This is a genomic window from Shewanella sp. SP2S2-6 (genome assembly GCF_031931965.1).
GTDB classification, from domain to species: domain Bacteria; phylum Pseudomonadota; class Gammaproteobacteria; order Enterobacterales; family Shewanellaceae; genus Shewanella; species Shewanella baltica.
The window spans coordinates 1-83,704 of record NZ_JAUOEQ010000018.1 but is presented as its reverse complement, the minus strand read 5'-3'; the positions used below and the strand labels follow the sequence as shown (position 1 = coordinate 83,704).

Genomic DNA, 83,704 nt, shown 5'->3' with positions numbered 1-83,704 from the left:
GACTTCAACCGTTTCATCACATATTCGTATCCGTCTAATGTGGATGCGCTCGATTCAACCACGCCAGATTGGTCTTACGGGATTGGGTATATAAGTAACGGCACAAACGTTGCTAAAATGCACCAAACTGACGGTACTGATAATCCAAAACAGATGGTGATATCTCTTTCATCTGATACGTTCCAGACCACCAGAATTACAGCATTACCTAGCGATGGTTTGGCAATGCTATTTACACCCGCCAAAATTCAGGCCAGTTCTATCAACCCTTCATCCAACTCTTCTACATTTTTGGACTCTACTGGTCAAAACATGTGTAACAGTAATCTCCACCCTGCATTTAGAGGTTATCTGCCCGGGATGCTTCAATCCTCATTCACTGGGTATTGTGATTCACTATTACCACTGATTCGAACTGTAAATGGTGTGGCATTCTATCATATGCCTATTAATCATGTTGGTGCAGGTAATTTGTGGATTTCAACAGGTGATTGGTATGAGTGATTTTATTGCTAAACCAATCATTGAGCGCTCGAATTATCTTGTCGGGTTGTTTGAACTGGATGCTGATATTGCTGCTGAGCGATATGCCATTTTAGACCGATTGACTATGAAATTGATCTGGCAAGGTGATATCAAGCCGGGTGTAATAGTTAGGCACTTGGTTCGCAAAAGCTATGCTATCAATGGCGTGATCGTGCTAATGATTGATGATAATGAAACATTCAATGCAGTGGTTGCAGATGGTGTACGTCTGCCACTTGTCAATAGTAATGATATTGAAATTGGATATTAACGGCATGAATACGGTAATAAGCGTTGCTACAAAAAACATCCTTCTTGGTGCTATCGCCATCGATAAAATTTCTATTCACAGTGGTGAGCCAGGTGCTAATGGTGTTGATAATGAATTGAGTTCGCCACGCCAAGATTGCGTTTTCTCTGCCCCAAGCAATGGTGTTATTTCATTAGTGAATAACGTGCAATTCACCGTTACTGCTGGTTCTACTGTCAAATATATTAGCTATTGGGAAGGTACAACGTTCCACTTGTCTCAGCAAATTGATGATTTGGTATACAGTGCAACAGGTACGTTTACGTTATTGAGTGCAGATACTAGGGTGTCACTATGATTATCGACCCTAAAACTGGCAAGCAAATTTTCAATGACATTGTTGAAATCACACCATTACACGCTAATGCGTTGCTCGCATACAGCGCATGGGCTAATGAGCTTGGCCTCAGTGATACTGCCACTTTACCCGGCTTGGTTCAGGCTGATGATGCTGCAACGGAAATAGATATAGGGTTTCCAACAGCAATAGATGGGCTATCATCCAAAATAATGCAATCAACTGAGGGATCAATCGGTATTTATGTTGACGAACCACCGGGCTCTGTCTCATCGTCTGGTCGTGCTATAACAGCCGTTGCACCCAGTCAAGTCAGTGTACCTCGTGCCTATACATCACGCGCCACGATCAACCCTTCATTTGTTATTAACTGTAAGAGCCCCAATGTTGATAGTAAATCGTACAATGCCAAGTGGGTTAAAACGGCAGATGCTGCAATTCTATTTATCAGTTGGTCGCAATACGGTAACAGTAATTTAAATAAGACCGACCTCGCGATCAAATTTTCGAGAGGTAATATTGAACTGGTTTGCACTGCGGGTACTGATGCAGGCAGTTATATTCAGTTTTTTATCATGGACTCGACCTCTGCATCTGGTCAAGCATTAGTCGGAAATGGCAATTTTGGCAAACAGCTAACACCATCCAACACGTACCAATTCAGGTCTGTGTCACTAAAGAAAATATCTGGTCAAGTGATTGGTGAGAATGGTACAGGTATCATCACCGATATTAGAGCATATCTCCGCAGTAATGGTTTGCTCGTTGGTTCAACCACTTCTGATAGTTCGGGTGACTACCTCATTGAAACTGCATTCCCAGATGAACATTATGTGGTTTGTTTGGCTGAGGATAGTTCCGCACTTAATGCCTTAGTGTTTGACAGGGTGATCCCAATTGATTGATTTCAAGTTTCCTCAAGGGGCTTATTTCCCGCCAAACGGTGAAGCTGTAGATTTTCACTTTTCTGCAGATCGAGTCATTGCAGTTACGTCTAATTTAACTATCAATGTTTCTGAAGATTATTTGCAGGGATTTAGTTTATCTGTACAGAGTAAAGTTGAAGTTTCAACAACTGTACGCATAACTAGACCGATACAGTTAAGATTTAATACACCTTGGCTCAATGCTACATCACCGATAACTTTACGGTTTGGCGATGAACAGGTCCCAGAGCAGCCAGATCCTATACGTGTAGGAACCATTGGAATGGTTTGCGGGGTGGTTTTCAATACAAGTCAAATTATCGAGCAGCAACTTACACTGAGCCAGCGCAGTCAATCACATGCTGCCAATACAGTGTTTGCATGGGATAGCTTTTTTAGCTTAAAACAGCAAATTGTAATGGTATGGAATACGCCGCCATTAGCTGGCGAAATATTTGCTGTTGATTGGCAATGGAATACGTTGGTACCTTTTCAACTCGATATGAATTGGTTGGTACCAGAGGCCCCTTGTCAGCAAGCCATAAGCAATTGGATAGTGCCAGAACTGCAGCAGACAATGCTGGAAATGCAGTGGTCACAAGCCGCCGCCAAGAGCCAGCAAATTACCGTTAAACTGCATATCGGCGAGCAACTAGCGACTGAGATAGCGCTTAGTTATACCGACATTCAAAGCCAAGGTGATAACAAGGTTGTGGCATGGGCTCCCCATGCGGCGCGTTGGGTATGTTCCAGTAAATACGTACCGCCAGTGGGTAAGGTCACGCTGCGCTTTAGCGAGCCTTGGATTAACTCAACCAGCCCAACACAGCTTAGATTTACGGCCTCACCGAACGTTTGCTACTGGGACGATGGCGGCGGCCTCATTGATGCCAACCCACCGTTGCCTACCATTGATTTTAAGATCCCCATCGAACCGCAAATCAGAAGGAGTTACCTCATGCAGCCTCAAATCAGTTGTGTTCGTGTGAGTGACGGCGTTGCTGTGGTGCTCAAATCAGTATCCATTTCCCAGTCCCGTTCGCAATGGGCCAGTAGCGGAAGCTTAGCGTTTTCATCCCGTATTGATGCCGAGCGAGCCGCAAATGAATTACTGAAAATAAGCATTAACGGCTATGACTTTTACCTGCTTTGTGAGTCTCCCAGCGAATCTAAAGCCTTCGGCAAAACCAGTTATAGCGCGACAGGTCGAGGTCGCTTAGCAACACTCGCCAGCCCGAACAGAAAGGCCATCAACTATGTGAACGTGGTAGCCCGAAGCTTTATTGGCTTAATGGCCGATATCGTGGCCAATACTGGTTGGACTGTCGCCAGCCAAATTACCGATTACCCCGTGCCCGCAAATGCTTTTAGCTATGCCGCTAAAACACCCGCCGAAGCGATTAACATGATGGCAAATAGCATTGGAGCCATGCTCGATGTGAACGATGAAACTCAGACTATAACCGTGATCCCTCAGTGGCCCGTAGTGCCTTGGAATACCGCAAGCGCGATCCCCGATGTGATTTTGCACGATGGAGTGATCCTCGAATTTAACGAGCGTATCGACATTCGTCCCGATGCTAATGCGGTGTTTGTGCGTGGTGAACAGCAAGGCGTGGCAGCGAAAGTGAAACGTTTCGGGACCGCTGGTGACAACTTTGCTGCTGATATAGTGGATAAGTTAATCACTGATAATCAAGCCGCGAGAATGCGTGCAACGGCCGAGTTAGCCAACGCAGGTAATAAAGTGCAAAACAGCATTCGCGCTAAGGTCATGGCGGATTTGCCCCCCATGCGACCAGGCATGTTAATTGGGGTTCGTAAAGGTGCCGAGGTGTTTAAGTCTGTGTGTGAAAGCTTCAGCATAAGCGGCAGCGTTAATGAGTCAACGGGGATGGTTACTGTGAATCAGACCGTGACGCTATTGCGTAATGAGGTGGCAGTATGAGCAACATCTATCAACGCTTAGCGAACTTAAACCCTAAGCCCCAGCGCAGTGTTGCCACTGTGATTAGCGTGACAAATGGCACCACGACAGTACAGCACGCCGATGGCAGTTATCAGACTGTTTTGGGGGATTCAGTTGCCAGTGGAAAAGTGTATATCGTTGATGGTCAGATCCAAGGCCAAGCAGCCGACCTGACTTATGTTGAATTAGAGATTTAATAAAAGAGAGCGGTCTAGCAATGCTACCAACACTGCTAGACCGTCAACACACAGGATTACACCCTGTGAGCCAACCAAGGCTCCCTCACCGCGTCGACACGGCGAACCGAGCCTAGCATAAAAAATCCTAAAAAAGGAGGCTCACATGCCAAAACCTATTATCCCTTGGATGGGCGGTAAGCGTAGATTAGTTAAGCAGATTTTACCGATATTCCCTGAGCACCATACTTATGTTGAACCCTTCTGCGGCGGCGCTGCAATGTTCTTTAGCAAGGACGAGGCGAGGGTGGAAGTGGTCAACGATATGAATGGCGATCTCGTCAATCTTTATCGAGTGATTAAACACCATTTAGAAGAGTTTGTAAGGCACTTTAAATGGGCTTTAATTAGCCGTGAAGAGTTCCTATGGCAGAAGAATACTAACCCTGAAACACTGACTGATATTCAGCGAGCGAGTCGCTTCTACTATCTGCAAAAACTGGCCTTCGGCGGTAAAGTTTCTGGTCAGAACTTTGGGTGTTCAGCGTCTCGACCCGCTGGCTTGAACTTGTTAAGAATTGAAGAGGATCTCAGCATTGCTCACCTGCGCTTGGCGAGAACCTATATCGAGCGATTGGACTGGGCTGAGTGCGTAAGACGATACGATAAGCCAGAAACTTTGTTTTATTTAGACCCTCCATACTGGAATACCGCAGGTTATGGTGTAGAGTTTGGATTAGAGCAATATGAATTAATGGCTAAACTTGCTAAGTTAATAAAAGGTAAAATGGTTATCAGTGTTAATGACATACCAGAAATGCGCGACGCATTCGCTGGGTTGCAAATGAAAACACTAGACATACGGTACACAGTTGGAGGCTCACAACGCTCTTCAGAGCAGCAAGAACTGCTTATTTGGAACTGGTAAGCCAATGTATTAACTAGGTAGAAAAGACTCAATAGCTCCCGTTTTAGGGGGCTTTTTGAGAAGTTTATCAAATTAAATGAACCCATATTTATCAAACTAAGTGAAGCACTTAGTAATAAATCAATCACTAATTTTCAATCTAGGTGAATTGGTTTATCAAATTTCGTGGCGCGCTACAACAAGTAGCAACATTTATCAAATGTAATTAAATTACCAAATGTTGACTGGCTGTTATTCGGGGCATGACAGCCTCCAATCCCGCGTGGTTTCTCGGTTATTTCGACTTATCAACAAAATCTGTGGATAACCCTGTGAGTTGTCCAAATAAATGGCCGTCAAAGCCTTGGCGTATGGGCGTCGGACTTAAAATGCACTATTTTGGGTGGCAAAAATAAACTTCAATATTATCAATTGAGTATTAAAAGCAAGTGGTTTTTATTTAGGGTGAAAACAAGGTTGCAATTTTGTAATCGAACGAAATTGATTTCTTGTGTATTAAATTGGCATTTTTGCTTAGTTTGCGGGTGTTTTGTGAGCAAAAATCGTCGAAAAGGGCTTGGTCTAAAAGTTTCATGTTGCTTCCACTAAATTGTCATCTGGCGGTGTTACTGCGTATTGAATTGACGACAGGAAGGATAACGGTGGAGCTTAGTCGGTGACTTGATTAGAATGGGGCGACTCATTAAAAGGATATGTGCGCGTGTCAGAATCTGTTTTTCAGCTTGAATCGCAATTCGCCCCCGCAGGCGACCAACCTACAGCGATAGCCAAATTAGTCGATGGACTCGAAGCGGGTTTAGCTTGCCAAACCTTACTCGGGGTGACCGGCTCAGGTAAAACCTTCACGATTGCTAATGTAATCCAAAAGTTAGGTCGCCCCACGATTATTATGGCGCCCAATAAAACCTTGGCGGCGCAGCTTTATGGCGAGATGAAAGAGTTCTTTCCCCATAATGCGGTTGAGTATTTTGTCTCTTACTACGATTACTATCAGCCAGAAGCCTATGTGCCTGCATCGAATACCTTTATCGAGAAAGATGCGTCGGTTAATGCCCATATAGAGCAAATGCGCCTGTCGGCGACGAAGGCGCTACTAGAGCGTAAAGATGTGGTGCTCATCGCTTCTGTGTCGGCCATTTATGGTTTGGGCGATCCCGACTCCTATTTAAAAATGTTGCTGCACCTACGCCAAGGCGATGTGATGGGGCAGCGTGATATCTTAATTCGTCTTAGTGAATTGCAGTATAAACGCAATGATATCGAGCTACAGCGCGGCACCTATCGCGTGCGTGGTGAAGTGATTGATGTTTTCCCTGCCGATTCTGAGCGTAATGCTATTCGCGTTGAATTGTTCGACGATGAGATTGAGCGTTTAAGCGAGTTTGATCCGTTAACCGGCCATATCATTAAGCGCATCGCCCGTACAACGGTTTACCCTAAGACTCACTATGTGACGCCGCGGGAAAAAATCATTGCCGCCACTGAGTTCATTAAAGAAGAGCTGCGTGAGCGTAAGCAATTTCTACTCGATAACAACAAGTTAATTGAAGCCCAGCGTATCCATGAGCGAGTGCAATACGATGTGGAAATGATGGTGGAGTTAGGTTACTGCTCTGGCATCGAAAACTACTCGCGCTATTTATCTGGTCGCGCACCGGGGGAAGGGCCGCCAACCTTACTCGACTATTTGCCCGCTGACGGTCTATTAATTATCGACGAATCCCATGTGACTGTGCCGCAAATCGGCGCCATGTACAAAGGTGACCGTTCTCGTAAAACCACACTGGTGGAATACGGTTTCCGCTTACCATCAGCCTTAGATAACCGACCGCTCAAGTTTGAAGAGTTTGAGCAATTGATGCCGCAAACCATTTATGTGTCGGCGACACCGAGTGTCTACGAGCTGGAAAAAAGCGAAGGTGAGATTGCCGAGCAGGTCGTACGGCCAACGGGTTTACTCGATCCTGAATTAGAAGTGCGTCCTGTCGGGACTCAAGTGGACGATTTATTGTCCGAGATCGCCAAGCGCGTCGCTGTTAACGAGCGGGTGTTAGTGACGACGCTGACCAAGCGTATGTCGGAGGATTTGACCGAATACCTCGACGAACATGGTGTAAAAGTGCGTTATTTGCACTCGGACATAGACACAGTCGAACGGGTGGAGATCATCCGCGATCTGCGTTTAGGCAAGTTTGATGTGTTGGTTGGGATCAACCTATTGCGTGAAGGCTTAGACATGCCAGAAGTGTCACTGGTGTGTATTTTAGATGCGGATAAAGAGGGCTTCCTGCGCTCAGAACGCTCGCTTATCCAAACCATTGGCCGCGCCGCGCGTAACGTTAATGGCAAAGTCATTCTCTATGCTGATCGCATTACCAATTCGATGGCGAAGGCCATTGGTGAAACTGACCGCCGACGTGAACGCCAGCGCGCGCACAACTTAAAGCACGGTATCACCCCTAAGGGCGTGGTTAAACGGATCACCGATGTGATGGATGTCGATGACGGCCGCGACAGTAAAGCTGTGTATGGCAAAGTGGCTGAACCTAAGTCCCATTACCATAAAGCCGATGCGACTGAGTTGAGCCATCAAATCGATCAGCTTGAGAAGAAGATGCACGAACATGCGCGTAACTTAGAGTTCGAACAAGCAGCGGCGATGCGTGATGAAGTCAAGCATTTGCGGGACTTGTTGATCAAGGCCTAGATTTACCTTAACGCTAAAGATTAAAAAAGCCGTCCAGCAATTATGCTGCGACGGCTTTTTTATGTCTGTCAGAGAATTACGCAGAGACTTTTACGGGACTAAACTTCAACGTGATGAATACCGCTAAAGCACAAATCAGCCCACAGATTAAGCCAACCAAATGCGCCTCAGTTGCCACGCGCGCGCCTATCATGGCGGTGACATCATTGCTGGCGCCATAAAGCTGTTCGTGGCCAACCTTGATGATAACGCCAAGTAACAGCAGATAGCCTGAGCGCAGCTTGCGGACAATATCCTGCACCGCGCCGAAGGCGAATAAGCCGTGCAACATACCGCTTAAGCCGACATAACCGAGCAATTGCGGGTAGCCCAAATATAAGCCTATGCCTTCTAGTAAACATAATACGAGGAATAGCGCGCTTAAGCCTTTGAGATGGTAGTGGAAATGATGCAAAAACAGCACAACCCACAGACCCGCAAGATTCATCAACAGGTGCCACTGATTCGTGTGAAGTAAATTACCGCTGATTAAGCGCCACCATTCACCATCAGCAATAGCACTGCGGCGATAGGCGAGCAGGTTGTCGACAGCAGGACTGGCTAAGCCTGCGACATACAAACCCGCACACATCAGACTCACTATCAGCGCGACCCAATAGGGACTGCGTGTCATGCATTTGGCTCGCTAGCGTCGAGTGAAGCCATGACTGTGGTTTTATCCTGCAGATAGTCGTCCAAACCACGTTTACGCAGATGACAAGCCGGGCAATCGCCACAACCATCACCAATCACGCCGTTATAGCAAGTGAGGGTGTGGTGGCGAACCAGATCGAGTTGCTGATATTTATCCGCCAGCGCCCAGGTTTGAGCCTTATTGAGCCACATTAAGGGCGTGATGATCTTAAGTTGTTTATCCATGCCTTGAACTAAGGCTGACTCCATCGCTTTAACAAAATCGTTGCGGCAATCTGGGTAACCCGAAAAGTCGGTTTCACATACGCCGGTGATAATCGCTTCAGCGCCTAATTGATAGGCATAAATGCCCGCAAGCGTTAAAAACAGAATATTACGTCCAGGCACAAAAGTATTCGGCAGCCCATTTTCCATTAGCTCATGTGAAACCGGTATCGCATCACGGGTCAGTGCCGATATCGCTAACTCATTGAGTAAGGTGACATCCATGACTTTATGGCTGGTGATCTTCAAGCGTTTTGCTAAGGATTTGGCGACTTCAATTTCTTCGCGGTGACGTTGACCGTAGTCAAAGGTGATCCCGTGAACTTCATCGTACTGGGTTAGGGCTTGGATAAGACAGGTTGTCGAATCTTGTCCGCCACTGAATACTACCACTGCTTTGGACGCTAAGGGTTTTGACACTAAGCTCGTTGACATAAAGGATTTCACTTAACCGTAGAACACTTATAAATAGGCCGTTAGTGTAACTCAGGCCATAGTCCTTGCAAACTCTGGCGATCTGCATCAAATAGGCTTTCTCGGCGCAAAAACTTGCAGCTCAAGCTAAAATCCACTATAAATGCCGCCCCAGAAAAGTGGAACGCCAGCATGAACTACCCAGTCAACGAAGTATTTGAAACCATTCAAGGTGAAGGTGTCTTTACCGGAGTGCCCGCCATATTTGTCCGCCTGCAAGGTTGTCCCGTGGGATGCGCTTGGTGCGATACGAAACAGACATGGGATGTGCTTGAAGTGAATAAAGTGACGCCAGAGCAAGTCATTACCGTAGACGGCACTATTGGGCGCTGGGCAGAACATACGGCGCAAAGTCTTATTGCTGCTTTTCATGCCAAAGGTTTCACTGCGCGCCATATCGTGATCACCGGCGGCGAGCCTTGTATGTACGATTTACGCGAATTAACTGAAACCTTGCACAACCAAGGCTTTGCTACCCAAATCGAAACCAGTGGCACCTTCGACATCAATTGTGCCGATGATACTTGGGTAACGGTATCGCCCAAGGTGAACATGAAAGGTGGCTATAAGGTATTAACGCAGGCGCTGAACCGTGCCAATGAGATCAAGCATCCCATCGCCACTGAAAATCACATTGCTGAACTGGATGAGTTACTGCAAGACATCGATATTTCCGCTAAAACGATTTGCCTACAGCCGATTAGCCAAAAGCCCAGAGCGACTGAACTGGCGATGAAGGTGTGTATTGCCCGTAATTGGCGTTTATCGATCCAAACCCATAAGTATTTGAATATTGATTAATGCCCTTCAGTTAATCTATAAACGATAAAAAAACGCCTCACAATTGTGGGGCGTTTTTTATGACTGACGTTTAGCGGTGGACTTTAAAGCCGTCAACTCAAAGGATTTCATCGAGTCGATTAATCAAGCTCGCTTAGCTGACCAAAATGATTGAATGCCGCAAGTTGGCGCTGATAGGGGGCAATATCACCGACGTTAGCTGCAATCCAATCAGCATCGTAATAGGTATCGAGGTAACGTTCACCCGAGTCGCAAATTAAGGTGACGATTGAGCCTTGTTCTCCACGCGCTTGCATTTGTACGGCAAGTTGCAATGCGCCGTAAAGGTTAGTGCCTGTCGATGCGCCGGTTTTACGGCCAATCAGTTGCTCTAACCAATGAATCGTCGCTACGGAAGCCGCGTCGGGGATTTGCAGCATAGAATCCACAACGCCAGGAATAAACGATGGCTCGACTCTTGGTCGACCTATGCCTTCAATTTTACTGCCATTGCAACAGGTTAAGCTGGCATCGCCGCTCTGATAAAAATCAAAAAATACCGAGTTTTGCGGATCAACTACGCAAAGCTGGGTCGCCAACCTTTGATAGCGGATGTAGCGGCCTATGGTCGCCGATGTGCCGCCTGTGCCCGGACTCATCACTATCCAACGCGGGATAGTATGTGGCTCGCGCTCCATCTGATTGAAAATCGAATTGGCAATATTGTTATTACCGCGCCAGTCTGTTGCGCGCTCGGCGTAGGTGAATTGATCCATGTAATGGCCGCCCAGCTCTGCGGCTAGGCGCGCCGATTCGGCGTAAATCTCACTGGAATGGTCGACAAAATGACATTGGCCGCCATAGAAAGTGATCTGTTCAATCTTCTTTTTAGCCGTGCTTTTAGGCATCACGGCAATAAAAGGTAAACCGAGTAAGCGGGCAAAATAGGCTTCAGAAATCGCTGTGCTGCCCGATGAGGATTCGATAATGGGCGTACCTTGCTTAATCCAGCCGTTACACAGGGCATAGAGGAAGAGTGAGCGGGCGAGGCGATGCTTTAAGCTGCCTGTCGGGTGGGTACTTTCATCTTTAAGATAAATATCTATGCCATCGAGCATAGGTAATTCAAGCTTAATCAAATGGGTATCGGCGCTGCGCTGAAAATCCGCTTCAATCTTGCCTATCGCATGGGCTTCCCACGTTGGGCAGAGTCTGTGAGCGCTGTGTGAGTCCACTGGCGGTTGAATTGTGTTAGATATCATCATAGTCACTTCGAAAGGGATCATTTTTAGAGCATATCACAGGGACGGGCAAAGCGGTTTTATTGGATCTGCTTGGCGTTACTCGCTTGGGGGCATTAGCTTGAAGTCGCGCGAGGCGTGATTGATGTTAAAGACAAATATTGCGAACTAAAAAGATGGCTTCAAACAGAAGTGCAGTTTAATACAAAGAATGTAATTAGAACAAAATGAATAGATGAAGCTATGGCAGATAAAACTGGAATAGACAAAACGGAAGTTGAACAAGAGCGGTATATACAATGAAAGAAATGGTGGAGGGAGAAGGATTCGAACCTTCGAAGGCTGAGCCGTCAGATTTACAGTCTGATCCCTTTGGCCACTCGGGAACCCCTCCACAAACTTTCTTTACTTTTAAAACTCAACCAAACATTGGCCATGTTTGGTACTTGAAAATGATTATCTGCGTTAGAGATAAAGATGGTGGAGGGAGAAGGATTCGAACCTTCGAAGGCTGAGCCGTCAGATTTACAGTCTGATCCCTTTGGCCACTCGGGAACCCCTCCACGAATACCTTTAACGCTTTTGTAAAACTCTACATCATTTTCGAACAACACTCACAAACTTACAGTGCAAATGGTGGAGGGAGAAGGATTCGAACCTTCGAAGGCTGAGCCGTCAGATTTACAGTCTGATCCCTTTGGCCACTCGGGAACCCCTCCTCAATTGCGGCCGCCATAGTAGTCAGAAACCTTTTGCATGTAAATACCCAATTTAAAAATTTTCCTAAAGTTATGCATCAAATGGTCGATTAACTAACAACGAATTGTTTTGACGATGTTTTTTTATGCAAATTGATGTTCCTTTAGTCAACGAAGCCCAAATTGGCACCCGCTTAAACGCGGCGATAGAAAACGACAGACGGGGCGAATTCGCCCTGTTGCTGTCGTTACTGTCGGTTGACGCACGGGACATGGCGCAATTTCAATGGCAAAACGAGCTTGATATGGCGCAAAAATTACAGCGTCAGTTCGAATTACCACCGCAGCAAAGCTTAATGGCGGATTTATCTTGTGCCGAACCTGTAGTCGATAACAGCAGTATTTTTATGGCTCAAGGTCCGCGGGCATTTCAATTACAGCAGGCACTGCGACCGGAAGCGTTAGTGATCCGAGGCGGTGAGAGCGTTGCAATGGCCGAGGCCCTGAGTAACTGTGATCATGTCACCCAGCTCAGGCAGAGGGGCCAACTCAGCGCGCCTAAGGTTGAAATCATGCATTTTGCCGATCAATTGGCAATCCAACGTAATCTCGTGCCTCTGCTCGCTTCAGCCTAGGGCAGTCTTCCCGTAAGTGGTCTTCAATGCCAATCGAGTCAATCTGCGCCATTTCAGTAAATAAGCGTGAGCTAAAGCCAGTTATCTTGAGGCTTAATTACCTATAATTCTGATTAACCTATCGAGTTAGCCACTTACCGCGCAAATAAATTAGCGAGCATAGTTTAGTGATGCCGTTAATCAGTCGCTTTATAAATAAGGAATACAGATGAAAGGCATAATAGAAGCACAGAATCCGGCAGTGAATGACACTTGCACCGATTGTGGCAGTTTTGTCGATATCGGCGCCGTCATTGATGAACACGATACCTTATTGACGTTAAATTTTGTTGGCGATAGCGCGCAAACAGATGCAGAAAGTATGGCGAGCCGTGCCCAAGCTCGATTTGCTGAAGTACAAACTGAGTTTGTGACCACGGCGGCGGGTATCGATTTACTGCTGACCTTTGGTGTGAGCGCCGAGAAAATGATTTTCCAATTGGAAAACGGTTTATAAGTTTTTGTGCAGCACTTTTAGCGGATAGAATTCGAACTTAATCGTTTTAACTGTCTAAAAATGCTGCAGTTGTTAACTGAATTGTAATAAATTGTGCCACATGTTGCTGCACTTACAATAGATAGTGTAATCTGCCTCCAAATAAGAATAATTCAATCAGCTTAATTGCACATTTCAAGCTACGTTTGCGCGTAGCAAAGACCTTTAGCCCAACACGAAGTTTTGTAGGGAATCAGCGTGAAGCGACGTCAGCATCAGCATTTATTGGAGTCTTTGGTTCAGTCAACTGCAAAACAGCAGGGCGATTTCACCAAGACAGCAGAGTTAGCCACAGAGTTGTTGTGCCAGAATTTAACGGTTTCTTTGGTGTCAGTGTGGACGTTTTCAGCTGATCAACAAACCCAAACACTCGTTGCACAATTTGGTTCTATGATGTTGCAAGACATTCATAGGCCTAAACTATTACAAGCTTGTCCCCGTTATGTGCACGAGCTTAAAACCCTGCGCCATATCGATGCTGGCAATACGCTGACCGATCCCCGTTTAAGTGAATTGGCAGAGTGCTATTTTATCCCGCGGAATATCAATTCGAGTCTCGACATCGCCATTCGCATCAACGGTCGTCTCGAAGGTGTGCTCTGCATCGAGCGGGCGCAATTCACTCCCCATTGGCACGACAGCGAAATCCACCTATCGTGCCAGATGGCCGATCAATTAGCCCTGACCTTAGCGACAAAACACAGCTACGACAAAGAAGAAAGTTTGAGCCTATTTCGCTGCGCGACGGAGCAATCGCGACAGATCAGCATGCTCATTAATTTGCATACTGAAAAAGTCGAGTATGTGAATCAGGCACACAGTGAAATCACTGGCATGCCCCGTGAGCAGATAATCGGCGCAAATATCCGTGAATTGGCTTTTTTTAAGCAGCATGCCCAATTAGCCGAGCAAACCCTAGCGCAGATATTTAGGGGCGAGATTGCCAAAGGCGAAGTGCAGTTTAGTCGTGCCGATGGCAGCCGCTATTGGCTGACATACGTCTTGAGTCAATTCATTACTGATCGCGGCAATCATTATGCCTTGGTCTCGTGTGAAGAAAATACCGATGAGCACAACTACAAGTCAGAGCTTGAACGCCTCGCTTGGCGCTGTGGATTAACGGGGCTACATAACCGCACCCACTTTAATCGAGTGCTTGAACGTACCAATAAAGGTTTGTTGTTATTAGTTGATTTAGTAGGATTTAAGCGGTTTAACGATACCTATGGTCATGAGAATGGCGATAGCTTGTTGATTGAAATTGCCCGCCGTTTGAAACATTTCTCCGAAATCAATAAAGCCACCGAAATTGCCCGCGTCGGCAGCGATGAATTTGCCGTATTGTTGACCGATGATAACGCGGTATACGATCTCGACTATTTTAGTACGCGTCTGTATCAGCATCTGGCTATGCCTATCTTAATCGGTCGCGAGCAAGTCGAGCCTAAGCCTGCCTTAGCTGTGGTTGATATCGCCTCGGTGGCGAGTTTGTTTGCGCCGTTAACCTGTGCCGATATTGCTGTTCAGTATGCTAAAAAGAAAAAAGGCACTGCAATCCAAGTGTTTAACAGTACTTTGTTGAGCGCATTTAAAGAAGATGCACAGATAGAGCGCGATTTACACAGTGCTATTCGTGGCCGTCAGTTTGAGCTTTATTATCAGCCACTGAGGGATTTAGAGCAGAATACCTATATTGGCGCTGAAGCTTTAATCCGTTGGCATCATCCTAAAAGAGGCGTGTTATTTCCCGCATCTTTTATCGACATTGCTGAGCAGTCGGGGATGATTAATTCCATTGGTAGCTGGGTGTTAGAGGCTGCATGTCGCCAGTTGAACCTATGGCAACACCATAATGCGGACATGACGATGCACGTGAATGTGTCGGCCCGTCAGTTTTTCAGTGGCAATTTATTCGAGCAGGTGTGGCAGCTATTAACTCGTTATCGATTGAAACCTAAGACGTTAATTTTAGAGATCACTGAAACTGAGTTGATGGGCGACATTCGCCACGCGACCTTGTTATGTCAAGAATTAGCGGAATTAGGCGTAGGACTTGCGATTGACGATTTTGGCACGGGTTATAGCTCAATGCGTTATTTGAAGCAGTTCCCGATCAGTAAACTTAAGATTGATCGGTCGTTTATTTCAGATCTGACTGTGAGCCGCGAAAGCCGCGAAATAGTCTCAGCCATTATCGCCATGGCGAGTGCTTTGAATATCTCCTTGACGGCAGAAGGGGTTGAAACCCTTGAACAAGAAGCCTTTTTAGCGAAGAGTTTTTGCCATCAGGCGCAGGGCTATCTCTATAGCCCTGCATTGCGGGAGCCTGAGTTTGCACAATTTATTTTGTCGGCCAAAAGCCCTTCGGTCTTGACCCACTAGACTAGTGTACTTGTTAAATCAGAGGGATTTTAAGCAGCATTGTTTGAATTTTTTACCGCTATGGCAAACGCAAGGATCATTTCTGCCGGGTAACTTCGCCGTCATTTGCAGGCCTTGGCTGTAATACCAGCGGCCCGTTTGATAGATGAATTCCGAACGTTCATAGATAGCATCAATTTCACCTTCGAGTGTGTACCAAGCCTTAAATGTCACAGTGCCATGTCTTGATTCATCTTCGGCTTGACTCGCTTGAGTGCTGTGGGCGGGTGTTTCACTGCTGCTGAGTACTTCTAGTCCTAACCAATGTGGGTGAGGGCCAGTATTAAGACTCGCTAGGGTGAGACCGTTTAGATACTCGGGGTGATGTGTCTTTAAAATATAATCAAAATTTTTCAACACAAATGCGCAGTAACGAGAGCGCATGAGTTGCTCGGGCGTGTGCGCAACGACTTGCCCAGAATCGACATGAATATGCAGTGGATTGCAGCAATCTTGATAGCGTTTGCTACTGCCACAGGGGCAGCTTTGTTCAGTTGTAATCATGTTTTCTTTGCGGTATCGATTAAATGATGGTTTATTTCAATAAATTAAGCTTTTATTCCAACGTATTATACTTTTATTTTAATGCATTAAGCATGTATCTGAATGCGTTAAATAGCGTTAGCACAAAACTTAGGGTAATTTTTTACCGACAGGCAAAGGCGGGAACTGGCGGCCATAATACAAGTTAGGCACAGGTTTCGCATTTAGATAATAGCTAGGTTCTGCACGATTATTGGTGTCTAAACTTACTTTCCACTGAGTCGCTGAGACCTTTTCTGTACCAATGGCAAATTTGCCTGCAAATTCACTCACAGGTTCACCCGTTTCTTGTGCGGGATAAAATCGAACTAAATAATAGCCAGTATCTATGGCACCATTGCCGATAATTTTACGCTTGGTAATGCGAAAATCCACGTCGATAGTGGCTTTCTTAGCGCGGATTTTATCGAAAAATTTCTTGTAAATCGCAACGATATTATCTCGTCCATAGTAAATCTCTTTACTTTGACTCTCAGATAAGTAGCTCGCATCATCGGCATAAATTTCACGGGTCACTTCAGGGGATAATTGATTAAAAGCGCTAATAAATAAAGGATAATTAGCGTTGATCAATTGATCATCTGTGGATTTTGTATGCGTTTTAGCTGGATTGGCTAAGCTTGGCAGCGACAATAGGCACATCAGGACTAGCGGCAAAAATTTCATTACTTTATTCTAATCTGGCAATCATGGCGTCACTATAATGGAGCCGCCCGCTGAACTAAAGCCTTGAATGTTTACAAAGTGTGTTTCTGTACAAGAGTGTGAAGTAAAGGAGCTTGCCATGCTGGATGATGAATCAGCACTGTTTTTTGAGGAAATGGCCGGAGTTGTACCCCTTAAAGGTGAGGTGCCTGTGGTGAGTTTTGCGCCCAAAGCGTTAACGACGGAGCAGATCAATAGACGCGATGCCTTACAAAGGGAAGCTTATTTAGCGTGTATGCCGCTGGATTTAAAGGCGTTTGTACAGCAAGCCCCGGATGAGATTGTCAGCTTTAAACGTGAAGGGGTACAAGGCGGCGTTTTCAAACGCTTACGCATGGGGCAATACAGTATCAAGATGGAGCTCGATGTGCATGCCTATCGGCTTAATCAAGCTCGCGAGGCCGTACTCAACTATTTACTGGCAGCGCAGGCGCACGGTGAGCGGTGTGTGATGTTGATCCACGGTAAAGGTTATCAGAGTCAACCCTTTGCTGGATTACTCAAATCAGCTGTGTGTTGTTGGTTATCACAACTGGATATGGTGCTGGCCTATCATTCGGCGAAAACTGAGCAGGGCGGCACAGGGGCGCTGTATGTGATGTTAACTAAGTCTGAACAGCTAAAGCTTGAAAACCGTGAAGCCAATCGTAAAGGCATGGGATGGCGTTAGACGAAAACAGGCCCAGTATTTGATAAAAAGTATTGAATAACAAGCAGGAATAAAAATGCCCAATCTCGTTGGGCATTTTGCTTTATGCAATTTGGCGATGACTTAACGCGTCATTACCAACCACATTGGCGATTTGCAGTGGTATTTTGCTCATCTAACCATATTTTAAGTGGCGCGAAGTAATCGAGCACAGCTTTGGCATCCATGGTTTCTTTGCCAGTGACTTCTTTCAATGCTTCAGGCCATGGCTTACTTAAACCTAACTCGAGCATCTTATTGAGTTTCTCTCCCGCAGCTTGATTGCCATAAATACTGCATCTATGAACCGGACCTTTATCGCCCGCAGTTTCACACAGCGCTTGATGGAACTGAAATTGCAGAATATGCGCGAGGAAGTAACGGGTGTATGGCACATTGCCTGGCACATGGTATTTAGCGCCTGGATCAAAGTCAGCTTCGCTGCGCTTCGTCGGTGCTTTTACGCCTTGGTATTTTTCCCTGAGATCCCACCATGCTTGGTTATATTGGGCAGGTGTGATTTCGCCGCTAAACACTTTCCAGCGCCACTGATCTATCATCAGACCAAAGGGCAAGAAGGCAATTTTATCTAAAGCTTGCTTCAGTAAGAGGCCTATGTCCTTAGAGGCATCAGGCACTTCATCTAATAAGCCAATCTGCTTTAAGTAGCTTGGGGTGATAGACAGCGCAATCGTGTCACCAATCGCTTCATGGAAACCATCGTTGGCGCTGTTTTTAAACAGGAATGGTTGCTGCTTATAAGCGCGTTGATAGAAGTTATGTCCAAGTTCGTGATGGATCACGCTAAAATCTTCGGCGGTCTTTTGGATACACATTTTTATGCGAATATCGTCGAGATTATCGAGATCCCATGCCGAAGCGTGGCAAACCACATCACGATCCTTTGGCTGAACAAATAGAGAACGTGCCCAAAAACTTTCTGGCAATGGTGCAAATCCTAGAGACGTGAAGAAGCCTTCGGCTTGTTTCACCATTTTATGCTCGTCATAACCATTTTTTGCCAGTAGCTCAGTGACATCGTAACCCGGGTCGGCATTGTCTGGGGCGACTAAATCATACACATTGCCCCATTGCTGGGCCCACATATTGCCGAGTAAATGTGCAGGGATAGGTCCTGTGGTCGGTGCGATGTTATCGCCGTATTCTTTATTGAGTTCACCGCGCACGTAACAGTGCAATGATTCATAAAGGGGTTTCACTTGGCCCCAAAGACGATCGAGTTCCTGTGAAAAATCATCGGGTTTCATATCATATTGACTACGCCATAGCTCAGACAGGTTTGCATAACCAAGATCCTTCGCGCCTTCATTGGCCAGTTCCACTTCACGTTGAAACAAGGGACGCATGGGTTTGGCAATTTCACGCCAGCCTTTCCACGCTTCCAGCAACGTAGCGGGATCCCGTGATTCGGCCATCAAGCTGGATAGCTCAGGCTGGGTCATACACTTACCGTCGGCAAAACAGTATTTTCCTTTGCCGTATAAGCCATTTAATTCTGAGCTAATTTGCGCAAGCTCGGCATTTTTCGCAGGGTCGAGCGGGGCGGGTAACACTAACGCGCTGCGTAGGATATTGAGCTTACGGGCATTAACGGGATCGAGTTGCACATTGGCGTACTTAGCCGCCTTTGTTGCAAATTTTACCGACGCTGAGCTAACCTTTTCACCGACTGCGGCAGACAGAGCCGCGGTATCATCGGTAATAAAGTTGCTGTAAATCCACTCGGCGCGATTAGATTCAATCGATAATTCAGCCATTTTGGCTTCAGCATCGTTAATAAAAGCAATGGCTTGTGCTTTATCTCGGGCGGTATTGATGACAGCCGCTTCAGTGCTAGCAGGCTTGTCGGTTTTGCTTTGTGCATCATTACAGGCCGTTAATCCCAGCGTTAAGGCCACTGTGAGGGCGATTTTACTGCGACGATTCAATGAAATAACCATGTCTACTTGTCCTTGTTGTTTTTGTGTTACACAGTTTACCTAAAGCTAAGGCTTATTGCACAAGGGTTAATGGGCTTGTTAGTCACACTTAATTCGTAGATGTTCGACATGCAGTGGGTATGCAGGCTAGAAAGCGGTGAGTTTGTCCAATTTTAGTTTGACATCCGTGGTGCCAATGTTTAATTTAAACGAGTGTTTTAAATTAATTCAAGGTCACGGAATGGCAAGTCGATCCGATACAAAAACTAGAATACTTGATGCCGCAGAAAAACTGTTCGCCGAACGGGGCTTTTCTGAGACCTCGTTGCGACTCATCACCAGTAAGGCTGAGGTGAATTTAGCATCGGTCAATTATCACTTTGGTTCTAAAAAAGAGCTGATCCGTGCAGTATTAGCGCGTTATTTAGACGTGTTTATGCCTGCGGCTTCAAACCAAATTAATCGCTTAAATGCCGCGCCAGCACAAGCAACACTCGAAGAAATTTTGTCTTCACTGGTCGATCCTTTATTGGATTTAAACGCGCTACGTACCGAAGGCACCACGATCTTCCTGCAGCTTTTAGGCCGCGGCTATATCGAAAGCCAAGGGCATTTACGTTGGTTTATCACTACCCATTACGGCCAGCATCTCGATGCTTTTGTTAAAGCCGTGTCGGCCAGTGCGCCACATATTCCACCCGCTGAAATGTTTTGGCGTTTACACTTTACCTTAGGCACTATCGTATTCACTATGGCGTCCGCCGATGCCCTAAACGATATCGCTGCTGCTGAGTTTGGTGAGCATAACGATATCGAAGCCGTGATCCGTAAAGTGATCCCATACATGGCGGCTGGCGTATCAGTCCCCGTTTCTTCTTAATTAAAAGGTCTTGATAATGTTGACGATTATAATTCTTGCCCTGATAGCCATTGTCGTGTTGTTTGCGGTGAAAAATATCCGGATGCAGTTTATTACCCGCCCAGTTTTTAGTTTTTTCAAGAAGGTCTTGCCGCCACTTTCAGATACCGAGCGCGAAGCGATGGAAGCCGGTGATGTCTGGTGGGAAGGGGAGTTATTCCGCGGAAATCCTAACTGGAATACCTTGCACAGCTACGGTAAACCGACGCTGACCGCTGAAGAAAAACACTTTATCGATAATCAAGTGATGACAGCCCTGACGATGATCGATGATTTCGACATAGTGCATAACCGTAAAGATTTACCGCCAGAGTTGTGGGAATACTTCAAGAAAGAAGGCTTCTTCGCCCTGATTATTCCGAAGAAATTCGGTGGTAAAGCTTTCTCTGCCTATGCTAACTCTACCATTGTCAGCAAATTAGCCAGCCGTAGCGTAAGCGCTGCTGTGACTGTCATGGTGCCAAACTCTTTAGGCCCGGGTGAGCTGCTGACCCACTATGGTACGAGCGAGCAGAAAGAACGCTGGTTACCCGCTTTAGCTAAAGGCGATGAAATTCCTTGTTTTGCGTTAACCGGTCCTGAAGCCGGCAGTGATGCCGGTGCTATCCCCGATGTGGGTATTGTGTGCCGTGATACCTTCAATGGCGAAGAGATGCTCGGGCTAAAACTGACTTGGGATAAACGTTATATCACGCTGGCGCCTGTAGCAACAGTTCTGGGGTTAGCGTTCCAAATGCGCGATCCTGAAGGTCTGCTTGGCGATAAGAAAAACTTAGGCATTACCTGTGCGTTGATCCCAACGGATCATCCTGGTGTGGTGATTGGTCGTCGTCATAATCCGCTGGGTATGGCGTTTATGAACGGTACTACTCAAGGTAAAGAAGTGTTTATCCCGCTCGATTGGATTATCGGTGGCCCTGAGTTTGCAGGTAAAGGCTGGCGTATGCTGGTTGAGTGTTTGTCAGCGGGCCGCGGTATTTCATTGCCAGCATTGGCAACGGCTTCTGGTCACATGGCGACTAAGACGACAACGGCTTACAGCTATGTGCGTCACCAGTTTGGAATGGCAATTGGTCAGTTTGAAGGGGTGCAAGAAGCGCTGGCGCGTATTATTGCTAACACTTATCAGTTAGAAGCCGCACGCCGTTTAACAACCACGGGTATCGATCTTAAAGTCAAACCTTCGGTCGTGACCGCGATAGCTAAGTACCACATGACTGAATTAGGCCGTTCAGTGATGAATGATGCCATGGATATTCAATCGGGTAAGGGCATTCAATTAGGACCTAAAAACTATTTAGGCCACCCTTATATGTCGAATCCAATTTCGATCACTGTGGAAGGCGCGAATATTCTAACCCGCTCATTGATGATTTTTGGTCAAGGTGCAACGCGCTGCCATCCTTACGTGCTTGCCGAAATGGAAGCCGCAGCGATGGAAAACCAACATGAAGCCTTAGAGCGTTTTGATGCGTTACTAATGGGTCACATGGGTTATGCCACGCGTAATGCTTTCAGTGCTTTGTTTAGCGCGTTAAGCGGTAGCCGTTTTGGCAGTGCACCAGTGAGCGGTGAAACTAAGCAGTACTATAAAGATATGTCGCGTATTTCGTCTGCATTAGCCTTAATGACAGATTTATCTATGCTGATCATGGGCGGCGATTTAAAACGCAAAGAAATGCTGTCTGCACGTATGGGTGATGTGCTCAGCCAGTTGTATTTAGGTTCAGCGACCTTGAAGTTATTTGAAGACAATGGCCGTCAGCAGGACGATTTGCCAGCAGTACGTTACGTCATGGCCAATCGTTTGCACTTAGCGGCAAAAGCACTGGAAGACACGATTCGTAACTTCCCGAGCCGTCCTGTGGCATGGTTACTGCGCGGCTTAATCTTCCCGCTGGGTAATCACTTCAATGCACCGAGCGATAAAATGGCGACCGATTTAGTCGGCGGCATGTTGAAGCCTGGCCCTGCTCGTGACCGTATTACCTTCCTATGTCCTGAATTTGAAGGAGATAAGGGCGGTATTGCTGAAGTTGAGCAAGCGTTTGTTGCGCAATATGCCTGTAAAGATATTTATAAAAAACTGAAGAAAGCGCAGCGTGCCGGTGAATTGCCAGCCAAAGTGCCTAATCTCGTCTTGTTTGCAAAAGCCCTCGAGACTGGCGTAATCACTGCCGATGAAGAGCAAAAATTGCAGCATGCTGATAAGCTGCGCTTAGCGGCAATTAATGTGAATGATTTCGAAACGTTATAATGATTTCTAGTGTTTGATGTTAGTTTTTAATGTTAGTACGGTCTGGACTAAGCGGTGTTAAGTTTGATGATTACTCCGCTTGGGCCGCTTAGATTCCCCTCAGCAATGAGAGCCGATAAATCAGCATTAACAGAAATCTGCACTTACAGAAAACAGTCAATATAAAAAAACCACCTTCATGAGGTGGTTTTTTATTGGCTTTTTTCTAACAGGCTTTAGTCGTTAGAAGCAGCTAAAGCAACTAAAGCAACTTAAGCAACGATTAACACTTTACAGGTGTTAGTGCCGCCAATCGTTTCCATTGCATCGCCTTTGGTCATCAGCACCATATCACCGCTGTTCAAATAACCTGCAGCAGTTAATGCTTCTAACGCTTTTTGTGCTAGCTCATCAGCTGGGTGGATAGTTGAATCGAAGTAGATTGGTAACACACCGCGGTACAAGGCCATTTTGGCTAGGGTTGTTGCGTGACGTGATAAACCTAAGATCGGCAGTGCAGAACTGATGCGTGACATCAATTGTGGTGTCGCACCTGATTCAGTCAAAGCAATAATCGCCTTAACGCCTTCAAGATGGTTAGCTGCATACATAGTCGATAGTGCAATCGTTTCTTCAACAGAAGTGAAACGCACATCTAATCTATGCTTAGACACAATCACACTTGGGTGAGATTCTGCGCCAACACAGACGTTTGCCATTGCCTTAACGGTTTCTTCTGGGAAGTCACCGGCAGCGGTTTCAGCAGATAACATCACAGCATCGGTACCATCAAGCACAGCGTTCGCCACGTCCATTACTTCGGCGCGGGTTGGCATTGGGCTTGAAATCATCGATTCCATCATCTGAGTGGCCGTGATGACGACTTTGTTCAGTTGGCGTGAACGGGCGATTAACTTCTTCTGCACCGCAACGAGTGCAGCATCACCAATTTCAACACCTAAGTCACCACGGGCAACCATAACCACATCAGACGCTAAGATCACATCGTCCATAGCCGCATCGGTCGCAACGGCTTCAGCACGTTCAACTTTAGCCACGATCAAGGCATTGCAACCGGCTTGACGGGCAAGATCACGGGCGTAATCTAAATCAGCACCACTGCGCGGGAAAGACACGGCTAAATAATCCACTTGGATCATTGCCGCAGTCAAAATGTCAGCTTTGTCTTTTTCGGTCAGCGCCGCAGCAGAAAGTCCGCCACCTTGCTTGTTAATACCTTTGTTGTTAGATAAAGGGCCCGCCACAGTCACTGTGGTATGCACTTTACGGCCTTCAACACGCTCAACGCGTAATTGAACGCGGCCATCATCTAACATCAGGATATCGCCAACAGTCACATCGTCTGGCAATTGCTTGTAATCGATACCCACTTGGGTCTCGTCGCCTTCACCTTTGGCTAACTCGGCATCAAGTATATAGGCTTGACCTAATACCAGTTGCACTTTCTTATTGTCTTTGAAAGTAGAAACGCGGATTTTAGGGCCTTGTAAGTCACCCAAAATAGCCACATGAACGCCCAACTCTTTAGCGATTTCGCGCGCTTGAGTGGCTCGTTTTAAGTGATCTTCTGGGGAACCGTGGGAGAAATTAAGACGTACAACGTTTGCACCTGCCGCGATGATGCGGCGTAGATTATCATCACGATCGGTAGCGGGACCTAGAGTGGTGACGATTTTGGTTCTGCGGAACATAAGGATACTCCGTTAAAGTTAAAAAAAATCTTGGGCCTATATTACCATGCAATTCCAGATTATGTAGTAAAGTTACAATCAAATTGATCTAAAGTTATGTATGAAAATTGTGAGGTATCGCTGATATTTGCACGATAAATGGCTAGGTTAAGGATCAACACTAGCCATTTTTAGAAAAGGAAGTGAGTTACAGTATCGGATCTTTATTGATGCGAGACTCTTTTAATACTTCTTTCACTCGTTTCAAATTATCGCGGAAACGTGGACCTCTACGTAAGGTAAAGCCGGTTGCCAATACATCTATAGTGACTAATTGGGCTAAACGCGAGGCCATAGGTAAATACATGTCGGTATCTTCTGGCACTTCCATTGTCACGGGCAGCGTACATTCCATCGACAAAGGCGAGTTGCGGGCGGTAATACCAATCACTGCAGCACCGTTTTCTCTCGCTAAACGTGCTATCTCAATCAATGACTTAGTGCGGCCTGTGTGGGAAATTAATACAACAACATCACCTTCATTGCTGTTTATACAGCTCATGCGTTGCATTAGAACATCGTCAAAACAGATGACAGGCACATTAAAACGGAAGAATTTATTTTGGGCGTCATGGGCAACAGAAGCGGATGCGCCTAGGCCGAAAAAGGAAATAGTCTTAGCTTGAGTGAGTATATCAACCGCTTTGTTTATGGCTGAAATATCTAAACTTTGACGAGCGGTATCAAGTGAAGCCATTGAAGATTCGAAGATTTTTGTCGTATACGACTCAGTCGAATCATCTTCTTCAACGTGGCGACTCACATAAGGAGTACCGTTAGCGAGACTTTGCGCTAGATGTAACTTAAAATCAGGGAAGCCTTTAGTATCTAAGCGGCGACAGAAACGATTCACAGTAGGTTCACTGACATCTGCCATCTTAGCCAGTGTGGCGATGCTAGAATGTATAGCTGTCTGTGGTGATGCTAAGATCACCTCTGCAACTTTGCGTTCTGATTTACTAAAATGGGTGAGGCTTTTTTGAACCTTTTCTAGGGTATTCATACGCGTATGTCCGCTAAATTGAGAATGTAATTTTATTTTTTTAGTTTTGTGGGTGACAGATCAAGGCCGGCGGCCCACAAAGAGACTCTTTGTAGTAACTTTTCAGTACAATTTTGAAATAAGACTTTACTAGCTTCAGTAATTTAAGCACAAAAAGCATATCAGATTTATGCTGCAAGTGCCTAGTTAGCAAGAATGTTAATATTTATAAAAATAGATGCATTTAACAAATTCTGTTGTTATATTACAACAAAAGTGTGGATTTCTTCATCGACATGAAGGGACACGACATACAAAGGAGATCGTAACGCAATGGGCAAAACAACATCAGGCGCCAAAGCTTGTGACTTCGTACTCTTTGGTACTAAAGGCGATTTGGCACGACGCAAGTTGTTACCTTCTTTATACCAGCTAGATAAAGCTGAACTTCTCGATAAAGATACGAAAGTGATCGGTGTCGCGAAAGATGAGTTTACTCAAGAAGAGTTTATCGAATTAGTCACGCTTGCCTTAAACACCTTCGTTAAAGAGCCTTTGTGCGAAGAGACTCTCCAACGTTTCTTGTCCCGCTGCCACTATATAGGCACTAACTTTACCGATTCAGCGGGCTACAGTGCCTTCCATGAACTGCTCAAACCAGAAGAGCGTGTCATGGTAAGTTACTTTGCTACGCCACCTGCGATATTCGGCGACATTTGCCGTTGTTTGCATGAACAAGATCTTATCCACCCCGATTCACGTGTGGTGCTCGAAAAGCCAATCGGTTCAGATTTAGACTCTTCTCGCGTTATCAATGATCAAGTTTCCGCTTACTTCAAAGAACGTCAGGTTTACCGTATCGACCATTACTTAGGTAAAGAAACCGTACAGAACTTGATTGCACTGCGTTTTGCTAACTCTTTATTTGCCTCTAAGTGGGACAACCGTACGATTGACCACGTCCAGATCACTGTTGCAGAAGAAGTGGGTATCGAAGGCCGTTGGGGTTACTTCGACAAAGCGGGTCAGATGCGCGACATGATCCAAAACCATTTGCTGCAAGTGTTAACGCTCGTTGCTATGGATCCACCAGTCAACTTAGACGCTGACAGCATCCGTGATGAAAAAGTCAAAGTGCTTAAATCACTGCGTCCGATTAATTCTGACAATGTGTATGAAAATACCGTACGCGGTCAGTACAGCGCAGGCTTCTTAAAGGGCAGCCCAGTACCGGGTTATTTAGAAGAGGAAGGCGCCAACCTTCAATCACACACAGAAACCTTCGTGGCGATTCGTGTGGATATCGACAACTGGCGTTGGGCGGGCGTGCCTTTCTATTTACGTAGCGGTAAACGTATGCCGTTTAAGAGCTCTGAAATTGTGGTGTATTTCAAAAACCCACCGCATAACTTATATCGCTCAAGCTACCGTAATCTGCCACCAAACAAGTTAACGATCCGTCTGCAGCCCCATGAAGGGGTTGAAATCCAGATGATGAACAAAGTGCCAGGTTTGGAGCAAAAACAACGTCTACAAACCACTAAACTCGATTTGAGCTTCTCCGATACCTTCAAAAATGAACGTATCGCCGATGCCTACGAGCGTCTATTACTCGAAGCAATGCTCGGTAATCAAGCGCTGTTCGTGCGCCGCGACGAAGTCGAGCAGGCATGGACTTGGGTGGATGGCATTATCCAATCGTGGGAACAAAGCAACGAAAAACCAAAACCTTATCCTGCGGGTACTTGGGGTCCAGTTGCGTCAGTTGCTTTGATCACCAAAGATGGCCGTTCGTGGGACGAGTAGGAGACTTTGATGATTAAAGAAACCGTATTCAAATCTTTCGATACGCCAAGTGCGTTAGAACAGCAACTGGCTAGCAAGATTGCAAGCCAGTTACAGGAAGCCGTCGATGCCCGCGGAAAAGCGAGCTTAGTGGTTTCCGGTGGTTCGACGCCGCTTAAGTTATTTCAACTATTGAGCATGAAGTCCATCGATTGGAGTGATGTTTATATCACGCTTGCCGATGAGCGCTGGGTTGAAGCCGACGCCGATGCTTCTAATGAACGTCTAGTGCGTGAACATTTATTACAGAACCGTGCGTCGAATGCCAAATTCCGCGGTTTAAAAAACATGTTTTCGACCGCAGAAGCGGGCGCCGATATGGCCGCCGAGTCTTTGTCTAATTTCCCTCGTCCTTTTGATGTGGTGGTATTAGGCATGGGTAACGATGGTCATACTTGTTCTTGGTTTCCCTGTAGCGCTGAGCTTGAAAATGCGCTCACAACCCAAGCCCTGTGCGTGGCGACTAACCCCACCACAGCGCCCCACGGCAGAATAACGCTCTCTAAGAGTGCGATTCTGAACAGCAGACAAATTTATCTGCACTTGGTCGGGGAACAGAAATTATCCGTATATCGTCAAGCGTTAGAAAGTGATGATGTCCATGCTATGCCTATCAGAGCCGTATTAGCGCAGCGTAAAACGCCCGTTGATGTGTTCTGGAGCGCTTAAGGAGTCAAGATGCACTCAGTAGTTCAAGCTGTTACCGACAGAATTATTGCCCGTAGCAAAGCGTCACGTGAAGGTTATCTCGCCGCATTGAATGATGCCCGTAACCATGGTGTACACCGTAGCTCATTGAGCTGTGGCAACTTAGCCCATGGTTTTGCCGCCTGTAATCCAGACGACAAAAATGCATTGCGTCAATTGAATAAGGCTAACATCGGCATAGTGACGGCATTTAACGACATGTTATCTGCGCACCAACCCTATGAAAGCTATCCTGAATTGCTGAAAAAAGCCTGTCAGGAAGTCGGCAGTGTTGCACAAGTGGCGGGCGGTGTTCCGGCCATGTGTGACGGTGTGACTCAAGGTCAACCCGGTATGGAATTGAGCTTACTGAGTCGTGAAGTGATTGCTATGGCAACGGCTGTGGGCTTGTCTCACAACATGTTTGATGGCGCTTTACTGCTCGGCATTTGCGATAAAATCGTTCCTGGTTTGCTTATCGGCGCCTTAAGCTTTGGTCACTTACCTATGTTATTCGTGCCTGCTGGGCCGATGAAATCAGGTATCCCGAACAAAGAAAAAGCCCGTATTCGTCAGCAATTTGCCCAAGGTAAAGTGGATCGCGCGCAGCTGCTTGAAGCAGAAGCCCAGTCTTACCACAGTGCAGGAACCTGTACTTTCTACGGCACTGCAAACTCGAATCAGCTGATGCTTGAAGTGATGGGTCTGCAGTTACCTGGCTCGTCATTTGTAAATCCTGATGATCCACTGCGTGAAGCCTTAAACAAGATGGCGGCTAAGCAAGTGTGTCGTTTAACCGAAATGGGTACCCAATATACCCCAATCGGTGAAGTGGTCAGCGAAAAGTCTGTGGTTAACGGCATTGTGGCACTTTTGGCTACTGGCGGTTCTACTAACTTGACTATGCACATCGTCGCCGCTGCTAGAGCTGCCGGTATTATCGTGAACTGGGATGATTTTTCTGAGTTATCCGATGCAGTGCCATTAGTGGCGCGCGTGTATCCAAACGGTCACGCCGATATCAACCATTTCCACGCTGCCGGTGGCATGGCGTACTTAATCAAAGAATTGCTCGATGCGGGTCTATTGCATGAAGATGTGAATACCGTTGCGGGTTTTGGTTTACGCCGTTATACCCAAGAGCCAAGGCTGCTCGACGGTGAACTGCGCTGGGTCGATGGTCCAACGACTAGCTTAGATACTGAAGTGTTAACGTCAGTCGCATCACCTTTCCAAGGCAACGGTGGCTTAAAATTACTCAAAGGTAACTTAGGCCGCGCTGTGATCAAAGTGTCAGCAGTACAAGAACAACATCGTGTCGTTGAAGCGCCCGCAGTGGTGATTGACGATCAAAACAAACTCGATGCCTTGTTCCAAGCCGGTGCTCTGGATAGAGATTGTGTTGTGGTGGTTAAAGGTCAAGGCCCGAAAGCCAACGGTATGCCAGAACTGCACAAGTTAACCCCACTATTGGGAACGCTTCAAGACAAAGGCTTTAAAGTCGCGCTGCTGACCGACGGTCGTATGTCTGGCGCGTCGGGTAAAGTCCCTGCGGCCATTCACTTGACGCCAGAAGCCTTAGATGGCGGTTTAATTGCCAAAGTCCAAGATGGCGACTTGATCCGTGTCGATGCGTTAACAGGCGAACTGAACCTGCTTGTATCTGAAGCTGAACTTGCCACCAGAGCAGCGGGAATAGTGGATTTACATCGCTCACGTTATGGCATGGGCCGCGAGTTATTTAGTGCGCTACGTTCAAATCTAAGTAGTCCAGAAACTGGTGCGCGTTGTACTAATGCCATCGATGAACTTTATTAATACAAAGGAAGAATAACGCAATGCTTGAGAATAACTGGTCACTACAGCCACAAGATATTTTTAAACGCAGCCCTATTGTTCCTGTGATGGTGATTAACAAGATTGAACATGCGGTGCCATTAGCGCGAGCACTGGTTGCCGGCGGCATTAGCGTGTTAGAAGTGACTTTGCGTACGCCTTGCGCACTTGAAGCTATCACGAAAATCGCCAAAGAAGTGCCAGAGGCCTTAGTGGGCGCGGGTACTATCTTAAACGAAGCTCAGCTTGATCTTGCGATTGCCGCTGGTGCGCAGTTTATTATTACCCCAGGCGCTACAGTTGAACTACTCAAAGCGGGTATGCATGGTCCTGTACCATTGATCCCTGGTGTTGCGAGTATTTCAGAAGTGATGACGGGTATGGCGCTTGGTTACACCCACTTTAAATTTTTCCCAGCCGAAGCTTCGGGTGGCGTGGATGCGCTGAAAGCCTTCTCAGGACCGCTTGCGGATATTCGCTTCTGCCCAACAGGTGGCATTACGCCAAGCAGCTATAAAGATTATTTAGCGCTGAAAAACGTCGATTGTATTGGTGGTAGCTGGATTGCGCCAACGGATGCAATGGAACACGGCGATTGGGATCGTATCACTCAACTTTGTAAAGATGCCATTGACGCTTTATAAATTGAGCTTGAAATAGTGACAAAATAAAAAACCACCGCAAGGTGGTTTTTTGTCTTTCATCTTTCGTCTTTGATAAAGAATGTCTGTGACAGCGGGCGCTATAGAAAGTTTAGCTTTTATAGAAATTCGCACATTTACAAACGGTCTGGCTTTATAGCAAGTCGGGCAGCGCAATGTCTGCTTGGCTACATTTCCTTACTCAGTTCAACATTTGAGCCGGCTTTGGGGCTAAATAACTGTTGATACAGTCGCCCCGCGAACTCATCTGTCATCCCTGAAATATAGTCCGCTAAAACTCTGTGACTGTTTAAGCCTTGTTGCTCACTTTCACGCCAGCGCTCTTGGGTGTTCAGTGGCAGTAAACGCTCAGGATCGGAAGCGAAGGCTTCGAATAAGCCCATCACAATCTGCTGGCCTTTATATTCGAGCATTTGGATCTCAGGTTTACGGATCACATATTTATAAACCAGTTGCTTGAGCACATTGAGCGCAATGGCAAATTCGGGCTCTAAGGTGGCATTAAAGCGCAATAATGGTTCTTCAAACACGTCATCTTCTGAGATAACAATCGCGGTGACAAAGCCATTAACGAGTGTGCCTATAGCATCTTTACGCAGGTGATGCTCATGGGAGAACAGCTTATTGCCAATATCAGCAAGCTCTTGTCGTATCCATGCATCGCCGCTGTTTGTGAGTGTTGGCGCCACATCCTGATGCCACTGGGATGCTGTGACTATGCCCATTACAATCGCATCTTCGAGATCGTGCACTGCATAGGCGATATCATCTGCCAGTTCCATAATCGAGCAATCGAAGGATTTAAACTGAGTGCGCAGATGCGGATAGTGGTGCAGGGCGGGGTGTGAACCTTGCTGCGTCGAGGTAAAACGACTGCGGTCTGCCTCAGATAAAGGCTCAAGTACCCAAGCGAAGATGTCGTTATCATCGTCGAAAATGCCCTTAACCGGCGGCCATTGTGACGGCTTGAGCTGCCTATGGTTGCTGATATCGTTATGCTCACCCGCGACAAACAGCTGCGAGTGCGGCGCGGGGTATTTCAAAATCCCCAGCATGGTACGCCGACACAAGTTCATCCCGAAATCTAATGTATAGGGCTCAAGCTTAGAGAGAATTCGAAAAGTTTGGCCATTGCCTTCAAAGCCGCCGTGGTCGCGCATCATGTAATTCAATGCGACTTCGCCGCCGTGGCCGAAGGGAGGATGACCAATATCGTGGGCCAAACACAGGGACTCTAATAGGCTCATAGAGCAAAGCAGCTGCTTATGCTGTGGATATTTGCGTCTAAGCTGCGCGGCTATGCCGGTGCCAATTTGCGAGACTTCGAGTGAGTGGGTTAATCGAGTACGATAGAAGTCATTCATGCCAACGCCGAGCACTTGCGTTTTGGCCTGCAGGCGGCGAAAGGCGGCCGAGTGGAGAATACGCGCCCTGTCTCTTTGGTAAGGGCTGCGGTGATCGTTACGCCGTTGTTTATCTTCACCATGACGGCGTTCTTGCCAAACACTTGAAGTCATATGCATTCCTAGCGAGAGTGGAAAATCAAAGCATCTTGTTAATTTCGTCTAAATTCAAGGTGAAACTGGGCACAAAGCAGTTCATAAAATACTGTACGGCGGGGTCAGGATTTGTCGCCAACATGTCTTCGAGGCGCTTACGGGCGGTATTGAACTCACTGTTGCCCGCACGGTTTTCTTCAAGACATTTAAGATAGGCGCACAGAGTATCAGCCGATTTCACTATTGTCTTGTAAACGGGATCGGCGTAATCACTGATGAACAGACTGCGATAATCTGCTTTAAATTCCTCTGGCACCATATCCAGCATGCGCTGCTCAGCAATCGCCTCAATCTTTTTATACTCGGCTTCGATTTCTTTGTTGAAGTATTTCACCGGCGTCGGTAAGTCACCCGTGAGGATTTCACTGGCATCGTGAAAAATCGCCAGACTTGTAGCTTGATGGGGACAGAGCGTCGTGCCGAACTTTTTATTGCTGATGATCACCAGTGCATGGGCCACCATGGCAACTTGCAGCGAGTGTTCTTGAACATTTTCAGTGCGAACGTTGTACATCAAAGGCCAGCGCTGGATAAGTTTCATTCGAGCTAAATGGGCAAATAAGTGACTCATAGTTTTCCTGTAAAAGTGACCAAGTATATAACTTATGGTTTACCTGCTAATGAGTGAATAGAAAGGCGACAAGCTGCAATGGAAGACGTGACACGAGTTGAATAAGCAGTATTGACGCTAATGAAGTGTTAGATTATCACAGCCTTGGATGACACGTGAGCATGAGCGGGAGGTTTTGTACAAATCGCTAAAAATAAAGCGACCACTCGGATCGCTTTATGACTCAAACCGTTAACTGAGGCTAAACCTACTGCCGATAGTTTTCGAGGAAGGCGCCAAACTCGGTAAATGCTTTTTTCAGATCTTCTTTATAGGGTAAGAAAACCACTCGCAAATGGTCGGGCTCAGGCCAATTAAAGGCGGTGCCGTGCACTAACAGAATTTTCTTTTCTCTGAGTAAATCCAGCACTAAGCGCTCATCATCCCGCAGATTGAATTTCTTCATATCCAGTTTAGGGAAAGCATAGAGTGCGCCCTTAGGCTTTTTCACGCTCACGCCCGGGATTTGATTAAGCAATTCGTAACAGGCATCCCGTTGAACTGTCAGGCGACCTTTAGGTAATATCAGCTCGTTAATACTTTGATAGCCGCCGAGCGCGGTTTGAATCGCATGTTGATTGGGCACGTTTGCACACAGGCGCATCGAGGACAGCATCTCTAAACCTTCGATATAGCTCTTCGCTGCTTTAAGATTGCCAGACAACATCATCCAACCGACGCGAAATCCCGCTGCGCGATAAGCCTTTGATAGACCATTGAAGGTAACAGTTAAAATATCGTCCGACAGGCCAGCAGCAGGAACATGCTTGGCTTCGTCATACAAAATTTTGTCGTAAATTTCATCGGCAAATAAAATCAAACTGTGTTCACGGCAAAGCTCAACCACTTGCAGCAGTAATTCTTTGCTGTAAACCGCGCCCGTAGGATTGTTCGGGTTGATCAGCACAATACCGCGGGTACGCGATGAAATCTTGCTTTTAATGTCGTTGAGATCGGGGAACCAGTCCGCTTCTTCATCGCAACGATAATGCACCGCTTTACCGCCAGCGAGATTGGCCGCCGCCGTCCACAGTGGATAGTCAGGTGAGGGGATTAAAATTTCATCATCGGTGTTAAGCAGACCTTGCATCGCCATCATAATGAGTTCTGAGACGCCGTTGCCTATATAGATATCTTCGATATCGACACCAAAAATCCCTTGGGCTTGATAATGCTGCACTATGGCCTTGCGGGCAGAGAATAATCCTTTTGACTCACAGTAGCCTTGGGCACTGGGTAAATTAAGGATCACATCGCGCACAATTTCTTCAGGCGCTTCGAAACCGAAGGGTGCCGGATTACCAATGTTAAGTTTGAGGATCCGATGACCCTCGTCTTCTAAACGTCTGGCTTCCTTGTGCACTGGGCCGCGGATGTCATAGCAAACGCTATCCAGCTTGTTGGATTTGATGATAGGGCGCATTTACACCTCGGAACATGCATAAAGTTTTGGCTTAAGTTAGCGCACCATAACGAAATTTCACTGTAGATGAAAGGGGGGAACTGCACAGAATGGGACTTTTTTTATAAAAACTACTTAGTTAAATATGCTTTAACAGTCAATTAATGAAATAAGAACAAGTTTTATATTCTGATTTTTATATTATTTAAAGAGCGTTAGACTGTCGATGGTGGTAAATAAAACCTGCTTTACGTGTTTTTTAGATGTAAGAAGAAAATAATCACGCTTAACAGAAATGCATTTTCAGTGGTTGACGGTTATTTCGTTTCCTTTGTTCGTCCTATAAATCTTAGTCGGGGAAAATTGTATTTTAGCAAAAGCTTAATGATTGATTTTTAATTACAGTTCCTCGATAAGATCAACTTATGCAAACTGTATATGACCTTGTGATAAATAGGCATATTTATTGAATGCTTATTAAGCTAATAGGATCATTAACGGTTTCGTTGCGATTGAGTTAAAATGCTTTAAATTTAAAGTGTTATGTTGGTTTTGTCTGCGACCGTTAAAATTATTTTCTATCAAGTTAAATTTATAGTTGACTCAATATTCGATGCGCTTTATTTTCTGCGCGATGTTTTTGGCAAGGCACCTCAGATAGCAAGCAATTAGCGGGTTTTATCTTCAGGGTTAGTCATCATGAAGCAGCTGTGTTGACGTTCTGAATCATATTGATTTCAGACGTTATTCTAAAACCATTTGCCTTTTAGGCGATTTATTTAGAGGACCTAAGTGCATGTCTGAACCGACAGCGTTAAGTCTCATCCCACCTTTGGTGGTATTGGTGTTAGCTATTTGGTTACGCCGTCCCATTTTATCTCTGATCATAGGTGCGGTAACCGGTTTCCTGTTACTCGATCCCAGTCAAGTCTTAAACAATTTTGCCAGTGTGTCATTGAAGGTCATGGCCGATGAAACCATAGGTTGGTTGATTCTGGTGTGTGGTGGTTTTGGTGCGCTGATTGCGCTTTTGGTCCGCACCGGCGGCGCATTAGCGTTTGGTCGTAATGCACTGAGATTTGCTAAGGGACCCAAATCTTCCCTATTGATGACGTTTATTCTTGGGATCGTGATTTTTATTGATGATTATCTCAATGCGCTGACCGTGGGTGAAACCATGAAGCGTGTAACGGATAAATTTAAAGTGTCCCGTGAGATGCTCGCCTATGTCGTGGATTCCACTGCCGCGCCTGTATGTGTGTTAGTGCCATTATCGACTTGGGCAGTATTCTTTGGTGGGTTATTGGTCGATAACGGTGTTGCGGCCGAAGGTCAGGGCATTGCTGTCTACATGCAAGCGATTCCTTACATGCTTTACGCTTGGTTAGCCGTGGCTATGGTGCTACTTGTAGTACTCGGCATAGTGCCTGCCATTGGCCCGATGAAAACTGCGCAGCTGCGCGCCGCCCAAGGCGAGCCAGCAGAAGCTCAAGTGGATTTTGACCAAGTGCAAACCTCGGACGAATATGCGGTTAAAGCTATTGAAGAGGAATTTAAGCACGCCGATAATCATGGCAAACTGCATAACTTTTTAGTGCCGATTGGTTTGTTAGTGGCTTTTACCGTGTACTTTGATATCGACGTGTGGAAAGGCTTGCTGGCGACTTTAGTCATCACTATCCCTTATTATGCTGTGCAGCGTTTGATGCCGTTATCCGAGATGATGGACCAGATGATTGATGGCTTTAAGAGCATGTTACCGGCGATTAGCACTGTGATTGCGGCATTTGTGTTTAAGGACGTATGCGATGAGTTATTACTGCCGCAGTACGTGATTGAATCCTTAAGCCCGTTTATGACGCCTAAATTGCTGCCTGCTGTGGTGTTTTTATCCATGGCGATCCTCGCGTTTGCGACGGGTTCGAGCTGGGGCATTTTTGCGGTGACCATTCCTATCGTGATGCCATTAGCGCAATCGGTGGGCGCGGATATCCCATTAGTGATTGGTGCCTTGTTGTCGGCATCATCATTTGGTAGCCAAGCGTGCTTCTACTCAGATTCAACCGTATTGGCCGCACAAGGCTCAGGTTGTAACTTAGTGAGCCATGCAGTGACTCAGTTACCTTACGCGCTTATTGCAGCAGTAATCGCATTTATCGGCTTTATTGTGATTGCATAGCCTAAGCCACTGTCGAACCAGTCACCATTAATATAAGAAACCAGCTGCGGCTGGTTTTTTTATGTCTGCCGTCATTGGGTTAGGCGGCTAAAGTGAATCAAAAATGAGGCAAAGTGATTAGGCTTGAACTAGGTTGAAGGCGATTCCACTCTTGAAGGGAGAACTTTAGACGATGTCAAATTATATTTTACGGAATTGTCATTTATATTTTACATATTTCATCGTTGCCATGTAGCTTTTCAAATCAAAGCCTGATTATACTTTGCATCCTTCATGGTGTTATTTTCAACATTAGTGGCAAACGAATCAAATGGACTCAACCCTTCTTACTGCGTTTTTCCAGCACGGCACTATACGTGATGTCGAATGTTTATTCCCCGATATCTCAGGCTATCCAAGGGGGAAGCTCATGCCAGCCCGAAGCTTTGCTCAGGGGGCTGAGTTACGTATTGCCCAAGCGATTTCGATGCAGGCGATTACTGGGGAATATTCCTACGATCCTATTTTCCCTGATGCCGACCCTGATCTCCTATTAGTCCCCGATTACAGTACCCTAAAAATGATCCCTTGGAGCACAGTGCCGCGCGCATTTGCCATCCATGACTGTGTGTTGCTCGATGGCAATTTATGCCCATTTGCGCCGCGTTCTATTTTAAAAAATGTGTTGGCCCGTTACCAAGCCCTTGGGTTAACGCCCGTGGTGGCCCCTGAGATTGAGTTTTATCTGACTGAAGCCAATACCGATCCGAGTGTGCCGTATCAGGCGCCCATTTCAAAAAGTGGCCGAGCTGAAAACGGTCAATCTGCGTTTAGCATGAATATGCTCAATGAACTCGCGCCATTTTGGGATGAGTTTAATGCCGCCATCGATGCGATTGGGATCAAAGGTGATGCTTGGATCCATGAGATGGGGCTATCGCAATATGAAATTAACTTAGTGCATGGCGATCCGTTGGCTCTTGCAGATCAAGCCTTTATGTTTAAATATGCGGCGAAAGAAATTGCCATTAAACATGGCTTGAATGCAATTTTTATGGCGAAACCCATAGCGGGCCAACCCGGCAGTTCTATGCATTTACATCAAAGTGTCGTCGATGATAAAGGCAACAATATTTTCAGCCATGCTGATGGTAGTGACAGCGAACGTTTTCACCATTACATCGGCGGATTACAGAAATATCTACCTGATTTAATGTTGTTATTCGCACCTAATATCAATTCATTCCGACGTTACATTTCCGGTAGCCAAGCGCCGATTAATTTAAGCTGGGGCGTCGATAATCGCACAACAGGTTTACGAGTGCCATTGAGTGCGCCGGTGGCGAGACGGGTAGAGAATCGCATTGCGGGCGCCGATGCTAATCCGTATCTGATGATTGCCGCATCTTTGGCTGCGGGTCTTGCGGGAATGGAAGAAAGACTCGCACCCAGCGCGCCAGAAACCGGTAGTGCTTATGAGAGCAGCCATGACTTAGCGCAGACATTTCTCGCTGCATTAACGCAAATGCGCCAAAGTGATTCGGCAAGGCGCTTACTCGGGGATGATTTTGTCACGGGTTTTGTGTCGGTGAAGGAGATTGAGTTTCAAAGTTATTTGAGTGAGATAGGTGCTTGGGAGCGACGTTTCTTAGGGCCGCAATGCTAGTGCTTATTTGCTGAAGGGATGTTGCTGGATAACGTCTTATTTCCTTGAGTGACTCGACATAAATACATCCCACAAATCACGCGACTAAAAAACAGCAACAAAAAAGCCAGTGCAAGCACTGGCTTTTCTTCGACTGGAAACGAGAAGGGCGATTAAACGCGCTTCTTGAATTCGCCAGTACGAGTATCGATTTCAATCTTGTCGCCAACTTTCACGAAGTCAGCAACAGTAACAGTGCCGCCGCCAGTGATAGTTGCTGGCTTCATCACTTTACCTGAAGTATCGCCACGAGCTGAAGGCTCAGTGTAGATCACTTCACGTACGATAGTGGTTGGCATTTCAACAGAGATAGCTTTGCCATCGTAGAAAGTCACTTGGCAAGTTTCTTCCATACCGTCAACGATATAAGCCGCTGCATCACCTAAGTTTTCAGCTTCTACGTCATATTGGTTATATTCTGCATCCATGAATACAAACATAGGATCAGCAAAGTAAGAATAAGTACAATCAAGACGATCTAGGATGATGTCTTCTAACTTATCTTCACCTTTGAAAGTCGTTTCAGTACCAGAGTTAAGCAGTAAGTTTTTCAACTTTAACTTAACGATAGCAGCGTTACGGCCAGAACGAGTTGTTTCAGTTTTCTGCACAACCCATGGGCTGCCATCTAACATGATCACGTTACCAGGACGGATTTCATGAGCAGTTTTCATTACACTATTTCCTATATTTAGATTTTTCTGTTTTCGCGCAGTATCTTAGCTGTTTTTAACGAACTGAACTAGTCGAGTAGCGAGATCTGCAGCATTTAATGCATTAATTGGCCATTGTTTAGCATGGTGCAACAAGGGCAAATTAACAGGATTAAGGTTTTGCCAGTGAAGGCTCACGGCAGATTGCTGTGCTTGGTTGAACGCAAGATTCAATTCAGACCAATAACAAGCAATTTTAGGTGGCAGATTATCGCAGTAAAGTTTGAGAAAAGCTTCTAATTTTACGAGGTGATAATCATCTTCTTGGGGATAAATGTGCCAAATGAAGGGTTTTGCGGCCCATTGGGCGCGTAAAAAGGAATCTTCACCGCGGACGATATTAAAATCGCAGCTCCAGAGCAGACGATCAAACACCTGTTGGTCTGTCATGGGTAAAATATGCAGGGTTAAATTGCCATGATTTATCTGCTGACCTGGCACAAGAGTGGCAATATCACAGGGCAGTAACTGCGTCAGACTGTTTAAGCTGCGACCCTTGGGAATAAGCGCATGGATTTTCTCGGTCGATTGCTGCCATAACTCGCATAACGCCGGCAGTGCCTCGGTCTCATAGCTAAAGATGCTAATTACAGTATCTTGAGCCTCAATCCCCTTAAGACCTAGCTGACTAAAAAGCTGTAATTTGTCAGCTGAGTTAGCTTGCCAAGCATCGCGCTCGGCAAACAAATCTTGCTCGCAGATGAGCCCACCGGTTTTTGCGCCAAAGCCCGGGAAGTAAAAATACTTTTTTAGACCATTGGCTTGTAATGAAGGCAAACCATGGCAGCCTTCGACCCAATCCTCAGCGCTTAAATATTCTAAATTCAACCAGATAGGCACAGATTCGGGGTCGTTCTGATGTAAATAAACCAACTGCGCTTTTACCTGTTCGGGTAATTCACAGGCAAAGGCTTCGATGAGTACTTCCCCTGCGACAAACTCTATAGGTAAAGGCTTAGTCCAATGAAGAATATTCACACCATTGAAGCTTTGAACGGCTATTAGTGGATCGAGTGTCGGTAAGATATGCGAGAAGCTTGCGAGGTCGTCGACCCACAAATTAACGGGAATCTGGTACTCATTAGCCATTTGTTTGGCTAAACGCCAAGTGACGCCAATATCGCCATAGTTATCGACGACGGTACAAAAGATATCCCAATGGGTGGAGCGGGGTGTGTTGGTCATGAGTGTGGTAAGTCGTTATTCTTATTCAGAAATATAAGCATAAAAAAAGCGGCGTTAAGGCCGCTTTAATCGAATGGTTAGCCCAATTAGTCTTCTAATTCTGCTAAGCACATTTCTTCGTAAATTTGCTTAACCCAAGCATCGACACGCTCTTCGGTCAGCTCTGGCTGACGATCTTCATCGATACCTAAACCAATAAAGTGGTCGTCATCAACTTGACCTTTAGAGGCTTCGAAGTTGTAGCTTGCAGTTGGCCAGTGGCCAATGATGATACCACCACGCGCCTGAACGATATCGCCAACCATGCCCATGGCATCAAGGAAATATTCAGCGTAGTCTTCTTGATCACCACAACCAAAAATAGCGACAAGTTTGTCAGTAAAATCAATTTGCTCTAGTTCAGGGAAGAAATCATCCCAGTCACATTGAGCTTCGCCGTAATACCAGGTTGGGATGCCGAACAGCAGCAAGTCATACTCTGCAATCTGTTCTTTGGTACTTTTGGCGATATCTTTCACCTCAACCATTTTTTTACCCAGTTTTTTCTGGATCATCTTGGCTACGGCTTCGGTGTTACCTGTGTCGCTACCGAAAAAAAGACCTACAGTTGCCATTGTCTATCCTTTAATGTCTAGTTCACTTATTAGGTTAATCTTGCTGGTACTCGTTCAGCACTCAACTTGTTGCTGAAGAATTAATTCGATTAACTGGCTACGGCTGATGTTACTGGCCAATGCCTGCTCATTCAAGGCGTCATACAAATCTTGTGACACCTTTAACTCTATTCGCTTTAATCCGTTGGCTTTATCGCGCTGGATTTGATTGCGTTTGTTGACCTTAAGCTGCTGGCTACGGGACAAAGGATTACTTCGTGGGCGGCCCCGGCGCTTTTCATTGGCAAAAAGGTCAATGGTGGTTCTGTCTGTCGCTTCTTTTGCCATGTTCTTATTGTTAACCGATCCCTGAGCCTTCCCAAGTGATCTGGATAATACCTTTTACAATAAACCCGGCGCAGCCGAGAAATAACACCAACCAAACAATAAATCGACCAAATTTCGGCACGTTACCTTGTTTAAGCACATCGTGGATGGCCATGCCGATAAAGAAAAATATCGAGGCAAAAAACAGGTTCAGGCCGATGGTTTCAATTTGTTCCATGTACTGAGATAACATACTTTCTTAGTCCTCGAGAGTGTTCTAAGGCCAAAAGAGGCGCGAATATATCACATCAAGATGGCGGCTGCCATATGCTTTAGGTCGAGTTTGCTGCTGATTTACATTGCTTGTTTGTCAATAAATTCAGACACAATTCGATTAAAGATGGCGGGTTTTAGTGCATGTAACCAATGACCGCAACCTTCGAGGGTTTTCGCTTGCGCCGCAGGGAATTGCGTCATGATAGCGCTTCTGTGTTCACTCGTAACATAATTCGAGTCACCGCCGCGAATAAATAGACTCGGGCCGCTATAGCTTTGTACTGGATTTGGCGCCTGATTATGCCAGCCAATAATATTTGGATAACAAGCTTTTAGACCACTTAAGTTCAGCTTCCAACGAAAGCCTGTGTCGGTACGTTGCAGGTTTTTGAGTAAAAACTGCGCCGTGGCTTCGTCGATACCTTTGTCAATCAAGTGGTTTAGGGCAAACCGTCTGTCGGTATGACCTTCTAAGGGCAGACTTGCTAATGCGGCAAACACTAAGTCATGTCTTGGCTCATAGGCGACGGGGGCAATATCTGCTGCCACCATGCTGATAATGCGCTCTGGATGAGCTAACGCTGTCGCCATGGCGATTTTACCGCCCATGGAGTGACCCACAATATGGGCGCGTTCAATAGCCAGTTCGTCGAGTAATGCAAGCATGGCCGTGGCGAGGCGAGGGTAATCCATTTCATCCCAATGCTCACTTAAACCATGATTGGGCACATCGACACGAATAACCTGATACTGGCTTTCTAATACTTGTCCTAGGCCTTTGAGGTTATCTAGGTTGCCGAACAAGCCGTGGATCAAGAGTACTGCGGGTCCTTGGCCTGTAGAAACAAAGTTCATGGTGATTCCTGTTGGATATGTTTAGCTTAACGTGGCGCGAATTGTGCCCTTAATGCCGTTGGCTTGACAAGTCAGTTGCTACTTTAGCGTATATGCGGCAATTAACTTGGGCGCTTTTTCGACAATTGCCGGTTATCTGCTAGTTTGCTGTGCTATTTCACGCATTTTTAGAATAATGACGCTTTATCAGATTGATAGACATGGATACACTGGTAACCGATCGCAATGATCTGCCCCGATCGCTGTGGTACACTTTTTTCGGTTAAGCCTGTCGAATAACAAAGGATAATTAAGGTTATGAAATATATCGAAGTTGATGAAGAGCTCTATCGTCATATTGCCAGCAAAACAGAACGTATTGGTGAGAGCGCCTCTGACATTCTTCGTCGATTACTCGGCCTGTCCGTCGATGCGGTCGAACCACCTCAGCCTTTGGCGATAAGCCAACCAAGTTTAGAGGCTGAGCCGATTCCAGCAGTTGCGGTGCAAGCTGCACCTGCTGTGAATGACTTCAGTCGCTTAGTCGATGAACATCTGTTATCGCAACAAAAAGGCGCGGTAGGGCGTTTCCTCTTTTTGCTCGAAAGTCTGTATCAATTAACCCCAGAGCAGTTCTCGCAAATTCTGCAGATCCAAGGGCGCGATCGTTTGTATTTTGCCCGTTCGAAAGAGCAATTACTGGAAGCGAGCGCATCGGCGAATCCTAAAGAGATCGGTACCAGTGGTTTCTGGGTAACAAGCAACAACAATACCGCCAAGAAACGCACCATTTTATCCGAAGTCTTAGTGCAATTTGGCTGTGATGCAACGGTTGCAGCTGGCATCGCCGAGCGCGTTTAATCTGCCAGTGAGCCGTTTCATCAGTTGTTGAGCTAAGTTTAATCATTGTTTTTAATTGTAATTGAGTGCAGGAGAGCCAAAGGTGGCAATACATCAAAGGGCAGGACAAATCGCTAATCAGACGGATCTGGTCAATATTCCAAAACTGATGAGCCATTATTACAGCATCACGCCAAATATGGATGACGTACAACAACGCGTCACCTTTGGCACTTCTGGGCACAGAGGCTGCGCTTTCAATGGCAGTTTTAACCAACAACACATTTGGGCGATTACCCAAGCTGTGGTGGATTATCGCCAATCGGTGAATATCAATGGGCCGTTGATCCTCGGGATTGATACCCATGCGTTATCCTACGCCGCTTATTTATCGGCCATTGAAGTGCTGGCGGCAAATAAAGTCACAGTGCACATCCAGCAGAATGATGGTTTCACGCCAACGCCTGTGGTGTCCCATGGGGTGATTTGCGCCAATCGCGAAGCCAATATCACAGGTGCGGCACTGTCCGATGGTTTGATTATCACGCCTTCCCACAATCCGCCTCAAGATGGTGGGATCAAATACAATCCACCCCATGGTGGACCGGCCGAAGGTAATATCACGACTTGGATTGAGTCGCGTGCCAATGATTACTTGCGCCAAGCGTTAGCTGGCGTGCAAAAATTAGCGTATGCCGAAGCGCTGGCCTCAGGCTATGTCAACGCCATTGATTTGATCACGCCCTATGTGGCTGATTTAGAAAACGTTATCGACATGCAGGCGATTGCCAACGCTAAGCTGCGTATCGGTGTTGACCCGCTCGGTGGTTCAGGGATTTTCTACTGGGCACCGATAGCCACGCGTTATGGACTCGATATCACCTTAGTTAATGATAAAGTTGACCCAAGCTTTAGCTTTATGCCGCTGGATAAAGACGGCAAAATCCGCATGGATTGCTCGTCTCCCTATGCGATGGCAGGGTTACTCGCCCATAAAGAATCCTTTGATTTATGCCTTGGTAACGATCCTGACTATGACCGTCACGGCATTGTCTGCCCTGGTACCGGCTTGATGGACCCTAATCACTACCTTGCGGTCGCTATCGATTATTTACTGACGCACAGACCGGATTGGAGCGATACCTTAGCCATAGGTAAAACCTTAGTATCGAGTGCGCTTATCGATAAAATCTGTGCTTTCCACGGCAAAAAATTACTCGAAGTGCCTGTGGGCTTTAAGTGGTTTGTCGATGGTTTAGCCGAAGCCACCATCGCCTTTGGCGGTGAAGAGAGCGCTGGCGCTGCATTTTTACGCCGTGATGGGACAACGTGGTGCACGGATAAAGACGGCTTTATTCTAGGGTTACTTGCTGCAGAAATTCTTGCGGTGACAGGTAAAACTCCAGGTCAACGCCATCAAGAGCTAGTAAAACAATTTGGCCAAAGCTTTTATAAGCGTATCGATAGCCCAATCAGTCTTGAAAACAAGGCCAAATTTGCGTTATTGAATGCAGAAACCTTAAATGCCACTGTGCTTGCGGGTGAGACAATCGAAAACGTGTTAACCCATGCGCCGGGCAATAATGCGGCCATTGGTGGCATCAAAGTGACTACGGCGAATGGTTGGTTTGCCGCGCGTCCATCGGGCACGGAAGCGTTATTTAAGATCTACGGCGAGAGTTTTATCAGTGAGCAGCATTTAGCTGAAATCATCAAAGATGCGCAGGCATTAATTGATAAGGCGCTGAACGCTTAATGCAGCAGTAGGTTTATAAAGTATCAAAAAACAAACGCACTCAGTTTTGAGTGCGTTTTTGTTTGTGTCTAATGTCAGTTATGAGTATTAAACTCATGCTGATTTGACTGTATTTAGTACTCGATATGACAACTCGGTAAATTATTCTTATCAATGTAATTTTGGTGATATTCCTCTGCCACATGGAACTGCTGCAATGGCACTATTTCAGTCACGATATGGCGTAATCCCCAACGACCTGATCGGGCAAAAGCTAATTTTGAGGCTTCTGCTGCGGCTTTTTGTTCACTGTCATGGAAGAAAATCGTGCTGCGGTATTGAGTGCCTATATCTCCACCTTGCATGTTCAGGCTGGTTGGATTGTGGTTTTTCCAAAATACCTCGAGCAAGTCTTCATAACTGACCAAGGCAGGGTCAAATTCCACTTGTACCACTTCGGCGTGGCCCGTTTTGCCTTTTTTGACTTCTTCATAGGTGGTCGCGCTATTATTGCCGCCCATATAGCCGCAGGTGGCGTTCGATACGCCATTCACTTGTCTAAAAAAATACTCTACGCCCCAGAAACAGCCGGCACCAAAGGTTGCTAACGCCATAATTAAATCCAATAGAAGTCTAGATGGCTAAGAATTGTGATAAAACTCGCGCGCAAAAGCAAGCCTCTAGCAGGAATATTTATGCAGGACGATTTTTCGATAAGGTGATGGAAAATTTACACTCGCCGTAGCAAAGCGCCGCGTTGATCTTATTCCGTTCAAAACTGGGTCCTATGGCGATAAATGTCTGAGAACAGCATTAAAAACATGTGTTAGTATTGAAGCCGCTTTTTAAGGTGCGAGTCAGCCTAACCGCGTTGAGATGAATGCTTGAGTGGTTATGGCTATCTGCACTGATGCTATTGCGCCGTTACTGTTACACACCATTATAAGGAGAATTCTGTGTTACAAGCTCTGTTAGATTCAAAGGATTTTTTAGCGCTCACCTTAGCCCATCCTGAACAGTTCGATGGCGAGTTTTCATTTAGCTTGGGCGACCATACCCAAGTTGAAGTGTGGGATACTGGCGTTATCGTTTTTGAGCCCGCCCAGAATGAAGGAAAAGATGTTGTCCTTTCTTGCGGTGTTCACGGTAACGAGACCGCGCCCATTGAACTCTGCAATGGCTTAATTAAGCAGCTTTTACAGCAAAAGATCATCGCGAAACAGCGCACTTTATTCCTGATTGGTAATCCATTAGCGATTAATAACGGCACGCGGATTATCGATGAGAACATGAATCGTCTGTTTAGTGGTGAGCATTCCAATCCTCCGGGATTAGTCAATCCTGAGCGAGTGCGCGCCAAAAAACTCGAAGCCTATGTGGACCGTTTTTATACCGCGGTTGCAGATGGTCGTCAGCGCATTCATTATGATCTGCACACGGCGATGCGCGTCTCGAAGCATGAAAAGTTCGCTATCTATCCCTATCGTCCAGGGCGTGCCTTTAGCGGCGAGCAAATCATGTTTTTAGCCGCAAGCGGCGTCGATACGGTTCTTTTTCACCACGAACCGACCACGACCTTTAGCTATTTTTCCTCCGAACACTACGGCGCCGATGCCTTTACCATTGAGCTTGGCAAAGTCTATCCCATGGGGCAGAACGACATGACGCGTTTTATCGCGACCCATGAAATGTTTATGCGCTTGATCACCGCTAAGCCGTTGGAGTTGGATGCATTTGATGCCGATAAGGTTAACTTGTACCAAGTGTGCCGCGTCATCAATAAACATTTCGATGATTTTGAATTTACCTTCGCAACCGATGTCGAAAACTTCAGATCTTTCCCGAAAGGTTTTGTATTAGCGCGGGAAGGTGGGCAAGAAATTAAAGTGGAACATGAGTTTGAGTCTGTCGTGTTCCCTAATGCCAAAGTGCCTATTGGCAATCGCACTGTGATTTGCCTGATCCCTGCGGTGAATGCGGACGTGCGTTAGGCTTGTAAAGCAATATATACATGTGAGGCAGGGATAACTTGTGGTTTGAGCTATGCCAATGGTTGATAGGTAGTTTACGTTAACGTAATGTTCGTCGGGCATATTCGTATAAACAGACGCATCAAAACGCTTTGGTGCGTAATGAGATAACAAGAGCACAATATGAGCAAAGCAACACTTAACACTGATACAGTGCACCGTGTCGGCTTCTTGGATAAGGCATCGCTACACATTCCTATCCTTCGAATTCTACAAGCCGACGGCACCACTTATGAAACCGCGGTTTTGCCTGTGATAGATGAAACCTTAGCCACTAAAATTTACGATACCTGTGTATTCACTCGGGTACTCGATGAACGTATGTTAGGTGCCCAGCGTCAAGGGCGCATCAGCTTCTATATGACCTGTACGGGTGAAGAAGCGGCGATTGTCGGCAGTGTGGCCGCTCTCGATCAAGAAGACGTTATCCTCGCGCAATACCGTGAGCATGCGGCGTTGCGTTATCGCGGCTTTACCACTGAACAGTTTATGAATCAGATGTTCAGTAACGAGAAAGATCTTGGTAAAGGTCGCCAAATGCCCATTCACTACGGCAGTGCGGCATTGCATTATCAAACGATTTCTTCACCCCTTGCGACACAAATCCCGCAGGCGACGGGTGTGGGCTACAGCTTAAAAATGCAAGGTAAGCGCAACGTCGCGGTTTGCTATTTTGGCGAAGGCGCAGCATCGGAAGGGGACTTCCATGCAGGTCTAAACATGGCCGCAGTATTGAAGTGTCCAGTGATTTTCTTCTGTCGTAACAATGGCTACGCCATTTCAACCCCAACTGAAGAGCAGTTTGCCGGTAACGGTATTGCGAGTCGCGGTGTGGGTTATGGCATGCACACGATTCGTGTTGACGGCAATGACATGCTGGCCGTGTTAGCCGCAACCCAGCAAGCCCGCGCCTATGCGATTGAGCATAATGCGCCTGTGCTGATTGAAGCCATGACTTACCGTCTAGGCGCGCATTCATCATCAGACGATCCATCTGGTTATCGCTCGAAAGATGAAGAAGCCAAGTGGCAGCAACACGATCCGGTTAAACGCTTCAAATTATGGCTTATCAACAAAGGTTGGTTAGCTGAAGCGGATGATGTGAAACTGAATGAGAAATATCGTGAAGAAGTATTGGCTGCGGTAAAAGTGGCTGAAAAAATTCCTGTGCCTATGCTGGATGAAATTATTGAAGATGTGTACGACAAGCCTACGCCAGTGCTGAGAAAGCAACTCGCCGATCTTAAAGAACATATCAAGAAATATCCGCAAGCCTATCCAAAAAGTGCAGGGAGACTATAAGCCGTGGCTGAAATGAATATGTTACAGGCCGTCAATGAGGCCTTGTCGATCGCCATGCAAGCCGATGAGCGCATGGTGGTTTTTGGTGAAGATGTGGGTCACTTTGGTGGGGTATTTCGCGCCACTTCCGGTCTTCAAGAGAAATTCGGTCGCGATCGCTGCTTTAATACCCCGCTGACAGAGCAAGGTATTGCCGGTTTTGCCAATGGTCTAGCCTCAAATGGCATGACTGCTGTGGCTGAAATCCAATTCGCCGATTATATCTTTCCGGCGTTCGATCAAATCGTCAACGAGTCTGCCAAGTTCCGTTACCGCAGCGGTAATGAGTTCGATGTCGGTGGATTAGTGTTCCGTACGCCCTATGGCGGCGGCATCGCTGGCGGCCATTATCACTCACAATCACCCGAAGCTTATTTTACCCAGACACCGGGATTAAAAGTGGTGGTGCCACGTAACCCCGAGCAAGCAAAAGGCCTGTTGTTAGCGTCAATTCGTGACAAAAACCCAGTGATCTTCTTTGAACCTAAGCGTTTATATCGCGCATCGGTTGGCGAAGTGCCAGCGGGCGATTATGAAATTGAACTGGGCAAGGCTGAAGTGGTTCGCGAAGGTAAAGACATCACCTTAGTGGCGTGGGGCGCGCAAATGGAAATCCTTGAAAAAGCCGCCGATATGGCCGCTAAAGAAGGGATCTCCTGCGAAATTATTGATTTACGCACCTTGTCACCTTGGGATATCGATACCGTTGCCGATTCAGTTAAAAAGACAGGACGTTTGCTGGTTAACCATGAAGCGCCATTAACGGGTGGTTTTGCCGGTGAAATTGCCGCGACAATCCAGCAAGAATGCTTCTTGTATCTCGAGTCGCCCATCAGCCGCGTTTGTGGTTTAGATACCCCGTACCCACTCATTCATGAAAAAGAATACATGCCTGATGCGTTCAAAACGTTTGAATCCATCAAAGCATCAGTGACCTTCTAGGAGTCCGGTATGATTAAAGATTTTATTTTGCCGGATATTGGCGAAGGTGTAGTGGAATGTGAATTGGTTGAATGGTTGGTCAAAGAAGGCGACACAGTCGTTGAAGATCAGCCGATTGCCGATGTCATGACAGACAAAGCCCTAGTGCAAATCCCTGCGCCATTTGCGGGCGTGGTCACTAAGCTGTATTACGCCAAGGGCGATATTGCGAAAGTGCATGCGCCGCTCTATGCCGTACAAATTGAAGGTGCCGTTGAAATCGCAGGTGAAGAGTCTATTGCGACTGAATCTGCTGCGACTGCAAAAGTGACTGAGCCTGTGGCGGCAACAACTGCCAATACGTCATCCAGTTCATCCGTCAGCATAGAAGAGTTCTTACTACCGGATATCGGCGAAGGCATTGTTGAATGTGAGCTAGTTGAATGGTTAGTGAGCGAAGGTGATTGGGTTGAGGAAGATCAACCGATTGCCGACGTGATGACAGATAAAGCGCTGGTGCAAATTCCTGCCATTAAAGCGGGTAAAATTGCCAAACTGCATTATCGCAAAGGTCAGCTAGCTAAAGTGCATGCGCCTTTATTTGCCATTGAAGTTGAACTGGCGGCTTCAGCACCTGCAGCAACAAACACTGATACTGTGGCCAATGCGGCACCAACAGCGCAGACTGTGAATGCAGAACCTGCTCGCCAAGGTAAAGCTTTAGCCAGCCCTGCAGTTCGCCGGATGGCGCGGTCGTTAGATATCGATTTGAGCCAAGTACCTGGCACAGGAAAGCACGGCCGTGTTTATAAGGAAGACATCACTCGCTTCCAACAAGGCGCGAGCAATGTTTCTGCTCCAAGTACGACTCAGGTAAAAGAGGCGCCAGCTCAAGCATCTCAAACCCAAGTCACAACATCGACAGAGACTCAACGTGCTGACACGATTGAGCCGATTCGTGGCGTAAAAGCTGTGATGGCACGCATGATGGTGGAATCTGTGTCGAGCATTCCGCATTTTACCTATTGCGAAGAGTTTGATTTAACAGACTTAGTTGCACTGCGTGAAAGCATGAAAGTGAAGTATTCATCCGATGAAGTGAAGCTGACCATGATGCCTTTCTTCATGAAGTCGATGTCACTCGCGTTAAGTCAGTTCCCTGTGATGAATAGCCAAGTGAATGCTGATTGCACTGAGTTGACCTACAAGGCGCGCCACAATATCGGCATGGCGGTGGATTCTAAAGTGGGTCTTTTGGTGCCCAACATCAAAGATGTGCAGGACAAGAGCATTTTAGAAGTGGCGGCAGAAATCACCCGTCTGACCCAAGCAGCCCGCAGCGGCCGCGTGGCGCCAGCGGATCTGAAAGACGGCACGATTTCCATCTCTAACATTGGCGCCTTAGGTGGCACAGTGGCGACGCCTATTATCAACAAACCTGAGGTGGCGATTGTGGCCTTAGGTAAGTTGCAAACCTTGCCGCGTTTTAACGCGAAAGGGGAAGTCGAAGCCCGCCAAATCATGCAAGTGAGCTGGTCTGGCGACCACAGAGTGATCGATGGCGGCACCATTGCCCGCTTCTGTAATCTGTGGAAACAATATCTGGAGCAGCCGCAAGAGATGTTATTAGCGATGCGCTAAGCCGCTGGCACGCAGATTTGACAGTAAAAGGACGCTTTAGGGCGTCCTTTTTTATTTGCTTTGCACAAATGGGTTAATCTTTTGATCCCGATTACGTATAATTCCCGAACGTCGTTATCCTGATGGATGTGTTATGAGTCAGTTAGCCCCCAGCCCATTTGCTCCAACAATAGAAACCATTGATTACCCGTTTCCGCCTAAGCCAGTGCCTTTGTCCGATACGCAAAAAGCCGACTATAAGGCACGTATCAAGCAACTGCTCATTGAAAAAGATGCCGTTCTGGTTGCCCACTATTATACCGATCCTGAAATCCAAGCCCTTGCCGAAGAAACCGGCGGCTGTGTTTCAGACTCCTTAGAAATGGCGCGCTTTGGCCGCGATCACCCAGCAAAAACCTTAATCGTTGCTGGGGTCAAGTTTATGGGTGAAACCGCCAAGATTTTAAGCCCTGAAAAAACTATCCTAATGCCGACCCTTGAAGCGACCTGTTCATTGGATTTAGGTTGTCCGATTGATAAGTTCAGCGCTTTCTGCGACGCGCACCCAGATCATACTGTGGTGGTTTACGCCAATACCTCGGCTGCGGTTAAAGCGCGCGCCGATTGGGTGGTGACCTCAAGTATTGCTCTCGAAATCGTTGAGCACTTAGACAGCGAAGGCAAAAAGATCATTTGGGGACCCGATCGTCATTTAGGCAGCTATATTGCTAAACAGACGGGCGCCGACATGTTGATGTGGCAGGGCGATTGTATTGTTCACGACGAGTTTAAATCGAACGCGCTGCGCGATATGAAAAGTGTTTACCCCGATGCAGCTATCCTTGTACATCCTGAGTCGCCAGCCAGTGTGGTGGCGATGGCCGATGCCGTTGGCTCGACCAGTCAATTGATCAAAGCGGCGCAGACTATGCCAAATGAGCGTTTTATCGTGGCAACCGATCGCGGCATCTTCTATAAAATGCAGCAGGCGGCGCCAGGTAAAATCTTAATCGAAGCGCCAACGGGCGGAAATGGCGCAACCTGTAAGAGTTGTGCTCACTGTCCTTGGATGGCGATGAACGGACTACAGGCGATTGAAGCGTCACTCGCCGACAGCGATAAAACCACCCATGAGATATTTGTGGATGAAGACTTAAGAGTTAAAGCGCTAATCCCGCTGACGCGTATGCTGGATTTTGCCAAGACACTGAATATGAAAGTGAAGGGTAATGCCTAAGCATGGCTAAGTCAGTTCTTTAGCTGTTCTCCAGTGTCATAAAAATCCCCGCCATAGAGTCTGTCTCTTGATCACATCTTTTGCTCAAGAGACAAGGCTAGCTGGTAACCTTCAAGGATGGTTTGCAGTTTAAACCATCCTTGCCATAACCTTTCCCAGCCCACAATTCCGCTTCGTTTGCTGTCATTCCAGCCCGCGAGTTTTCCTAACCTTAAGTAAGCCCAATGCACACTGGGGACTTGCTCGGGCAGTTGTCTTTTTTCCGTCTTTAGCCATAACAACTTCCAGGCCAATGGGCTTAACAGGCTATCGCAAGACCGTTTTTTCGCTTGTTCAGCTTGGCCTGCGTAACAACGCAGTTGCTGGATGCGCGTGGCAATAAATGCCAGAATCACAATCATCCGCTCCAGGTTGTCTTTGCTTTGCATCCGTAAGTCTTCCACCTGCGTACCGCCCGTTTTCCAGGATTTATGGAAGTCTTCAATCAGCCAGCGGCGCTCGTAGTAATCAAGAATTTGTTGCGCCTGCTCTGCTGTTGTGACTACCTCAGTCGTCAGCAGGTGCCAACAGAGGCCATCTACGCTGTCTTTCTCCTGACAACCCACATAAAACAGCGGCACAGACTGGCCCGTTTTATTCGCCGGAACCTTCACGGTAATGGGCGTAAAGCGGATATCACAGTGCGCAACTCTGGCTTTGCGACCGCCTTTTTGTTGCACCTGTATCATCCGCTCACCGGCACTTTGCAGCGTCTCACTAAACGCATAGAGTTTGTGCTGGTCTTCTTCAATACAGCGGCTTTGCATCGAGCGTACAATAAACCGTTGTTGTGTATCGGTTTTAAAGCGCAGGTATTCGATGATATCGGCTTCACGGTCACAAACCGAAATCACCTTCTGCATCTGTGGTCCCAAGCGAGTCGCCATCGCTGCTGAAGCCCGTTGCCATTTGTAACTTTCTTTCTGTTCATAATCACGTTTGGCACGTTGTTTTTTCTGGCCATAGGCCTCGCGGTCGCGTGCCCAGCGATGCTGCTCAATCAGTCCAACGACCTGCTGCGCCTTGGGTGCAAACAATAAAACCGTGTGCGCTTCCAGCCCGCTGGAATGTTTGTGGGACGTGGTATGTCCAAGTTCTTCCTCGACACTTGGGTGGGTGAACTCCAACGACGTGGTGTCTTCCAGCGCCAGTAGGCAGTCAAATGGTTCGCAGGCTTGCACTGTGGCAGCAAAACCTGCCTCAGCAATCGCTGCTGGATTGATATGCTCGTTACGGACAAAGCGATAAGCGGCTTCAATGTCTGCACTGGATGAAAGGGATTGCACGATAGATTGTCCTGTATGAGCTGCAAGTTGGGCTGCCAACTGTACAAGCCGTTTGGTCCTTCGTACATCCCCTAATTGTGCGCGCTGAAAAATGCTCTGTGCCCAGAGTGATGGTTCACTTAAAAACATGGTATGTGGTATCTGAAACAAAAGGTCAGGATCAGATCAGGGTAATTGAAAATGGTTCAAAAAAATCCCCCGGGGCAAACTGAGGGATTTGTGTAGAAGAGACAGGCCATAGAGTGGGGATTTTTTATGGCTGGAATTTAAGGCAATAAAAAGCCCCGCAAATGCGAGGCTTGATTGAGTAACGCAGGATCTAGTGACTAGATTACTTTGCGTTCATCAGTGCAACCGCGTTATCTAACATACGGTTACTGAATCCCCACTCGTTATCATACCAAGACATCACTTTCACTAAACGACCGTTTACACGGGTTTGAGTGGCGTCAAAGTTTGAAGAGAACGCATTGTGGTTAAAGTCGATAGACACCAATGGCTCTTTGTTTACTGCTAACACTTCGCTCAATGGCGCAACGCTAGCAGCACGTTCGATAATGGCATTCACTTCTTCAACTGTCGTATCACGGGCAGCGATGAAAGATAAATCCACCAGTGATACGTTAACTGTAGGTACACGAACCGCTAGACCGTCGAACTTACCTTGTAATTCAGGTACAACCAAACCTACAGCAGCAGCAGCGCCAGTTTTAGTTGGGATCATTGACAGTGCTGCTGCACGGGCACGACGTAAATCTGTGTGGTACACGTCAGATAAACGTTGATCGTTGGTATAAGCGTGAATCGTGGTCATCAGGCCTGATTCAATACCAATCTCGTCATTTAACGGCTTAGCAAAAGGCGCTAAACAGTTAGTTGTACAAGAAGCATTTGAAATCACTGTCATGTCTGACGTCAGCACGTTGTTGTTCACGCCGTAAACAACAGTGGCATCGACGTTTTTACCTGGAGCAGAAATAATCACTTTCTTCGCGCCAGCGGTTAAATGTGGTTGAACAGTTTCTTTAGAAGTGAAGATACCGGTACATTCGAAAACCACGTCAACTTGCAATTCCGCCCATGGCAGTTTTGCAGGATCACGTTCTTGGAAAGTGAGGATCTTATCGCCATTCACATAAATAGCTTCGGCATCATGGTCAACTTTGGCATTGAAACGACCGTGAACAGAATCGTATTTTGTCAGGTGAGCGTTGATTGAAGCGTCGCCTAAATCATTAATAGCGACAATCTTGATTGGATAAGCTTTTTCGCTTTCGTACAAGGCGCGTAATACGTTTCTACCGATACGGCCATAGCCATTTATTGCTACACGGATAGTCATCTCATATCCCTCTGGTGATTATAAAATTCAACTGGTAGTAAAATTACCAAACTGACAGCTATCGTCAAGTTAAATCGGCATTTTACCGCTGTCTTGATTAACAAATTAGGTATTTTTTTTACATCGGTCGCGAAATCGCCATTTTTTACGCGTTAATTGGGTAAAAAATTACAAGATGGCAAACATTTTGCCATCAGTTGCTTAGTCTGTTTTTTCGACAAGCGCAGGCGGTACAGCCTCAGTTGCCGTAGGCGCTTTGTCAACCGCTTGAGGATCAAGCCATTGTCTTACTGGACTCTGAGAATAAGTCCCGTTTTTTAGCGCATCGATAAGGGCTTGGGCTTTTAAATCGAGTTCAGTCGCCAGCGTTTTATTGCCACCGAGCAAGGCTAGCATTTTTTCCTCTGAATACTTCTGCTGCGTAAGTAGTAAATTTGCCTTCGTCAGCATATAGGCTTTATCGAATACCTGTTGCTGGCGATAGGCTGATGCAAGCCCAAGTAACCAGTTAACGTCGAAATCATCGTATTGGATGTCTTCAAAGACCTTAAGATAGAGTTGTTGCGCTTTAATGGCATTTCGATTGCTGTAATAGGTGGCGACTTGGGCAAGTAAGAAAGAGTCAGTCACTTCGCCGGCGTTTTCATGTTCTAACAATCGATTTAGCGCCGCGGTATCGCCAAAGCGCGTCCATTGGTAATAGGACATGAAAGGATCTTGTCGCTCGCGGGTTTGATCTTGTAGCAAGCTTAAATTCTGGGTGCTTAATCTAAAGGCTCTGGCTCTATCAGCGGTGCGATTGGTGTGGATGATATGCTGCACGCCAGAGGCGAGTTCAATGCAGCGGCTGTAATCCTCAAGATAGGTCAATTGCAGGTAGAGTTGTTTGCCTGTGGGTTTTTCGTTGTCTTTTAATTCGTAGCGGTTCTGGATAAGTTTGGTTTTTTCGGCCAAACACCAGCCATCCTTATGCAAATCGGCACAAATTTCAGGATTATTTTTACAAATTGCTGAGATATTTCGGTCATTATCACAACCGAAAAGACCAAAAAGGCTCATCCCTAAGGTAAATGATGTAATTATTACTAGATTTTGTCTCAAAACACTCTCCAAACGATAATTTTTCTAATAAAATTACAGATTTACAGAAAATATCTTACTGGCAACACAGCGCGACTTTCATTACAATGGCGCCGACCAAAACAGGGTTTTCCCTAAAACCCGCATTAGATTATTGGTCTTTTCGTCATGTTACTCAAACCTTTCAGTACATTTTATTGAAAAGTGAGATAAAGGATCTGTAAATGAGCGCTGATAAACACCTACAAAGTTGGCAAGAACGTTTTGAAATGGCAGAGGCGATGCAGCCTTTGTTAGGCAAGTTGTACCGTAACCAAGGCGTTGAAGTCGTGGTCTACGGCAAGCCGTTACTCAATGCTTCTACGATTGAAATCATTAAAGCGCACCGTTTAGTTCGTCGTCATGTCGGTGAAAAATTACGTTTACGCGAGAGTTTCCCCTTCGTTCAAGCTTTGAGCAAACTCGCAGTTAAACAATGTAAAGTGGATATTGGTAAGCTTGCAGTCAATTACTGGCGTGATCACACCGATGTCAGTGAAATTGAAAGCTATATGGCAAAAGAGTTGGCCGATGCCATCGACCATGCTGATGATGTCGCACCGCGTGATGTTGTGCTTTATGGTTTTGGCCGTATCGGTCGCTTATTAGCACGCCTGCTGATTGAACGCACAGGCCGCAGCAATAAGTTAAGATTACGCGCTATCGTATTACGTGGCGGTAAGAAAGGTGATTTAGAGAAACGTGCCAGTTTATTACGTCGTGACTCAGTCCATGGTCCTTTTAATGGTTCTGTGGAAGTTGACGAAGAGAACAATGCCATCATCGCCAACGGTACCTATATCCAAGTGATTTATGCAAACTCGCCTGATGAAGTGGATTACACTAAATACGATATCAGCGATGCACTCGTTGTTGATAACACTGGTATTTGGAAAGATGAAGCGGGTCTTGGTTTACACCTTAAGAGCCCTGGTGCTAGCAAAGTATTGCTGACTGCTCCTGCAAAAGGCGCAATCAAGAACATCGTTTACGGTGTGAATGAAGGCGACATTACCCCAGAAGACATTATCGTTTCTGCGGCAAGCTGTACGACCAACGCTATTACGCCTGTACTGAAAGCTGTGAATGATAAATATGGTATTGAGAATGGTCATGTTGAGACGATTCACTCTTATACCAACGATCAAAACTTGATTGATAACTATCACACCGCTGACCGCCGTGGCCGCAGTGCACCATTAAACATGGTGATCACTGAAACGGGTGCTGCTAAAGCCGTTGCTAAAGCGCTGCCTGTGTTAGCGGGTAAGTTAACCGGTAACGCGATTCGCGTGCCAACGCCAAACGTTTCTATGGCCATCATCAGCATGAACTTGAATGCTGAAACTAGTAAAGATGAGCTGAATGAGTACCTGAAAGATACGGCGCTGCAATCACCACTACAAAATCAAATCGATTACACCGACTCTACTGAGATTGTATCGAGCGATTTAGTGGGTTCTCGCTACGCGGGCGTGATTGATTCACAAGCGACTATCGCAGAAGGCAAGCGTGCCATTCTTTATGTATGGTATGACAACGAGTTTGGTTACAGCTGCCAAGTGGTTGGTGTAATGCAAACTATGTTAGGTTTAACGACGCTATCTCTGCCGGCATAAGTTAGCTGCGTTAATAACCTTCACATAAAGCGCCCAGTAGGGCGCTTTTGTTTTCTATACTCAGGCAATTTAATTGAGTTCGACTCAATCCTCACAATCAACCACAGCTTTTCTGCCTCACTTAATCATCTGCCGCTCGGCGTTAGTATCGGCAAAAAAGCCTAAATTGATGAAGGAAACATCAACTTTGCTGACTTATGGCGGTTTATTGGGCAAACGATACGGCTTAGATCATTTTTTAAAAATTGTTGATTGACTCTGAGGTCTAAATCGGTAGAATGCCAATCCGCAGTCAGGGGAAAGCATGCCTAGCATGGCTTCTAATGATTAAGCGCAATGATAGGCGACATTAGCTCAGTTGGTAGAGCGATACCTTGCCAAGGTATAGGTCATCGGTTCGAACCCGATATGTCGCTCCAAATTTTAATTAATTTGGCAATTTGGGCGCGATGGCAGAATGGCTATGCTGCGGATTGCAAATCCGTCGATCTCGGTTCGACTCCGGGTCGCGCCTCCATAGATTAACGTATTAATGACACGATTCACGTCGTTAATATAAAGAGTTTGCCCGAGTGGTGGAATCGGTAGACACAAGGGATTTAAAATCCCTCGCTGGTAACAGCGTGCCAGTTCAAGTCTGGCCTCGGGTACCAAAAAACAGAAAAGCCCTGACTGATGTCAGGGCTTTTTTGCTTTATAGATCCTCAAAGCCGAATGCCACTGGCTCACTTAGTGGCATTTAAGATGATTACTCGGCTAAGTTAGAATTAGCTATAGATTCCACTCACATTTTATTCATTCAGTATTGCGACGTCAGCGCGATTCTTTTCTACAAGATAAAATTACAGGATTTTGTGATCTAGATGTTATAAATAACTTTATTAAAGCAATTTTCCGTTTATGCTTATAATTACATAAAAAAATTGAACTTTTACTGTTAAATCTACAATGGCGTAAGAATTTCCCTGAGAAGGTGCTTAAGTCGCTATTCCCCCCTTAAAGACAGTGGTATAAATAAGCCGAAATTTCCCCTACACGCGCATAATTAGGATACGTAGTCATGATTTTCTCTCAAGTATTACTCGCACCCGCAGATCCCATTCTTGGTTTAACTGATACCTTTAAGGCTGATCACCGTCAGGATAAAGTTAATCTGGGTGTCGGTATTTATAAGGATGAGGCTGGACAAACTCCAGTGCTGACTTCAGTGAAAAAAGCCGAGGCTATTTTACTTGAGCAAGAGAAGACCAAAAACTATTTAGGCATTGAAGGCGTGCAAGCGTATAACCATGTTGTACAAACATTGTTATTCGGTGAGGGCAGTGCATTAATCACTTCTGGCCGTGCTGCCACAGCGCAAGCCCCGGGCGGCACAGGTGCACTGCGTATTGCTGCTGAGTTTTTACTGCGTAATACCGATTCGCACACTATTTGGGTCAGCAATCCAACGTGGGCCAACCATCAAAACATTTTTGAAACTGCGGGTTTAGCCGTTAAAGAATACGGTTATTACAAAGCAGAAGCCCATGATATCGATTTTGATACCATGATGACGGACTTGTCTCACGCGAATGCAGGCGATGTTGTGTTGCTACACGGTTGCTGCCATAACCCAACAGGTATCGATTTAACCTTGGCGCAATGGGAACTCGTAGCCCAATTGTGTGCCGATAAGAAACTTGTGCCATTGTTTGACTTTGCATACCAAGGTTTTGGTGCTGGAATTGAAGAAGATGCGGCTGGTCTTCGTTTAGTGGCATCAAAAGTGCCGGAGCTGCTGGTTGCTAACTCTTTCTCTAAAAACTTTGGTTTGTACAACGAACGTATCGGCGCCGTAACTGTGGTGGCTGAAGATGCTGATGCTGCCGTGCGTGCCTTTAGCCAAGTGAAACGTACCATACGTGCAAACTATTCTAATCCGCCAGCACATGGCGCGCTGATCGTCAGCACTATCTTAAATGACGCAGCCCTGAAAGCCATGTGGGTGCAGGAAGTTAAAGAGATGCGTGAGCGTATCGCCGAAATGCGTACCTTGTTCGTTGAAAGCTTAAAGGCTGAAGGCGTGACTCAGGACTTTAGCTTTATTTCTCGCCAAAATGGTATGTTCAGTTTCTCTGGTTTGAATAAAGCCCAAGTGGCGCGCTTGAAAGACGAGTTTGGGGTTTATATCGTTGGTTCAGGACGCATTAGCGTTGCAGGTATGACTAAGACCAATATGCCAGTGATCTGCAAAGCGATAGCGCAAGTATTGTAAGGCTTATTAGGTTATAGAAAGAGGCTAAAGGAATTTTTCTTTAGCCTTAAACATAAAGGACAGCATTTGCTGTCCTTTATGTTTTTCAGTATGTGCGGGCTATTCAGTGATTAGCAGCTAAGCGCGAGAGGCTCCTGCGATTGCAGCGTGAGCTCAGATTTAATTCGCAGCAGGGCGCTTAATGCATCTAATAGGTTCGCTTGATCATGTAAATTCGGGTTATGGCGATTCTTCAACGGAAAATAGTTAATGAGTGGTCCTAAACGCGTTTGTTCGCCATGACGTAACACTTTGTGAATGATGGGCTTGCCAATCACTTGATGGCACCAAGCGATACGTTGCTCAATACTAAATCGACCCGCGGGTGAGGCTTCCTCTGCAAGGTTATCGATAAAGATCACTTGAGCTTTAGTAGCGGCTAGGCTTTTTGCAAACTTAGGTAATAGCAGCGGCGGCATAATGCTGGTTAAGAAGCTGCCAGGGCCTAAAATGATTAAATCTGCGTGCCGTACAGCCTCACAGGCTTCAAAAGTTGCATCGACCTGTGGCTCAAGGCAGAGCGCGATAGGTGCTTCATCCATACTGTCGACATTGATCTCGCCAAATACTTTACTACCACAGGCTTGCAGAGCCACTAAGTGTGTGGGTTGTTCAGACATAGGGATCAGCTGGGTTTCAATCTTGAGTAAATTACGGATGAGATTAACTGCTTCTAATGGACGAACGCACAGCTGATCAAGCGCCAGTAAAATAAGATTACCCAGATTATGGCCGCTGAGTTCAGTTTCACCTTGGAAACGGTATTCGAATAGTTGTGAGCCGACGGAAGGGCGATTGGCTAGATGGGATAAGCAGTTGCGTAAATCGCCCCAGGCAATACAGTCCTGCTCGGCTCTGAGTCTACCGGTAGAGCCACCGTTATCTGTGGTCGCGACAATTCCCGTTAAACGGCTGCCTAAAAAATCGAGTGACGATAATACTCGGCCTAAACCATGGCCTCCGCCAATGGCGACGACACGTTCAAATTGATTTAACATCAAATGCTGCATCTGGGTTCTTCCTTCCTGAATACCCGAAAAATGAATGTTACTGTCATCACTGATTACGTACAAAGCGCAATGACGTAAGCGCTACTGTGCAATTTAACTGCGTTAAGGAACCTTAGTATAAAAGCTCAGTCGAAAGCTTGCATCTATTATCGACTGTCATACGGCAAGCACGTATACACGGATTTAGAATCGCGACTTAGGCGCAATATTGTACCTGAGTTAATGTGCCAGATGCGTGATTAATGACAGTGACGGCGGGCACATTTCGTTAAATCTGACAAATAGCTTATAATCCGCCCTTTATTTGCCCAATACGGGCGTCACACTTAAGGTGAACTATTGAAAACAGGTAGAATCGGTTCGTTTACATTGGCATTAGCCATGGTCATAGTGGCGATTTTTGCATTGCGCGTTTGGATCATTCCAAACACGAATGATTCATCTGCCATTGCGACCCAACTCGTTGACGCTGTCGACCCTGTTACGCAAGTTCCTGACTTCTCTGCGATCAACGATATCACCGAAAAGAAGAAAGCCTTTTTTGATTTTCTGCGGCCGATTGTGCAGCAGCAGAATGCCATCATCTCGATGGAACGCGAGTTTGTCAGTGAAATGCTCGCTTTGGTTGAGAATGGCAAGAGTTTATCTGAGACCCAACTCGGGCAGCTCAATACGCTATTCGACAAATACCAATATGCGGCGCGAAACGTCGATGCTAAATCCTTGGCAAGCTTACTAAAGCGCGTCGATATTGTGCCTGAATCTATGGTGCTGATCCAAGCTGCGAATGAATCCGGTTGGGGTAGCTCACGTTTTGCCCGTGAAGGCTTTAACTTTTTTGGTGAATGGTGTTTTACTGCTGGCTGCGGCATAGTGCCATCTTCACGGGGATCTGGTAAGAGCCATGAGGTGAAAGTGTTTTCATCGGTCGACGAGTCCGTTTCGTCCTACATGCGCAATTTAAATTCCAATACAGCCTATGCGCTATTTCGTTCTATCCGTGCCGATTTGCGCTCACAGGAGCTAGAGCCGACAGCGGATCAATTGATTTACGGACTCGTGAATTATTCTGAAAGACAAGAAGCTTATATTGATGAGCTGCTTGATATGTTACGTCATAATGAAAAATATTTGGTGAATGTCGATGTATAAAAAACTGTTGTTTAGTGGCCTCTGTTTACTGGCCACTAGCGCCGCTGCTGAAACTGTATCCCTTGAATATAAAGGTTTTTATGATAGGTTAAAACAAGTCAACAAGGGCGGTTATCAACTCGTAGAAGTGGCTTTTAGTGTTCCAATGCAAAAGAACTGTTTGATCCAAAGCGGTTCTATTTCCAGTGAAAAAACATCAACGCCATTGACGTATACCTATGCTCAGCGGTTATTTATTCCCTTAGATGATGATTTAAAAGATCAGCGTGCCTTGGTTAATCTCAATTTTGCCGGCAGTGCTGAGGGATGCGCTATCGCGATGCAAGTCAGAGCTAAGCAGACATTAGCCGAGTACGATAAAGCGCGTTTACAGCAAATTGTGACCGAAATGGACACGCTGCTTGGCGCCATGCAAGGCTTCCCGATGCGTTATTTTAGGGAGTCCATTGCCGGCCTTAACTTTGAATTCCAACCCGAGCAAGAAGTGTATGTACACCTTAATGGCCGTGAACAAGCCGTTAAGGGCAGTTATAAATTAGCCGCGAATGAACTTGAAAACATCACTACGCTAAGCTTCAGTGCCCAGCCATTAGTCTTGAGTCCTTGGGTGAAGTGATCCTCTTTGCCTCGTTGAATTGGCATCTTGAAAAAAATCGATTCAGAAGCACGGGCTCAAAGATAGTGTCGGCAGTCTTAACTTATTTTGTAGTCATAAAAATGCCCACATCATGTGGGCATTTTTGTTTTGCTAATTTATCTTGCTTACTTTCGTTGGGTTAACTTGTTTTACTGACTAGGGCGCTAATTCAAACTTAGTTAGACTTCATAAGTGTTAACGATATCAATGCGTTTTGCCGCATCCAAATCGATACGGCCGCTGTTGGCGATATCAAGGAAATCGAATGCGGGCAGATTGGCTTCGGCAACATCACCACGCATAGGCGCATCTGGGTCACGCGTTAGAGACACAAAGTCGAACTGCTCACGGTCAACACCCTGTGATGGTGCGGTGTTTTGCATGGCGGTGAAAATCGTTTCAATACGACCAGGGTACTGTCTATCCCACTGATTAAGCATGTCTTTGACTGCGGCGCGCTTTAAGTTTTCCTGCGAGCCACACAAGTTACAGGGGATGATCGGGAATTCTCTTAAGTTGGCATATTCTTCGAGATCTTTTTCACGGCAATAGGCCAGAGGGCGAATGACCACATTAGCACCATCATCCGACAGTAGCTTTGGTGGCATAGCTTTCATCTTGCCGCCAAAGAACATGTTCAAGAACAAGGTCTCGATAATGTCATCCCTGTGGTGGCCTAGGGCGATTTTAGTGGCGCCGATGTGCTGGGCAAAGCCATAGAGCGTACCGCGGCGTAGGCGAGAGCACAGGGAGCAGGTAGTTTTACCTTCAGGGATTTTATCTTTCACTATCGAGTAAGTGTCTTTCTCGAGGATGTGATAAGGCACATTGAGCTTATCTAAATAGGCGGGCAGCACATGCTCAGGAAAGCCGGGTTGCTTCTGATCTAAATTAACCGCAATGATTTCAAACTGAATGGGCGCGCGTTGCTGCAGATTCATCAAAATATCGAGCATTGCATAGCTGTCTTTACCGCCACTGAGGCAGCACATGATCTTATCGCCATCTTCAATCATATTGTAATCGGCGATTGCGCTACCCACTTCACGACGCAGACGTTTCTGTAATTTATTCAGACGGGTAGTGTGTTTTTTTGATAATTCTTCAGACATAGGATTTGCCGTAACTTCAGATATAGCTTCAAGCATAAAAAAGCGCCCAGTAACTCAGTTTCAGGGCGCGTATTATTCCAGCTATCTTTGGCGGGGTAAAGTGCCGCGTATCGCTTAGGCTTCTTCTAACGGTGATTTGTAGCCGTCGGGTTTGATGGCCAGTAAATCGCAGTTGATGCTATCGATAACATGCTCTGCGGTATTGCCAATCAGTGCCGCTGAAAATCCGGTGCGACCGACAGTGCCTAAGATCACCAATTCGGCATCGAGTTTTTCAGCAAGCTCAGGGATCACATCCTCTGGCAAACCTTCTTTCACATGGCAATGATTTGGATCGATATCATAAGCGCCAGCAAGGTAACTCACCCGCTGTTCATGCTGCATGCGAATGGTTTCGTTGTAAGACTGGGCATCAAAGTCTGGTAATTCAATGGCTAAGTTTACCGGCGTGCCGGGATAGCCATTGACTAAATGCACTTCGGCAGAGAACTTATCCGCTAAATCTTTTGCATGCTCAATGATTTTACCGTTAAGCATTTGATGATCGGTATCTTCGGTTGCCACATTCACAGCGCAAAGGATTTTTCCCGCTGCTGGCCAGTCATGGGCTTTCACCATCAACACAGGCACAGGGGCTTTACGCATTAAATGCCAATCGGTTGGGGTGAAGATCACCGCTTTGAGTTTGTCGTGGGCATGGGTACCTTTAACAATCAAATCGTATTGCCCTGAAATCGCATGATTAATAATGCTTTCGAAGGGGCGGTTATGCCAAATGACTTGGGTATCAATATTGAGTTGCAGATGAGTGTAAGCGGCGAGTAAGTCTTGGATCCAAGCGAGACGTTGATCTATGACGCCTTGGCGCATGGCTTCGCGCTCTTGATTCGACAGAATCGAAGTCATCTCATAGGAAAAGTCGAAGATAGAAAGAAACACAGTGACTTGAGCGTTGCATTTACTGGCCAAGGTCACCGCTCGTGCTAGGGCAACTTGGTTCTCTGTGGTAGGGTCAACCACAACCAGTATTTTTTGATAATCCTTCATGGGAGGTTCCTTTAGTCATAGGCTCAATATCATCATGAGCCTTTGGCAGTTAGCTGTATTGTTCTAGATCAAACTCATTCGAAATTGATTAAAACTCGCTTTAAAATCATGCCTTAATCTGTATGACATGTCTAGCCAGTCCCGGTTTTTCAACTGAATTGTATTTGCCATTCATGACAAGGACCTAGCGCGTAACTCTCTTGCACTTAACTATTATGCTGCGCTTAACTTTATTGCAGCAAACACTCTTGCGGTGAACTACCTCGCTATGCGCGAATTACCCGCTAACAGATTCAGCTCTTGCGAGTCGAGGATAGTAATGTACTTACCCTTAACTTCAATCAAGCCTGATTTTTGGAAACGACCAAGTAAGCGACTGATGGTCTCTACGGTCAAACCGAGATAATTACCAATGTCACCGCGGGTCATGGTTAAGCGGAATTCTTTGGGCGAGAAGCCACGGCTACCAAAACGATTAGCCAAATTGCTGATAAAGGCTGCCAGACGTTCTTCGGCATTTTTCTTGCTGAGTAGCAGGATCATTTCTTGATCGCTCATGATCTCATTGCTCATCAGGCGCATGATCTGCTGACGCAATTTAGGCATAGTGCCTGAAAGTTCATCGAGGATATTAAAGGGGATCTCACAGACCATGGAGGTCTCGAGTGCCTGTGCAAAACTCTGGTGCAACTGGGCGTGGATACCGTCAAAACCAATCACATCACCCGCTAAGTGGAAGCCGGTGATCTGCTCATCGCCTTGCTCAGTAATAGTGTAACTTTTGATGGTGCCAGAGCGGATCGCAAACAGGGATTTTAACGCATCACCCGATTTAAAAATTTGCTCGCCTTTTTGGATCGGCTTTTTACGCTCAATAATATCATCGAGCTGATCTAGCTCACTTGCATTGAGGGTAAAAGGAATACAAAGGGTACCCATACTGCAATCGTGACAATGGATTGTGCATCCGCTAGCGGCAGGACGACGATTCTTATTTTGTTCAATTGTCATGTTGATTCTCAAGTTTATCCACTGCAGCCATGTTAAACCAATTCACTCACTTGGGCTAGTTTAGCTGCGCGAGTGCGATATATAAAGTTTGACCACCAAACGCAATTAACAGTAAGCCGCTCAATAGTCTAACGGTTTTCTGTTGAACCCAAGCAGCGAGGCGTTTTGCCGCAACACCAGCACTCAATAGGGCGGGTAAGGTGCCTAATCCAAAGGCCAACATAATCAAGGCGCCTTGGCTGGCAGAGCCAGATGCGACCGACCAGGTTAAGGTGCTATAGACAAGGCCGCAGGGGAGCCAGCCCCAAATGAATCCTGCCATGACCGCTTGGCTCGGATTTTGGATAGGCACAAGCCGTTGCGCTATGGGTTTTAAATATCGCCATAACCATTGACCGACGCGCTCAATCTGCACTATTCCAACCCAAATTTTGGCGATATACAGCCCTGTTGCGATCATCATCAGTCCGGCAATGATACGCAGCACAATCAAATACGTATCCAGTTCAAATAAGTGACCAAGACCTGCCGCCGAAGCGCCCACTAAGCCGCCCGCTAAGGTGTAACTCAAAATACGCCCAAGGTTGTAACTCAGTAGATACTTGAGCTGATGCGCCAGCAGATTACCTGTTTTGCCATTGGGGATTTGGGCTGAGAAAGCGCCCACTAAACCGCCACACATGCCAAAGCAATGTGCGGCGCCCATGAGCCCTACCAGAAAAGCCCCAGTGACATTGTACTCAATCACTGCGTAATCAATCACAGCGGCATGCCTTTTTCTTGCGCTGCTTCGGCTTTCTCTTTCTCAGGCACGGGATGGCTGTTTGGTTTAACAGTATCTTCGTCGAATAATATCGACACACTTTGGCGGTCTAAATCGTCAAATTGTTCGGATTTCACCGCCCAAAAAAATACCATTACAGCGATGGCGACAAAGATCATGGCAATGGGGATAAGCACATAAATAATTTCCATAATGACCTCTTACTATTCTGGTTTTACTTTTATTGTGATCACACTTTAACCCGCAATAATCTCAGGCTATTACCGACCACAATCAAAGAACTCGCCGACATGCCAATGGCGGCGATATAAGGTGCGACATGGCCGGTAACGGCTAAGGGCAAGATCAGGGCGTTGTAACCCAGCGCCCACGCTAAATTTTGTCTGATAATCTGTGTCGTCAGTTTCGCGACGCTAACGGCTTGGGTGAAGCGGGACAGATGATCCCCCAATAAAATTAAATCGGCACTGTTTTTCGCGATAGCACTGCCGCTGCCCATAGCCACCGACAAATCGGCGCCCGCAAGCACAGGCGCATCGTTGATGCCATCGCCAAACATGGCAACCCTTGTATGCTGTTGTAATCGGGTCACGAGGGCAAGTTTATCTGCAGGCGTTAAGCCGCTGTGCACATCGTCAATCCCCAGCTCTTTTGCCAGTTGATGTACGTGTCCTGAGCTATCGCCGCTGGCAATACTGATGCGGCAACCTTGCTGCTTTAACATCTCAATTGTAGCTTTGCTGTCTTGGCGAATATTGTCTTGAATTTCAAAGCTTGCCAGTACTTCAAGCTGATTATTGGCTGAACGTGCTAACCAAATCTTTTGGGTTGGATCACGACTATCAATACTCGCGCCGGTAAATACTGCATTGCCAATGAAGTAATCAGTGCCATCAATACGGCCTCTAACGCCAAAGCCAACTTCATGGTGAACCTCTTCGGCAACCAGTGCATTATCGGCAAACATGGCAAATGCCGCGGCAATCGGGTGGCGAGAGCCTGCTTCTAGTGCTGCGGCAATGGCTAAGGCTTGCGTATTGGTTAAATCGGCCATGCACTGCGTTTGCCCGATAGAGAGGGTACCACAGGTGAGGGTGCCGGTTTTATCAAAGACAACATGTTTGATCTGTGGCAGTTTTTCAAATACACCGGCTTTGCGAGTAATAATCCCAAGGCGAGTAAAAATAGCTGTCGCGCAGGTGACAGCGGTCGGTGTGGCCAGTGCTAAGGCGCAAGGGCAAGTAGCAACCAGAACCGATAGCGTTACCCAAAAGGCATCCTCTGGGGAAATTTGATGCCAGACCAAATAGGTGATTGTCGCTATGGTCAGGATTGTGCCCGAGAAATAGCGCGATAATTTATCGGCTAATAGCGCAATTGCAGGTTTAGTATTGGATGCAAGCTCCTGCAGTCTAATAATCTCAGCCACGAGTTGGTCTTGCCCCAGCGCTGTGACGCTGACTTTGATGGGCTGGTCGACGTTGATTGTGCCTGCGTAAACTTGGCTAGCAAGAGTTTTTTCAATTGGCATTTGCTCGCCGGTGAGCATAGCTTCATTGATGCTAGTGTGACCTTCAATCACCACACCATCGGCTGCAATCATTTCCCCCGGTTTGACGAGGATCACATCATTGAGGCGTAATTTTTTGGCGGGAATTTCTTCCTGACCATTGTCGTTCATTAAGTGCGCCGTGAGCGGCACTAACTTATGCAAATTACTCGAGCTGACCGAGGCCTTTTGCCTAGCTTTTTGTTCGAAGTAGCGCCCGAGTAACAGGAAGAAGGTAAACATGGACACAGATTCAAAATACACTTCGCCTGTGCCATTTACTGTGGCAAAACAACTGGCAACGTATGCGCCGCCAATCGCAATGGAGACAGACACATCCATATTGAGTTTGCCGCTGAGTAGGGTACGAATAGCACTGAAATAGAAGGGCTGCGCCGAATAAAGCACTACGGGGGTGGCAAAAAGCATGCTGACCCAACGGAAATAATCCCGATACTGCACATCTAAATCGGTGAAGTAGCCTGTGTAGAGGGCGAGGGCGAACATCATCACCTGCATGGTCGCAAAACCCGCTAAGCCTAAGCGCAATAAAAACTTACGGCTATTGAGTTTGTTGTTGAGCTCTTGCTCATCGACTTGATAGGGCGCGGCTTGATAACCAATACGGCTAATTTGCCCGAGGATATCGCTGAGTTTTACCGTGCGTTTATCCCAACTGATCATCGCCCTTTGGGTGGTCGAGTTGACGAGCACTTGGCTCACGCCCGTTAGTTGTTTTACTTTGTGCTCAATTAACCAAGCACAGGCCGCGCAGGTGATGCCATCGATAGAAAGTGACACTGACTCGATATTGTCCTCAGAATGGACAAAGTCTTGCTGCACTTCAGGCAAGTCATAGGCGCTAAATTGCGTTAAGGCTTCGGGGACGAGGGCGTTCTGTTTACTGCCTGGCTCAGTGCGAAACTTGTAGTAACTGAGCAATCCCGCATCCACAATCGCCTGAGAAACCGCCTGGCAACCAGGGCAACACATGAGTTCATCACGATCATTAATGCGAGTCACAAACTGCTGGCCCGTCAGCACGGGCTCTTGGCAGTGAAAACAACTTGGATGTGTCATAGCAATTCTTATTTAACTAAATCAATTCAACCACAATCAGTTCAGCCAAAGTTGGACATGATCTTTTAATTCAACGCGTTGGTGAATGCGCCATTTGCCATCGTAACTTTCCAGACGCACTTCCCAAGGGCCGATGAGTGTGGCAGGCACGGTAATGCGATACACATTACTGGCATCGGCTGTAGCGGTGAGCTTGATGTCTCTGTCGGCAATGGTTGGATGGTAGAACTCGACTTTCAGCGCAGCTTGAGAAGCGGGACCACCTTGTTGCGTCAGTAGAATTTCATTATTAGTTTGTTCGAGTAAAAAATTCATGCCTATTTGTTTGGCATACTTTACTTTACTTAAGTCCATATTAATGGCTTTGCCATCTTTGTAGTAATCCTCGGCGACTAAAGAGTCCGAGTTCGTAAGGGCAATTTTTAGTGTGGTAAAACTTGCGACGACGGCACATAAAGGAAGAATAATTAAAAACCAAGGCCAGAACTGCTTATACCAGGCTTGTTGTTCGCTCATGTCAGATACCCATTCAAAAAATTTGCGCCATTTTACCGTTAAAAGACGGTTTTAGCACTTTAAAAAAAAGGCCTCGAAGTCTTCGAGGCCTTAGCATTACTCACATCTAATTACTTGTTTGACAAGCTATAAACATAAGCTGCGATCACGTGAACTTTCTCTTCACCGAGAACGTCTTTCCAGGCTGGCATGACACCAGCACGGCCGTGTTTGATCGTTTCTTCGATCACGCCGCGGCTACCGCCATATAACCAAACATCGTCAGTTAAATTCGGAGCACCCATGAACTTGTTGCCTTTAGCGTCCATACCATGACACGCGAAACAACCTTTCATGAATGAGCCTTGACCTTGAGCGGCGAGTGTTTCATCGTGCTCACGACCAGACAATTTAACAACGTATTCAGCTAAACCCGCAATTTCGCTGTCATCGATTGGCAAACCACCTTTTGGCGGCATCATGCCATGACGACCACCCATGATAGTGGTTTTAATCGTGGCTAAGTCGCCACCATATAACCAGTCACCATCGGTGAGATTAGGGAAGCCTTTGCTACCACGTGCGTCAGAGCCGTGGCACTGTGCGCAGTTTTGTAGGAACAAACGGCCGCCCACTTTTAATGCCTCTTGGTTTTTCACTAATTCTTCTAGTGGTGTAGCCAAGTAAGCCGCGAAGATTGGGCCATATTTTTCATCAGCGTGTTTTACTTCTTGGTCATACTGAACATAACGGCCTTCTTTTGCGGCAAGCTCAATGGCTGCGGCAGAGTCGGCTTTAATACCTTGCTCAGTACCAATGCTTTGGTTAGAACTGGTCCAGCCTAAAAGGCCTTTGTAGTTACCTAAACCAGGAAATAAGGCTAGATAGATCAAGCCAAACACGATAGTGATATAGAACATATAACTCCACCATTTTGGCAGTGGGTTATTGAGTTCTTCAATACCGTCGAAACTGTGACCCATGGATTCGCCTTCTTTTACGTCCGTGGTGTTCTTAGAACACACACGCAGTAATAGAAAACATCCCGCGATCACAATTAACGAGAGTACGCTAATCCAAACACTCCAGAAGCTACTCATCACTTATTCTCTCCTGAGTCCTTCGATACCTTGCTGACTTCCTCATCGGAAAACACAAGGTTAGCTGCTTCATCAAAGGATTTTTGACGACGCGAGCTATATGCCCAAGCAAATATACCGACGAAGGTCAGCATCACAATGATGGTTAAAATGCCTTGTAATGTGCCGTAATCCATATATTGCCTCCTTATTTGAGTGCGTGACCCAAAGACTGAAGATATGCAATCAAGGCTTCCAGCTCTGTCTTACCTGCAACAGCTTGCTGTGCGCCTGCGATTTCTTCATCGGTATAAAGATCATTACCTTTGTAACCGCCTTTATGCATGTTACGTAGGATAGTCATCTTATCGCCCGTCAGTTCGCCGTCTAACTTGTTTTCGGCTAACCATGGGAACCCTGGCATATTCGATTGAGGTACTACAGCACGTGGATCGATTAAGTGAACTTCATGCCATTTATCGCTGTAACGACCGCCAACACGGGCAAGATCAGGACCTGTACGCTTAGAACCCCATTGGAATGGATGATCCCAAACCGATTCACCCGCGACAGAGTAGTGACCATAACGTTCAGTTTCTGCACGCAAAGGACGGATCATCTGGCTGTGACAGTTATAACAACCTTCACGAACATAGATGTCACGGCCTTCAATTTGCAGAGCAGTGTATGGCTTTAAACCTTCCACTGGCTCAGTCGTATCTTTTTGAAAAATCAACGGTGTGATTTCAACGAGACTACCGAAACTGATAGCGATAACGGTAAAGATCGCTAACAAACCGATGTTTTTTTCAACTATCTCATGATTAAATTTCATCGAGTTTGCTCCTTTAAGCCGCTGTTGGTTCAGCCAATGCTGGCAATGAATCTTTAGAGGCTTTCACAGTACGGATCACGTTGTATGCCATGATCAGCATACCGGTCAGGAAGAAACAACCGCCAAGGAAACGTACAAAGTAGAAAGGATATGAAGCTTCAAGACTTTCAACAAAACTATAAGTCAAAGTACCGTCAGCATTCACTGCGCGCCACATTAGACCTTGCATTACACCTGAAATCCACATAGATACGATGTAAAGCACAGTACCAATAGTCGCTAACCAGAAATGGACGTTGACTAACTTGATGCTGTACATGCGGCCGTGGCCGAACAATACAGGGATCAAGTGATACAGAGAACCAATAGACACCATTGCAACCCAGCCTAGCGCGCCGGAATGAACGTGACCGATAGTCCAATCTGTGTAATGTGATAATGCGTTAACTGTCTTAATTGCCATCATCGGGCCTTCGAAGGTAGACATACCGTAGAAAGACAGAGAAACGACTAAGAAACGCAATACAGGGTCAGTACGCAGTTTATGCCAAGCACCAGACAAGGTCATGATACCGTTAATCATACCGCCCCAAGAAGGTGCGAATAGGATCAGTGACATCACCATACCTAAAGACTGAGTCCAGTCAGGTAAAGCTGTGTAATGTAAGTGGTGAGGACCAGCCCAAATATACAGTGCGATCAAAGCCCAAAAATGGACGATAGATAGACGGTAAGAGTACACAGGACGACCCGCTTGCTTAGGTACGAAGTAATACATCATCCCCAAGAAGCCTGCGGTTAATAAGAAACCTACCGCATTGTGACCATACCACCACTGCACCATAGCATCGACAGCGCCGCTATACAGAGAGTATGACTTGAACAGACTGACTGGTACTGCCATAGAGTTAACTATGTGTAGTACAGCAACGGTAATAATAAAGGCACCAAAGAACCAGTTCGCCACATAAATATGCGAAGTCGTTCGTTTGATAATAGTACCGAAGAACACAATAGCGTAGGACACCCAAACGATAGTAATTGCGATATCGATAGGCCATTCTAATTCAGCGTATTCTTTACCTTGAGTGAAACCCATTGGTAAAGTGATAGCTGCTGACAGAATGATGGCTTGCCATCCCCAAAACGTAAATGCGGCTAACTTAGGTGCAAATAGTCGGGTTTGACAGGTGCGTTGTACGACATAATAGGATGTTGCAAAAAGGGCTGATGTACCGAACGCGAAGATCACCGCATTGGTGTGTAATGGTCGCAAGCGACTATACGTTAACCAAGGAGTGTCAAAGTTCAGCTGAGGCCAGATTAACTGAGCCGCAATTAATACGCCGACTGACATACCAACAATACCCCACAAAACTGTGGTTAAGGCAAATTGGCGGACAATGGCGTAATTGTAATCAGCGCCTGTTGGCTGGGAATGGTTCATCATAATGCTTCCACTGCTTATTACTTTTACTTTTAGTAAAGACAAGCTTTACCTGTTATAAAATGACATAAAACTCAGCTTCCCTATTAAGGTTGCTGAGCTATGTCAATGCGTTACCCTGCATATTTTTGCTCAAATATGAGGTTTCGCAATGATACTTGAGCAATATCAAAAAAGATACCAAAGAAGGGGTGTAGAAAGTTGATCTAGATCAACCTACGCCATAGAATGTTAACATATTGCGTCATAAGGTTAATCTTTGTGCTAAATCGTCCTAATCTCTATTTATTCATCGCGTTAATTCTCATCAATCTCACAGCTTGTACTGAAGATGCTAAGCAAGTCACACATAAAAGCAGCTCTGATCCTTCTCTCTGTCAATTTTCGGCAGGGGATTGCGTTAAACAAGTGGACGATATCAAACTTGCTATTAGCCTATCGCCAGCGAATGCCCCGAGCGAAAAGCCATTAACATTAAGGCTGTTAGCTTCAACGCCTATCAAAAATGTGCAAATTCGTTTAGAAGGAAGAGATATGTTTATGGGGGTTATTCCTGTAAATGTGAAGCAAACCGATGAAATGACCTATATTGGTCAGATGGTATATGGCTCCTGTAGCAGTGGTTATATGGTTTGGCGCGGTTTTGTAAGTTTTGAAGTAAATGGCGAAACCAAAGCGACAGTGTTTGATTTTCTTGCGGATAACAATGGTTAAGACTGGCTAGATATTTATTCGAATCGTCCTCAGCGTATTATTAGAGAGTGTTAACTCGGGTGATTAAGGATTAACTATCTTTCCAACTGTCTTTTACTTTGACAAAAATATCCACATTATCGATAAAAAGCTGCAATAAGTGTGGGTCAAAGTGTTTTGCGGCGCCTTTACGCATTTCAGCTAACACCTCTTCTAAAGGCCAAGCCGTTTTATAGCAGCGGGCATGAGAAAGTGCATCAAATACATCTGCAATGGCAACAATGCGCGCGAAAATGTGAATTTCGTCTTGTTTTAAATTGGCTGGATAGCCAGAACCATCATATTTTTCATGGTGTTGTAGTGCAATAATTGATGCCGCCTTTAATATGGGTCGCTCAGAATTTGCCAAAATCTGATGGCCAATCGTAGGATGCTGACGCATGACTTTCCATTCTTCATCATCTAACTTGCCAGGTTTGAGCAGAACCGCATCGGGGATCGCTATCTTACCTATGTCATGCATAGGTGAAGCACGGCGAAGTAAATCAGCTTCGTATTCAGGTAAACCAGCGAGTAAGGCGAGTTGGGAGCAATATTCTGCCATACGTTTCACATGGTTCGCGGCTTCTTTTGAGCGGCTTTCAACCACATCCCCTAAACGTAGAATGAGTTCAGATTGGGTATCTTCGACTTCTTGATTGAGCAGTAAATTTTCAAATGCAACGCCGACGTTGATAGCAAAAATATCAATAAGTTTCTTGTCAAGATCATCAATTTTATCAATACCATCCATATACAGTAGATTGATTAACCCGCTTTTTGTGGGGAAGTAACCGATAAAGCAATTGTCTTCATACAGGCAGCGTTTTTGCGTGATCGCACTGCGCAGTAAGCGGTCGATATGCTCTGGTAATTGAGTAATATGGGATTTATTTGAGAATTGGCCTGTGCCTGCGAGGATTTCTATGTTCACAGGATCCAGATGACCGCTTATGGCATCGATGGCATTACACGTTAGCAATAAGGTTTCAGAATCCAGATTGAGTAGGGTGGCGACTTGAGTTAGCAGGCCATCAGCAAATTTATGCAGGGTGCGCAGCTCAAATAATCCAGATGTAGCTTCTAGCACCCTTTCTAGCCCTTTACGGTGATTTATTTGGGTGCGCCTTGCTTGTTCAATTTCCATAATATCGCGGTAAGAACGTAGGGCAGAATAGACGCTGGTCATCAGTTTACGGGAATCGAGTTCAGCTTTGGCTTTGTAATCATTAATATCATAATTAACGATAACGTCTTCTTCAGGTGCTTGACCTGGCTGGCCTGTACGCAGGATTAGTCGAGTGGTTTTATTTTGCAGCTCTTCGCGGATCCATTTTACTAATTCTAAGCCCGCATGATCACTCTCCATCACAACATCAATAAAGGCGATGGCGATATCATGTTCCTGATTCATCAACTCTTTTGCTTGTTCGGCACTGTAGGCATTGATAAAAGTAAGCGGGCGGCCATCGAGTTTAAAGCGGGAGAGGGCAAGCTTAGTGACGGTATGAACATCAGGTTCATCATCGACCACTAATACCTTCCAAGGAATACCTGATGCAGTTGTCTCGGTAAGCTTTTTACCGGAAAACAGCGGATTTTTCTTTGCAAGATCAATCAGCATTCGATACCTCATTCAAATAAAAATAATGATCACATAATCAGTGTAGTAGACACATTTCAATGCAGTGCAAATTCTTACATTAAATAGCGAGGTGAGTGGCAACCCTTAAATTGAGTTATTGATAACAGTTATCATTTGTGTATTCTATTCATATCACACACTGATTAGCGGGTAAGGGCATGAGCCACCAAATTAATTTGTCGATTTCAACGCATAAACTGGCACAGCTTATACATGATGGGCACCTCTGTGCGGCAGATTTTAGGTGCTTGGATAGTCAGTCTAAACAGCAAGTGTGGCAGTTATGCTTAATTTGTTGTCAAAAGCGTATTACATGCCAGAAATGTACATTGTCCAGTTGTACTCAAAATCTGACCCTAGTTGATGCCGATAAATAACGTTATCGGCATTTGCGTTTAAGTATTATCATATCAGAAACCCTTATAATTCAGATGCAATATGCAACTTCCTCCCGTAATCCCATTATTTGACTCATTTGAATTCATACAAGTTGGCAATAGTGTCGTTAACCAATATATCACCCAAATTAGCATGAAAAAGGTGGCCGATGCGGGTTTAGTGATTGAGCACGCCAGTGATTGGCTGTTTGAGCAAAAGCATAACGAAAACAACTATAAAGCCTATCGCAGCGAGCTCACGACATTTCTTCATTGGTGTTTTGATGTGGTTTCAATGTCGCCCATAGAAGTCACACGCAAAGATATGAGCCATTACGTGGATTACTGCCAAGCGCCGCCCATAGCACTAATTGGCTATTTTAATGTGCCACAATTCAAGCTCGATAAAATGCGTGATGAACGGGTTCCAAACCCACAGTGGCGGCCATTTGTCGGTAAAAAGCGACTCGGGCAAATCCAGCCTTATGCGTTAAGTGACAATGCGTTAAAAACGAAAATGGCCATTTTGTCTTCGTTTTACTCGTACCTGACAAGTGAAGAATATTGTGAGCGTAATCCTGCACAAATTTGGCTGAATCACAGTCGATTCGCGGCCAATCGGCAATATCAGCGTCAACATCATGAAGATGATAACAGTCTCGCATTCACTGAATTACAGTGGTCATACATTATGGCGACCGTAACAGCGTTGGCAGAAACATCGCCCGAATTACATCAAAGAAGCTTATTTCTGATTTCATTGATCTATTGTTGCTATTTACGTATCTCAGATGTGTCTGCACGCGCAGGTTATTCACCGGTGATGGATCAGTTTAAGCACAATCAACAAACGGGTATTTGGAGTTTTCATATTCCATTGAGTAAAGGCGGTAAAAGGCGCAGCGTGGCAATTTCCAAAGCTTTACTCGATGCTTTAGTTAAATATCGTCAGTTTTTAGGATTAGCGGATTATCCAGCGCCAAACGAGAACCATCCTTTGTTTGTACGGCACAAAGCCGCTGGCCGCGGTCGAGATGTTGGTATCCTCAATGCCAATCTTGGCATTCGTCATGTTCGTGATGAAATTCAAAGTATTATCAATCTGGCGGCAGAAAGTATTGAGGCCGATGGTTTTGCACAAGACGCCGCGCAGATGCGCAAACTCACGGCCCATAATATTCGCCACACAGGCATTACGCACGATATCAATATCAACCGCAGACCGTTATCCCATGTACAAGCCGACGCTGGACACGAAAGTATCGACACCACATCGCAGTATTTGCACACAAGCCAAATCGAACGCCATGAAAGTGCATACAATAAACCAATCGACCATTTAAAAGGCATAGAGTAACTAAGCCATGGCTCATTGTTTATGGCCACACAGATTGAGAATCTCAGGCACTACATAATAACCATGTTATTCAAGGGTATGGAGATTTAGTAAAACGGTATCCATATCACATGAGTTGAGATTTCTACACATTTTGAATGGTGCATAAGCATCAATAGGTTAGATTGCATCCTAGATATGAGTATAAGAGGAAATCTCAGTCTGCCGCGAAATCTCATTCTGAGTGGCCACGAACACACATGTTCGTGGTCACACAGAATGAGAATCTCAGGCAGCCGTAATTGAACTTATTCAATCACTTGATGGTTTAACAAAATAACAACATTGCCATTCAAGTTGAGATTTTTGAACATTTTTGCCACCTAAATTGAGATTTGTTTTTCATATTAAAATCAATAAGTTGGTGATAGTATTATGCTTTATTCACCGCCAATCTATTCATTCTCCACAAATCAAATATCAAGTCAACGCATATCAGATTGCTTCAAGGTTTCTACTTACATATGTTGTAGGTGTGGTAAGTGAGCCGCCGACAATACAGGCGTATATTTAAAAATCTAAACGAATTGAAATTTGCGCGGATAAAACGCCATGATTTAAATCGTATCTGAGTGCGGAGGTCTGCTACATATATTTGGAACGGATATTGGGTGCAGGACGATATTGCTTTAATGAGTTAAGCGATGGGGATAATAAGTGGGATTTATATGAATGGCTTTCAGCTTAAAGCCCACATCATTACCGATGACGAATGTGGGTTTTAACCTTAGTGTCGATGCTTTAGACTAAATCGTAAGTATTTTATATATATAGGTTTTAACAGACGATATTGCTTCATTATATGAGTGATAACTGCATCGGTTTTTGTTGCTGGCGTATTTGTAGTACATCTTCAAATTGGCAAAGTGCCAGACTGCCAGCACGCGCGACGCGAGGAGGGCGAAGTTTACCTATTTTTCTAAGTGCGTGAAGTAGCTCCATGGGTAAGCCTGTTAATGATACCGCTTTCTCTAGGGAGATAGCGTCATATTGCCGCTTGCTAAAGACGTCCTTTGCAAACCGTATAAAAGACGCCGGTTCGCACCAGATAGCACGTCGTAAATTGTGACCTTCGCCATATCCTAACTGCAGGCGGCCTTCTTTGAATCCTATGAGAATGTCATACATTTCAACATCATTATGCACCATGACCTCCGTGAGTGTTGATTAGCACACCATGCCAGGTTGGATGTCGTTACCGACTAACAACTGGAAAATAGGTGCGACATCAATTTGGCTATTATGGTGAAGTCTGCTTTTACGTGCATGTTTCACTAAATTAACGTGTTGAAGCAGCTGCAATTCTTCTGGCCTCAGCTCAAGTAGCCGAGACGCTTTTCCAAATGGAAGCCATTGTTCTGTCACCGGAAGAGCAATGCCATCTGCGGGGGTAGCTGGGATAACAATATCTAACGTAGCGGCAGGCCACGTACAGGAAAGTGTTTCAAGGAACTGCACAATAGCCACACTGCGGATATTGTGAGGTAGTAAAGATGAGGTTGCCTGAAGTGTCTTTTGTACCCACTCTCTAAAAAATGCATTATCCGTTAATAACCGATCCCCCTGTTCGAGCATGTTTTCATAAAATGGCAGTGAAGCATAGGCGTTCGGTTTGAGCGCCATGATGTGCTCTTTTTCCAATACCAGTGCGGCATAGAGGCAATCTGACACTTGAGCCTCACTCAATGAACGCACATTTTCTGACGAGGGTTTCAGTTGTACCCCGCATCGAGGGGAAGTACAGTGCCCTTTTATAAGTGGAATATCCCAAGCAAGGCTTTCGTAACACGTGGTGCATTGACTCGTCAGTGCAGATTGGTGTTTGGAACAGGCATGACAAAACGGATTTTGCACTTCCGTTAACAGGTAGCCATCTTCATTCAAGCACTGAATACACACTTTAGGGTTGAGTTGAATGTTGCGGTTAAACATCGGATTGATAATCGTAGAAAACACATCACCTTGGCTTATTGGTATGCCAAATTTAGCATTCAGAGCCGGTGTAATTTGAAGCTTAATAATGTTATTCAGCTCAGCTGACGACACCATACTCCCAATCCTTGCGTAACCATTAACGCGCGCTAAACGAAGAAGGTAACCGATGCTAACTTCATCAGGTTTTCTCTGTGGCGAAAAGGCTAAAGACACGTTTTCAACTCCCGCTTTAATTTCTGGTATTCATGTGTGACCGCAGCGTCTATTGCCCTATAGCTATATTCAGACTCATCAAAGGGATTATTGACGTTTTGGCTGTAAATATAAAAGTTCGCTTTTAAACGCATCATCAGTGTGTGGCGGTCTTTGATATGACTCATATCTTCACGCATGAATAAGCCATCAAGGGTACTGAAGCTGCGCTCCATATAGGCAACGTAAAGTCTATCTAATAGCTCTTTATCCTCGATACCAATTTGAGGAGCGCTGATTTGCTGTAGAAAGCTGTTGATACAATCAACCCATTCTTGCGTTCTCGGTAAGATACGATGCAGTTTTACTGACCTCAGCATTCGGCGACTGAGTTGCTCGTTGTCGTCGACGGTTTTATCCACTTCGCCGAAGGTCAGGAGTCGCATGGCCCGCTCACTACCGATAAAGACAATTGAACAAGTGAGCGTGTCGAGTAGGGCGCAGAAGTATTTCAACATGTCTAATGCAATTTTCCCTTGTTTAGCAGGAAAAACCTGTTGAATTTCATCAAGAATAATGAGCTCGACACCACGTGCTTTAATCAGAAATCGAAATTGCTTATCTAACTCACCCGCGGCAACTTTACCTATGGGGGGCTGCACGCCTAATTCCGTTATCAACAGTCGTAAAATATCATCAACTTTGCTTTTCGCTTCTTGAAAACGGTAAGTGAATATCGGCAGACGAATGTGGTCGACTTCTTTCACCGGAGGAAACTGAGCGGCATAGCATTCTGCGATGTAGGTTTTTCCTTCGCCCGATTTGCCATAAATGAGCACGCCTTTTTTATTATTGGGAAGGTGACACATTTGATGAACTCGCCCAATTTGTTCATGGGCGTGTTTAACCAATGTATGTTTAACAATAAAGGTGTCTACAGGTGTAGGTATGCTGACTACCATAAGGCTTTAGTGTCCCTTTGCGTGTTATCAATAATTTGTTCTGGTTCATTCAGTTGGCTTGCACGTTGTTTGTCAGCCAATTCAGTCTTGTCTAATGAGTTTTGCCACTTAATATCTTTTAACGAATCAGTCGCATTGGCATTCTGAATGCGCTGCTCGATTGACAGTTCTTTTGCATTATTGTCTTCAAACGAACTTGTCGGTTTGCCACTTCGTTTAATACGTACTGTTTTGGCGGGAATGAAACGGTCAATCGTGACGGCATATTGACCGGTAACCTGATGTTTTTCAGTTTGGAAAATGTGTTGTCCTTTCTGCACTTTGCCATTTAACTGTGCAAAGGAAATGGGCCAACGCGAGTTGATTTCTTCATCATAGTTATAAGCAACGATTGACCTGGCCTCTGTCTCGTTCGGGAGCGCAACGCTGACAGTGACACTGCTTGCATCATAGGGGTTGTAAAACACCTGAACGGTGGGGTTGACGTTTTTGTGACCATAGGTCATGAGTAACGTATGCACTTTTTTCAGTTCAACACTGGTGAAGCGGTGTTTCAATACACGGACAAAACCTCTTGAATCGAGTTGCTGCTCATGCGCCTGTGTCGCGACATGGAAGTGGTGCTTAATAGAATTGTAATCATAATAAGATTGAACCACCCTAGATTGCTGCCAACAGAATATCGGTGAACAATTTAACCCTGAATGTGTCTTGTGAGCGTATTCTGTCAGCATGGTATTGATTATCTTTGTGAACGTACTGGCAGTGATATGCGTATTCTTAAGTGGATTTATTTTTGTTCTAGTGCCTTTTTTCGGATAGGTATTTAAACCAACAGTGCGGTTGCCGGCTGAATCCGTCACCACCATCGATTCAAATTTTTGCCTAAACACTCTAAAGTGCGATTCTACAAAGGGTTTCGCTGACGGTGTATTCGAAGGGGTATAAACGATATTGCTCCCCAGCTGTTCACATAGACTCTTAATTAACTTGTTGTTAAATGCAGGGCCATTATCCATGATGAACGTATCTGTCTTACCGCAAAACGGGAGATTGTCATCACGCAAATACGTATTTTGGATTAACTGTAAAACAACCTCCGTCGCTTCTCCTTTGCCATAATCAAAAACCATACTTAGCGGTGCACGCGTATAACAATCAAGTGCATAATAGATGACCACAGGCTCAGTTAACTCCCCCGTGACATCATCAATAACACGGATATTTGTGTGCAAACAATCGAGTTCAACACGTTGCAATGGGTAATGCAGTTTTATCCGTTTAATCAGGTTAAGTGAGAGCTGCTGACGTTCAGCATGGGGAGTTTTTGGATCGTCTAATTTGTCACAAATCGACTGTCTCGCTTCAATTCTGCGCGAAAACGTTCGTTTGCTTGCAACGATAATATTGGGATTTGTTTCACGTGCTTTCAGCGCATCTTGTTTGTAACAAGCATAATGACCCGTAGCCACTTTATGGCGACTATCTTGGTAAGTCGTGCTCAAATACGTGTCGATTAACGCGTTAGACTCCTCACCGATACGAGGGGTATGTGAGCGTGATTTACAGATTAAACTGTCATCATTGAAACGTGAGCTTATCCAAGTCTTCCAGTAACGGTTAATCGTTGTTTTCTTGGGATGTTCAGCCCCTCTGAGTGCAGGGTAATTCTCCTCAACAACTTCAATCATTTTCTGATAGGTAGTGGACGTCGTCGGCTTTAGGGTTTCGTCGTTCTGCAGCAGGTCGCGCAGCGTATGAATATAAACAATCCGTGAATCCCGAGTCGCTTGCTGTACTGGGGACAAAATGAGACGCGTTTTTTCGACCGGTTTGGGAAAAAGGGTTTTTTCATGCAGTTTTGTGCTAAATACATCTAGCGCTAAGAACTCTCGCGTTTTTTCATCATCATCCACTTCGAGCAAAATCGACACGTCATCAGCAAACAAGACCGTCATGATGTCGCCGTTGCTATTGTGGAATTGATGGTCACGCGCCTGAGCAAACATCACGATAGCATCACCTTATTCAGGGTTGTGCTTGCCAGTAGCAACTGTGATTTGTCGAATTGGTAAAAAAAGGCTCCGACTAAATGATATGCATCACCCACGGACGTTTGGCTTCTAGGCTTGAGCCAATCGACTAACGCCTCAAATGTCAACAATTCAGGTAGGTCTGCATGGTTGAGCGTACATGATAACCGTGCAGAACGCCGATTAGCGATTAACTGGAGGTTGGTATAAATCATGGGCGTTAACTGACGCTCATCAACGAGGACGATAGGGACGTTAGCCGTCTTAAGTGAGTATTCATTGAATAGCGCTAATCGCGACTGGAAGTCTTTCGTGATATGGCTTGAATGATGGACTTCAATAAATGCCGCAGTACCATTAGCATATTTAATAAGAAAATCAGGCGTATATCGAATGGTCTTAAGGGTAATACTGTCATGGAGATGCAGGCTTTCAGGCTGCGCAGCATAGGCAACGATATTCGGTTCACACTCCATCTGCGCCGCAATACACAATTCAAGGAATGATTCGACCTTCAGCGGGGCTTGATTCTTCTGCGAAAAATATTGATATACATGCCTGCCGCGTGATTTATTCGCTTTATACTTGTTACTCACGTTACACCTCTTGCTACATTTCAGAGTGCTAACCGTTAATTTGCAGCGGAAAAATTAATCTCTGCTAAAATTAAAGGTTACCCCTATGGATAAGGCAAACGTCTTTCCCTACACGGGGAAAGCGCTCACGTGTGTTTGTTAACACGCGAGCAGCATATTCAATTTTCGAAAATCCACAAAAACTTGTGAATTTTCGCGCAAGGCACAATTCATTTTAAAAAAACATGCAGGCGTTTAACACGCTTCGATGCCCCCAATCGCCATTGATACCTCGCTGTTTTATTTCAATTCTTTTAGCTTGAAAACGTATTTTAAAAACGCATTACATTCAAAAAATGCATTCACTATGATTTTTAAAAATCATTGTTTTTAAAGCATTAATTTTTAAAATATGCTCTGCACAAGCGCATTTCTGCCGTAAATCTATCTTTACAAAATGACGATGTGAACATCGCTAACTTAAGGATAAGCCGATTAATCCACATTAAAATTTGTTACTACATAACAATGATATAAACGACGAATGCACCTTAAATTTGTCAGCAAAAAAATATTTTTGAGGAAATGGAGAATTTTTTTAGCAAACCGTGAAAAAGGGCAAGTTTATTGTTTTTAATTACGCATAACCCATTCGAAAGTTGCCCCTGATGTCGCGATTTGGAAATGCATGTTTGCTTGGCCAGATAAACGCATGCTGAACCTCGATGGGCAAGACGCGCTAAACACGCCGGAATACAGCTGCATGCCTTCATGTGGCGGATTAACGAGAGAGTTGAGAAAGGGGCAAATGTCTGAAGCTTACTCTATTTGTTGTCCACAAGAGAGGGGAAGGTTGGTGATATGATTGATAACATTACCATCTATAACGTTTTTACTTGTCAAGGCATGCGGGTATTAGACCTTAGATACCGAACCTACTTCTGGCTAGGGTAATGAACTGCGGTCGATCCGTTCATCCCTAAGTCACAATAAAATATACGAATGCAACGACGAACAGTGGATACAACAATGCCAATCTTAAGTTATCAATATGGCAGTCTGTTCTAAATAGCTTATGCCCCAAAACTTGCTAGCATTCATTTAGTGAATCGAAAACTGACGAATGAATTACCCTACAAAATCTCATCTATTTACCAAATATATAGCCCTACCGTAAAGCGACTAACAATGTATGGGTATACAGTCGTATTTAAATTTCAATGCTTTTGAGTGTTTTTAAACTCATTAGTTTGCGCGTTTATCCATCCTAAAATTAATAAACCCCCTTAAAATCATTTGGATACACTTCGGCCAAATTAGTTGATAGGTTTGGAAAACGCGCATGCGCGTTTTTCCGGATGGTGTATTTGATAAAAAGCTGATAAGTTCTTTGCATACAGGTGGTTAACTGTGCGCGTTTTTACTGGTCTAATGAGGTAAACAGCACAGCGCATAAATACT

Annotated in this window: 73 protein-coding genes, 6 tRNA genes and 1 pseudogene; 38 read left to right on the top strand and 42 right to left on the bottom strand. The window is 45.7% G+C overall.

Annotation, left to right across the window (positions count from 1 at the left end):
• From Q4Q57_RS13595 to uvrB, 8 genes and pseudogenes are all read left to right on the top strand, one after another.
• Positions 1 to 504 (top strand): annotated as a pseudogene (locus Q4Q57_RS13595) (hypothetical protein); the annotation flags it as partial.
• On the top strand, positions 497 to 796 hold the full coding sequence (locus tag Q4Q57_RS13590; protein WP_311891124.1) for a hypothetical protein: 300 nt from the start codon (positions 497 to 499) through the stop codon (positions 794 to 796). The pseudogene Q4Q57_RS13595 and the gene Q4Q57_RS13590, both read left to right, overlap by 8 nt.
• A 4-nt stretch (positions 797 to 800) precedes the next feature.
• Complete coding sequence (locus Q4Q57_RS13585) at positions 801 to 1,133, top strand: hypothetical protein (RefSeq protein WP_311891123.1); 333 nt, start codon at positions 801 to 803, stop codon at positions 1,131 to 1,133.
• Positions 1,130 to 2,038 carry a hypothetical protein gene (locus Q4Q57_RS13580; protein ID WP_311891122.1) on the top strand — a complete coding sequence of 303 codons (909 nt, stop codon included), beginning with the start codon at positions 1,130 to 1,132 and terminating at the stop codon, positions 2,036 to 2,038. The genes Q4Q57_RS13585 and Q4Q57_RS13580 overlap by 4 nt, the downstream gene beginning before the upstream one ends.
• 316 nt (positions 2,039 to 2,354) lie before the next feature.
• Positions 2,355 to 4,007, top strand: a complete 1,653-nt coding sequence (locus Q4Q57_RS13575) for a hypothetical protein (RefSeq protein WP_311891121.1) — start codon at positions 2,355 to 2,357, stop codon at positions 4,005 to 4,007.
• A complete protein-coding gene (locus tag Q4Q57_RS13570; RefSeq protein WP_259574557.1) occupies positions 4,004 to 4,225 on the top strand; it encodes a hypothetical protein in 222 nt (73 codons plus the stop codon). The genes Q4Q57_RS13575 and Q4Q57_RS13570 overlap by 4 nt, the downstream gene beginning before the upstream one ends.
• Before the next feature lie 145 nt (positions 4,226 to 4,370).
• Positions 4,371 to 5,132, top strand: coding sequence for a DNA adenine methylase (locus tag Q4Q57_RS13565; protein WP_311891120.1), 762 nt, complete (start codon positions 4,371 to 4,373; stop codon positions 5,130 to 5,132).
• 700 nt (positions 5,133 to 5,832) lie between these two features.
• On the top strand, positions 5,833 to 7,839 hold the full coding sequence (gene uvrB, locus Q4Q57_RS13560) for an excinuclease ABC subunit UvrB (RefSeq protein WP_006087199.1): 2,007 nt from the start codon (positions 5,833 to 5,835) through the stop codon (positions 7,837 to 7,839).
• A 76-nt stretch (positions 7,840 to 7,915) separates the two neighbouring features.
• Here uvrB and rrtA read toward each other — a convergent pair whose 3' ends face one another.
• Together rrtA and queC are read right to left on the bottom strand one after the other, a co-directional pair.
• Positions 7,916 to 8,512, bottom strand: a complete 597-nt coding sequence (gene rrtA, locus Q4Q57_RS13555) for a rhombosortase (RefSeq protein ID WP_006087198.1) — start codon at positions 8,510 to 8,512, stop codon at positions 7,916 to 7,918.
• Positions 8,509 to 9,231, bottom strand: coding sequence for a 7-cyano-7-deazaguanine synthase QueC (gene queC / locus Q4Q57_RS13550; protein WP_006087197.1), 723 nt, complete (start codon positions 9,229 to 9,231; stop codon positions 8,509 to 8,511). The genes rrtA and queC overlap by 4 nt, the downstream gene beginning before the upstream one ends.
• Before the next feature lie 171 nt (positions 9,232 to 9,402).
• Between queC and queE the strand changes: the two genes are divergently transcribed.
• Entirely contained in the window at positions 9,403 to 10,071 is a 669-nt protein-coding gene (queE, locus tag Q4Q57_RS13545) for a 7-carboxy-7-deazaguanine synthase QueE (RefSeq protein WP_115334664.1), read from the top strand.
• Positions 10,072 to 10,190: 119 nt separating this feature from the next.
• Here queE and Q4Q57_RS13540 read toward each other — a convergent pair whose 3' ends face one another.
• The 4 genes from Q4Q57_RS13540 to Q4Q57_RS13525 all read right to left on the bottom strand — a co-directional run bounded on the left by Q4Q57_RS13540 (position 10,191) and on the right by Q4Q57_RS13525 (position 12,010).
• Positions 10,191 to 11,336, bottom strand: coding sequence for a PLP-dependent cysteine synthase family protein (locus tag Q4Q57_RS13540; RefSeq protein ID WP_006081551.1), 1,146 nt, complete (start codon positions 11,334 to 11,336; stop codon positions 10,191 to 10,193).
• A gap of 264 nt (positions 11,337 to 11,600) precedes the next feature.
• A tRNA-Tyr gene (locus Q4Q57_RS13535) sits at positions 11,601 to 11,685 on the bottom strand.
• 84 nt (positions 11,686 to 11,769) lie between these two features.
• Positions 11,770 to 11,854: transfer RNA gene (locus Q4Q57_RS13530), tRNA-Tyr, on the bottom strand.
• 71 nt (positions 11,855 to 11,925) lie between these two features.
• A tRNA-Tyr gene (locus Q4Q57_RS13525) sits at positions 11,926 to 12,010 on the bottom strand.
• 125 nt (positions 12,011 to 12,135) lie between these two features.
• Between Q4Q57_RS13525 and Q4Q57_RS13520 the strand changes: the two genes are divergently transcribed.
• The 3 genes from Q4Q57_RS13520 (at position 12,136) to Q4Q57_RS13510 (ending at position 15,541) form a co-directional block, all read left to right on the top strand.
• On the top strand, positions 12,136 to 12,624 hold the full coding sequence (locus tag Q4Q57_RS13520; RefSeq protein ID WP_006087195.1) for a VC2046/SO_2500 family protein: 489 nt from the start codon (positions 12,136 to 12,138) through the stop codon (positions 12,622 to 12,624).
• Positions 12,625 to 12,832: 208 nt separating this feature from the next.
• A complete protein-coding gene (locus Q4Q57_RS13515) occupies positions 12,833 to 13,120 on the top strand; it encodes a DUF406 family protein (protein WP_006081553.1) in 288 nt (95 codons plus the stop codon).
• 237 nt (positions 13,121 to 13,357) lie between these two features.
• The gene (locus Q4Q57_RS13510; RefSeq protein WP_311891119.1) at positions 13,358 to 15,541 is read left to right on the top strand and encodes an EAL domain-containing protein; all 2,184 of its coding nucleotides are present in this window, start codon (positions 13,358 to 13,360) and stop codon (positions 15,539 to 15,541) included.
• 18 nt (positions 15,542 to 15,559) lie between these two features.
• Here the strand turns inward: Q4Q57_RS13510 and Q4Q57_RS13505 are convergent, their stop codons facing one another.
• Both Q4Q57_RS13505 and Q4Q57_RS13500 read right to left on the bottom strand, forming a co-directional pair.
• Positions 15,560 to 16,084: a YchJ family protein gene (locus tag Q4Q57_RS13505; RefSeq protein ID WP_311891118.1), complete on the bottom strand. Its 525-nt coding sequence runs from the start codon at positions 16,082 to 16,084 to the stop codon at positions 15,560 to 15,562.
• A gap of 129 nt (positions 16,085 to 16,213) precedes the next feature.
• Positions 16,214 to 16,789, bottom strand: a complete 576-nt coding sequence (locus Q4Q57_RS13500) for a DUF4440 domain-containing protein (protein WP_106650430.1) — start codon at positions 16,787 to 16,789, stop codon at positions 16,214 to 16,216.
• Between the two features lie 118 nt (positions 16,790 to 16,907).
• On the opposite strand from Q4Q57_RS13500, the gene smrA reads away from it, so the two are divergent.
• A complete protein-coding gene (smrA, locus tag Q4Q57_RS13495; protein WP_220592917.1) occupies positions 16,908 to 17,498 on the top strand; it encodes a DNA endonuclease SmrA in 591 nt (196 codons plus the stop codon).
• A gap of 113 nt (positions 17,499 to 17,611) precedes the next feature.
• On the opposite strand, the gene Q4Q57_RS13490 is transcribed toward smrA, so the two are convergent.
• Positions 17,612 to 19,477 (bottom strand): M2 family metallopeptidase, encoded by a 1,866-nt coding sequence (locus tag Q4Q57_RS13490; RefSeq protein ID WP_311891117.1) that lies wholly within the window; start codon positions 19,475 to 19,477, stop codon positions 17,612 to 17,614.
• A gap of 220 nt (positions 19,478 to 19,697) precedes the next feature.
• Here Q4Q57_RS13490 and Q4Q57_RS13485 point away from each other — a divergent pair, with 220 nt between their 5' ends.
• Both Q4Q57_RS13485 and Q4Q57_RS13480 read left to right on the top strand, forming a co-directional pair.
• Positions 19,698 to 20,336 (top strand): TetR/AcrR family transcriptional regulator, encoded by a 639-nt coding sequence (locus Q4Q57_RS13485; protein ID WP_006081559.1) that lies wholly within the window; start codon positions 19,698 to 19,700, stop codon positions 20,334 to 20,336.
• A 16-nt stretch (positions 20,337 to 20,352) separates the two neighbouring features.
• Entirely contained in the window at positions 20,353 to 22,632 is a 2,280-nt protein-coding gene (locus tag Q4Q57_RS13480; protein WP_311891116.1) for an acyl-CoA dehydrogenase, read from the top strand.
• Between the two features lie 251 nt (positions 22,633 to 22,883).
• Here Q4Q57_RS13480 and pyk read toward each other — a convergent pair whose 3' ends face one another.
• Both pyk and Q4Q57_RS13470 read right to left on the bottom strand, forming a co-directional pair.
• On the bottom strand, positions 22,884 to 24,323 hold the full coding sequence (pyk, locus tag Q4Q57_RS13475; protein WP_311891115.1) for a pyruvate kinase: 1,440 nt from the start codon (positions 24,321 to 24,323) through the stop codon (positions 22,884 to 22,886).
• A 187-nt stretch (positions 24,324 to 24,510) separates the two neighbouring features.
• Positions 24,511 to 25,365 carry a MurR/RpiR family transcriptional regulator gene (locus Q4Q57_RS13470; RefSeq protein WP_006081563.1) on the bottom strand — a complete coding sequence of 285 codons (855 nt, stop codon included), beginning with the start codon at positions 25,363 to 25,365 and terminating at the stop codon, positions 24,511 to 24,513.
• Between the two features lie 312 nt (positions 25,366 to 25,677).
• Between Q4Q57_RS13470 and zwf the strand changes: the two genes are divergently transcribed.
• The 4 genes from zwf to Q4Q57_RS13450 are packed head-to-tail and all read left to right on the top strand — an operon-like array spanning position 25,678 to position 30,356.
• Positions 25,678 to 27,150, top strand: a complete 1,473-nt coding sequence (zwf, locus tag Q4Q57_RS13465; protein ID WP_106650437.1) for a glucose-6-phosphate dehydrogenase — start codon at positions 25,678 to 25,680, stop codon at positions 27,148 to 27,150.
• Positions 27,151 to 27,159: 9 nt separating this feature from the next.
• The gene (gene pgl / locus Q4Q57_RS13460; RefSeq protein WP_006081565.1) at positions 27,160 to 27,858 is read left to right on the top strand and encodes a 6-phosphogluconolactonase; all 699 of its coding nucleotides are present in this window, start codon (positions 27,160 to 27,162) and stop codon (positions 27,856 to 27,858) included.
• Between the two features lie 9 nt (positions 27,859 to 27,867).
• Positions 27,868 to 29,694 carry a phosphogluconate dehydratase gene (edd, locus tag Q4Q57_RS13455; RefSeq protein WP_311891114.1) on the top strand — a complete coding sequence of 609 codons (1,827 nt, stop codon included), beginning with the start codon at positions 27,868 to 27,870 and terminating at the stop codon, positions 29,692 to 29,694.
• A 20-nt stretch (positions 29,695 to 29,714) separates the two neighbouring features.
• Positions 29,715 to 30,356 (top strand): bifunctional 4-hydroxy-2-oxoglutarate aldolase/2-dehydro-3-deoxy-phosphogluconate aldolase, encoded by a 642-nt coding sequence (locus tag Q4Q57_RS13450; RefSeq protein WP_311891113.1) that lies wholly within the window; start codon positions 29,715 to 29,717, stop codon positions 30,354 to 30,356.
• Between the two features lie 185 nt (positions 30,357 to 30,541).
• On the opposite strand, the gene Q4Q57_RS13445 is transcribed toward Q4Q57_RS13450, so the two are convergent.
• The 3 genes from Q4Q57_RS13445 to Q4Q57_RS13435 form a co-directional block, all read right to left on the bottom strand.
• The gene (locus Q4Q57_RS13445; RefSeq protein WP_311891112.1) at positions 30,542 to 31,891 is read right to left on the bottom strand and encodes an anti-phage deoxyguanosine triphosphatase; all 1,350 of its coding nucleotides are present in this window, start codon (positions 31,889 to 31,891) and stop codon (positions 30,542 to 30,544) included.
• 25 nt (positions 31,892 to 31,916) lie between these two features.
• On the bottom strand, positions 31,917 to 32,504 hold the full coding sequence (gene yfbR, locus Q4Q57_RS13440) for a 5'-deoxynucleotidase (RefSeq protein ID WP_220776450.1): 588 nt from the start codon (positions 32,502 to 32,504) through the stop codon (positions 31,917 to 31,919).
• A gap of 247 nt (positions 32,505 to 32,751) precedes the next feature.
• Positions 32,752 to 33,966 (bottom strand): pyridoxal phosphate-dependent aminotransferase, encoded by a 1,215-nt coding sequence (locus Q4Q57_RS13435; protein WP_006081570.1) that lies wholly within the window; start codon positions 33,964 to 33,966, stop codon positions 32,752 to 32,754.
• A gap of 775 nt (positions 33,967 to 34,741) precedes the next feature.
• Here Q4Q57_RS13435 and Q4Q57_RS13430 point away from each other — a divergent pair.
• Both Q4Q57_RS13430 and Q4Q57_RS13425 read left to right on the top strand, forming a co-directional pair.
• On the top strand, positions 34,742 to 36,124 hold the full coding sequence (locus tag Q4Q57_RS13430; protein WP_311891111.1) for a Na+/H+ antiporter NhaC family protein: 1,383 nt from the start codon (positions 34,742 to 34,744) through the stop codon (positions 36,122 to 36,124).
• 310 nt (positions 36,125 to 36,434) lie between these two features.
• Positions 36,435 to 37,769: a glutamine synthetase family protein gene (locus tag Q4Q57_RS13425; RefSeq protein WP_311891110.1), complete on the top strand. Its 1,335-nt coding sequence runs from the start codon at positions 36,435 to 36,437 to the stop codon at positions 37,767 to 37,769.
• Positions 37,770 to 37,921: 152 nt separating this feature from the next.
• Here Q4Q57_RS13425 and efp read toward each other — a convergent pair whose 3' ends face one another.
• From efp to Q4Q57_RS13395, 6 genes are all read right to left on the bottom strand, one after another.
• Positions 37,922 to 38,482 (bottom strand): elongation factor P, encoded by a 561-nt coding sequence (efp, locus tag Q4Q57_RS13420; protein WP_006081573.1) that lies wholly within the window; start codon positions 38,480 to 38,482, stop codon positions 37,922 to 37,924.
• 45 nt (positions 38,483 to 38,527) lie between these two features.
• On the bottom strand, positions 38,528 to 39,706 hold the full coding sequence (earP, locus tag Q4Q57_RS13415) for an elongation factor P maturation arginine rhamnosyltransferase EarP (RefSeq protein WP_311891109.1): 1,179 nt from the start codon (positions 39,704 to 39,706) through the stop codon (positions 38,528 to 38,530).
• 86 nt (positions 39,707 to 39,792) lie between these two features.
• Entirely contained in the window at positions 39,793 to 40,320 is a 528-nt protein-coding gene (gene fldA, locus Q4Q57_RS13410) for a flavodoxin FldA (RefSeq protein WP_006081576.1), read from the bottom strand.
• A 54-nt stretch (positions 40,321 to 40,374) separates the two neighbouring features.
• Positions 40,375 to 40,647 (bottom strand): LexA regulated protein, encoded by a 273-nt coding sequence (gene ybfE / locus Q4Q57_RS13405; RefSeq protein WP_006081577.1) that lies wholly within the window; start codon positions 40,645 to 40,647, stop codon positions 40,375 to 40,377.
• A 10-nt stretch (positions 40,648 to 40,657) separates the two neighbouring features.
• A complete protein-coding gene (locus Q4Q57_RS13400; RefSeq protein ID WP_006081578.1) occupies positions 40,658 to 40,879 on the bottom strand; it encodes a DUF2788 domain-containing protein in 222 nt (73 codons plus the stop codon).
• A gap of 101 nt (positions 40,880 to 40,980) precedes the next feature.
• Complete coding sequence (locus Q4Q57_RS13395; protein ID WP_311891108.1) at positions 40,981 to 41,757, bottom strand: alpha/beta fold hydrolase; 777 nt, start codon at positions 41,755 to 41,757, stop codon at positions 40,981 to 40,983.
• Between the two features lie 297 nt (positions 41,758 to 42,054).
• Here Q4Q57_RS13395 and seqA point away from each other — a divergent pair, with 297 nt between their 5' ends.
• Positions 42,055 to 42,597, top strand: coding sequence for a replication initiation negative regulator SeqA (gene seqA, locus Q4Q57_RS13390; RefSeq protein ID WP_311891107.1), 543 nt, complete (start codon positions 42,055 to 42,057; stop codon positions 42,595 to 42,597).
• An 82-nt stretch (positions 42,598 to 42,679) separates the two neighbouring features.
• Positions 42,680 to 44,332 (top strand): phosphoglucomutase (alpha-D-glucose-1,6-bisphosphate-dependent), encoded by a 1,653-nt coding sequence (gene pgm, locus Q4Q57_RS13385; RefSeq protein ID WP_311891106.1) that lies wholly within the window; start codon positions 42,680 to 42,682, stop codon positions 44,330 to 44,332.
• Between the two features lie 113 nt (positions 44,333 to 44,445).
• Here pgm and msrA read toward each other — a convergent pair whose 3' ends face one another.
• Positions 44,446 to 44,925: a peptide-methionine (S)-S-oxide reductase MsrA gene (msrA, locus tag Q4Q57_RS13380; RefSeq protein WP_012587710.1), complete on the bottom strand. Its 480-nt coding sequence runs from the start codon at positions 44,923 to 44,925 to the stop codon at positions 44,446 to 44,448.
• Between the two features lie 342 nt (positions 44,926 to 45,267).
• Between msrA and astE the strand changes: the two genes are divergently transcribed.
• From astE to nadA, 5 genes are all read left to right on the top strand, one after another.
• Entirely contained in the window at positions 45,268 to 46,302 is a 1,035-nt protein-coding gene (gene astE / locus Q4Q57_RS13375) for a succinylglutamate desuccinylase (protein WP_311891105.1), read from the top strand.
• Positions 46,303 to 46,464: 162 nt separating this feature from the next.
• On the top strand, positions 46,465 to 47,643 hold the full coding sequence (locus Q4Q57_RS13370; RefSeq protein ID WP_311891104.1) for a thiamine pyrophosphate-dependent dehydrogenase E1 component subunit alpha: 1,179 nt from the start codon (positions 46,465 to 46,467) through the stop codon (positions 47,641 to 47,643).
• Positions 47,644 to 47,646: 3 nt separating this feature from the next.
• Positions 47,647 to 48,624: an alpha-ketoacid dehydrogenase subunit beta gene (locus Q4Q57_RS13365; protein ID WP_311891103.1), complete on the top strand. Its 978-nt coding sequence runs from the start codon at positions 47,647 to 47,649 to the stop codon at positions 48,622 to 48,624.
• Positions 48,625 to 48,633: 9 nt separating this feature from the next.
• The gene (locus tag Q4Q57_RS13360; protein WP_311891102.1) at positions 48,634 to 50,244 is read left to right on the top strand and encodes a dihydrolipoyllysine-residue acetyltransferase; all 1,611 of its coding nucleotides are present in this window, start codon (positions 48,634 to 48,636) and stop codon (positions 50,242 to 50,244) included.
• A gap of 133 nt (positions 50,245 to 50,377) precedes the next feature.
• Complete coding sequence (gene nadA / locus Q4Q57_RS13355) at positions 50,378 to 51,460, top strand: quinolinate synthase NadA (RefSeq protein WP_263191992.1); 1,083 nt, start codon at positions 50,378 to 50,380, stop codon at positions 51,458 to 51,460.
• A gap of 71 nt (positions 51,461 to 51,531) precedes the next feature.
• Here nadA and Q4Q57_RS13350 read toward each other — a convergent pair whose 3' ends face one another.
• From Q4Q57_RS13350 to Q4Q57_RS13340, 3 genes are all read right to left on the bottom strand, one after another.
• Positions 51,532 to 52,914: an IS4 family transposase gene (locus tag Q4Q57_RS13350; RefSeq protein WP_311891101.1), complete on the bottom strand. Its 1,383-nt coding sequence runs from the start codon at positions 52,912 to 52,914 to the stop codon at positions 51,532 to 51,534.
• 202 nt (positions 52,915 to 53,116) lie between these two features.
• Positions 53,117 to 54,127: a type I glyceraldehyde-3-phosphate dehydrogenase gene (gap, locus tag Q4Q57_RS13345; protein WP_006081590.1), complete on the bottom strand. Its 1,011-nt coding sequence runs from the start codon at positions 54,125 to 54,127 to the stop codon at positions 53,117 to 53,119.
• Between the two features lie 201 nt (positions 54,128 to 54,328).
• Positions 54,329 to 55,228 (bottom strand): DUF2989 domain-containing protein, encoded by a 900-nt coding sequence (locus Q4Q57_RS13340; RefSeq protein ID WP_311891100.1) that lies wholly within the window; start codon positions 55,226 to 55,228, stop codon positions 54,329 to 54,331.
• A gap of 203 nt (positions 55,229 to 55,431) precedes the next feature.
• On the opposite strand from Q4Q57_RS13340, the gene Q4Q57_RS13335 reads away from it, so the two are divergent.
• From Q4Q57_RS13335 to Q4Q57_RS13315, 5 genes are all read left to right on the top strand, one after another.
• Positions 55,432 to 56,865 (top strand): glyceraldehyde-3-phosphate dehydrogenase, encoded by a 1,434-nt coding sequence (locus tag Q4Q57_RS13335; RefSeq protein ID WP_311891099.1) that lies wholly within the window; start codon positions 55,432 to 55,434, stop codon positions 56,863 to 56,865.
• Between the two features lie 343 nt (positions 56,866 to 57,208).
• A tRNA-Gly gene (locus Q4Q57_RS13330) sits at positions 57,209 to 57,284 on the top strand.
• 24 nt (positions 57,285 to 57,308) lie between these two features.
• Positions 57,309 to 57,382: transfer RNA gene (locus Q4Q57_RS13325), tRNA-Cys, on the top strand.
• A gap of 49 nt (positions 57,383 to 57,431) precedes the next feature.
• Positions 57,432 to 57,518, top strand: a tRNA-Leu gene (locus Q4Q57_RS13320).
• A gap of 407 nt (positions 57,519 to 57,925) precedes the next feature.
• Positions 57,926 to 59,119 carry an amino acid aminotransferase gene (locus Q4Q57_RS13315; protein ID WP_311891098.1) on the top strand — a complete coding sequence of 398 codons (1,194 nt, stop codon included), beginning with the start codon at positions 57,926 to 57,928 and terminating at the stop codon, positions 59,117 to 59,119.
• Positions 59,120 to 59,229: 110 nt separating this feature from the next.
• Here the strand turns inward: Q4Q57_RS13315 and Q4Q57_RS13310 are convergent, their stop codons facing one another.
• Entirely contained in the window at positions 59,230 to 60,168 is a 939-nt protein-coding gene (locus Q4Q57_RS13310; RefSeq protein WP_006087165.1) for a YvcK family protein, read from the bottom strand.
• Between the two features lie 339 nt (positions 60,169 to 60,507).
• On the opposite strand from Q4Q57_RS13310, the gene Q4Q57_RS13305 reads away from it, so the two are divergent.
• Entirely contained in the window at positions 60,508 to 61,320 is an 813-nt protein-coding gene (locus tag Q4Q57_RS13305; protein ID WP_012089201.1) for a glucosaminidase domain-containing protein, read from the top strand.
• Positions 61,313 to 61,936: a DUF2987 domain-containing protein gene (locus tag Q4Q57_RS13300; RefSeq protein WP_063884421.1), complete on the top strand. Its 624-nt coding sequence runs from the start codon at positions 61,313 to 61,315 to the stop codon at positions 61,934 to 61,936. The genes Q4Q57_RS13305 and Q4Q57_RS13300 overlap by 8 nt, the downstream gene beginning before the upstream one ends.
• Before the next feature lie 200 nt (positions 61,937 to 62,136).
• Here Q4Q57_RS13300 and ttcA read toward each other — a convergent pair whose 3' ends face one another.
• From ttcA to ccoN, 11 genes are all read right to left on the bottom strand, one after another.
• Complete coding sequence (gene ttcA / locus Q4Q57_RS13295) at positions 62,137 to 63,105, bottom strand: tRNA 2-thiocytidine(32) synthetase TtcA (protein WP_311891097.1); 969 nt, start codon at positions 63,103 to 63,105, stop codon at positions 62,137 to 62,139.
• Positions 63,106 to 63,183: 78 nt separating this feature from the next.
• The gene (gene uspE / locus Q4Q57_RS13290) at positions 63,184 to 64,116 is read right to left on the bottom strand and encodes a universal stress protein UspE (RefSeq protein ID WP_006081598.1); all 933 of its coding nucleotides are present in this window, start codon (positions 64,114 to 64,116) and stop codon (positions 63,184 to 63,186) included.
• 258 nt (positions 64,117 to 64,374) lie between these two features.
• Complete coding sequence (etrA, locus tag Q4Q57_RS13285; RefSeq protein ID WP_006081599.1) at positions 64,375 to 65,127, bottom strand: electron transport transcriptional regulator EtrA; 753 nt, start codon at positions 65,125 to 65,127, stop codon at positions 64,375 to 64,377.
• Between the two features lie 55 nt (positions 65,128 to 65,182).
• The gene (locus Q4Q57_RS13280) at positions 65,183 to 65,875 is read right to left on the bottom strand and encodes a sulfite exporter TauE/SafE family protein (protein ID WP_063884446.1); all 693 of its coding nucleotides are present in this window, start codon (positions 65,873 to 65,875) and stop codon (positions 65,183 to 65,185) included.
• Positions 65,876 to 65,886: 11 nt separating this feature from the next.
• On the bottom strand, positions 65,887 to 66,102 hold the full coding sequence (gene ccoS, locus Q4Q57_RS13275) for a cbb3-type cytochrome oxidase assembly protein CcoS (RefSeq protein WP_012587702.1): 216 nt from the start codon (positions 66,100 to 66,102) through the stop codon (positions 65,887 to 65,889).
• 38 nt (positions 66,103 to 66,140) lie between these two features.
• Positions 66,141 to 68,540 carry a heavy metal translocating P-type ATPase metal-binding domain-containing protein gene (locus tag Q4Q57_RS13270; protein ID WP_311891096.1) on the bottom strand — a complete coding sequence of 800 codons (2,400 nt, stop codon included), beginning with the start codon at positions 68,538 to 68,540 and terminating at the stop codon, positions 66,141 to 66,143.
• A gap of 36 nt (positions 68,541 to 68,576) precedes the next feature.
• Positions 68,577 to 69,056, bottom strand: coding sequence for a FixH family protein (locus tag Q4Q57_RS13265; RefSeq protein ID WP_006087158.1), 480 nt, complete (start codon positions 69,054 to 69,056; stop codon positions 68,577 to 68,579).
• A gap of 110 nt (positions 69,057 to 69,166) precedes the next feature.
• The gene (gene ccoP / locus Q4Q57_RS13260; protein WP_006087157.1) at positions 69,167 to 70,135 is read right to left on the bottom strand and encodes a cytochrome-c oxidase, cbb3-type subunit III; all 969 of its coding nucleotides are present in this window, start codon (positions 70,133 to 70,135) and stop codon (positions 69,167 to 69,169) included.
• On the bottom strand, positions 70,135 to 70,311 hold the full coding sequence (locus Q4Q57_RS13255; protein ID WP_006081605.1) for a CcoQ/FixQ family Cbb3-type cytochrome c oxidase assembly chaperone: 177 nt from the start codon (positions 70,309 to 70,311) through the stop codon (positions 70,135 to 70,137). The genes ccoP and Q4Q57_RS13255 overlap by 1 nt, the downstream gene beginning before the upstream one ends.
• 11 nt (positions 70,312 to 70,322) lie before the next feature.
• The gene (gene ccoO / locus Q4Q57_RS13250) at positions 70,323 to 70,949 is read right to left on the bottom strand and encodes a cytochrome-c oxidase, cbb3-type subunit II (protein WP_006087156.1); all 627 of its coding nucleotides are present in this window, start codon (positions 70,947 to 70,949) and stop codon (positions 70,323 to 70,325) included.
• Between the two features lie 13 nt (positions 70,950 to 70,962).
• Positions 70,963 to 72,399: a cytochrome-c oxidase, cbb3-type subunit I gene (gene ccoN / locus Q4Q57_RS13245; RefSeq protein ID WP_006081607.1), complete on the bottom strand. Its 1,437-nt coding sequence runs from the start codon at positions 72,397 to 72,399 to the stop codon at positions 70,963 to 70,965.
• Positions 72,400 to 72,657: 258 nt separating this feature from the next.
• Here ccoN and Q4Q57_RS13240 point away from each other — a divergent pair, with 258 nt between their 5' ends.
• Positions 72,658 to 73,110, top strand: coding sequence for a hypothetical protein (locus Q4Q57_RS13240; protein ID WP_311891095.1), 453 nt, complete (start codon positions 72,658 to 72,660; stop codon positions 73,108 to 73,110).
• 70 nt (positions 73,111 to 73,180) lie between these two features.
• On the opposite strand, the gene Q4Q57_RS13235 is transcribed toward Q4Q57_RS13240, so the two are convergent.
• A complete protein-coding gene (locus tag Q4Q57_RS13235; protein WP_220592937.1) occupies positions 73,181 to 74,752 on the bottom strand; it encodes a DUF3369 domain-containing protein in 1,572 nt (523 codons plus the stop codon).
• Between the two features lie 179 nt (positions 74,753 to 74,931).
• Here Q4Q57_RS13235 and Q4Q57_RS13230 point away from each other — a divergent pair, with 179 nt between their 5' ends.
• Complete coding sequence (locus tag Q4Q57_RS13230; protein WP_106650466.1) at positions 74,932 to 75,150, top strand: hypothetical protein; 219 nt, start codon at positions 74,932 to 74,934, stop codon at positions 75,148 to 75,150.
• Positions 75,151 to 75,211: 61 nt separating this feature from the next.
• Positions 75,212 to 76,507, top strand: coding sequence for a site-specific integrase (locus tag Q4Q57_RS13225; RefSeq protein WP_311891094.1), 1,296 nt, complete (start codon positions 75,212 to 75,214; stop codon positions 76,505 to 76,507).
• 837 nt (positions 76,508 to 77,344) lie between these two features.
• Here the strand turns inward: Q4Q57_RS13225 and Q4Q57_RS13220 are convergent.
• From Q4Q57_RS13220 to Q4Q57_RS13200, 5 genes are read right to left on the bottom strand one after another with little or no spacing between them, the layout of a single operon-like run.
• Complete coding sequence (locus Q4Q57_RS13220; protein WP_311891093.1) at positions 77,345 to 77,692, bottom strand: hypothetical protein; 348 nt, start codon at positions 77,690 to 77,692, stop codon at positions 77,345 to 77,347.
• 21 nt (positions 77,693 to 77,713) lie between these two features.
• Positions 77,714 to 78,694 carry a hypothetical protein gene (locus Q4Q57_RS13215; protein WP_311891092.1) on the bottom strand — a complete coding sequence of 327 codons (981 nt, stop codon included), beginning with the start codon at positions 78,692 to 78,694 and terminating at the stop codon, positions 77,714 to 77,716.
• On the bottom strand, positions 78,685 to 79,635 hold the full coding sequence (locus Q4Q57_RS13210; protein WP_115334638.1) for a TniB family NTP-binding protein: 951 nt from the start codon (positions 79,633 to 79,635) through the stop codon (positions 78,685 to 78,687). The genes Q4Q57_RS13215 and Q4Q57_RS13210 overlap by 10 nt, the downstream gene beginning before the upstream one ends.
• Positions 79,629 to 81,644: an integrase gene (locus tag Q4Q57_RS13205; protein WP_311891125.1), complete on the bottom strand. Its 2,016-nt coding sequence runs from the start codon at positions 81,642 to 81,644 to the stop codon at positions 79,629 to 79,631. The genes Q4Q57_RS13210 and Q4Q57_RS13205 overlap by 7 nt, the downstream gene beginning before the upstream one ends.
• Complete coding sequence (locus Q4Q57_RS13200; protein WP_311891091.1) at positions 81,644 to 82,264, bottom strand: TnsA endonuclease N-terminal domain-containing protein; 621 nt, start codon at positions 82,262 to 82,264, stop codon at positions 81,644 to 81,646. Before Q4Q57_RS13200 ends, Q4Q57_RS13205 begins: the two co-directional genes overlap by 1 nt.
• Positions 82,265 to 83,704 lie beyond the last annotated feature (1,440 nt).

What these genes read in the sequence shown, in the direction of transcription:
- Q4Q57_RS13540 (WP_006081551.1), bottom strand. Translation starts at nt 11,336, where the DNA reads ATGATCCCTTTCGAAGTGACTATGATGATATCTAACACAATTCAACCG.
- Q4Q57_RS13350 (WP_311891101.1), bottom strand. Translation starts at nt 52,914, where the DNA reads ATGTTTTTAAGTGAACCATCACTCTGGGCACAGAGCATTTTTCAGCGC.
- ybfE (WP_006081577.1), bottom strand. Translation starts at nt 40,647, where the DNA reads ATGGCAAAAGAAGCGACAGACAGAACCACCATTGACCTTTTTGCCAAT.
- Q4Q57_RS13520 (WP_006087195.1), top strand. Translation starts at nt 12,136, where the DNA reads ATGCAAATTGATGTTCCTTTAGTCAACGAAGCCCAAATTGGCACCCGC.
- seqA (WP_311891107.1), top strand. Translation starts at nt 42,055, where the DNA reads ATGAAATATATCGAAGTTGATGAAGAGCTCTATCGTCATATTGCCAGC.
- zwf (WP_106650437.1), top strand. Translation starts at nt 25,678, where the DNA reads ATGGGCAAAACAACATCAGGCGCCAAAGCTTGTGACTTCGTACTCTTT.
- pyk (WP_311891115.1), bottom strand. Translation starts at nt 24,323, where the DNA reads ATGTTCCGCAGAACCAAAATCGTCACCACTCTAGGTCCCGCTACCGAT.
- Q4Q57_RS13270 (WP_311891096.1), bottom strand. Translation starts at nt 68,540, where the DNA reads ATGACACATCCAAGTTGTTTTCACTGCCAAGAGCCCGTGCTGACGGGC.
- Q4Q57_RS13435 (WP_006081570.1), bottom strand. Translation starts at nt 33,966, where the DNA reads ATGCGCCCTATCATCAAATCCAACAAGCTGGATAGCGTTTGCTATGAC.
- Q4Q57_RS13590 (WP_311891124.1), top strand. Translation starts at nt 497, where the DNA reads ATGAGTGATTTTATTGCTAAACCAATCATTGAGCGCTCGAATTATCTT.
- etrA (WP_006081599.1), bottom strand. Translation starts at nt 65,127, where the DNA reads ATGACAATTGAACAAAATAAGAATCGTCGTCCTGCCGCTAGCGGATGC.
- queE (WP_115334664.1), top strand. Translation starts at nt 9,403, where the DNA reads ATGAACTACCCAGTCAACGAAGTATTTGAAACCATTCAAGGTGAAGGT.
- ttcA (WP_311891097.1), bottom strand. Translation starts at nt 63,105, where the DNA reads ATGCTTGAAGCTATATCTGAAGTTACGGCAAATCCTATGTCTGAAGAA.
- gap (WP_006081590.1), bottom strand. Translation starts at nt 54,127, where the DNA reads ATGACTATCCGTGTAGCAATAAATGGCTATGGCCGTATCGGTAGAAAC.
- Q4Q57_RS13225 (WP_311891094.1), top strand. Translation starts at nt 75,212, where the DNA reads ATGCAACTTCCTCCCGTAATCCCATTATTTGACTCATTTGAATTCATA.
- Q4Q57_RS13255 (WP_006081605.1), bottom strand. Translation starts at nt 70,311, where the DNA reads ATGGATTACGGCACATTACAAGGCATTTTAACCATCATTGTGATGCTG.
- Q4Q57_RS13230 (WP_106650466.1), top strand. Translation starts at nt 74,932, where the DNA reads ATGAGCCACCAAATTAATTTGTCGATTTCAACGCATAAACTGGCACAG.
- Q4Q57_RS13335 (WP_311891099.1), top strand. Translation starts at nt 55,432, where the DNA reads ATGAGCGCTGATAAACACCTACAAAGTTGGCAAGAACGTTTTGAAATG.
- pgl (WP_006081565.1), top strand. Translation starts at nt 27,160, where the DNA reads ATGATTAAAGAAACCGTATTCAAATCTTTCGATACGCCAAGTGCGTTA.
- Q4Q57_RS13580 (WP_311891122.1), top strand. Translation starts at nt 1,130, where the DNA reads ATGATTATCGACCCTAAAACTGGCAAGCAAATTTTCAATGACATTGTT.
- Q4Q57_RS13235 (WP_220592937.1), bottom strand. Translation starts at nt 74,752, where the DNA reads ATGCTGATTGATCTTGCAAAGAAAAATCCGCTGTTTTCCGGTAAAAAG.
- smrA (WP_220592917.1), top strand. Translation starts at nt 16,908, where the DNA reads ATGCTGGATGATGAATCAGCACTGTTTTTTGAGGAAATGGCCGGAGTT.
- Q4Q57_RS13450 (WP_311891113.1), top strand. Translation starts at nt 29,715, where the DNA reads ATGCTTGAGAATAACTGGTCACTACAGCCACAAGATATTTTTAAACGC.
- yfbR (WP_220776450.1), bottom strand. Translation starts at nt 32,504, where the DNA reads ATGAGTCACTTATTTGCCCATTTAGCTCGAATGAAACTTATCCAGCGC.
- Q4Q57_RS13395 (WP_311891108.1), bottom strand. Translation starts at nt 41,757, where the DNA reads ATGAACTTTGTTTCTACAGGCCAAGGACCCGCAGTACTCTTGATCCAC.
- Q4Q57_RS13570 (WP_259574557.1), top strand. Translation starts at nt 4,004, where the DNA reads ATGAGCAACATCTATCAACGCTTAGCGAACTTAAACCCTAAGCCCCAG.
- Q4Q57_RS13210 (WP_115334638.1), bottom strand. Translation starts at nt 79,635, where the DNA reads ATGGTAGTCAGCATACCTACACCTGTAGACACCTTTATTGTTAAACAT.
- rrtA (WP_006087198.1), bottom strand. Translation starts at nt 8,512, where the DNA reads ATGACACGCAGTCCCTATTGGGTCGCGCTGATAGTGAGTCTGATGTGT.
- Q4Q57_RS13490 (WP_311891117.1), bottom strand. Translation starts at nt 19,477, where the DNA reads ATGGTTATTTCATTGAATCGTCGCAGTAAAATCGCCCTCACAGTGGCC.
- Q4Q57_RS13425 (WP_311891110.1), top strand. Translation starts at nt 36,435, where the DNA reads ATGGACTCAACCCTTCTTACTGCGTTTTTCCAGCACGGCACTATACGT.
- Q4Q57_RS13360 (WP_311891102.1), top strand. Translation starts at nt 48,634, where the DNA reads ATGATTAAAGATTTTATTTTGCCGGATATTGGCGAAGGTGTAGTGGAA.
- msrA (WP_012587710.1), bottom strand. Translation starts at nt 44,925, where the DNA reads ATGGCGTTAGCAACCTTTGGTGCCGGCTGTTTCTGGGGCGTAGAGTAT.
- Q4Q57_RS13565 (WP_311891120.1), top strand. Translation starts at nt 4,371, where the DNA reads ATGCCAAAACCTATTATCCCTTGGATGGGCGGTAAGCGTAGATTAGTT.
- ccoO (WP_006087156.1), bottom strand. Translation starts at nt 70,949, where the DNA reads ATGAAATTTAATCATGAGATAGTTGAAAAAAACATCGGTTTGTTAGCG.
- Q4Q57_RS13470 (WP_006081563.1), bottom strand. Translation starts at nt 25,365, where the DNA reads ATGAATACCCTAGAAAAGGTTCAAAAAAGCCTCACCCATTTTAGTAAA.
- queC (WP_006087197.1), bottom strand. Translation starts at nt 9,231, where the DNA reads ATGTCAACGAGCTTAGTGTCAAAACCCTTAGCGTCCAAAGCAGTGGTA.
- Q4Q57_RS13515 (WP_006081553.1), top strand. Translation starts at nt 12,833, where the DNA reads ATGAAAGGCATAATAGAAGCACAGAATCCGGCAGTGAATGACACTTGC.
- ccoS (WP_012587702.1), bottom strand. Translation starts at nt 66,102, where the DNA reads ATGGAAATTATTTATGTGCTTATCCCCATTGCCATGATCTTTGTCGCC.
- Q4Q57_RS13445 (WP_311891112.1), bottom strand. Translation starts at nt 31,891, where the DNA reads ATGACTTCAAGTGTTTGGCAAGAACGCCGTCATGGTGAAGATAAACAA.
- Q4Q57_RS13500 (WP_106650430.1), bottom strand. Translation starts at nt 16,789, where the DNA reads ATGAAATTTTTGCCGCTAGTCCTGATGTGCCTATTGTCGCTGCCAAGC.
- Q4Q57_RS13310 (WP_006087165.1), bottom strand. Translation starts at nt 60,168, where the DNA reads ATGCAGCATTTGATGTTAAATCAATTTGAACGTGTCGTCGCCATTGGC.
- Q4Q57_RS13480 (WP_311891116.1), top strand. Translation starts at nt 20,353, where the DNA reads ATGTTGACGATTATAATTCTTGCCCTGATAGCCATTGTCGTGTTGTTT.
- earP (WP_311891109.1), bottom strand. Translation starts at nt 39,706, where the DNA reads ATGACCAACACACCCCGCTCCACCCATTGGGATATCTTTTGTACCGTC.
- Q4Q57_RS13265 (WP_006087158.1), bottom strand. Translation starts at nt 69,056, where the DNA reads ATGAGCGAACAACAAGCCTGGTATAAGCAGTTCTGGCCTTGGTTTTTA.
- ccoP (WP_006087157.1), bottom strand. Translation starts at nt 70,135, where the DNA reads ATGAGTAGCTTCTGGAGTGTTTGGATTAGCGTACTCTCGTTAATTGTG.
- Q4Q57_RS13585 (WP_311891123.1), top strand. Translation starts at nt 801, where the DNA reads ATGAATACGGTAATAAGCGTTGCTACAAAAAACATCCTTCTTGGTGCT.
- fldA (WP_006081576.1), bottom strand. Translation starts at nt 40,320, where the DNA reads ATGGCAACTGTAGGTCTTTTTTTCGGTAGCGACACAGGTAACACCGAA.
- nadA (WP_263191992.1), top strand. Translation starts at nt 50,378, where the DNA reads ATGAGTCAGTTAGCCCCCAGCCCATTTGCTCCAACAATAGAAACCATT.
- efp (WP_006081573.1), bottom strand. Translation starts at nt 38,482, where the DNA reads ATGAAAACTGCTCATGAAATCCGTCCTGGTAACGTGATCATGTTAGAT.
- Q4Q57_RS13485 (WP_006081559.1), top strand. Translation starts at nt 19,698, where the DNA reads ATGGCAAGTCGATCCGATACAAAAACTAGAATACTTGATGCCGCAGAA.
- edd (WP_311891114.1), top strand. Translation starts at nt 27,868, where the DNA reads ATGCACTCAGTAGTTCAAGCTGTTACCGACAGAATTATTGCCCGTAGC.
- Q4Q57_RS13370 (WP_311891104.1), top strand. Translation starts at nt 46,465, where the DNA reads ATGAGCAAAGCAACACTTAACACTGATACAGTGCACCGTGTCGGCTTC.
- ccoN (WP_006081607.1), bottom strand. Translation starts at nt 72,399, where the DNA reads ATGATGAACCATTCCCAGCCAACAGGCGCTGATTACAATTACGCCATT.
- Q4Q57_RS13430 (WP_311891111.1), top strand. Translation starts at nt 34,742, where the DNA reads ATGTCTGAACCGACAGCGTTAAGTCTCATCCCACCTTTGGTGGTATTG.
- uspE (WP_006081598.1), bottom strand. Translation starts at nt 64,116, where the DNA reads ATGAAGGATTATCAAAAAATACTGGTTGTGGTTGACCCTACCACAGAG.
- Q4Q57_RS13400 (WP_006081578.1), bottom strand. Translation starts at nt 40,879, where the DNA reads ATGTTATCTCAGTACATGGAACAAATTGAAACCATCGGCCTGAACCTG.
- Q4Q57_RS13505 (WP_311891118.1), bottom strand. Translation starts at nt 16,084, where the DNA reads ATGATTACAACTGAACAAAGCTGCCCCTGTGGCAGTAGCAAACGCTAT.
- Q4Q57_RS13300 (WP_063884421.1), top strand. Translation starts at nt 61,313, where the DNA reads ATGTATAAAAAACTGTTGTTTAGTGGCCTCTGTTTACTGGCCACTAGC.
- Q4Q57_RS13315 (WP_311891098.1), top strand. Translation starts at nt 57,926, where the DNA reads ATGATTTTCTCTCAAGTATTACTCGCACCCGCAGATCCCATTCTTGGT.
- Q4Q57_RS13205 (WP_311891125.1), bottom strand. Translation starts at nt 81,644, where the DNA reads ATGTTTGCTCAGGCGCGTGACCATCAATTCCACAATAGCAACGGCGAC.